This window comes from Microbulbifer sp. MI-G, from assembly GCF_030440425.1.
Lineage (GTDB): Bacteria > Pseudomonadota > Gammaproteobacteria > Pseudomonadales > Cellvibrionaceae > Microbulbifer > Microbulbifer spongiae.
Genome location: NZ_CP098023.1, coordinates 2102849 through 2218191 on the forward strand (window position 1 = coordinate 2102849; position 115343 = coordinate 2218191).

The window sequence follows — 115343 nt, forward strand, 5'->3', positions numbered from 1 at the left end:
TGTTGGCGACGAGATCCAGGTAAAAGTCTTGAAGTTCGACCGCGATCGCAGTCGTGTCTCTTTGGGATTGAAGCAGCTGGGCGAAGACCCCTGGGTATCTATCAAGCAGCGCTACCCGGAAAACAGCCGCGTCAAAGCAGTTGTTACCAACCTGACCGACTACGGCTGTTTTGCCGAACTGGAAGAGGGGGTTGAGGGCCTGGTGCACGTTTCCGAAATGGATTGGACCAACAAGAATATTCACCCGTCCAAAGTTGTCCAGGTGGGCGACGAGGTAGAGGTGATGATTCTCGATATCGATGAGGAGCGTCGACGCATTTCCCTGGGTATCAAGCAGTGCCAGGAAAATCCATGGGATGCTTTTGCGCGTAAATTTGCCAAGGGCGATAAAATCTCCGGCAAGATCAAGTCCATCACCGATTTTGGTATCTTTATCGGCCTCGATGGCAGCATTGACGGCCTGGTTCATTTATCCGATATCTCCTGGAATGAAGCGGGAGAGGAAGCGGTTCGCAAATTCAAGAAGGGCGACGAGATCGAGACTGTGATTCTGGGTATCGATTCCGAACGCGAGCGTATCTCCCTGGGCATCAAGCAGTTGGAATCGGATCCGTTCTCCGACTTTGTTGCGACCAGCGACCGTGGGAGTTTTGTCACCGGCACGATTAAAGAGGTGGATGCCAAGCAGGCCGTTGTTTCCCTGGCGGATGAGGTTGAAGGTATTCTGCGGGCCTCCGAAATCAGCCGCGACAAGGTTGAGGATGCGCGCAATGTCCTGAAAGAAGGCGAGGAAATTACGGCTAAAATCACCAGTGTGGATCGCAAGAACCGTGTGATCAGCCTGTCTATCAAAGCCAAGGATCAGGATGAAGAAAAACAGGCCATTAAGGATCACAGCAAAAAGCAGTCCGAACAAGTGCAGCCGGCCACGATCGGTGACTTGATCAAGGCACAGATGAGCAACAAGGACTAGTATTTTCTTGACTGTTCAGTCAGTACGCCAAAGGGTTTATTTGGCGTGTTCCGAGAGCCGGACTGGGGTTGCCCAGTCCGGCTTTGTATTAGATGATTGCCGGGCTACGCCAGAATAATCAATAACTTGCAGAGGTTATCGAGCGCATGACCAAATCTGAATTGATCGAAAGGATTGCGTTGAGATTGGATCAGCTGCCAGTGAAAGATGTAGAATTGGCGGTGAGGGTACTGCTGGATACCATGTCCGACGCACTTTCCCAGGGAGAGCGCATCGAAATTCGGGGTTTTGGTAGTTTTTCCCTGCACTACCGGGGGCCCCGTACCGGGAGGAACCCCAAGACTGGAGATGCGGTAGCACTATCCGGCAAATATGTGCCCCACTTTAAACCGGGAAAAGAACTGCGCGACAGAGTTAATCGCAGTATGCACGGAGAGACGGGGTTCGAAGTATGATTACACTGCACGGCTGGGTTGATAGTCGGCTTTCGCTGGTGACCCTATCATCTGCCCCGAAAGCCTAAGGCCCAGGTTGGTAAACCCTCTTGGCGGAACTCGGAGGTTCCCTTGTCATTTTTGCACTGGTTGGTGCATATTGCCTATGGCTTGTTGGCCCTGGTGTGTGTGGCCTTCGGCATTTATTTTGCTGTGGAAAACCCCCAGGTTATTGCACCGGTGATTGCAGGTAATACCCTGTATTCAGGCAGTGTGGGGGTGTGGCTCATCAGCACTTTGCTGCTGGGGGTTCTGTTGGGCTTCCTGGCCAGTTTACTCCCTATGTATTCCCAGCGCCGCCGTGTACGCGGACTGAACAAGCAGCTCAAGAAGCTGGAGCGTGAGCTGCACGCTGCGCACCAAAAGGTTTCCGGAGATTGAATTGCCTGATTTTACCTACTTCTTTTTCCTGCTGGCAGCGATTGCTATCGGCTGGGTATTAGGGCGAGGTAGCTCCAGGAAGAAACCTGACTGTAGCGAACAGGAGGAGTCCCTGGCCCGCTCCTATGCCCAGGGGCTCAATTATCTCCTGAGCGAGCGCCACGACGACACCATCGAGAAGTTTATCGATTCCCTCGAAGTCAGTCCCACAACTTTTGAAACCCACTTGGCACTGGGCAGCCTGCTGCGCCGGCGCGGGGAGTACGATCAGGCAATACGGGTACACCAGAATCTTCTCTCACGCCCCAGCCTGGCCCGGCAGAGTCAGCATAAAGCGCAGTTTGAACTGGCCTGCGATTACATTGCGGCGGGCTGGCTCGATCGGGCTGAGCGCCTGTTGCAAGAACTGGTGGAGACCGCCCAGGAACTGCGCACCACCAGCCTTGAACACTTGGTGGAAGTGTATCGGGATGAACGCGAATGGGCCAAGGCTATTCACGCTGTCAATTTGCTCCATGGCCGCCGTTTCAAACGTTTGTCTGCCGACTGGGCATCAATACAGGCCCACTTTTGTTGTGAGCTGGCGGAAGAGGCGATCACCGGCAAGGATTATCTCAGCGCACGCAAACATATCGACGCAGCCCTGAGCTATGATCGCGGATCTGTAAGGGCCTGTCTGCTGTGGGCGCGCCTGGAATATTTACTAGGAAAACCGCGGGATGCCATTAAGGTGCTACAGCGAATCCCCAAGCAAAACCCCGATTATATTCCAGAGATACTGGAGCTTCTGATTACCTGCTACATAGAATTAGGAGACGGAAAGGGGCTGGATCGCTACCTGGAGTCCCTTCTCAATGAGCATCCCTCAAACAGTGTGCTCATTGCGTTGACAGAGCGCATCCAACAACAGGATAGTGAAGCAGCCGCCGCTGCTTTTATGGGTGAGCAATTGGCACTGCGTCCATCCCTGCGAGGCCTGGGACGTTTTCTCGATCTGTACATTGGAACAGCACAGGGCAGGGCCCGTGAAAATCTGTCCTTACTCAAGACACTGGTGGATCAATTGATTGCCAGCCGTCCCCACTATCGCTGCAGCAACTGTGGTTTTTCCGGCAATCAGTTGCACTGGCTCTGCCCCAGCTGCAAACACTGGGATTCTGTTCGCTCCGTCAAGGGAATTGAAGGTGAGTAGTGGAACCGACAGCGAAAGCGCTCAGGCCCAGCTTGTCGCTGGTCATTGGATAGAGACAATTTTAATGAGGTATTTCTTTGCAGGCTCAGGTTTCTTCCCCGATTATTGTTGCACTGGATTACGATCATGCCGACAGGGCTCTGGAACTGGCCGACCAGCTGGACCCCGCTCTTTGTCGGGTGAAAGTTGGCAAGGAATTGTTTACTGCAGCGGGCCCCGATCTGGTTCGTACCCTGGTTAGGCGTGGCTTTGAGGTTTTTCTGGACCTGAAGTTTCACGATATTCCCAATACTGTTGCCGCGGCAGTAAAGGCAGCTGCACGTCTCGGTGTCTGGATGGTAAACGTACATACCAGCGGTGGTGAGCGGATGATGCGTGCATCTGTGCAGGCTCTGAGAGAGTTTGGTGAAAAAAAACCATTGCTTACCGGGGTAACCGTATTGACCAGCACCACTGCGGAGGAGCTGGCGGCAGTGGGGGTTTCCAGACCTCTGAAAAAGCAGGTGCTGTCTCTCGCCTCCAGCGCAAAAAACTGTGGTCTGGATGGTGTGGTGTGCTCGGCCCGCGAGGCCCGGGTTCTGCGCGAGACCTGTGGGCCAGAATTTGTGCTGGTGAGTCCCGGTATTCGCCCGGCCTGGAGTGATAGGGGTGACCAGCGGCGCACACTCACACCTTCCGAGGCCAGGGTCCAGGGTGCCGACTTTCTGGTTGTTGGGCGGCCGATCACAGCAGCCAGTGATCCTTTGCAATCGCTGCGGGATATCTTGGCTGAGATTGCGGATCACTAAGGACTGTCGGTCCTGACCCGTGTGATGCAGTGTAATGGATGGTAAGCGGATTTTGCTCAGCATGTTGGTATTATGCTGTGGCTTGGGGTAGTAAGCAGTCCCAATGTGAAAATAAGAAGACTTTCACTGGGAGCCTATCATGAAAAATATCCGCGTAATAATCCCTTCCCTGCTTGTTCTCGTTTTCTCGCTTTACCTGTCACCTACAATCACTGCAAATGATGCGAGGCCTGAAGCTATCAAACAGGTGGTCACTAAGATCAACGTCAACAGTGCTTCTGTTGCTGAACTGGCAGAGAAGTTGGAAGGTGTGGGGACAGAGAAAGCGCAATTGATTGTCGAGCACCGGGAAAAGCACGGTCCATTTACGTCAGTGGAACAGCTGTTGGACGTCAAAGGGATTGGTGCAGCAACGCTTAAGAAGAATCGCGACAAGATTCAACTTTGAGTTTGGTGCTGAATGTCTTTCACGATGCCCGGCATGATTGTACATACACTCTCTGGGCAGTACGGTCATAGTTTGTCGCAACTGCTGTAAAGCAAACTGCCCTTTTGGTCAATATTCACTGGCAAAGCCTGTGGATATTGACTTGAACACTCTTCAAGGCACGGTGGCTTTCGTCCAGAAACTACTGACCGAAGCTGCAGACCGGTAGAGTGATAGCGTGCATGTTGGTGATAGAACGGCAGAGTTTAAACGCGGGGGGATTACAATCGCACCGCATTTGCCAGCGCACGGGCAATCAATTGGCCCTTTGCCGTGCGGATACTGCCGCTAGTGGCGAACAGGCGTTTTCCGCAATGATCTACCTGTGCCTCAATAACCAGTGGTTCCTCATCACGCACCGCGCCAATAAATTTAATCGTCAGGTCGATCATACTGTGATTTTCACCCGGGCCCAGTTTGGTCATCACAGAGGCGCCCATAGCACTGTCCAAAAGCGCTGCGAGAATACCTCCGTGCAATGAGCCAATCAGATTTTGGTGCCGTTGCTTGGGAGTGTAGTGATAAACTACCCTGCCTTCGATAACGGATTCAATCTGGTAATCCAGGTTGCCCGCCATACCCGTGCGTGGTTGTGTTTTTGCGAAATGCGCCATACGCGCCATACCGCTTGTGCTGATATCGATCATAGCGTGAGCCTTATATTGGATATTTGTTACCAATAAACAAACTTCTGACACCTGCCATCGCGCTCAGCGGGGATATACCAGAGCCTGCACCTCTCTGCGCACCACCTTGCCCACCGGGTTGCGAGGCAGTGCGGGCAGAATATGGATAGCCTTGGGAGTTTTTACCGGGCCCAGCAACGGCTTTGCCAATGCGCGTATGGTATCGCCCTGGAGGGTTGTACCGGGAGCCAGGCACACGGCGGCCTCCAGGCGCTGGCCCCAGTAGTTATCCGCCACACCGAAGGCGACTGCCTCGTCAATACCGGCTAGGCCGACCAGAGCGTTTTCTACCTCGGCGGGGTAGATATTGAAGCCACCGGAGATAATCAATTCCACGCTGCGCCCCTGCAAAAACAGGTAGCCGTTGGCATCGAGATACCCCAGATCGCCCGTTCGTAGCCAGCCATCGCGAAAAGTAGCACTGGTGGCCCCGGGAGCTCGATAGTAGCCGGGGCTGACCAGAGCGCCGCGCACCGCGATCTCACCGGTTTGTCCTGCAGAGAGGGCTTGACCGTCGGTATCGACAATGGCCACCTCGCTGTGAATACAGGCCCGGCCCACGGAGCCGCGTAATTCCTCTCGGCACATTTCCCGGGTATTGAGTGCGGTGATGGTCATTGGAGCCTCTGTCTGGCCATAGACGGTGGACAGGCAGGGCCCCAGCCGTTCGAGACACTGGGCGATGCGCTCCGGTGGCATGGGTGCGGCGCTGTAGGTGAGCTGTCGCAGGCGGCTAAATCGATGCGGTGTGGTTTCCAGCTGCTGCAACAGCTTGTAGATAAGTGTGGGCGGCATAAAGCTGACGCTGGCTCCCTGGTGTGCCAAGGCCTTCACCATGACGTCAGTATCAGCGTTGGGCAGCAAAATATGGCGTGCGCCGACACTGAGTAATGGCAGTATGTAATGAGAGCCGCCGTGACTTAGCGGCGCCACAGCCAGATTGGCATCCTCCTGGCGAAACTGGTAGACCGCCTGCATATTGGCGATCACTGCGGCGACATTGGCGTGGCTTTGCAGTACCCCCTTGGGCTGGCCCGTGGTGCCACCGGTAAACTTGATGGCCATGGTGGCAGCGGGGTCGGGCAGTTGCCTTTCAAAGGACCGGCCCCGGTAGCAGGCGATCAGGTTACGGCAATCCTCGCCGGTTTGCGCGTCCAGGGCCAGCTGTTCGACGGCGCTGTTGGCTGTGGCTGTTCGATTGTGGCTGTCTACCAGCAGCAACTGCATATCACTGCTGGCTACCAGCGCGGCATTGAGGCTGGGGCCGTTGCTGGGATTGATGGGAATCCACACCAGCCTGGCAGCGATAATGGCCAGGTGTGCCACCAGGTGGTCGATGTGGTTGCCCGCGCACAGACCGACGTGGCTCCCCGGTGCCAGCCTGTCTAGCAGGGCCAGCGCCAGAGCCTCAACGCGAATTTGCAGTTCTCGATAGCGGATTAGCCCTTCGGGGTCCTGGGCCGCAATGCCATCCGGGTTGCGGGCGCAGCCTCGGTAGAGGTGCTCAATGGGGAGGGGGAGTGCGTTGCTCGAACTCATGCGGAGGCGCGCTCCAATACGGTGACCACAGTGGCGGCCTCCTCGGTTTCATAGAAGCCGCCACCGTTTTCAGCGACGGCGATTCGGGGGTTGGCTACCTGTCGGGGTCCGGCTTCAGCGCGTAACTGGTGCACCAGCTCGTGCAACTGGATGATCCCTGTGGCGCCCACCGGATGTCCCTTGGAAACCAGACCGCCCGATGGGTTGACCGGTATTGAACCGCCCAGGGCGGTGTGCCCCCTCTCGGTAAAGGGGCCGCCTTCCCCCGGCGGACACAAACCCAGGTTTTCCAGTTGTTGAATCTCCGCATAAGCGGTGGCGTCGTGTACTTCGGCTACATCGATATCGCGTGGATCAATCTGCGCCTGGGCGTAGGCCTGCAGTGCGGCTAGGCGGCCAATGTGATGCTCGAAGTCTTCCGCGGGCCGATCGCTGCCACTGGCCAGGTGTATACCGCGAATACGAACCGCGCGGTTGTGTCCGCCCAGCCTCCTGAGCATTGAGGCCGAGCATAGCACGGCAGCGGCAGCGCCGTCGGAGATGGGGGCGCACATAGGCAGGGTGAGGGGCCAGACGATGCTGCGCTGTGCTAATACCTGCTCCACGCTCAGGCTGTGACGGTATTGGGCCAGGGGGTTAAAGCGCGAGTGTTGGTGGTTTTTTGCCGCAGCCATGGCCAGTTGCCGTTGGGTGGTGCCAAAGCGTTGCATATGCAGTCGGGCCTGGGCGGCGTAGCTTTCCATAAAAAAACTGTGATTGGTGGTTTCAGCCTCGCGCTGCTGCTGCGGGGGAATCAGTTCCTGGCATTGCCGGCGGCACTGGCGTCGAAATTCTTCCAGGCGATAGATATCCGTTCCCCCGTTAAAGGCTTGGAACATGGCCTCCCGGCGCTGGGGAAAAAACATCTTTTCGGCACCTACCACCAACGCCACATCACAATAACCGGCCTCGATATGGGCCGTGGCCTGCAGTAGCGCGGTAGAGCCCGAGGCACAGGCGTTTTCCACATTGGTGATGGCTATACCCTGAAATCCCAGCGGACGCAGAGCGCACTGACCCCGAATGCCATTTTGCCCCTCCAGCAGACCCTGGCGGGTGTTGGAAAACCACGCGGCCTGCACGGCGCTGTGCTCGAGGTTGGCATCCCGCAGTGCCAGGGACACGGCCCGTTCAGTCATGTCTTTTACACTGCGCTGTACGATTTTACCCAGCTCGGTCATGCCGATGCCGATCACAAATACGTTGGCCATTGTGCGTCAGGCCCCGGATGCAGTGCACAGGGTTTTGCGCTGTACAATGCGAAAGCGGTTGGCCACGAAGGCCAGGTCAGTCAGGCAGGCGCTGCCCGCTGGATTCAAGCCGGTGACATGGTAGTCACTGTAAGCAGCGGCGAAGTTGATAGGCATGCCGGTCAGGTTACAGGCGACCGAAACGCCGGCGTGGTTGAAAGCGTCCTGTGCGGCGTTTAAAAACGCCTCGTTAATGGAGTAAACGTGGGATGCAATAGCGCCACAGCGTCTGGCGTTGTCGGTGGCAATGGCCAGGCAGCTCTCGGCGCTGGGACCCTTGATCAAAAACGAGACTGGGCCAAAAAACTCCTCGCTGTACAGGGTCTGCTGGCTCTGATCGAGGGCGATCATGAGCGGTGTTGCGGTGCGGGCAGAAGGATACTCGGGGTGTGCATAGGGAGTGCTGTTGCGCAGTATCTGCCCCTGCTGGTCTCCCAGAGCCCGTGCCTTCTCTAGGGTTGCGTAAATGCCGTCGTTGACCAGTGCGCCGCACAGCAGCGCGGCCTGTCGCGGTTCGGCGAGATGCTCCTCCACTGCTGCCACCAGAGCATCAGCCAGTTGCTCGTAGCTGACGGGGCGGCCATCGGCGACAATGCCCTGGGCGGGGATATGGATATTCTGCACACTGGTACACATCTGTGCCGAGGCCTGGCACAGAGACTGAGCTACGGCCCGGCACATAGCCGCCATGTCCTGGCAGGATTCCATCACCACCGCATTGCAGCCGGCGGTCTCGGTGTAGACCTGGGCATGGCGGCAGTGGGTTTCGATCCACTGGCCAAAGTGGGGGCTGCCGGTGAAGTCGATAATTGCCGTGGCCGGGTGCTGTAACAGTGCAGTGGTGGCCGGTTGCGCGCGGGTATCCGTCACCAGGGAAACCAGGTCGGGGCTGAAGCCTGCCTCGGCGAGTACCTCACGGCATACGCTTACCACCAGAGCCACCGGCAGAATCGCATTGGGATGGGGCTTGAAGATCACCGGGTTGCCGGTGGCGAGACTGGCACATAATGCCGGATAGCCGTTCCACAGTGGAAAGGTGGCGCAACAGACATTGACGCTGGGGCCGCGAGGCATCAGTTTATAGTGTTTTGTCAGCCTGGCACTGCTGTCCTTGCCAAATTGCCGCTGCCAGTCAGCGTCAGTGGGCACATCGGCCATGGCTTTATAGGCATATACCAGCGCTTCCAACCCGCGATCCAGAGCGTTGGCGCCACTGCCGGCAAAGGCCATGATAAAACTCTGCCCGGCAGTGTGCATGGTGGCGTGGGCGTTTTCAAACAGTTGCCCCGCGCAGCGCTCCAGAATCTCCAGGCATACCCCCACCCGTGTCTCCACATCACTGTCCCGCCAGGGGGGGATAGCCGCCTGGGCGGCGCTCATGATCGCATCAATATCCACTTTGGGGTAGCGGATGCCCAGGGCTGCTCCGGTGTAGGGGGAGACCTCGGCGCCGACGCGGCCCATCTCACCGGGCAGTGTCAGCGGGTAATCGTTATTGAGCAGGGCCTCAAAGCGGGCCCTGCCTGCAGCTGCGGCCTGTGTGCCGTGAATTCTGCTGCTGGGGCTTTCCGGATAGGCACTCCAAGCATAGCGATATTTGCAGGCGTCCAGAGCGCGGTTGAATTTGTCGCGGTGTTGTTGAAACCAAGTGGCCATGATTTTTCCAAAGGCTAATATTTTTTATGGACTGCCAGTTCTGTATCGGCTGCCAGACTATATTGAGCAAAGTGACTTTTGTTATTAGACTAACAGTCGAATCATATTAAATGCAAGTGTGTCTTCAAACATAACTGTTTATCAAAACTGGACTTTCAAGTAGCATGCCGGCCATGCAAGCAGCTCATCAGATATTATCCAACCCAGTTGCCCGGGGACTGAATCTACTGGGAGATCGATGGACCATTCTCATTCTGCGCGAGATATTTCTCGGCCAGCATCGTTTTGAGGCTTTTCGCTCCAGAACCGGCGCTTCGCGCGGTACCCTGTCAAAACGCCTGGAAACTTTGGTTCAGCAGGGTGTTCTGTACAGGAATCCCTACCAGACAGCGCCACTGCGTTACGAGTACCGACTCACCGGCAAGGGCTTGGCCCTCTATCCCTGGGCGCTGCTGGTTTGGCAGTGGGAAACCGAGTGGAGTGGAATTAAATCCTCTGATTTGCCCGTCACGCTCCGTCACAAGGTCGGCAGAGGTCACAGCCTCAATCCGCTCGCGGTATGTCGTCATTGCGGGGTAAAACTGCGCTATGACGATGTTGAAAGGGTGGTTAAAACCTCACCCGAAAGCAGGGCTGTAAAAAAATTAACCGGCTTCGGCGGCAGCCGCCGCAGCCGCAATACAGGACAGCCCCAGCTCCTGGGTCATGTCGTAGATATTATCGGCGACCGCTGGACGCTTTTGCTGATGGCCATGGCCTTTGTGGGCCTGCGGCGCTACGACGATTTTCATCAGCAACTGGGCGCGGCAACCAATATTCTCGCTGACCGGCTCAAACTGCTGGTCAAGGCGGATATCTTCGCTCGCTGTGCATACCAGAATAACCCTCCCCGTTATGAATATCATCTGACCACAAAGGGCAAGGCCCTGTACCCGCTCACCATGGCGCTGCGGCAGTGGGTGTTGGAGTGGTTGCCAAAGGTCAAACACCCCCTGACTCTGATGCACAAGCCCTGCGGCCATGAGCTGGCCACCGATGTGATCTGCCAAACCTGCAATGCTGTACCCAAAGCGGGTGAGGTAGAAATCGGTTAGGGCCTATCGGTTTTCCAGTCAGTCTGGTTTCAGGCACACGCTACGGAACATCGTTAGTATGTGCCCGGATTTATGGACGCTAACCTGTTAGAAAAAGGTTTTGGACACGGTGATACCGTAAGTTCTCGGGTCCATATATTTTTCCGAAGTAATACCTGTGGGATCAACGACCAGTGAGACGGTCTGGTCCTCGTCACCCAGGTTCTTGCCCCAGGCGCGCAGCGACAGTGAATCATCGCTGCTGGTCCAGGTAATGGAGGCGCCCCAAATACCGTAGGCATCCAGATGGGTGATATCTGCGTTGGACGATGTGGCAAAAGATTCGCCTTTCCAGGCATAGTTTACATTCACAGCCAGCATTCCTCCCGAAGCTAACGGCAAATTGTAGTCCATATCCAGCGCGCCGGATTTGTCTGGTGCCCAGGGCAGCCAATTACCTGAGCGGTCGTCGCCGCCGGGGGTGACATATTCATCAAAGCGGGCTCTGCCACTGCTGTAGGCTGCGCGAAATGCCAGACGGTCAGTGGCGGCAAAATCAAGAGTGGTTTCAAAGCCGCGGGAAGTGGCCTGGGCATTGTTTAGCACTAGCAGCAAGGTGGGGGTCAGTTCAAAGATCTGCATATCATCGTACCTGGAATCGTAATAGGCAACATTGAACAGCAGGCGGTTGTCAAACCAAGAGGATTTCAATCCCGCTTCTACATTTTTTACCAGTTCCGGGTCCACAGTTTTAACGGCATTGGCAGCGGTATTTGCCTGGGATGGAAAGGCACCGCTCTTGAATCCTTCGGAGTATGTCAGATACAACAGGGCGTCCTCACCAAACCGATAGTTGACAGAGGCCCTTTGCGTGATTTGGTCCCAGTCCTGTGCGCCCTGTACCGCTTGCGCAAATGCCGGCAGGATCAATGGCACACCGGTGGGGAAACCGGTACCCAGTAAATCCTGTGCATCTTGCCTAATTTCTTTTTTGTCCCGGCTCCAGCGCAAGCCGTAAGTGAGCATCCAGTTGTCATTGATATTCCAGTCTGCCTGGCCATAGAGTGCGGTGGTAGTGGTGGTGTTGTCCTGTAGAAACAGCACATCGCCCTCGGCGGCGAGGCCCAAAGATTGTAACGCGACGTTGTAGCGCGTATAGAATTCCTCAGCGCGATCGACATCTTCCTGCATATAGAAGACCCCGGTGATCCAATCGATGCGATCATTACCTCCGCTTAAGCGGAATTCCTGTGAAAACTGTGAGGCATTCTCTTCGACACCATTGATGACATTTTCCGGAGTGGAGTAAGGCACGGTGATATCCGTTAGGGGAATGCCGGTCAGATCATCCAATGTCGCGATATCGCTGGCACGCCAGGCGCTAATGGACAATAGGTCGGCCCAGCCCAGATTATGTTCAAAACGGGCACTCACGCCCCGGGCTTCCCGTTGCTGGGTAACGTCATACTGAGTGGCGCAGGTGCGCTTGTCGCGGCTGTATCGGGGTGATAGCCCGTCGATGGCATTTTGCCACAGTGGTGCAGTGGGGCCGCCAGCGGAAAGGTTCTGTAAATGGTTACAACTCCCGTTGGATTGGTCTTTTGAGTAATCCGCTCCCAACAGCAGTTCGGTTTCCTCGCTGAGGTCGAACAGCAGCTGAGCCCGCATAACGACGTTGTCCCGGTCTCCCAGACGACCGCCACTGGAGAGCGAGGAATTGCCGATAATCGGGCTGTTGTTCAGCGCACTCTCGACAGAGACATCGGCGGGGCGGAGTACATTTTCCTCAAAGCCATCGCGCTGCTTGCGCGCAATACTGATCCTGCCTGCCACAGAGTCAGTAAGACCACCGTTGAGCAGTGCCTGGGCCTGGTACAATCCCTGGTTGCCGGCGGTAAAACTGAAGTCCATGGAATTTTCATAGGTTGGACGCCTGGTGATCATATTAATAGCGCCGCCGTTGGTGTTTTTTCCATACAGAGTACCCTGGGGCCCTTTGAGCACTTCTATGCGTTGCAAGTCGATAAGATCGAAACCGCTGCCACCGGTGCGGCCAATGTAGATATCGTCAATAAAAACGCCCACGGCCGGATCGCTGGCTGCGGAGTCAGAACTGTTGCCGATGCCGCGCACATACAAGCGCGGTTCCCCTAGGTTAAACTGAGTAAAATTGACATTCGGGGTTCTTAGGGTGACATCATTGACGCCTGCAATTTTTCCGCTTCCGATATCGTCACCACGAATCGCAGAGACCGCCAGAGGGACATCCTGGATACTGGCAGATCTTTTTTCAGCGGTGACAACAATTTCTTCAATAGTCCCGGCGCTCGCCTCGCCGGTACTGGTGACGGTAACGATGGCGCTAGCCAACAGTGACAGTGGGACTTTTCCGATTCTGGTATTCATCATTTTTTTCCGTAGTTTTTATTATCTGGCCGAATAGCCGTAGCACTCCAATCCACTTTCACCAAACAGTTTTTGTTTGGTGAAAGGGGTGATATTTTTTCAAGTGGTCTTTGTAGGCGCTGATCAATGCAAATGTCGGGTCGGGGTGGCAATGGTTACTGGTTTTAAATAAAGGCAAAGGTCTGTGCATGTAGGTTTGTTTTTCGGCCTGCCACCCTTGCCAGTTTTGGGTGATGTGCCTTGTTCTTCGGCAAACACTTTGATCGAGGCCTGAACATAGGTCAGTCGATAGAGCCTGAGAGATCAGAGGTATAAAGTGTAGACTGTTGAACATCATCTGTTTTGCTTGTTTGTCGAACTTCAATCCCGGCTTCAACAGGCCGGTGAGGTTAACGGTAAATATCCTCTCCGCGCGCCCACCAGCCGTGAAAACCGTAGGGGATTCTATGGGGTAGCCTGACAGTTGCCAGTGGACCGGAAGTAATATCCCGGGCATCAAAAATCAAACAGCTGGAGCGCCAGCTTCGTGTATCCGTGACAAAGGTGGTGAGGTAGCCATCGTCTTCGGCACTGCTGCGATCAGCGCCCTTTTTAGGGACAAAAGGCGTCTCGCTGCCAAAGACCCCCGGGCCGTAATCCCACTCCTGGCGTGTGCCGGTTTCATTGTCGTACTTGATCAATCCGGTAAAGCGCAGGGTGTGCCCGCCTTCGTGTCTCAGAGGGATTTTCTGATGGTAGGCGTAGCGGGTTTTTACACCGTGAAAGAGTTGATTACTTTTGTTGAATTCCGAATTCAGGTCATCGATCGGCCCCTCCCGCACCTCGCCGGTGCAAAGGTTAAGTCGCCAGCGGTAGTTGTTGGCTTCCAGACGCATATAGGCAAGCATATGGGAGAGCGCGCCCTCCTCGGGGTCGGCGTTGGGTATCGGGTTGGTGGAGCGGCAACCATCTATAATCACCCAGTCGCCTTCTTCCCAGGCATTGGAAGTGTGCAGTACATAGCAGGGTTCACACTCGAACCAGGTGACTTGACTGCCCAATCGTGGAATCAACCCAAAGCGGGTGGGCATATCGCGGTGAAAGCGAATAATCCGTCGCCCGTGATGCCGAAGAACATGGGTATCATGAAACAATGGATGATCGTGCAGTATTGCGTGATTACTGGTGAAGGTAATCTCGTGGGGCAGGCGCGGGGCGGGCAGGTCAATGGGGCACTCGTGTTTAAGCTTGCCATCGGCCCCGAGAACACCGTAGGTCATATACGGGGGTGTATCGCCGAAATCGAAGAAGAACATTTCCCCGGTTTGCCAGTCGACGCGCGAATGAGCCGACATCTTGCGGGTCAGTTGACTGGGCGACTCCAAAGGCCCCAGATTTTCCAGGGTGATAGGGTCCAGTGTATAGGGAATGCCGGCGTTATACCACAGGGTGATCAGGCGGCCATTGTGCCAGATGATATCGGTGTTGGAGGTGTCCTTGATTGGGAAATCTGGCAGGGTAAAATCAAAAGTACCCATCACGCCGGGCCAAATAGCCTGGTGCTCGCGCTGTTCGCGCAATAGCGCCGCTGTTTGTATCTGACTGCTGCGGTAGGTGGCTTGGCCATCCTTGAAATAGAGCCCCTGTACCAGACCATCGCCATCAAAAGGGTGATATGAAGAGGAGGGCTTTTGGCGGGGATTGGGGCCGTTACGCAGATAGGCACCGTACATATCAGAGGGAATTTCTCCCTCTATCTCCAGATTCGTAGCGTGGGTGTCGATGTTATTGGTCGGCGCATAGACGCCATGCAAATAGGGGTTGTCTATCTCGTAAATCCATTGTGGGGCATCTTCCAGTTGAGAAAATGCGCCAAGGCATTTGGTGGTGGTTGGAAAGGGTGCGTTTTCAGGGGATTGTATCGGCATACAGGGCCTCTCTTATATATACCTTTTTCAGGTAGTAGGCTTAGCTATTGTTAATAGACATTTTTGCAGTCTATAACCATAAGTCTATTAGCGCAAGTTTCATTTTTATTAATTTATGCGATTTCTGAAGGATTAATAAAGGGCGTGAATGGTTTATTATTTATCTTTTTTATATAAAAGTTTACTCTCCGAACGCTTGTTTATCCGCATTCTTTTGATATACGATCTTTATATATTAAGTCTAATAGCAAAAGCCTGTAGAAATGGTGTGGATTTACGGCGCTGGATAACCTGGGGATTGTTGGAGAATGAGTAATAAGAGTGGTACCGACTCCATATTAAAAGAAAGCGAGTCAAAAAAACTAAAGTTGCCCATTATTCAGGCACCTATGTTTTTAGTGTCCGGACCGGAGATGGTGCTGGCGAGTTGTGAGTCGGGCATTGTTGGATCTTTTCCCGCTCCCAATGCCAGGACCCTGCAGGCTCTCGATAGCTGGTTGCACCGAATTACCGAGACTCTGACTGCAAAATCTCTGAGAGTCCCCTGGGCGGTCAATCTGATTATGCACCGCAGTAATAGTCGCCGCCATGAGGAACTGGCACTGGCGGTCGAGTATCGGGCTCCTCTTGTGATTACCGCACTGGGCAGTCCCCGAGAGGCAGTGGATCGGGTACACAGTTATGGCGGCAAAGTGTATGCCGATGTGGTTTCACTTGAACTGGCCCGCAAGGCTGCGGCATCTGGTGTGGATGGCCTGGCGCTGGTATGTACCGGTGCCGGCGGTCATACCGGGCATATTTCGCCTTTTGCCTTTGTGGAAGAGGTGCGTGGATTCTTTGATGGCGAGATTATTCTCTCCGGTGCCATCGGCAGTGGACGGGCAGTGCGTGCAGCTCAGGTGTTGGGGGCAGACTACGTATATATGGGGACACGTTTTATACCCACGCACGAAAGCCTTGCCCAACGAGAATATAAACAGATGCTGGTGGATGCCTCTGGAGCGGATATTGTTACCAGCGATGCAATAACCGGCGTTAAAGCCAATTGGTTGCGAAACAGTTTGATTCGCGGAGGTTATGATCCCGATAACATGCCCAGCGCGGCTGAAATCGATTTTTTAAAGGCGGCAGGTGATGCAAAGCGCTGGCGGGATATCTGGTCCGCCGGCCAGGGTGTGGGTGCCATCACTCAAATACAGTCCATTGGCCAAGTGGTAGAACAACTCACGTCCGAATATCAGGCGGCATTGTCCCCTTAGAGGCGGGGCAGTATCGCTATACATCACAAAGGAAAAACCATGATCACATCCTCCCGACAGAAAATAGAAGAATATGAAGGCAGGGGACTTTGGCAGGGAGTCAAACTGCACGATCTGCTATTGGAAAGAGCGGCGAGACAGCCGGATTTGCTCGCGTTAGTGGATCAACCCAGTCGGCAGCAACTGGTGGGCTCTGAACCACAGCGCCTGACTTTTGCCGAGCTGCAAAGAGCCAGCGCCCATCTTGCTCACCGCCTGTTGGAGCAGGGGGTGGGTTTTGAGGATCGTGTGATCGTGCAATTGCCCAATATTGTGGAATTGGTCATCTGCTATCTGGCTATCAGTCGAATTGGTGCCATTATTTCTCCGATACCGGTTCAGTATGGTCAGCACGAACTGGATCATATAGCCAAGGTGCTCGATGCCCGCGCCTACATTGCCGTAAAAACTTTGAAAGGCAAGCCGTTTGGCAGTTTGATGGCAAAAACCTTGGGCAGTCATCTATCGGTGCTGGTACTGGACGAAAACCTGCATATAGATTATGGGGATGATACTCAGGCACGCCGACATCTACAAAAGCATGAAGCTGCCAATCCCTGGGATGCCAATCATATTTTTACCCTCTGCTGGACCTCGGGCACCACAGGCATGCCCAAAGGGGTACCGCGCTCGCACAATATGTGGCTCAGTGTGGCGCTCAACTGCATTGAAGCGGGAGATTACCGGCCCGGCGATGTACTGTTAAATCCCTTTCCCCTGGTCAATATGGCCTCGGTGAGTGCTTTTCTTTACCCCTTTGCCCTATCAGGCTGTACGCTCGTATTGCACCAGCCCTTTGAACCGGAGGTTTTTCTGCAGCAACTGCAGAACGAGAGCGTTAGTTTTACCCTTGCGCCGCCCTCATTGCTCAACCGCCTGGCAAAAAATGAAACGCTGTGGGGACAATTCGATTTTTCAGCTTTGCGTGCCATTGGTTCCGGGTCCGCACCGTTATCACCCTGGATGATAGAAAAGTTTGAGGGTGCCTACGGTATCGGCGTGGTGAATTATTACGGTTCCAACGAGGGCATCAGTCTGGTATCGAGACCCGAGGATATACCAGAGCCCTCAGTGCGAGCCTGTATGTTTCCGCGTTTCGGTGCCGCCGGGCTCACTTGGCCATCCCGAGCCAGCAAGAGTATCTGGACCAAAGTGGTCGATGTAAAAACCGGTGAGGAGATCACAGAAGCGGGCGTGGCCGGAGAGTTGGCTGTCAAGGGACCCACGGTCTTTGATGGTTACTGGAGGGCGGATTCTGTAGAGGTGTTTACCAAAGACGGCTATTTCCTGACCGGGGATCTGGTGGAAATATGTGGTGATGGAAACCGCTTTTACCGTATTGCCGGGCGCTGCAAGGATATCATCAACCGCGGTGGTATGAAAATATCCCCCTCGGAGATCGATGTGCTGCTGGAAGGTTTGCCCGGGACCATCGATGTTGCAGTTTGCTCCTATGCCGATGCTGACCTGGGTGAACGCATCTGTGCCTGTGTAGTGCCCAGCGATGGTACCAATGCTCCGAAACTGGACAAACTTGTCGATTACCTGTGTGAAAAGGGTATCGCCAGGATCAAGTTACCAGAACGTTTGGAATTGTTTTCGCAACTGCCCAGGAATCCTCTGGGCAAGGTTCAGCGCTTTGTTTTGCAGCAGTGGGTCGGTGAACGCATTGCGGCCGGGGCTTGTGCACACACCGACCAAGAGGAACTATAAATATGTCGGCAAGTGTCTATTTACTGGGTGGCAGCCAGAGCGATTTTGCCCGCAACTGGGCCCGCGAGGGCCTGGATATCTTCGCAATGTTTCGCTGCTGCCTGGAGCAGGGGCTGGCATCCACAGGGCTTTATCCCGATCAGATTGAGGTGGGGCATGTGGGGAATTTTGCCGGTGACCTGTTTGCCGGGCAGGGACTACTAGGTGGATTCTTTGCCCAGGCCTTTCCGGAGTTAAACGGTATGCCCACGACGCGTCATGAAGCCGCCTGTGCCTCTGGCTCCATGGCTCTGCTGGGGGCCATCAGGGATATTCGCTGTGGCGATTGCGATTTGGCCTGTGTGCTGGGGCTGGAATATATGCGCAACGTGCCGGGAAAAACCGGAGCTGACTATCTGGGCGCAGCCACCTGGAAAGGAATAGAGGCGCAGCACTGCGACTATCCCTGGCCATTGATGTTCAGCCGTATTATCGATGAATACGAGCGCCGCCATGGCATTGATACCAAGCACCTGCGGACAATTGCCAAGCTGAACTTTGCCAATGCAAGGAAAAATCCCCGCGCGCAATCGCGCAACTGGCAATTTGAACCCGAATTCTTTACCGATTGTGATGCCCACAACCCAATTATTGAAGGGCGTATTCGCAAGTCTGACTGTGGACAAATTACCGATGGTGCGGCCTGTATCTTTGTGGCCAGTGAGCGGGCCGCCAAGGTGTATGCTCGCCAGCATAACCTCAATTTACGGGATATTCCCCGCATCAAAGGCTGGGGCCACCGCTCAGCCGCCATTGAGCTGGAGACCAAGTTGCACCACAGTGAAGGCAATCCATTGTTATTCCCCCATATCCGGCAGCTGGTTGGCGACGCTCTGGCCCGAGCCCAACTGAGAGACATCACTGACCTGGATGGTCTGGAGATACACGATTGTTTTTCTATCACCGAATATATGGTGATCGATCATTGCGGTCTGACAGCGCCGGGCGAGAGCTGGAAGGCAATAGAGGAGGGCCGCATCGCCGCTGATGGCGACTTGCCAATCAATGCCAGTGGTGGCCTGATCGGGTTGGGGCACCCGGTGGGCGCCACCGGTGTGCGCATGGTGCTGGACTGTCATCGGCAGGTTACCGCACAGGCCGGGGATTATCAGATATCGGGAGCGAAGAATATGGGTACCTTTAATCTGGGTGGCAGTGCCACCACTTGTGCCAGTTTTATCGTGGGGGTAGGTAAATGAATTCCGCTTATATCTATGATGCTATTCGCAGTCCACGGGGGCGCGCCAAAGCTTCGGGTGGACTGTACGATCTGACATCTCTGGAGTTAATGAAGCAGCTCTATGAGGCTTTGGAGTCCCGCACAGGACTGGATAAGGGGAGAGTCCAGGATGTGATCCTGGGCTGTGTCACTCAGTCCGGGGAGCAAGCTGCCAATATCGCCAAAACTTCGTTGCTCTATGCCGGATGGCCACAGCAGGTACCGGGTATCACCCTCAATCGTTTTTGTTCCTCCGGTCTCGATGCCATCAACTTCGCCGCTCTCAAGGTCAGTGCCGGACAGGCATCCTCGGTATTGGCCGGAGGGGTGGAGGTGATGTCGCGGATTCCGATGTTGTCGGATCGCGCCTCCGTTTTTACCGATGCCGCCCTGGCAGCCCGTTGTCGTATGTTGATGATGGGCTCGGGTGCCGACCTGGTTGCCTCATTGTACGCGGTATCCCGGCAGGAGGCGGATGCCCTTGCACTGCAAAGCCAACAGCGAGCGGCACGGGCCAGGGATGCTGGTTGGTTCAGCTCCATCGTGCCCATAAGCAACATTGTCAAGGGCATTGTGATAAAGACCGATGAGTGTATTCGTGATAACACTACACTGGAATCCCTTGCGCAGTTGCCAGCGGCATTTGCTGAACTGGGTGCGAATGGGGTGGATGCCATGCAACTGCAGAGTGTGGAGGGGCTCAGTGATATCCGCCATATTCATACTGCCGGCAATTCCCCAGCCATGGCTGACGGTGCAGCGCTTTTGTGGATAGGGAATGCGCAGTTGGGTAGGGATATGGGACTGCCGAGGCGAGCCAGAATCCGCGCGGCAGTCAGCCTTTGCGATGACCTTATGACCGTGAATACCGGCTGTGTCAAGGCCGTTGGCACCCTGATGCAGCAACAGGGCCTCTCGGTTGCCGATGTGGATCTTTTTGAATTACATGAGGCTTTTGCAGCGACGGTCATCAAGTGTCGTCGCGATCTTGAGATTGACGAAGACAAGTTAAACGTAAATGGTGGTGTGATTGCTTTGGGGCATCCCATGGGCGCCACCGGTGCTGTGATGGCCGGGACCTTGCTAGATGAACTGGAACGCCGCGATCTACAACTGGGAATAGTCGCTGCCAGTGGAGCGGCGGGAACCGGCACTGCACTGCTGATAGAGCGTTGTTAATCCTACCCGGTAAACTGCCAAGAGAATCCCCGATAATTTGCACAGATGTGATAATTGAAGAAACGCCGGATTGGCTTGCTATGATGGCATTTGTAAATGCGACTGAATGAATTCGAAGAGAGAAGAAATACACGGTATTGAGGATGCGAACATGAAAAAAGTGGTGAATGTTGCTCTCTTATTAATGGCTTTCTTTTTGTTGCTGATAGGAATGCATGCCAGGGCTGGAGAGCATGCAGTGCCCAAGCCGTGTGGAGCGAATCTGACACTGCCCGAAAATGTGCGACTGCGCGATGATCCAGCCTGGCAAGACACGGCTGGTTTGCCACGCTACTGCCGGGTTCGCGGAAAAATTGGTGGGCGGGTGGGCTTTGAAATGCGTCTTCCAGAAAAGTGGAATGGTCGTTTTATGATGGCTGGATGCGGCGGCTTTTGCGGTCAGTTACTGCCAGATAAGGAAGGCTATTCAAACGCAATTAACGAGGCTTTGAAACTCGGCTATGCGGCCATCAGCCAGGATGGTGGTCATAGTGGTAAGAGCTGGGACGCGAGTTTTGCCGTTGGTGATCCGGATGCCCTGGCACTTTACGCGCATAAAGTATTACCGGTGGTTGCGAATGCCGGTACAGCCATAGCAACCGCGTTTTATCAGCAAAGTCCACGCTATAAATATTACTCCGGATGCTCTAATGGTGGTCGTCTAGGTATGATGGCCGCTCAGCGCTACCCCGATTTGTTTGACGGTATTGCCGCTGGTGGTAGTATTTTTGATCTGAGCGGCAATGCGGGGCTTTGGGGTAATTGGCTTGCCGGATTGGCAAAAAGCGGGGGCAAATACCTATTGCCCAGGGAAAAACTTCCCTTTCTGAAACATGAAGTTATGCAAAGATGCGATAGCAGCGATGGCCAGGTTGATGGTGTGATATCCAATCCCGGCGCCTGTCATGTGGATTTCAGAACGATGCAGTGTGGTTCAGAAAGCGAGGCGGTCAATCAGTGCCTGACCTCTACTGAGGCCCGCATGTTGAATACACTGTACGGTGGAGTAAAAAACAGGGAGGGCAAAACCGTGTACCCTGTCTTACGCTATGGTGCCGAACACTATGGAGATATCTGGTTGTTTGGTTCTGAGGCAGCGCCCAGTTGGGGTGTGCTGGCTGCCAATAGCTACCGCAAGCTGCTCATGCACAGTGTCAACGAGTCAGATCCCGATAGTGCCATCACCACCGATGCCATGCAGACCTTGATTGCCAGGTCTTCTTTGCCTGCACTGACCGATGCAGTGGACACGGATCTCTCTGGTCTCAACAGGAACCATACCAAGTTGCTGATGTATCAGGGGCTGGCTGATCCACTGATTATCCCTGACCCGATCGTTGGATATTACAGAAAGGCAGTAGCAAACGCTGGCAGCCTTTCCGCGTTAAAACGCGATGCGCGACTCTTTATGGTGCCGGGTATGGGACATTGCTGGGAAAAAAGTGCAAATGCGCCCGATGTATTTGATCCACTTGTGGCATTGCAGCAATGGGTTGAAGAAAATAAAGCCCCGGATTATTTGGTGGCGAAACAAGTGGATGATAGTGGCGAGGTAGTTCGCACCCGGCCTGTTTGCGCCTATCCGAAATTGGCCAGGCTCATAGAGGCCAAGTTTCCCGATAAGTGGCAAAGTTATCGATGTGAAGACTTATAAGGCTGTCAATGACACTTTAGGGGCCATAGGATTTTTTCAGTATATAGAAGCATAACCTCCAGGATCTCCGTTAGGTGTGTAGCACTGCTGGCCAAATTGGACTTGTTCACACCGGGTCAGACAGATTTGTTGAAACTGCGGGGCTTGGTCTGCTGGTTCTGGATGCAGTATGTAAATCCAGATTGTTGGGTCTGGGCAGGTAGACACTAAAAATCACGGCTTTTTATTCCGCAAGCCAGCTCGTACCCGCCCGTGACATTGTGCTTTATAAAGAATACACTTATAAAGTCGTTATCTTATCTTTTATCCTTTACAATACATAAAAGCATTAATGTGAAGGTTCAGACGAAGAATCAAGACCTCCAGAATACAGATTTTTATCGATCAGCTGGAAGTGGCGCTGGTATAAATACACAACTTCTGTTACATCGGTATAAAAATAAGAGGAATCTCTGCTATGAGACGTATATTTCACAAAGTACTCATCGCGCTATGTTTAAGCCCGATACTAGGGAGTTTACCGGCTTCCGTTGCTTTCGACCGTGTAAACGGGGAGGGTTTCGCCAGTCGCTCACCGGTATTAGCCAGTCGTGGGATGGCGGCCACCAGTCAACCCCTAGCGACACAGATAGCACTTGACATCCTCAAACGCGGTGGCAGCGCGGTGGACGCAGCGATTGCCGCCAATGCAGCTCAGGGCCTGATGGAGCCCACAGGGTGTGGTATCGGGGGCGATCTGTTCGCACTGGTGTGGAGTGCGAAAGATAAGAAACTCTACGGGCTCAATGCCAGCGGTCGTTCGCCACTCTCTCTCCCATTCGAATATTTTGCCAATAATGGTCACAATAAGATTCCCTCTTATGGGCCTTTACCGGTCTCGGTCCCTGGGGCCGTCTCGGGTTGGTTCCAGCTCCATCAACGGTTTGGGCAATTACCGATGGATGAAATTCTGGCACCTGCAATCGACTACGCAGAACAAGGGTTTCCCGTAACTCAACTGGTGGCTTACTACTGGAACAGGTCAGTACCGCGACTGCAGTCTTACCCCGGTTTTCGCGAGACATTTATGCCCAATGGCAGAGCGCCACAGGAAGGTGAGGTGTTTCGCAATCCCCGCCTTGCAAAGACCTACCGTCGTATTGCAAAAGGGGGTCGGGATGCTTTCTACAAGGGCGATATTGCTCGCGAAATTGCCGCCTATGTGAAAAATCAAGGAGGCTTCCTCAGTTACGAAGACATGACAGCTCATCGTTCAGAGTGGGTTGAGCCGGTCTCTACCAACTATCGGGGTTACGATTTATGGGAGTTGCCGCCCAATGGTCAGGGCATAGCGGCATTGCAGATTTTGAATATCCTGGAAGGGTATGATCTGGCTGCCATGGGCAGAAACAGTGCTGGCTATCTGCACTTATTTGCGGAGGCCAAGAAGCTGGCGTTCGAGGATAGAGCTAATTATTACGCAGACCCTGCATTCAATCGCCTGCCGGTACAGCAGCTGATCTCCAAGGAGTATGCCACCGAGCGGCGCAAGCTCATCAATCTTGAGAGCGCTTCCAAACGTTACGATGCCGGTAATCTTGCCCTGAGGCACGGCGATACCATCTATCTTACTGTCGCTGATGAAGATGGCAATATGGTGTCGTTGATTCAGAGTAACTATCGCGGTATGGGTTCTGGTATGACGCCGGGGGAGTTGGGATTTATTCTTCAGGATCGCGGCGAGATGTTCAGTCTCAAGGAGGGACACTACAATCAGTATCAGCCCGGCAAACGCCCTTTTCACACAATCATCCCGGCGTTTGTGACCAAAGACGGTAAGCCACTGATGAGTTTTGGTGTGATGGGTGGGCCCACCCAGCCGCAGATGCATGCCCAGATCATGATCAATATGATTGACTTTGGCCTCAATGTGCAGGAAGCAGGGGATGCACCCCGTATCCTCCACAGTGGTTCCAGCCAGCCTACAGATGAGAGGATGCTCGAAGGAGGCTACCTGAGTCTCGAAGATGGATTCCCTCTGGAAACGCGCCGCAAGCTGGTACAGATGGGACATCAGCTGCGCTTTGAAAGCGGCCCTTATGGCGGCTACCAGGCCATTTTGCGCGATGAAGAGCAGGGTGTTTACTGGGGGGCCTCTGAGAGTCGCAAGGACGGCCAGGTGGCAGGATATTGAGAGTCCGCCCTGCAGCAGGGAGGGCCAGCGAGTATTTGGTGAGAGCTGGCGCAATTCCTCGCCTTCAATAATTCCCAATCAGTTGCGGGCGACAAATAGTGCGCTATTTACAACACAGGATCTGCAAAAAGGCAGAGGGTAGATTTGCCTTAGGGGAACCGTAGGGTTCCCGCTTTGCAAAATTCAGAAGTTGTAGCGCATCTCAGCACCATAAGTACGTGGTTCGAAAACACTCGTATAGGGTGTGCCAAACACATCCAGTGTGCGACCGCTGGGAATAGCTGCGCGTTCGTTGTCGAACAGGTTTCGAACCCACAATGCCAGCATGTAGCTGCCGCTGTCGCTCTGCCATGACAGTCGGCCGTTAAGGCGCTGATCATCCTCGCCGACACCCTCGATAGTATTGAAACTGGCCAGATAGCCTGGCGCCAGTTCGTCGCTGTTCTCTGCGTAGATGTAATCCATATGGAATTGTATTGATCCCATGGGTACCGTCGGTGCCCAGTCCATGCTCAGGGTATAGGCGGTGTTGGCGGTGGACTTGTCCCGATCCTGTTGCAGTTTGCCCTCGGCATCGTAGAAGGGGTTCCACTGGGATACCTGGTCGCGGATTGTCGTCACCAGGCCCAGGCGCAGTGTGTCAATGGGCAGCCAGTCAACGGTGATTTCGAAACCGTTAAATTGCTGGTCACCGTTGATCACCCGCGGCAGGGCGTTGGCGGAGCCTGGCGGTTTGCTCTCGACACTGCGCTGACGGTTGTCGATAGCCATATCGAAATAGCTGAGCTGTACGCGCAGGCTGTCGAGCAGATCGCCTTTCACACCCAATTCAATATTGTCCACTTCCTCCGGCTCGATCGGTGTATCGGCGGTGATCAGGTTGAGTGAATCGAAACCACCTGACTTATAGCCGCTTGAATAGGACAAAAATGCCATCGCCCGCTCATTAAAGTGAAATTGTCCCACCAGGCGGCCGGTGGTTGCATGCCACTCGTTGCTGGCTTCGCGCAGGCCCTCTCCCACGTTATAGTTATCCGCAGTGGAGAAAATCACTTCCTCCACTCCTGGGCGCGAATCGCCAAAACTGGTGCCGGGTGTCAACCAGGTAAAGGATTTCTCATCGGTACTGTAGCGCAGGCCGGCGAGTAGATTGATTGTATCGGTGACGGCGTAATCCAGATCGAAATAGACGCCGTGATTGGTAAAGTTGCCGGTATTGTCCACCCGCTCTACCCAGTCCCGACCAGTGTAGTCCGGGCCAAACAGCATACCGGTGCCGAGTAGGTTATAGGCGATCATATCGTATGTTTCGCTGGTCTGGGGTAGGGCGGATCCGGTGACCAGCGTAGTGAAGGTGGCCCAGTCGCCCGGTTCCCACAAATGATCAATGCTGTCAAGCGCTGCCAGTGCCTGGGCTGCGGCTATATCACCGATACCACCATCGCCCGGGTATCCGCCCACCGATAGTGCAGCGCCACTGGCGATCTGTCCGCGTAAAGTCGGATCATTGACGACATCAGTGGTCACCAGTCGTGTCACCGAACTGGCAGTGGCAGTGACGATGGTGCTCTGAAAAATATCCTCGCGAGAATAATTGGCCCCCATGACTGCAACCAAGCGCTCTCCGGTAAAATTCACCTGTAGCTCGTGGTAGGTGATATCGGAATCGAAAATATTGTTGGTATCCAGGTAACGACTGGGATCGGCGGTGCCATCCTCCTCTTCGCGGTTATAGGTTTCCCATTGGCGATAACTGGATACCCATTTGAGGCTCCAGTCTTCATTGAAATTGTGCTCCAACTTGGCGTTGACCGCGAACATGGAGCGGGTCTCGCCGCCGTCCATCACATCATTTTCCACCTTGCCGGCAAAGGGATCGGTGCCGTAGCCATATGGACTGACGCCGATGGCCTGGCGCGGGGCATTGTCCACTTCGTCCCAGTCATAGGCGAGCTGTGCGGTGGTGCTATTACTCATTTCCCAGCGGGCTGCCAAGCGCCCGGTAAGAATATTCTCCGCCCCCGAATCAATACCGCCGGGGTAAACGTTACTCACAAAGCCGTCTCGCTGATAACGCATCAAATTGCCACGTACGAATAGCTTGTCGGTCACCGTCGTGTTGATCATACCCTCCAGCTGCTGCAGGCCGTAATTGCCAAAGTGTGCTGATAAAAAAGCATCGAAATCATCTTGCGGTGGGTTCGGCACCATATTGACCATGCCGGCAGCCGCATTGCGACCGAACAATGTGCCCTGCGGCCCTTTCAGGACTTCCACCCGCTGCATATCAGCAAAAGCCATAGACGTGGCCGGGCTTGGCACATAGGCGTCGTCGTAGAAAACGGCTACCGATGGGTCGCCGCCAGCACTGATGCTCGGGCTGCTAACACCGCGGATACTCAGTGTCGATTGGGTAATGCCGGATCCGGCCTCAAAACCGGGGATGTAATCAGCCATATCACTCAACGTGAGTGCAATGGTGTTGTCTATGTCTTCGCTGGAAAAGGTGTCCACGGTAACCGGGACTTCCAACATATTTTGTTCGCGCTTCTGGGCGCTGACGGTAACCTCTTCTAGGGCCAGCTCTTCACCCAGGGCATATGGCCCACTGGCGATGGCAAAAGCTATCGCCAGTGGGCCACATCCGAACGGGTTGGGTTTGCTCATTGATCTCTCCAGTGATTTGTTGTTATACCGGCTCATGGCCATAGGTGGAGAACCTCAAATGAATAATGCTTGCCGATGTCAATCTGATACATATCCCAGGTATTAACAGCGGTTCACTAATATTTTCTCCGCATTTATATCCTTAGCGCTTTGGCTTGAAGTTGTCATGATCGTCTAAAAGGGCTTTCTTTGTCCAGTAATTCCTAGATATAACTCAGAATCACTACGCATCACAATAAGTCCGGCAGCATTGATTGTCCGTATAGTAAGGAATGTTATGCTTTTATTGTAGATTGGCTTGATCGATAAAAGTGATTGCAATGTGCGCTTTTTGAGTGCAGGTCATTACGGATGATGTGGGTATTGTGCTGGAAACTTTAGGTCTTTAAATTTCTATTTTCTTTATTTTTTAAACATATCACCGAATGAAAGAAAATCAAAAAAATTTACTCATGATGGCTGGATTTGTTTGTGCAGGACCTATCCGGCTATGTCCAAATTATTACAGTTAATATCAGCAATAAAGATTGCTGGATTTTCATGAGAGAGTGCAAGATTCTCGTCAGATAGTGAGGAGCAGTTCACGGAATAATATTATCTTAAAGGCAATGCTTAATATGTGGCATTGATTTTCTAAAGTGCGTTTTTTGACGCTTTATTTTGTGATCCACCTTGGTGCCAATTAGTATTGACTGATTCCGCTATATTGGTATTTGGCTAGAAATATTAAAGCAGCTTCATGCAATACAATTCATTTATTTATTTTAAAATATTTAAATAGAGAGATTGCAACTTTTGAATGTCCCTTGGAGAATAAAAGTGGAAATAATAAATCTCGATATCCGAGACAATTTAGAAATTTCAGAGCAGCCTATTGAAGTTATTAAGGAAAATAGTCAATTTGATAAAAAAGCTTTGAATAATCTTTCAAAAACAGATCAGGTTAAGTTTGAAGCGTATGGTAAAGGGCCGGAAGTGAGCATTCCATATCAAATGATACATCAGGTTATTGAGTGTCAGGCTTTGAAGCAGCAAACTGCTGTTGCTGTAATACATAAGCACCTAAAGATAACTTATGGAGAGTTGAATCGACAAGCAAATTGCATTGCAGAAAAGTTGACTAAATTAGGAGTGGGTCCTGGTGATAATGTTGGTTTGTTTCTGGAGCGGTCGATTTCTATGGTAGTTGGTATCCTTGGGATATTAAAAACCGGAGCCGCTTATGTTCCTCAAGATGTTAGAATCACTCCAAAGTCAACACTGTTGAAGGTTATGGAAATAGCCAAAATCAAGGTGAATTTGACCCTATCACATCTGATCGAAAAAATACCATTCTCATACAATCAGATGGTTCTAACTATTGATGATATGGACAGGATCTCTAATAAATGGAAAATCAGAAGCTCAGTGAAAAAGTGTGAGAGAAAATTTAATCCTAATACTAACTGTTTTATTCTTTTTACTTCTGGCACCACTGGTACTCCTAATGGTGTTCAGGTTACTCATGATAATGTGTGTAATATCCTACTGTCAAAACCAGGCAGTTTAGGAATTAAACCGGGCTATAAAGTATCACAATTATTGAACATCGCCTTTGATATGGCAGCGTGGGAGATACTGGGTTGCCTGGCCCACGGGGGTACTTTGATGATTAGGGGTAGCGATTTTACAGAAGTTGCTCGACAGTGTGATGTGATCATTGCCACGCCAAGTATTCTGGCAAAAATTGATTCCTCTCTCTGTAATTCAACAAGAACCGTAGCAGTGGCAGGAGAACCGTGTCCAAAACCTCTTGTTGAGCAATGGGCGACCAAGTGTCAATTTATCAATAGCTACGGACCAACAGAAACCACCATTATTAATACGGCACAGCCTTATTTTTCTTGCCCTTACTCACTTACTGTAGGTAAACCGACACCCAATAACACGGTGTACTTGCTTGATGAAAATCTTCAACCCTGTACGGTCGGTAGCATAGGAGAAATCTGGGCTGGCGGAAAAGGCGTTACAGCCGGCTATATTAATAATAATGAATTGACCAGGGAGCGATTTCAGCCGGATCCATTCATCGCAAATGGTGGAATGATGTTTAGAACACGTGATCTGGGACGTTGGAGTGAAAATGGTGAGCTGGAACATTGGGGGCGAACAGATGACCAGGTAAAGATAAAAGGTTTTCGGGTCGAACTTGATTCAATTTCTACTGTTACTGAATCTGTTAAAGGATGCCAGCAAGCGGTAACACTGAAGGTAAGTAATGAAAAGTTGGTGACATTTGTCACTCCTAAGAATGTAGATACTCAACGCTGTATGGACACCATTGGTGCAACACTGCCATATTACTGTTTACCTTATACTATTGTTGCCCTTTCCGAGTTTCCAATGACAGACAGGGGTAAAATTGATAAACAGGCATTACGGGCTCAGATTCAAGCAAAAGTGGTGAGTCATTATTCGTGAGAAAAGAATAGGAGTGGCACCATGATGGATGCGGTGATAGAAAAAATAGCTTTAGACGTAAAACCGAGCCTGCTTCGGAAAATCCTGCGACATCGTTACCTTGAACATTATAATCTTCTGTTTCTTTTAGTGTTCGCAGTGAATGCCGGGATATTTTGGTATGGATTTACTCAGGCAGATTGGTGGTCAAAACAGGGGGATAGTTTGCCGGTACTGCTAGATTTGATTTTGGCTAATTTTGCAGTTGCTGTCTTGGTGCGGCAACAATATGTGATCAATTTCTTCTTCTGGATTGCAACAAGAGCCCCAGTCAGTTGGCCACTCTGGATTCGATGGCACCTAGCCAAAGTATATCATTTTGGAGGATTACACAGCGGCGGCGCTGTGGCCGGAACCCTCTGGTATGCTGTTTATTTGACAGCCCTGGTCTACCAGCAAGACTATGCGTTGTCAAACACTTCCAACAGCCTTTTGATAGTGGCTTTTTTGCTTATGGCAATACTTATACTGATTGTCGCCATGGCATTGCCATCAGTTCGACGGCGTTTCCATAACCATTTTGAGTTGGTACATCGATTTGGCGGCTGGTTAGTACTTATTTTATTTTGGATACAAACTTGCCTGCTTGTCAGTGGTATCTCCGATCTTATCCAGAGTCCCTCCTTCTGGGGGCTGTGTATTATAACATTCAGTGTGATTCTGCCTTGGTTGCGATTGAAAAAGGTGAAGATTGATATCGATTCTCCCTCTTCTCACGTGGCTTTGACTCGTTTTGATCATGGCGTAACCCCTTTTGCAGGCTCTTCCACTGCCATCAGTCGAAATCCTTTGCTGGAGTGGCATTCATTTGCCAATGTACCCACACCAGGTGAGGATGGATTTCGACTGACAATCTCCCGAGCTGGAGATTGGACAGGCAGATTTATAGATGACAGGCCAAAACAGGTTTGGACCAAAGGAATCCCAACAGCAGGCGTAGCCAATATTGAAGTGTTGTTCAAGAAAGTGGTATATATAGCCACTGGTAGTGGAATTGGCCCCTGTTTGCCGCACCTGTTGGCAAAAAAAGTGCCTGCAAGCTTAGTATGGTCAACCCGCAACCCTCGGAAAACCTATGGCAATACGCTCGTTGATGAAGTTCTGGATGCTGTACCTGATGCTTTGATATGGGATACCAGCAGCCATGGTAAACCCGACCTTGTTAAGTTGGCCCAAAATGCCGTATTGAAAACTGGTGCAGAAGCGGTTATCTGTATTGCCAATCAACCTTTGACTCAAAAGGTGGTATACGAAGTGGAATTGCAGGGAATCCCTGCTTATGGGGCAATCTGGGATTCTTAATATCAATGGGCAAGTGTTGAATTTCTATTCACTTGTTAACAGGATCATTAACCTTTGTCAACCATTGGTGCTGGAGTCAGTCTGATTGAATCACCCCGAGTTTGTCGGAGGCAATTTGATTTGAGTCATGCCGCTTGGGCAGACTCGGTTTGTTGATAATACAGGTTTTCGTATTCAGCTGGAGGCATATCGCCAATTGGCCCAAGAATACGGCGATGGTTAAACCAGTCGACCCAGGTCAAGGTTGCATGTTCAACCTCATCCAGCCCTTTCCAGGGACCTGCCCTGTGGATGACCTCCGCCTTGAATAAACCGTTGATGGTTTCTGCCAGTGCGTTGTCGTAGGAGTCGCCGACACTGCCGACTGACGCCTGAAAACCCGCCTCACTAAGCCGCTCGGTATATCGAATTGACAGGTACTGACTACCTCGATCACTGTGATGGGTAACGCCACGGGGCTTACCTCGCGCCCAGAGTGCCTGCTCCAGAGCATCAAGCACAATGTCGGTTTGAAGGCTCTTTAATACGCGCCAGCCAACAATGTGGCGGGAGAATACGTCGACAACGAATGCGACATAAACAAAACCAGACCAAGTTGCGACATAGGTTATGTCGGCCACCCAAAGCTGGTTGGGGCGCTCTGCCGTAAACTCGCGATTCACCAGATCCAGCGGCTTATCGACCAGCTCATCCGGGATAGTCGTAACGCAACGTTTGCCTCTTCGAACACCTTCCAATTGCAGTACCTTCATCAGCCGTTCAACTGTGCAGCGGGCGACCTTTACGTCTTCACGGTTAAGCTGCTTCCAGACCTTGCGTGCACCATAGACGCGGTGGTTTTCTTCGTAGATCCGCTGGATCTCAGGCTTCAGCTCATCGTCACGTTGAGCGCGCGCACAGCGTTGCTCTGGATTGGCCTGTAGATGCTTGCAGCGGTAAAAGGTCGACGGTGCAATCGGCAGAACCTCACAGATTGACTCGACACCGTGCGCCTCACGTTCCTGGTCAATGAATGCCACCATTACTTCGGTTTGCGGTCGAGCTCCGCCTGGGCGAAAAAAGCGGCAGCCTTGCGCAAGATCTCGTTAGCGCGCTTCAGCTCACGGACTTCGCGCTCCAGCTCTTTGAGGCGGGCTGCGTCGCTGCTGGTGGTGCCGGGTTTAGTACCATTGTCGACTTCCATCTTGTTGACCCATGATCGTAGGGTCTCGGGTGTGCAGCCGATCTTGGAAGCGATAGATGTGATCGCTGCCCAGCGTGATTGGTGCTCGTGCTCGCCGGTCAACACCATGCGAACTGCGCGTTCCCGTACTTCGGGGGAGTATCCAGGTCGTTTGCTCATTGGCTAATTCTCTCAAGAAAGTTAGCCTCCGAGAAACCCGGGGTGATTCAGATACCATTCTTCTGAATGAATACAAAGAGATAATATAACATTTACTCAATACCTCGGATGCTCCTTAAAAGCGCTTTCAGTTCCTTGTGTAAAGATGATTGCCGCCAGGGATTACGAACAAGAAGTAACCGATAGCTATTACAGAAGAGTGCATGTCTAATTTATTTTTGAGCTGAGTTTCATGGCATTATTTTATGAAAATTAAAATAATGCCTTCTTCCTTCATCAGTATACTCATCAATGAATCTCAATCCACTTTCTAGAAACATGAAATCTTGGGTGCGGAGATCAGCTCAGGATGCACTGCTAGCAGCGTATTTAGATGTTGAAAGGCTAATCCAGAGATGTCTAAAGATCTCTTGGTGCCTGACTCGTTGTAAACTTTGTTAGTCGAGCAATGACTGGAACCACGCTATTCATCGCCTTTGTGAAGTGCCTGAAGTGTATTGCAGTAGCTACTGGACAAATGACTCCGAATCAGAACAGCTGTGGCTGAAGGCACTTATGAAATCCGCCTGTATAGCCAGAAAGAGCTCGGCGTGAATTCGGTCCATAACTAAGAGAGTGGTACAAAGTGTAACTCCTCTCAGTCGATATAGTGCAGACCCATTGATGAAGCTAACGGGCTTGGAGCACCCCCCAAATCCTTCTCATACTGATAAAATCTAGAGTAGTCTCACGTTGACAGTTCAAATCTGCTGAACTGGAAATTCAATATCCAGAGACCGGATACAGATTGGAGCAGTGAAATTATGTATCCCTTAGCAGCCTCTCGCGTTGTTTCATTGGTGGTGGTTCTGAGCCTCATTACGCGTCAACTTGTTGAATAGCTGTTGTCTCCGTCAGCGGAGATCGCTCTGGTAAAGAAGACACTGGCATTGGTTTATGAATTGAGAGGGAAGCCGTAAGATGTTATGTTTCTTTGAAACTGGGGAGGTCAGTGTATCAGCTCGGGGTTCCGGCGGTTACCAGGCTATTACCGAATGAAGATGGGTCTGAACCCCTATGGGGATTAGTGGGGCAATGCACTGACTGATCGGTTCTTCAAGAGTTTGAAAACAGACAGAGTTTTTGTTAGCAAAGGGAGAGACTGATAATTACATTGTATTGGATATTGTAGCCAGGCATAGTCTTATCAGCTTAACAGCGGTTTGCCAACGCATACGGCATCAGGGTATATCGAAATGCCCACAAAAGGGTGGCCAAAAATACTTGACCATTACAATATGAATTTTTGATGAAAAAAAGGTGAAAGCATGGCTCGACGTTGGAATGGCTGGGGTGACGAAAGCTATGTAAAAGAAATATCTGATCACGGTCGTCGTTTAATCCACTCTGTGATTGGTGTAACCGATCCTTTGCCCAATGCTTCTCTTGATGCAGTTATGGCCAAAGTGCCAGCTTCCCGGTTACCGGATCATTATCTGATCTCAAAAGGGGCAGAAGAGCGGGTTCGTCATGCACGGGGGCAGAGCTTTCCAGACTGGCTGGCTATGCACAGTGGCGATTATGGAGTTTTTCCAGATGGAGTTTCTTATCCTGAAAGCAGCTCTCAGGTTCGGGAGTTGCTGGACCTTGCTGTTGAGCATGATTTTGAAGTGATTCCATATGGTGGTGGGACATCTGTCGCCGGTCATATTACTCCACAGCAAAGTGAACGGGCTATTTTGACCATTGATATGGGCAGAATGAACCAGCTATTGGATCTTTGTGAAGAAAGTCAGGTTGCTACCTTTGGTGCAGGTACACCCGGTCCTCTGGTGGAATCCCAACTGCGGGTACGGGGTTATACCCTGGGGCATTATCCACAGTCCTGGGAGCTATCAACTGTCGGTGGTTGGATTGCATCCCGGTCTTCCGGTCAGCAGTCCCTCGGCTTTGGTCGTATAGAACAATTGTTTGCCGGAGGTCGTATGGAAACGCTACATGGCGCATTGGATATTCCCTCTATTCCTGCGTCATCCGCAGGACCGGATATTCGCGAAATAATCATGGGGACAGAAGGCCGACTGGGAATATTCACAGAAGTTCAGGTAAGAGTGACCCGTCTGCCGGAGGAAGAGAAGTTCTTTGTAGTCTTTATGCCAGACTGGAGTTCAGCCAAAAAGGCGGTGCGGGAGCTGGTTCAACAAAATATACCCATGTCTATGATGCGAGTCAGTAATGCCAAAGAATCAAAGGCGCATATCCATCTGGGTACCAAAGAGTCACAGTTTAAACTGCTGGATCGTTATCTGCGTTTTCGTGGCTTGGGGGGGGATCGCTGTATGCTGACTTTTGGTGTAACGGGGTCAAAGATTCAAAACAAAACCTCACTGAAGCAAGTCAGAAAAATATTGAAAGGCTATGGTGGTATTGGAGGCTCTATTGCCCAGATGATGGGCAAGATCTGGGCAGATGGGCGATTTAAATTTCCTTACCTTCGTGAAACTGCCTGGCAGGAAGGTATCGCCATCGACACTCTGGAAACTTCCACAGACTGGGAAAACGTGGATTCTGTTTTGCAGAGTATAGAAGAAAGCCTGGAAAATTCTTTAAAAAATGAAAATGAAGAAGTCATGGTGTTTACCCATCTTTCTCATATGTATTCACAAGGGTGCAGTATTTATACAACTTATTTTTTCCGCTGCGCAGGCAGTTACGAGGCAACATTAAAGCGCTGGCAAAAAATGAAAGCCTCAGCTTCAGAAATCATTGCTCACAGTCGCGCAACCATTTCTCATCAGCACGGTGTTGGTAAGGATCATGCCCCTTATCTAGAGGCGGAAAAAGGCAGGCTTGGCATGCGGATCATCCGAACTCTAACAAAAGAGTTTGATAGTGATCGCCGCCTTAATCCGGGGACTTTACTGGTTCAGGAATCAGGGTGGAGATGATACCCAATGTGGCAAAAACTTTGGCAGCCCGGTCAGCGGGAAATTCTATTCAACAAACTTGACAATGAAGCAGAACATTGGGATGTGATTATTGCCGGTGGAGGCATTACAGGGGCAGGAATTGCCAGGGAAGCCGCAAGACGGGGCCTGAAAACACTTCTGCTGGAACGTCATGATTTTGCCTGGGGTACTTCCAGCCGTTCTTCGAAAATGATTCATGGTGGGTTGAGATACATTGCTGCCGGTGATATCAAAACCACACTCCACTCTGTACACGAACGTGAGCGCTTAATGGATGAAGCGCCTGGTCTGGTGGATAAAATGGCCTTTATGATGTCTCATTATAGAGGCAAGATCCCAGGCCCCATGATGTTTAATATTCTGCTCAGGATATATGATTTTTTTGCTGGGCGACGCTATCGGAAATATTATTCTCTGAAGGAGACCAAATGGGTTTGTCCTTATATCAATGAAAAAAACTTGATAGGTGGGACACAGTTCACTGATGCAATAACCGACGATGCAAGACTGGTTATGCGGGTATTGCGGGAAGCGCAGAAGGATGGCGCGGCCGTCATCAATTATATAGGTGTAAAGCACCTGCTTAAACATGATGACAGGGTAGTCGGCGTTGAAGTGGAAGATGCCCTTACCGGTCAACGTCGTGCACTTAAAGCCAAAGTGGTGATTAACGCTACCGGTGTCTGGGTAGACGAACTACGCGGTGAGATAGCAAGGGAAAAAAAAATTCGACCTGCCCGAGGGAGTCACATCGTGGTGCCATTCTGGCGGCTCCCTGTGGCACAGTCATTGACTACATTTCACCCAAATGACGGCAGACCAATATTTATCTACCCATGGGAAGGCAGGACAGTCATTGGCACAACAGACCTTGATGAGAAAACTGTTGAGAATGTTGAAGCGAGTATGACCCGTGAAGAAATGGATTATTTGATTGCCGTGACTCGTTATCAATTTCCTTTAGCACAACTGGAAGAGAGAGACATTCTGTCATCCTGGGCAGGTGTAAGGCCACTTATTGCTTCTGGTGCCCTGAATCCTTCTAAAGAAAAGCGCAATCACAGCGTATGGGATGATAATGGCCTGGTATCGGTCAGTGGTGGTAAGTTGACCACCTTTAGGTTGATTGCTCTTGATGTATTGTCCACTGCCAGAAAATATTTGTGTGAATATGAGAGCAGGACAAATTCAAAAGCGATATTTTCCCGGTTTACTCCAGAAAACGGATTGTTTTCGGGGCTGCCCTCTTATCTGAAAAAGCGTCTTTGCGGTTATTATGGTAAAGACTCAGAGTCATTGGTGTCTGGCGCGAAATGCTCTGAACTTAATCTGATACCGGGAACTCATTCAACCTGGGCAGAATTACGCTGGGTCGCAGCCAACGAAGCCGTAGTGCATCTTGATGATTTACTGCTTCGTAGAACTCGACTGGGTTTGCTGTTGGCAAAAGGTGGTATGATCTATGAGGATAAGATATATACTGTTTGTCATGAAGCTCTTGGCTGGACGGAGAAAAAATGGACTATAGAAAAAGTCCGTTATCAAAAGATCTGGAAACAACATTACAGTATCCCAGCCTAAACAAGAAAGATAATGGTAAGTCCGGAATCAGAGAATAGATTGTGAAATTTTCACAGTATTTTTTAGCCATTGATAATGGAACCCAGAGTGTACGTGTGCTGGTTTTTGATAATCAGGGCAATGAAGTCGCTAAAAGTAAAGTACAATTGGATGCTTATATTTCTGAGCATCCCGGCTGGGCTGAGCAGGACCCACAGTATTACTGGGATTCTCTGAGAAAAGCTTTTGACGGGTTGTGGGCTACAGGCAAAGTAAGACCTGAGGAGGTTCGTGGTGTGTCACTGACAACCCAGCGATACACTATGATTAATCTAGATGAAAAAAAGAAGCCACTGCGGCCTGCCATAGTCTGGATGGATCAGAGAAAAGCAGTAGCACAGGAATCTCTTGGTGGAATCATTGGTTTTGGTATCAAATTGCTGGGGCTCAGTAATCTGATTGATGATCTGCGATCCAAATCACGGTGCAATTGGATTGCGCAGAATGAACCGGAAATATGGAGAAAAACTCGGTATTATGTCAGCCTGTCAGCCTATCTAACCTACAAGCTAATTGGTGAATTAAAAGATGCTACCGGATCGACTATGGGGTATCTGCCCTATGACTACAAACGACAACGCTGGGCTAAAAAATCTGATTTAAAATGGAAGCTGCTCTCCTGTACACGAAATATGATGCCTGAACTGGTTAAAACCGGAGAGTTACTTGGACATATTTCGCAAGAAGCTTCTAAAATGACTGGTCTTCCAGCTGGACTGCCAATGATTGCAGCAGCTTCTGATAAAGCCTGTGAAGTACTTGGAGCAGGGGGTTCAGAGCCTCATATTGGTTGTCTCAGTTATGGTACAACGGCAACTATTAATACAACCACATCAAAATATATTGAGATTCTTCCATTTATTCCCCCCTACACTGCAGCAATTCCTGGCTTTTATAACACAGAGATGATGGTCTATCGTGGATTCTGGATGGTGAACTGGTTTAAGAATGAGTTTGCCCATTACGAGCAGCGCAAGGCAAAAGAACTGGGGTTAGAAGCGGAACAGCTTTTTGACGATCTCTTAAACAAGGTACCGGCGGGATCTATGGGTTTGATGATGCAGCCTTACTGGTCTCCGGGTGTTCGGCAACCAGGACCCGAGGGAAAAGGGGCCTTGATTGGTTTTGGTGATGTCCATAAACGAGCGCATGTATACCGTGCAATTCTGGAAGGTCTGGCTTATGAACTACGGCAGGGAAAAGAGCGAATAGAGAAACGTAGCCGCGTTCCAATTACACGCCTGAGGGTATCCGGCGGTGGCTCACAAAGCGATGCTGCCATGCAGATAACCGCAGATATTTTTGGTCTTACTGCAGAGCGTCCACATACCTATGAAGCCTCTGGACTTGGGGCTGCGATTAACTGTGCGGTGGGGCTGGGAGAATACCTGAATTTTCCAATGGCCATTCAAAATATGACGCGAAAAGGGGATGTATTTGAACCGCACTATCCAACGGTGCAACTCTATGATCGACTGTATAAAGAAGTGTATCTAAAAATGTATAAACGACTGAAGCCGCTATATCAATCTATTCGTGAGATAACCGGATATCCATAACCATCTGTTAGGCTTGAGCGCTGTGTTATCTGCTATTCAGCTTCACGGATTAAGATCGAATCTTGGCTATACCTGGGCTGGGATTCAACTTTCGCTGAAAAATCTGAAGCAGATGCTTGCAAGGCTAGTGGGTTAGCGGTGCAATTGGTACTTTCCTGTATTTTTGGCAGGTATCCAGGTCGCCTCACCCTTGACTAGTTTCCTCGAGGAGGTTAACTTCCGACAAGCCTGGGGTGATTCAAAAAAGCATAAGTTCTGCCCCTGAACCAGGGCCTCTTTGAATGTAAGAGCGAGCAAATCAGGAGAGAAACTCGCCGGACAATCTACCACCAGCGGTAAAGCGACCATACTTACCGGCATTCTTTTGATCGAAATTTTCACAGACAAGCTGGCAACGGCTGCTGTTGTCTTCAGCCCCCCTCTACGCCCTCCCAGAGGGGGAGGGATGCACCTGTGATTTTGATAAAATCCATTAAGCTCGTACCCCACTACCGGTAGAGTTTCTTGCCCATCCATAAAAGGGGAAGCTGCGGGCTCGGTGACTAGGGAATGCAATTTTTTCTCTACTCTGTTCACTCACCCACAAGAGATGAGAATCAATGAATAAAAAAATCACGCTGGGACATTTTGTCATATCCAAAGTACTGGCCATTGGCATCGGGTTGTATGCACTTGCACCACTGGAATCGAATGCCGCAACCTCTTCGGGCACACTGTCTCCGGTCACGCCAAAGGACGTCGTTTACCAGATTATTACCGACCGTTTTGTGGATGGGGATACCTCCAATAATATTCCCGCCGGGTCAAGCGCCAGCCTATTCGATGACCCGGACCAGGACGGGCTCGGCAATGGAGACGACCTGAAGCTATACCAGGGTGGAGACTGGCAGGGTATTGTCGATAAAATCTCCTACCTGAAGGACATGGGTATTACTGCAGTGTGGATTTCCGCTCCCTATGCGAACCGTGATACGCCAATTTACGACTACAAGGAGAGCGGTGGCTACGATCTCTGGACAAGCTTTCACGGCTATCATGTACGCAACTATTTCGCCACCAACAAGCACTTTGGTCTCATGCAGGAGTTTGAGGCGTTGAGGGACGCGCTGCATGCCAACGGCATAAAACTCATTATCGACTTCGTATCGAACCATACGAGTCGCGGCAGAAACCCGACGTCTGAAAACGCTCCAGAGGACGGAAAACTTTACGAGCCTGACAAGGACAGCAACGGCAATTATGTGTTCGACTCGAATGGTAATCCCGTCGACCACAACTCAGACGGCTACTTCGAAAACCTGCTCGCCGATCCCAACTATGATACTAACTACTGGTTTCACAATCTCGGTGACCGCGGTTCCGATGACACTCAATTCGGATTTCGATTCAGGGACCTGGGCTCACTGTCCGATTTCTCCACTGAGAATGCAGCCGTTGTAGCGCATCTCGAGAAGGCGGCAAAGTTCTGGAAGTCCAAGGGTGTGGATGGTTTCCGCCATGACGCTACACTGCACATGAGTCCTTCGTTTGCCAAAGGGTTCAAGGACGCCATCGATTCCGCCAATGGCGGCCCAGTGACCCATTTTGGAGAGTTTTTCATCGGCCGCCCAGACCCCAAGTACGATGAGTACCAGTCTTTTCCAGATCGAACCGGTATCAATAATCTCGACTTCGAGTACTTCCGCGCATCTACCAACGCCTTCGGTAACTTCACCGAGACGATGAGCGCGTTTGGCCAGATGATGACTGCCACCAGCGCCGATTACGAGTATGAGAGCCAGGCGGTCACCTTCCTCGACAACCACGACGTCACCCGCTTCCGCTACATTCAGCCGAATAACAAACCCTATCATGCGGCCCTGGCCACGCTACTCACCGCGCGCGGTACGCCGAACATTTACTACGGAACCGAGCAGTACCTGACCTCCGCCGACGCCAGCGATATTTCCGGTCGGGTTTTCATGGAAAGAGAAGTCCCTTTCGATCAGGCGACAACGGCCTACAAGACAATCCAGTTGCTCTCTGCCCTGCGCCAGCAGAATGAGGCCATCGCCTTTGGCGAAACCGCCATACTTTACAGCACTCATGATGTGCTGGTATTCAAGCGGCAATTTTATAATAAACAGGTGGTGGTCGCGGTCAACCGCCAGCCGGACCAGTCGTTTTCTGTCCCGGCCATCAACACGACCCTGCCGGCAGGAAATTACAGCGATGTGCTGAGCGGTCTGCTGTTCGGGGACACGGTGACGGTTGGCAGCGGGCAGATAGCACCCTTCACACTGGAGGGAGGTGAAGTCAGTGTCTGGTCTTACAATCCGGACTTGGGCACCGATATTCCCCGTCTGGGCAATGTGGTGTCCACCATGGGGCGCGCCGGGAATACCATTTACCTTTATGGCACGGGTCTCGGTGGGGCCGTCACGGTCAAATTCGGCAGCACCGCTGCGGCCATTATCGCCAATAGCAATACTATGATCAAAGCCGTTGTGCCCAGCGTGAGTGCGGGTGTTAGGCAGATTACGGTCACAAAAGGCGGCAATGTCAGCAACCCGTATCGCTATGAAGTGCTGTCGGACGACCAGAATCAGATTATCTTCAAAGTCAACACCAGCACCAGCTTTGGACAGAATGTCTACATCGTTGGCGACATTCCAGAACTTGGCAACTGGGATACGTCCAAGGCGGTTGGCCCCTTCCACAACCCGAACTATCCTGAGTGGTTTCTACCGGTCTCCCTGCCGAAGCTCACCACGGTGCAGTATAAGTTCATCAAAAAGGATGACAGCGGTAACCTAATCTGGGAGGGGGGCAGTAACCGCTCGATTACCTCATCCTCCTCCGCAACCGGAACCTTGGAGACGAGTGTATTAACCTGGCAGTGATGCCCGGTCTCGAAGGCTGCAACGGGACTATATGGCGGCCTAGGGATCGAAGAAGGGTGTTCCAAGGCCGCTTACAGTGGTCACGGGACATCCTTCGTCCCGTTATTGGTAATCGATTGCACCCTCACTATTTGATAAATTGACGAAGTGAATCAAGCAGTATTTTTTATGAATAACATTATCCAGCTTGCCGTGCGTACACTTATCTTGGCTACGTTTGCCATTCCAATTGTATCCAATGCCAGCCAGGGTGAAGAATTCGTTCCGCAGTGGGCCAAAAAGGTCGTTTGGTACCAGATTTTCCCGGAACGTTTCCGCAATGGCGACACCAACAACGACCCTGCTATGAAGGACATACTCGGCGCAGATCCCCAGGAGCCGCCGAAACAGTGGCAGGTCCACCCCTGGGGTAGTGACTGGTACAAGTTACAGGCTTACGAGAAAGCTAATGGTGAACCGGAGTTGTGGAAACACCTTTTGCGGCGCCGTTACGGCGGTGATCTGCAGGGAGTTATCGATAAACTCGATTATCTGAAAGCGCTCGGCATCAGCGCCATCTACCTCAACCCGGTATTTGATGCCCCTTCCCTGCACAAATACGATGGGGCTAGCTATCACCATGTCGACCCCACTTTCGGCCCTGACCCGGCAGGTGATCGAAAACTAATGGCCACAGAAGACCCTCTGGATCCATCGACCTGGGTCTGGACCAGCGCTGATGAGCTGGCATTGAACCTGATTGATGAGGCGCACAAACGGGACATCCGAATCCTATTCGATGGCGTGTTCAACCATATGGGCATCAATAGTTTTGCCTTTCAACATCTGCGGCAGCACCAGCAGGCGTCCCCCTATAAGGACTGGTTTATCGTGGAATCTTTTCGGGATGATAAAACCGGTAGCAAATTTAAATATTCCGGCTGGTTCGGCGTGGACTCGCTTCCGGAATTTAGAGAGGATGAAAACGGGCTGGTCAAAGGCCCGAGAGACTATGTATTTGCCGCTACCGAGCGCTGGATGAATCCGAAAGGCAAGGGCATAGAGCATGGCATTGATGGCTGGCGGCTGGACGTGGCCTTCGAGGTCCATCACAATTTCTGGAAGGCCTGGCGCAGCCATGTCAAGTCGATCAATCCCGAGGCCTACTTGACCGCCGAGATTGTCGATGTACCGGAAAATGTAAAGCCTTATTTTCAGGGCGACGAATTCGATGGTGAGATGAACTACAATTTTGCTTTCACCGCGGCAGAGTTCTTTTTCAACCCACCGGACATGAATATCAGTGTCAGCGCGCTTGACCGCAAGCTGGCCGACCTCAGGGAGCTCTACCCAAAGGGTGTCGCCTATGTGGTGCAAAACCTGTTTGGCAGCCATGATTCCAACCGCATCGGTTCACATATAGTGAATCGCGGTATCGGCAACTTCCGGGATTGGGGAAACTACTTCTCTAGATCACAGGTCACCAATAATCCCGGCTATGTTGTCAGGAAGCCCAATGAGCATGAAATTCAACTGCAAAAGCTTTTCGCTATCTTCCAGATGACTTATGTAGGTGCGCCGATGATCTACTACGGCGATGAAGTGGGCATGTGGGGCGCAAACGATCCGGATACACGCAAGCCGATGATATGGCCGGACATTGAGTATGATGATGAAGTCTATCTGCCCGATGGCAGCAAGCGCTCCCCCGATCAGGTTAGTGTTAATACCGACCTGTTAAGACATTATCGCAACCTGATTCATATCCGCAACCAGAATCCGGCACTGCAACTGGGCGATTTTCAATCGGTGTTAATTGACGATAAGCGCCGGCTTTACGGCTATCACCGGGTGCATCAAAACAACCAGGTGTTGGTTATACTGAACAAGGGTTCGCAGACAAATACTATTTCGGCGGAGATTCTTGGCGATTCAACCTGGCTCGATGTGCTGAATTGTCAAAAAGACAATTTCGACCAGCGGCGTGGCAAGATAGTGATCCCTGCGCACGACGGTCTGATTCTAGTGCGACAGTAAGGCATTTTACCTACTAATAATCTTGATCATTCCGGCACTTTCGACCTTAAAGGAACGTAAAGGAGAGGGAGGGAATTCGTATTGATCGAATGTAACACACGAGTTTCTTTCCACCTTCACCAGTCGCTTCTAGCAAGTCAGGTAGGGGAGGGCGTTACTCACTGGGATTTTGCAGCAGTTGAATCTGATCAACCCTAATTGGAAGGCTTTAATCCGGTTATCAAAGCCTATCGGGGGTTTTGGTCACGGTTCAGTCAGCTGAACTTACTATACTCGCCGCATCCTTCCAGAAGCTGCACGCTCTTTATCGTCTGCATGGACATATTCTTTATCTGTCGTACTCAGTTTCCCATGCCCCAAGTCTGCTGACAGGTCTTTAAGCGCTCTAGTATCCACATCCATTGAGGCACCGGTATGACGAAGCCAATGAGTTGAAGTGGCCAAGAGGACCTTCGCATCATCTTCAAAGCCATCTCGGGCCATATTTTCACTTGCCAAATCAAATGCCTCTTGGGCCAGCATTGCGATTGTTCGTGCTCGCAGCCCTGGATTATGTTTTCGCATCGAGTGGAGTAGGGGAGAAGATTCTCCAACCGCAGGTAATCCGTCCAAGCCACGACTTAGACGATAACGTCGTAAATAGTCAAGAAAGTCGACTGGTACGCTCACTTTTCTCTTTTTATTGCCTTTCCCAAACGCGATAAACCACCAGTCATCCTCCTCCCTGAAAAAATCTCCCATCTTAGGGCTCCAGTTTGGCCGGCACGACAATTCACTGACACGTAAATAAAGACTCTTCATAACTGCAATGATAAAAAGATTCCGCTCCCATATCGGATCTTGGTCGGCCTTCATTCTGGTACTCTCTAGAACATACTCCCACTGTAGTGCCGATAGGCGCTTAACCGAATTGTTGGACACATCAACGATTAAATGAGGGGAAGCCTTTTTTACCGCTGCAATTGCGTTCCCAAAAGCGTAATCCTCCTCAACCAGATGATTGTATAAAACGCTCAGGTTTGAAAACACTTCCCTAAGGGATTTCTGCGCAAGGGCGTAATTGCCAGAGTCTGGTTTAATAGCGGTGTCTGGAATACTCCTCATTAATTCCTTGCGTTCAGCCTTACTTAATTTTACGACAAATGGTCTCCAATTCTGATTGGGCTTCTTCTGGCCGCTCTTAGACTCAAACCTCCTGCAAACTCGGACAGCAATCCAGCTTTTGGGGGGGTTGACAACGAAATCGATGTACGCTTCGATATCCCGTTTTTTCATCAAGGCAACTGATTTACCGTGAATACACCAGGCCCACAGTAAAAAACGTTCAGATTCACTCCTAAAGGCATTGTAAGTTGCTTCAGATCGCCGACATTTACTCCAGAGAAAGTCCTTTGCATGCCAATAATCGTCAATAGCTTCCGGAACAGGTCCATCAGCTATCGAATTGACAAATGTCTTAACTGCGGGAATGTCTTCTGGAAACAGAATACTGCGCTTTAGGGCATAGAATGGGCGGTATGAGTCAAATAGCGGAACCGCTTTAAAACACTGAGACATAGAGCATCGCGAAGTAATTTGGTGCTTGAAATCATAGCTCTTTTATTTCCAATAGTAAACACTATTGGAAATAAAAGAGGGGAGAAATACTACTGCTTCTGAGCGCCGGACAAAACCTGACACTTAGAGTCCAGGAACATGGGTACGGCGCTCATTGATATTCGCGATAGGCCCTATTCACCCAGCAAGGTGACTGCAATCAATGGTGCACCGGTTTCACTGGCTGATGGATCACGGGCGATCACCGTATAATTCTTGCCGGCGTTTAAATCCAGTGGACCCGTTTGAAATGCGATTACCGTATCATCATTCGCTGCCGTAACTGTCACTACATAGACACCCTCAGGAATCGGTAACTGACTGGTAGCTGTTCCATAGGCCAGATCTTCAATAACCGGTTCAGAATTACCAAGGTCAATGCTTTCTGTCAGGTAGATATCCACCGGAATATTTTTGGCGATTTCATATGACCCGTGAATAACACGTAGTCGGGCCTCGGTTGCCACAGTGCGACGATCATCAACGGTTAGTAATGCTTCCAACGTTTCATCGACCAAACTGCCGATAGCCACTGCGGTATAACTGGTTCCCTGTTGCAAAGACAGCTCTTCCAGTTGAATAGGCGCTACGGTATTATCGCTGTCCGCAGCTACGGTAATATCATAGTTGCCAGCAGGAGCTGCCAGACTATTGTAGGTGCTGTTTTCTGGATAAGATAATGCATCAATCACTTCAATCCCATTTACCAAAACATCGACTTTAGGTGTGTCGAGGGAATTGTGTACCATTCTGACTTCAGCACCGACTCCGGTGTCGTAGAGAATACCAGCACCCTCAGCATCAATGGCCAGTAAATTCACCGGGTTTGCACCAATCCCTGTTGTGTTCTCAATTGCTGCTACCAGTAAATCAGTTCCCTCTGCTAGCGATAAGGTTCCGCTATCATACACTACAGTACTGTCACCATTCGGGGTAATTCTCACCTGATACTCCCCAGCGGCTACAAGTAAAGGGGCGGAATTGTCGCCAAAACCAATATCTATAGGGGTAATTTGACCCAGGGGTTGACCCGGGGCACCAATATAAATATCCACATTTCCCACCTTAGGGGCGATATGGAGGAGATTGAGACGAATATTACCTGACCCAATATCGGATATTTCACTGCCAATAACTTTGGATTTGATATTGATCTCATTGCCATCCAAAAGCTTGTCATATGCAATCACGTCGGTCAGAGTGTCATCTTCCAACGTCAGGGTCACAGGCCCGATTACGCTTAATTCTGTGCCATCCGGTAAAATGCCCCTGACTTCAACCTGTAGATCACCGGCAGGCACCTCAGTCAGACCGGTAGAGGTTGAGTAATCTACATCGCCCTGAAAAAGCTCTCCATCCACATACAAGTTTACCGGTGGTGCATCGGGGGATGCGTGCGTAACCCGTATTAGTGCGGTCGCATTATCTGGCGTGGGAGGTGGTAAAAGAGTCAAACTGTCATCATCATCATTTGAGCAGCCGGAGATTATTAGTAGCATGATGGGAACGAATAAAAGTGTTATTATTCTGGTTGAATGTATTGATGCACGCATTGTATTTATCCTGAAGATTGCCCAAGTGTGCCATTAATACGTACGCAACAAGTATCTGGATTCATTTTCCTTGAGATTTGGTTATTATTCGTTGAAAAATAGCCTGATTTTTAGATAAGATTCTACGGTCATTGTTTATTTTTGGAAATTTACATTAAAAATCAATGGGTTATATATAAAGGGCCGGATTTTTACACCGGCGCGCCCTGCCCTATCCACTCAATTCCGGATAGCCAAAAGTCTCAATAAGCCATGCCACTTTGATATAACACCCGTTGAGGCAGTCAATGCTCAGCATTTAAAAATACTCAAAAATTGTCCGCCCCTCCCTGTAAACACAGGATAGTGGAGAATAATACGATGGTATTTTGTACACTTGTCAAGTCCCGGCTTTCTGTAAGATTATTGTTTATGATTTGACTGTATCTGGCATCAACACTAAGGGTGAGTCAGAACCAAACCGAAAATAACAAGGTGCTGTCATGAAAACACGTTGTAGCCATGTTTTACTATGGGTAAAGGAGATTCACCAAGCAGTGCGGGACTTTCGCCAGCTTGGGTTCACAGTAGACTATGCGACAAAGGAAAAAAAAGCCCAGCACGCTCATGTTTGGTTTCGTGAAGGCGCCATTATAGAGCTGTTAACATCACCACCGAATGCACGTTATTTCAAATGGTTAATTGATATTTTTGCGGGCCGGGGGGCAGGAAACAGGATGATGCGTTGGTCGCAGGAGGGAGAGGGTTTTTGCGATGTTGCCTTGGTGAGTGACGATTTCGATAATGATCTGTCAACACTGAAGCGTGCGGGTATTGCTATGGGACGTGTGGTGCCATGGCGCCGCACTAAACCAGACGGCCAGCAAACCAGCTTTCGATTTGTTTACCCTCGTACTGAGCGACTGCCGTTTATTGTGAGTCCTTATAATCCATCGCAACATCCCGAAAAAACTGAGCATGAAAATGGTGCGGAAAGTTTAAGCAAGGTGCGTATGGAGGTCAGTGAAGAAGACTGGCAGGCAGTGAAATGCCTCACGGCCGGCGATCCCACATTCATCATAACACCCGGCCCCAAAACTATGGTCACAGGTATTGAGATTGCCTGCCTCAAGAAAGCTTTGGATCCTGCATTATTACACGGTGCAGTTATTGAAGTCAGCTCGACTGATACTTAGTCTGTTGTAAATTGTCCGTGATGTAGTTCAGACTAACTCTATAATACTTGACCATGGTTCATTTTTGAATAAAGCTGTAATCTCAACGAGCAGCGCATTAGCGCAGCCCGTTGAGTGCCATCCTAATTGGATTAATCTGTTTCAGGATTGGAATTTTTAACAGCAAACTTACTCGCCGCAATACTTTCTCCCACTAAATCACAAGGCATTACACCTTTTCCTCGATACAGGCAAATCAAATCATTCTTTACAGGTTTTTGGAGCATGTAACTATCCAATTTATCAGCTCCAGAAGGCCATCTGACTTGCAACTTTTCCACGCTCTCTTTGCCCAAGCCCACCAGTAAATCTCCGCTGTAACTGCTGAAACTCGGACCGCCAATATTGATTCTTCTAACAATAGTATTGTTTACTACCACCTTCGCACCAACACCGAATATATTCGGAGACTCTGAGTCAATGAGGCGAATTTTTACCCAATTGGCGATGTCCGCCTCCACAACCCCACCATTGATATAGACAAAGGTTTTTCCCGATTCAAAGTTAGTGGGCGGATGCCTAAGCTTGTCTGTTCCTGGCAATGCCATCACTTGCCCATTGAAACTCACTTTCAAATTTCGTGCTTCAGGCGATAACGAGTTATAGCCACTGGCATGAGTGACAACAAGATCAGCAAATCCGTCATCATTTAGATCGCCGGAAATCATACCTACAGCTGCCTCATGCATCCTAAAGATGTCGCGAATTTCTCCTTTTTTTGCAGCCTCCAATCCCATCTCGGAAAAGGAGTCAATATCATTGATGTAGATGTAATCGCGTTTATGCCATCCGGTCCCCGGCGCCTTCCGCCTCGGTGGTTCATGGTCATAGTCCATATAATCAATATCCATAAGGCGATATTCAAATGTCTTATCGTGAAACTTAAAATTCCCCGGTGAGCTGCTATTCACTAATAATCGGCCCGGCCCCCCCGAGAAATCACCACCCATGCCGTCATTGCCTCTTGTCAAGGCACCGGCCAGATAAATATCCAGATCGCTGTCATTGTCAATATCCATCATCACTGGTCCCCAGGAAAACTCCAAACCACTTAAGCCGTCCTTGAAACGCATCTCTTCATAAAAATCATAGTGCTTGGGCATCACATTGTTCTTGTTGACCATGTCGGGGGGAATAACTTCGGAATGTACCACTCTGGTATCCAGGGTGACGTCCTTTAGACCGGAGTCCTCCGTGTAGCTCAATAAGATGTTATGCAGAGTGCTTTGTCCCAGTGGATAATTAATCTGAGATCTCGGCATACTGGCCATTTCTTTGCCGGAATTCACAAATAGTGCTGTGTTTCTAATGGAAGCCACTTGGCTGCCACAGTTGGTGGCCAGTAGTTCCGCATGACCGTCACCATCCAGGTCGCCACTTTCCACGCCCATCCAGCAGCCCTCCCACAGAGGGGAGTCGAATTGGGTATCTCGTCGATAGGTGTTTCCCTTATTGTTTTCATATACTCGCAGTCTGGGCCCACCAACATCGTTGGCAACAACCAGGTCCGGCCAGCCATCATCATTCCAGTCTGTTAGTTGCGCAGACCAGCTATGATCGGCTTCTTCGCCTACCTTTTTACCATTGACTATTTGTTCCGCCCTGGAAATGACTTTTTTCAATGGCAAACTATAACTTCCATGTGGCAAGGCTTCTTCCTCGTATAGCCCCGCAACCTTCATTTCCAAAGCTTTATCTATAAAAGTGAGTTCACCAGTTTCTACTAGCTGATTTATATAGAGCTGATTGCGGTTACCTGCAAAGGTTTCCATACCAAAACCAAAATAATCAAAATCCAAGAAATTGGAAACATAGATATCCAGATCGCCATCTCGATCTATATCAGCCACAGTGGCACTTTGCGAGTCCCAACGACCTCCGACGCCGGCTTTTTCCGTCATATCAACCCATTCTGGAATACCATCATGGTCTTTATCTCCGAGGTTGATAAAGAGCCGGTTACTGCCCTCCCATTCTTCTTTATCGCCAAAATTCACCTTGACATTGAGGCCATCTTCCATCCCAACACGCAAAAAAGGAGGTGCCATAAAGAGAAGAGGTTCTTTCGAGTTCCTGTCTTCACGCCCCAGATTGGTTTCTACCGGGTAAAAAGGCATAGCAGTTTCCTCATTCTGTACCGCCATGCCATAGTGCGCATTAAGCACATAAAGATCCATAAGACCATCGCCGTTCAAGTCTGCCGCAACGGCTGCTCGAGCGATACGTCCCACAGAAAATTCATTGTCTTTTATCCCTTTTCTTGGTAAATATTTATTCTCAATAAGCAATTCTTCCCGAATATAATGTCGATTTTTACCAACCAGTTCCTGTATCGGGGTCAAGACCGGGTTTCCCTTGCTATCAACCCCCTGGTTGATAAACAAAGTGTTAGGTAAAGCGGGCACATTGCTATTGGTCAACACGCCCTGCTTTGAAGTCGCCTTATAAACTGGTCTACCGTCATGGGGTAAATAAAGGTCCAGAAGGCCATCATTATTTGCGTCGAACAGGGTTGCGCCTTCAGAAAATATACTGGTATTGTGCTTGCCACGAAAGCCGAGGGAAATACCAATTTCCCGAAACGGCTTTATGGTTTCTTCTTCAATATTTTTATCATTCCTTTCTCCTGCATAAAGTTCCGATACATGGGCAGACAATAAGCCGATTAGACAAATTAATGAAAATCTAATTTTCATAATATTTTCCGATATTTTTATAGAATATTTGAATCCAAATAAGTCCTAAATAGGGGTCTGCGATAATTATTGCTAGCCAACCGGATACGATCAAAGACCAGTTCATTGAGTGGAACCTCCACTTCCAAGACATCCATAATCCTTTCATACGATACAAAAGTAATTCGAAGAAATGGGCTGCCTTCTTTTTCAAAGGGTCTTAGATAAATTTGCTCAATGCCATACTCATGATTGTTCACGCCGTAGAATTTGCCCTCCTTGATACGCGCCATATAGGCATAGTGTGGTGAAGGCCCTTCTTTAAATCGTAAATAACGGCGCTCAATGGGCTCGGATGCCGGTAACACGCCAACACCCAGCGCGGGAATATCATAGTCCTCTTGCATAACAAGCAAGGCGATTGGGATATTGCCAATGATAAAAGCGTGACTTCGATCCGAAGAGTACAAAACCAGCTCGATATAACCCATGTCATCAAATTGTGATTGGTTACCTTTGAATTGCGTCAGAGGTTGTACCTCTCTTATCTCTATTTCCTGCCAGTCGGGATTGTAGGTAATAGTTTGTAACTTTTCGGTGGAATAAATTCCAGGCGGAATAAAGGCGTAAAGTTCAAAAATATCACCGCTGCGCAAATCTGAAAAATACTTAGCATTTATGATTTCTCCATCACGTTTTATGTTAAAAAATTGACGCTGTACTTTGCGGCGGGAATCTTGTGAGGAATAACTGCCAATCACTTTATTCGAGGCTAACTGGGCCTTGCCAGCATACAATGTTTTTATTTCCTTTCTAAGCCTTTCCAACTCCAAAAGAACTTCCGCATTTTTGTTGTATCGAAGCGCGAAACGAAGTTTTAAGTCAGATACTTTAAGATCATTGTTAACCCTTATCATGGAAAAATACTGGTCTTTCGGCATGGAAAACCAGCCGTGGTACATCTCACCGACAGAATCCTGTGCGTTGATTTCCCACAATCCCGGTGACAAGCAATTATTAATTATAGACATACGCTTTGGCGTAACATTCTCATTGGGGCCAATTATTCCTTCCTTATAGTTATATTCCTGTGCAAACGGATCAAAGAAATCCCTGCCACCATGGAATGACCCCAATACCTTATTACTATGCTGGCGGCTTAGGCTAACGCCATTTCTCGCGTATTCAGCAAGCATAAGATTAAAACTGTCGAATTCCGATAGCTTTTCTGCGCGTGCATAGGGAAGCAATGGCGTCAAGAAGCGGGATTCAATTTCCTCAAAGAATACAACTTCTTCTTTCTTACTAGGATCGGAACTTGAGGCTACTGTCAATTCAAGTTTTTTAGTATCAGAATTAAAATTTGGCGTGATCTTGTCTAGCTTCCTGAGCTTTGAGTAAAACCGATTAATGGACTGTGTAGACCCACTGAGAGGCGCATTGTTATGGCGTTCCTCCTGGTCCAATAGCATGGTTACGCTGTTAGGAGAAAAAAATAACTCTACTCTCACTGCCCATATAAAAAGGCCAGTAGATATAAATGCGCCAAATAATAAAGCAGCTGCACCCCGCTTCCTCCTTGTGAACTTCTTTTTCATATTCAATTGTCCCTTTAGCGAGAATAAACCAGAAACGACAAATTTGGATCATTCGCCGTTTCCGGAAAATTTTTAAAAGGTGTAAATTGCGCCTAGACCGATCAGACGATCCCGCGCAGGTGCCCCTATCCGTGCGGTAGGTGCAAAATCACTATTTACATAGCCATATAATTCATACTGTTCGTCGAGCAAATTGTCTGCCCACAGATAGACTTCAATATGCTCAGTCTGTAATGCCAAGCGCAAATCCAATTTGTCGTAAGCTGTGAGATCAAAATGGTTTTGCGGATCAGCCGGTCGCTCATCCACGTATCGGTAATTTACGCTGGCATTCAGCGCTGGCGCCTGTAGCCCCATAAAGTCTGGCAATGGGCGATAAAAATTTAAAGAAAGGTTCGTGCTCCAGCGCGGCACATCAGGCACCTCGTTTCCTGCAGCGACAAAGCCACCGGAAACACCTGGCACATCGTTGATGATCGCAGTATCCAAAAAGCTCAATCCAGCCGCCACACTGAATCCTTCCGTGATTAGCCAACTACCTTCAAGTTCCGCACCGAAAGTTTCCGTATCGGCATTCACCGCGTTGGTGGCAAAAGTTACAAAATCAAAACCGATTAAATGGTCGTCGTCGGCCTGATTAAAGAAAACCGCTCCCTCGAGCCTGAGGCGCTCCGATTCGCTTTTAAAGCCCACCTCAAGCGTATCGACCTTGGCTGGTCTATAGGGCAGACTATCGAGCGGCTGCGTGGCAAAGTCATTAAATCCACCTGCCTTATAGCCGCGAGCCGCCACGGTATAAATATTCGTTGAATCGGAGACTGCATAGCTGAGAGCCAATCGGCCTGTTGCATAGTTGTCATCCAGGTTGCGTTGATCTTGCTGTACAAATTCACCAATGGCCGGAATAAAACTGGTGTATTCAGCCACATAGGTTTTGCTGTCGCGGGTATAGCGCAGACCCGCTGTGAATTTTATTGCGTCACTCAGAGGAAGTGTCAGCTCACCATAGACCGCTTGACTATCCGTATCATAGTCTCGGTCCTGGCTACTGCTTCTAATCAAATCCATCGAATCAAAGCTTCTTTCAGCCTGGGACAGATTCACCCCGACCACCCAGAATGAAGTGGCCTCGGGTAACGAAGACAGTCGTAGATCCTGGCTGATAGTGCGCTCTTCCTGCTGATCGCCGCGAAGATACTCTACCGGGAAATTGAATACAGCGCCGGCTGTGGTGCTGTCAAATCCGGTCAGGTAGTCAAAGTCTGTATTGACCAATGCGGTAATCGCGGTCAATTGACTGCGATTCCATTGGTGATTAATTTCTATGGAGAAGCGTTCAATAGTTTTATTATTGTTATCGAATACTCCCGGTGTATGCTCACTGCCGGGATTATCGGTAAAGGGCTGCAATAACTGCAGGTTCAGGAAACCTTCCTGATGCTGCCTCTCTGCGATAACCAAAGCTGAAGTGTCTGGACTGAGATCCCATAGCAGGCTACCTCGAAACGCCAGAGCATCGGGTTGTGTCATAGGATCGCCATTAGTGATATTTTCTATCCAGTGATCCTCACTTGTGTGGCGGACCGCCAAACGGCCACTAAGCGAGTCAGAAAAGGGGCCACTGACGACTGCTTCGTATAGCCGCTGGCTTTGCTCACCGGCTTCAATGCGCCCGTAAGCTTCTAAATCCCGGGTTGGCTTGTTGGTAATTATATTTATGGCGCCAGCTTCGCTGTTGCGCCCGAACAAAGTGCCCTGTGGACCTTTCAGTATTTCCAGTCTGTCGATATCCAATGTGCCAAGAGAAACATTTCCCGCTGGCATGGATACGCCATCAATATTCACAACAACGGAACCGTCATCCTTGTTCACCTGGGTTAGAGAGCCAACTCCGCGAATGCGGATATTGGCGTCCACAGCCCCACTTGAAGAATAAACATCAACCCCAGGCACACTGCGCAGAGCATCCTCCACATTGAGTAACAACCTGTTTTGCAGGGTATCTCCATCGATCGCATTCACACTAAAGGGAATATCTCTGGCGTTCTCCTTAGAGTGTCGGGCAGTAACCACTACAACTTCCAGTTCAGTGTCCGACAGGCTATCGGTATTCGTAGTTTCCACTGCAGAGTGGACCATAGAGGTAGTTAATAAGGTGGCTGACAATAATGAAATTTGCTGCGCAATCTTTCTTTTTTTATTTAGAATTTTACTGGGCATTGATCAAAGCTTCCTGTGTTTAAGTAAAAATGAAATCTTGATGTGGCTATTTCGCAGGGACTTTCGTCCTTCCGAGTAAGTTCTGCGCTGGATCACGCTGATAGGATGGCCAAACATCCAGCGCCAATACCTGTTTCGAAGGCAGACGATCAATCAGCATATTTTCATTGATGACCTCAGCATCCAGCTCATTGATATCGGTCAATAAACGATAGCTGGCAGTTTCGGTAACCGGCTGCCACCCCCCTTTCTCCCAGCGCCAACGCTGCCCATCCAGGCGTATCTGGCCCGTCTCCAAATACTCGACTGTTAAAGCTGACGAGAGAGGAGCCCCGAGCATATTTTGTGTACGGGTCACGCCCACATAGGCGTTCAGCACACTCTCGATATTTTTCTGCTGCTGAATATCATCGAGTATTGCAGACAGGGATTCCGGGGTTTGGTGAAGAGTCCAATCCAGTGCGGCGACCGGCGCGTAATAGCGAGCCCAACCAGAAATCGGCGCTGTGCTTAATCGTTCAACAGGAATCTCGCTACCTGCCAAATCTCTAGTCGTCTTGTCGGAGTAGCGGACCAGTACATCATCAAGTACTTCGATACCGTCGATTTCTGCAACACACAGCAGGCCTATCGCTCCCGAAACGCCATCGCTGAGCCATGCCGAACTGGCAATACGTCGTAAATCCGACCTGGCAACAAGATGCTGCCTGGCCAAGGCTCGGGCAATATCAACCCGCCTCAGCCAACGTCCTGTTCCCTCATCGGCGATATCCCAGTGAGGCCCTTCGGACAATTGCAGCAAGGTACCGCTGGCTCGAGTCTCGCCGAGCCCTCTTGGCCACTGGGCAATCCGCTTAATTTCGATATCCGTACCCAGCCGCTCATTAACGCAGGCCTGCATCTGCCCCACATCTTTTGCAATGGCAGGAACCATAGTAGAGCGGCTGGAATCATGGGCAATTTCAAAACCATCGAATACTGCAAGTTCCGTATCAGGTGCCCATTGAATGACGAAATCCAAGGGACCAGTTGTACTGCCGTGTTCGCTGAAGACAGGCTTGTCAGCGCTTTTAATACGAACTTGCCAGCGCCAGTCCCCTGAAGGGGCCGCGCCCTCAAGGGTTGTGGCAAGCTGTGCGGTTGGCAGCGTAAACTCACGGCTTAAACCCAGTGCTTCGCGCTCTGCGGGAACCCGCAAAATACGCTCGGGATCAATGCCCAGACGCGGAACAATATCACTGGCTTGTAACCAGACTCCGCCGGGTGTCAGCCCCGAGGGCTCCCCCTCAGCTGACCAGCCGGGAGCAGTCAGTTGCCACGATAGTTTGATATTACAACCTGGCTCAGGGCAGCCTGAGATTGGCAGGGACATATGGTCGTAACGTTGTTCAGCCGTTACTTCACGGCCATCCACTAAAGCGTTCACCAGGACAAATCCATTAGGCAATTCAAAATACAGGCCCTGTCCATCAACCTGAACTTGGAGCAATTGCCACTCAGCTTCCACTGTCTGATTATCCGGGTTGATACTGATTTTCAGATCACCGCCAGATACTTCAAACTCACTGGCTTTCGGCAACCAGTATGCTTCCCAGGCTGCATCTTCCCGCTTCAGTTGCTCCGGTGATTGATAACCTCCCTGCACTACCAACTTGTCTTCCAGTACAGTACCCAGTCCAAGAAGAAATAGAGCGGAACAAGCCACCAAGGCACCCTGAGGGGCTATAAGGCGAGAGCGAATCAGGGCAAAACCCCGAGACATGCGGCTATCCAATCCCCTTGGAACCCATAGAGCAGCCAGGCCGACCATCAATACGGCGAGCGCAACTTTGAATCCATCCAGGGCGAACAAATAACCGATCCAGGGTTCCCAACCACTGAGAGCCGACAGTTGGATATGTGCAGTAATACCCACTTCATAGGGAGGGTAATGCACCAGCTCCAACTCATGATTCAGTACCAAGATAAAGGTCACGAACATTGACATGGAGTAGGCAAAGCCCGCATGGCGGAATAGCGCATGCACCAGGAGCACCATCATCGACAACTCTAATAACGGCGCTGTCACTATCAACAACTGGTAGGTAAATGCCTGGCCTACATCGACAGAGGCCGGTGCAGAAAGAAGCACGGCAAAGATGCCCGATAACCCCGGTAGCAGTGCCAACAGCACCGTCATAGCAAATACCGTAAGGGCAACACCAAACAGGCGCAGATAGTCCGGCGCTGGGGTAGCAGCCAGCATATCCTCAAACCCTGGCACCTGATCCCTGCGGCATACCAAGCCAGTCAGCGCTGCGATCACAAATGCAATCACAAGAAAAATAACATCCTTGAGAAGCGGCAACAGCATTTCCAAACGCGGTGCCATAGGCCCTTCCGCATGCCAGATAATTTGGGTAAAAGAGCTGACGACCCCCATCACGACGAGTATCACCACACCAACCCACCAGGCCCGGCTACCCCATACATGGAGCAGCCTCCAACGGGCTTCCAGCATTAATTGACGCAGGCTACGGCCAAGCGATGCGCTATCCGGCTTCGATGGAGAGAGATCTACTACTTCACTGGCAGCTGTCTTTTTACTGGCTTTAGTGCGAGAAGATTTGGCTGCCCCTTCCAGAATCAGGGACTCCCTTCTCAGGTATTTCAAGCAGGCAGCTAAAGCAAGCAGCGGTAAGAGACACCAAAAAATCCGGTTTAATACCGAACCCAGGGTAAAGGGCAATAAAGAAGAGGATTTTTGCAAAGGTGTCCAGGAGGTAACTTCCGTATAAACGAAAGTAAACAGCGAAGGGTCCATTACCGCAGCCAACTGCGGATTAATGCTTGCACCCTGAAGCACGATCACAGCAAACATCCACAACATCATCAAAGCCGCAGCGAGCCCAAAGGGACCTGCCAGGCTTCGAGTGCGCAGTGTCATAATAAAATACAGAGCACCGATACCGACGCTGGCAGGGATCTGTAACCAGATCCATGCAAAGCCGAGGGCTTTCCAGGGGGCTGGGCCAATCGCCGCTTCAGGCAGTAAGCCCATCCAGACCAATACCGGCGAGAATAAAAAGCCCACCAGTGCCGATGCACTTAATATGGCTCCTATCACCGCTGCACCGATAAACCGCCCCCAAAGCATAACTTTCAAGGAATTCGGGGTTGTATAAATGACTTCGTGCAAACTGGCTTTGCGATCGCGCAGAATCGGTTGTGAGAATACCCAGGCCCAGGCAAAAAACTGGAAGAACATACACCCAGCACCCATCAGGTAAATGAGCGATGGCGAGTTCCGGGGGATATCCGTAGCCCCCATTTTTTGCATATAGTCTGCGTTTACCAAATTCAAAAGCAGGTAGATCACCAGCCCCCAAAAGGCCAATGCCACAATGCCGCTGCTAAAACCGGCCCTTATTTCCAGCTTTGCCTCATGGGCAATAAGCGCCAGCTTATTCATGCCGCCTCCCGCTGGTCTTTTACCTGCTCAATCGCCAGGTGATAAATATCTTCCAGACGCGGGGTATGGGCCGTAAAGCGCGGGTCTTCGGGTTTCTCACCGTGTACGATTACCTGGGTACCATCGGGCTTGGCAATATTGTGCAGGGATGCCGGTAACTGCTCACCGCGAGGAATCAGTGCTTGCCACATCTTGTCTTTATGGGGAGCAGTCACTTCCGGGGCTGTCCCCTCAACGACGATGCGCCCTGAGGCCAATATCGCCAGGCGCTGACACAGGTTTTCGATATCTTCAACGATATGGGTGGAGAGCAATACAATGGCATCCGCCGCGACATCCGCCAAAACACAGTGAAAGCGGTTGCGCTCAGCGGGGTCCAGGCCTGCTGTGGGTTCGTCGACAATAATTAGGCGCGGCTCACCGATAAGTGCAATGGCAATACCAAAGCGGCGCAACATGCCGCCGGAATAAGTTGATACAGCTCGATCGGCCACATCGGCCAAATTGACCTGCTCCAAAAGCCTGTCCACTTCGCGGCGCCTTGTACTCGTTTGGGTAAAACCTTTAAGCCAGGCAAAACGATCCAATAATGTCCGCGCGGTAATCCCGGGGTAAGCGCCAATATGTTGCGGTAAATAACCCAATTTACTGCGCATAAAATCCGGATTTGCCAGAACATCCACACCATCGAGAATAATCCGACCACTATCTGGTGTTTGCAGGGTTGCCAAAGTGCGCATCAAACTACTTTTCCCGGCACCATTAGGCCCGAGTAATCCATACATTCCGGGGCCAACTTCCAAATCAACACCGTTTAGCGCTTTCACCCCGTTTTTATAAGTCTTAAAGAGCCCTTCAACGATCAACCCTGATTGCTTTTGCATCTCTCCTCCTAACCCCGTTTATCAGTAAAAATTCCGTAATCACTTTTTGTGCTATTTGCGTATTCTTTTAGTCGCAAGCCTGGCTAACAATATCGGTAAGCGCCTGCACTGATACTGGCTCCGGTTCCCCGGGCTGGATTAATGCCGGCATACCGATACGCGCAGTTAAATCACTCCATGCCATCGACACACTCAATGCCCACTGGCCGCTTTGCCTGCGTCTTTCAGGTTGCGCGATATCGGCGCACAGGGAATGCAGAGCCTGAATCACGGCCTCAGGCCAGGTGAGGGCAAAAATATCGTGATAACTGCGCATGTCCGAATCACCCAGGGTTACCATGCTGGGCACCGCCAATCGCTCGGTACCCTCACCGCTCAGTATCAGCCTGCCTGTTTGATCCCGTGGTGAATGCAGCCTTGGATTCCACAGCACGGGGCCGTGGGTATCGGCCAGAGTTAGAACACCCCCCTCACTACCTATGGCAAGTCGATGCAGTAACAGGGAGTGATTGTCCGGGTCCTGTGGGTGCACCTGATTTTGTATGCGCAACGTCAAGGGCACTCCGCCAAGAGTGGCCGATAAACTTTGAAAAGGGTGTCCTTCAGCGTGCTCCGGCTCACTAAAAGACCAGGGGCGAAGGCCACCTACCGCGCGGCCAATTACATCCAGCAGCGGATAGGCCATCTGGCTGTTGCAGATAGCATCGACCATTTCCAGGCGCTGGTGCCAACGTAAATATTCGGCCGCTGCCAAAAATTGCCTGGTGGGACGCAAATTTGGATATAGCGTATTAACCGCGTAAGCCGCATTTCCCTGCTTTGCCGCCAGCAGGTTTGCAGTAATTTCCTTGGTGTGGACCGGGTGCTCCTGCAATACATGAATACCGCGCTTGAGTAGCGATTGGGCCAATTCAGAACCCTCGCCCCCCGTTGCCCCTGAACGAACAACAACACAGACTATGTCGATGTCATCGGGAATTTGCTCAGCCTCGGTATAAAGCGGCACCCCATATTGTTCGGCACAACTTCTGGAATAATCACTACCCCGAGCCAATAAACCGGCCAATTCAAAATAATCCCGACCGGGTAATCTGGAGGAAGTCAGGGCTTCGAGATAAATACGGCCAAAGCCTGTCCCTGCAACGACAACTCGTTTGCGCTTATCAACTCCCATAGGACGAATCTCCCTGATGGCTGCCCATGGACTGAGCCCATTCCTGCAACTGGGCGTTGTCTACCTCACCGTCAATCGTCAAAGGCAACTGGTCCAAAACCTCGATACAAATATCTGAATCAAAATGATCGATATATTCGGCCAGGCAATCCGCAGTCAGACGCATTTGATTTTGTTTGGCTCTACAGGCAAAGAAGCGATGTCCTTGCCTGGATAGGGGGTGTTCAGATACTGGCAAATCCATAGCCAACTCTAATCCGGCAGCCTCCAGGGCATTGTGCCACTGGGAAAGTGACAGAAATGTTGCACCGGAATCCGTACGTTCGTCGACGGCATCAACCAACATAAATGCCTGTGAAGCCATTACCCAGAACTCCTCACTGGTTGGCTCGGTCATAATGAACCAACCTCCCGGGCGCAATAACTCAGCCACTCTTCGCAGTGAGGCATCTGTGTTATGAGCGGCATTAAAAACACCACCAGCAATAATTACGTCGAAGCTATTTGGAGAAAATCCCTGTCTCCGCAGCGGACGATCAATATCAAACAAACCACGGCGCAACCAGGGGCGTTGCTTCTGATCACCATGTCGTGCGAAAAAGCTGTCGAGAAAAGCCGCAGAGATATCCGTGAACTGATAATCAAACTGGGTATGACCACTGGCACCGTCCAACACGGGCAAGAGGGCCAGGGTTGTCGCACCGGTGCCTGCACCAACCTCTAAAATTTTCAGGGGCTGTGGCTGCCCTTCCCAGTTATTTAAAATGGACTTCAATAAAGCACTGACTGCACGCTGTTGGTACCTGGCAGCTATACCCTCCCGGTAAAGCGCACTCGCCAACTCAGTGCTGCCACGGGGGAACAGCAGGTGCACAGCCTGGACTTTGCCTAGAATCAAATCTGGTAATTGCTCCGCATTAGCGCGGGCATAATCGATCGTTTTGCTAGCTCCAGAGAGTGCTCGCCAATCCTGTTCCAGTTGGTCCCAGGCCTGGGCAAGAGCGGTATCACTGTAGCTGCCTGGATCAACCTCGACACGCCAGCTGTCACCGTCAGCACTCAGTAACTGTTGCTCCTGCAAAACCCTGATCCAACGTTTAATCAAGGCTCGGTGCTGTTGGGCAATCGGTGGGGTTTCGAGTATCTCTGCCAAACTGTGTGCTGAGTGCTGCTCACAAAACAGTCCCAGGTGACTAAAGGCATTCAGCATAGATAGCAAAGCGGTAGCGTTAAGCTGTTCGGTAACCTTTACCGCATGCTCCAAGTCAATATGGGCAAACTCTGTATCCAACTCGGTATTGATACCCTCAAATAACCCAGCCATATCGAGCATGCCAGGTTTGTCCTGTATCTTCTCCAGTACCTTAGCTTGTGCAAACACAGCCCAGCGGTCGCCCCCGGTTAGGGGCACAGTGGCAGAGTTGGCGACGGCGGGATGTTTCGCAACGCTCTCAGTAATGGCCTCAAGCTTTTGGGTCAACGCCTGCTCCGCCTTTGCAACAGGTTCTATACCCACCTTGGAAGAGATCCAACCGGCTATATCACTGGTTAATAAGCGACGAGCATCCTGCAACAAGGGTTGTGGCAACAAAACTTCGGTTTCATAGAGCAGACATCGCAGATTTTTCAGGTTTGTCAGGGCAATTGCGGGATGTGCGACCAACCCCTTTAATAAAGTTGCCGGCAGTATCACTCCGCTAAACCCCGAGCGTTCCAATACGACCAGTGCTTTTGCGGGATTGATTTCAGGCGGCTGCAAATAGACAGCAAGCCCACAACTCCATGCTGCAAAAATGGCAAATCGAGAAAATTTATTGAGAGGGGAAAATACCCCTACACTGCCCTGAAGAGCCCTTAGCGACTCTTTTTGGGATTTATACAGTGTGAAATTTGCTTCAGCGGTGTCAGCCTTTATCATCCCCTTGTCTGTTAACAACAGGGAAAGTTCTTCTTGAACGACTTCCAATAAATCTGGGGTTTGTACTTTAATTGCCAGGGGCTCACCCTCTGCATTAGTCGGGGCTTCAGTTTCAAACCCGATCCCCAACCTTAGCGCCACCAAGTGCAAAAGCAGTCGCACTGCTTCTTCGCAACTATTGGCAGGTAACAGCAGTGCTTTACCTTGCAAGATATCCAGCTGCTCACCCAGGTTTTCTGCCACGGAGTTTGTCCAGGCCAGTACCTGGCTGCCACTCCACTCATGGCCACCAAAGGATAATGCCGGTGCTTCCCCCAGCTGTTCTAACCCACTTAAGATTTCCGCTGTTATTACTTCATTTTTCATTACAGCTCCTTAAACAGCTATCGCAAAAAATAGAGTCTGACCCGCGACCGATAATGGCGATGTCGATGCAGGTAAGAAGCACTTAACCTCAAAGCCGGCCACAACCAGTTCTTCCTGCCATGCTGTGCTGTCGATAAACACCTGGTCGGTTCCCCCTCTCCGGTCTTCGCTCCCCAGAAGAGGCTCCGATTTTGCGGGAGAAAGAAGAAACTGCATTGCCGTTAACATGGCATGGTTTTCCCGAGTGGATTCGCTAAACAACAGCCAGCCACCGGTGACCAGAGAACGACGAATACGCTGTAAGGTCTGGCCAATATGAGCGGCGTTGTGCAAAACATTGCCAGCCACAACAATGTCGGTGCTGGCTGCTGGGATTGACTGCGCGGTGAAATCCGCATTGATATCGAGCAGGCTGCAGCGCAAACCGATGTGATTGCGGAATTTCTTCTGGGCAGCGGTGGTGAATAGAGGCGATATATCCGTAAAGCGATAATTAATCGGCCTGCCAGCCAGAGTATCTAAGATTGCAGCAGTGGTTAGACCCGCTCCACCGCCTAATTCGAGCACTCTTAACATAGGACCGGGTTTTACGGCCTGTTTGACAATGCTCGCCGCCGCATAATTGAGATAAGTCGTAAACCAGTTGTTCTGGTAGGCGGCCAATGCGGTTAGTATTTCTCCATTCTCGAATAGCAGTTGATTAATGGAGACCTGATCCCGCACCAGTTCAGCCAAATGCGTGAGGAACTTTTGATGAGACTGAGCCATTTCCGGGGGAAATCCCAGCGCATCGTAGGCCTCTGGTAATTTATCTGCCCCAGCTGCACTCTCGGGAATTTGCTCCCAGGAATAGTTGCCATTACTGAGCTTCAAAAACTCTCGTTCAACCAAGGCCACCAGCCAGCGGCGAACCAGCCAGTGGTGTCGGGAAGCGGCACCCAGTGTATTAATAATTTCGTCACTGCTGCGCCCGACATTTTCGGCGGTCAACGCGCCGCTGGAAGAAAGCAACTCCATAATCGCCCACAGGCTGATGAATTCCAGCCTCTGCATTGCGCCAGGCAGTTGCGCCAAACCACTGTCTACCGTCAGCTCAGCAGGTAGAGCGGCCAGCCCAGCCTCATGGACGGTATTGGCAGTTGGAGGTGTTAGGTTTTTCAAATGGCTCCCTCCTCAAGGCACTCCATATCTTCAATACTTGTTTCCAGGGTGGTTAAAAAACTGAATGCCCCAATCTCCGACATGCGCTCCATCGCTGACGCCGGCGGCAATACTTGGGCGCAGTAGTGACAACCCGCTGGGATTTCATCGCGAAGTACAGCCAAAGTGGTAACTGCGGCTACCGCTGCTGTTAGATCTGCATTACCGGTGCCCCGCAACGCCGCCGTGCGAGTGCGCTCTTGCCCGCTGTATCTACCGGTAAGCTGCAAAAGCATGACCACATAAGGATGGCGCCCCGCCAGATCCAGCGCACTGGCCCGACACAGCGCTGCCCGCGCTTCGTCGCGGCTCAAACCATGGGCGCTATTAAATGCCGACAAGATATGAGAGCCGGTAATCGCGTTATACCAATCGCCTTCAGAGAGGGATAAGTCCCGGGCCAAACGCTCGCTTTCACTGTTTAAATACGGGAGAACCGTGGCTGTGTCTGGGAAAAACGGCAGCTCCACATCGGAGCGGCGTTTCAGTACACCGTTCAAACGGCGACCATTACGCCAGGCCGCCAAGGGCTTGCTGTGCTGTTCGTTGGCGCCTTGTAAATAATCATCGGCAGCGACATCGGTAAACCGATCGCGCAGGCCGAAATAACTGGTCAGGCTCTCTACCTGCGAAAATTCCTGCTCAGCCAGCCAGCGTGGTAGCAGGCTACTAAGCCCCGGCTGTAAGCCGGCTGATAAAACTGCGATCAATCCACGGCTCTGGTAATAGGATAAATCGAGTTGCTCATAGAGAGCCTCATCGCCAGCAACATCGATATAGGCTGCCCCCACTTGTGCCGCAGCCTTGGCAACCCTGTCGCCAATTAAATGTGAAGGTCCTGCGCAATTGATCAGAACCTTACAACCGGATACAAACTGATCCAGCGAGGCTGTATCCAGGTAGTCCACCGCCTGATAAGAAACAACTGAATTACTGGATAGCGGCTGTTTATGTGCATTGCGACCACCGATACGCAAAGGGCCCACTTCCAGGGACTGTAAATAACCGGTAACGGCTGCGCCCACATCGCCGTAGCCACCTAAAATCGCAATTGTCACAAGCTCACCTCCGTATCGGTCTCAACCAGTTGCCAGCCAGTTGCACGGCTGCGCTGGTGCCAAAAATGTGCGTACAGGCCTTGCTGGGATAACAATTCCCGGTGATTTCCAATCTCGGCCACAGTACCTGCATCAAGTACGATAATTTGGTCCGCATTCATCACGGTGGACAATTGATGGGCGATCACAATAAGAGTGGAACCCTGTTGTAACTGCCTCAGGGAGCTGTTCAGGTATTTTTCATTGCGCGGGTCCAGTGCCGCTGTCGCTTCATCCAGCACAACGATCGGTGCGGCTTTTAATAGGGCGCGGGCGATGGAAACCCGCTGGCGTTCGCCGCCGGAAAGTGCAGCGCCTCCCTCCCCCACCTGAGTCTGCCACCCCTGCGGCAAGCGCTCGATAATCTCATCCACGCCAGCCAGTTTCGCCACACGTTCCAGTTCTTCCTGACTGGCTTCGGGACAGCTCAAACGAATATTCGCTTCCAGGGTGTCGCTGAACAGATACACATCCTGCATAACGATAGAGACTTGCCGCATCAGGTCTTCTGTGCGCAGTTGCCGCACATCCACCCCGCCCACTTTTACCTGGCCCTGGTCGGTATCAAAAAAACGCAGCAACAAACGGGTGATGGTGGTTTTACCGGAGCCTGATGCGCCGACTATCGCTGTAGTGGTACCCGGAGAAGCCCTAAAGGAAAGATCCTTCAATACCGGTTGCCCCGGCTCGTAGCTGAAATTCACGTTTGAAAATTCAACCAATCCGATTTGCTCGGTAAATGACTGAGGCTTGGATGGCTGAGGTAGCGGCTGCTCAAAAAGAATAGCGGCCAGTCTGCGTAGATCATTACCGGCCATGCGCAGCAGACCACTGCGCCCGGCGAGTTCCGCCAGAGGACCGGTAAATCGGGCCGCCAAAGCTAGCAAAGCCACCAATTCGATAGGGGGAAGTTGTTGATGGAGCGTGAGCCAAATGCCCACGACAGTAACCGCGGCGAAGGCGAGTTGCACCGTAAATCCCCCTGCAAACAAACGGGGGAAGGTCTGCCGCAACATGGAACCCGCCGCTCTGCTTTGCCCGGCAATCGCCTCTTCCAGTGGGGGGTAACTGCTGACATTTTTGCCAAAAGACCTGAGTACCGCTTGATTGCGGGCAAACTCCACTACCCGGCTACTGGCGCGGGCACCGGCAGCATCCACTTCTGTTTCCATGGCGCCTATCCACTGGGCGGACCAGCGATGGCCGATATAAATCAGGGGCACAAACAACAAAGCGGTCAGCCCCAGTCGCCAGTCAAACCACAGCATCGCCACCCCCACTGTCAGAGGAGTGACAACGCCGCTGACAACAGGGGGTAGCAGATGTGCAAAGATATTGGTCACCATCAAGGTGCCCCCGGTTGCACTGCGGGATACACGACCCACTTTTTCGGGGTTGAACCAACCCAGGGGAAGTTGAGAGAGGTGTTCACCCAACCGATTATGCAGGGTTTTCAATACCAGAATGGCCAGTGCCGCCCCTTTAACGGTTTGCTGGTAGCGGGCAACGCAGGCGATCACAACAACCGAGAACAGAGCGATCAACCAAAAGCCAACCGCCTGCATCTCAGAGGCCAACAGTGAGCTGAGCAGGGGCACCAGAAGTGTCACCGCGATTCCCTGTAAAACCCCATAGGCGAGAAGCCATACCGCATAAATGCCAACTTCACGGCGATACGCGGGTCCGAGAATGGCGAGCAAACTGCGAATCATGATGAGACCCCGCTAGTAACCTGAGCCTCACCACTCATTGCTTTTTCATTCTTTTCCGCACTGTTGTACAAACGCCATAATTCCGCGTAGTGCTTGCCCTCAGCCAACAATTGCCGGTGACTTCCGCATTCAACCAAGCGGCCGCCGTCCAGGACCGCAATCTGATCGACACCGGTGATGGTGTGCAGCTTATGGGCAATCACCAGTACCGTGCGATTGCGCACCAGGCAGGATAAAGCCTGCTGAATTTGCGCTTCGGACTCCGGATCGGCATGGGCTGTGGCTTCATCCAAAATCAACACAGGGGCATCTGCTAAAAGCGTGCGCGCGATACTTAGGCGCTGCGCTTCTCCACCAGAAAAAAAGGCATCCTTGCCAATAACCGCCTGGTATCCTTGGGGGAAACTTAAAATGTGTTCATGGATGCAGGCACTGCGCGCTGCATCCTCCAAATCCTGGTCACTGGCATCCGGGCGCCCAAGGCGCAAGTTGTCTGCCACAGTGCCAGCCAACAGTTGGGTCTCCTGAAGTACAAAACCCACATGTCGATATAAATTGTCTGGCGCAATATCACGGACATCGACGCCCCCCAGGAGTACAGCACCCTGAGTCACGTCATAAAAACGGGGCACCAGCTTGGCCAGGGTGGATTTCCCGGCACCGGAACTCCCAACCAAAGCCGTGATCGAACCGGGGCGACAGCGCAAATTAATATCGCTTAATACCGGCCGATCCTGGGTGTAGGCAAAACTGACCTGCTTAAAGAGCAGCCCTGCACCTTTGGGCTCTTTGGGTTCAGAGGTAACAGCCAGGGGCGCAACCCCCAATAGTTGATCGATCCTGCCTGCGGCAGCTTTGGCTTTTTGCTGGGCGGTCAGCCCCTGGCTCAAGGTGAGGATGGTCTGGGGAATCATCACGGCGATCAGCGTTGTTGCGAGAACATCAATCGGCTGAATACCTGTATTCACTACCAGCCAGGCGCCCCCAGACAAACTCACCAACATAATGACTGGCACCGACAGGGCCAGAGACGTCACGGCCTCCAAACGGACAAGCGGTGTCACCCAGCCCGTGTAACGGCGGCTGAAATCCTCAACAGCCTGTTGGTAATTTTTGTGGGCGCGGCCGGTTTGCGAGAAAACCTTGACCACCGCAATACCGTGAACAAATTCAACAATCGCAGCACTGACCCGAGCAAAGTCCTTATCCAGCTGCTGCATTTTTTCCCCGAAACCACGCATCATCCAGGCGTAGGACACCAGATAAACTGGCAGGGTGAGTACTGCCAACAGGGCCAAGCGCCAGTCGAGCCAGGATAAATAACCCAGGCCCGCCAGTGGCAGGACAAACGCTGCAGCCAACTCCACCTGGTGATGCGCAACCATATGGTGAAGATCATCAAGGTCGTCTTGCACCGCTTTGCGCACCGCGCCGGAGGTGTGTTCGCTGTACCAACCCAGGGGCACCTGTCCCAATTTCCGCACCAGGGCCCGTCGCAGTTCCGCCTGCATACGCTGGTCGGCAATATGGGTTAACCACAAACCGATCACGGTGCAGATCCAACCCATCGCCAGCCCGGCAACTATCGCGAATACAACGGGAATAATCGCATCGGCGATATCACTGATATCGGGCGTCAGGAACAGGCGAGCCAGCTCAACGATACCGATAAAAGGAATCAGTGAAGTGAGCGCACCACAGGCACCGAGCACCACCCCCAGCCACACGAGGCTACGAAATGGACGCATCAGTTCCCGCAGGTTGGGCTTTCGCAAGTTAGAATTTGGCAAAATGTGCTCAGCCATCTATTCGCCCGCTTTACCGCGCTGTAATGGTTTTGCCAAGAGCTCAACGACAGTGGCAACCTGTGGCGGCTCCATCACGCTGAAGTGATTGCCCGGCACATGGATTAATTCAAAATCACCCAGACAAACATCCTGCCAATAAGGCGCAGCCATATGCCCTACGCCGGCAGTGACACCGAAGGATTGCTCTTCCTGGCAGCGCAAGTAGGTCATATCGCCAATATAAGGAGGCAGGTCAAAACAGGCGGCGCGCATACTGTGTCGGCACACCCGGAAAAGCCCCGGTATCATCGCGGCTTCAACCGGCACACCCGCCTGGGCAGAGGCCAACTCGGTGTAACCGGCCAGGCGCTGTTCCTGGGTGAGTTGTGAACGTTGCCGCACGGCTTCGGCGACCGCTTTAAGCCCGGCATCACCATCAAGTTCTGCCATTGCACCGGCAGGAACACGACCGCTGTGTTTCTGCATTAAGGTCTCGATCGCGCGGGAAATATCTTCGCTCCCGATATGCTCACCAAATACCGCTTTTACCGGGTCGAGATTGAGATTGGGGGCAAAAATCGCTTCGAAAGCCAGCTCTTCATCGGTATCCACAAACATTGGGATACTGTCGATCAGGCTCAGGTCAATCACATCGACACCGCGCTCCAGCAGTCTGCGCGAAACTTCCGTCGCCAGCAGGCCGCCCAGGCAGTAGCCAATTAGCTGGCAACGCTGATAGCCCTCGTCGATGATTCTCTGGGCGTAATCATCGGCGGTGCGCTCGATTAACTCTTTGGCATCAATGGACAGATACGTTTCTGTATCGGCGACAGCAATTCCAATGACCGGACCCAAATCCTGGGCCGCAAGCGCTTTGCCCAGGTGCTGGAAATAATCCAGGGTACCCAGGGCCGCATGGAACATAATCCGTACCGGCGCCTCTTCTTTGGATGCCCCTTTACCCTCGCCCTTATGACTGAAAGGCACCATCAAGGAGTTGCTGCCCTCGCGGGTAGTTGCAACCAGGTTGTTGCTATCAGTGTCTGCGTGTTCCTCGGCAGCGGCATCCGGCTCGACTCTCAGTGCTCTGGCCAATGCCGCAACGGTTGGTCCATTGAGCATATGGCGCAACAAGGCGTCGTAAGTGAACGATTTTGCCTCGGGAATCTCTTCCAACAAGCGCCCTGCAACCCGCGCCATAATCAGCGAGTCACCACCGAGATCGAAAAAGCTGTCCTGTCGGCCCACATTATCGAGGCCCAGTGCGTTAGCCCAGAGCTTGCACAGAGCCGTTTCCAGAGGGTCCATCTGTTCTGAGTGGGCAGCCTCTTGCGCGTCTCCAGTCGCAGGTCGCCAACCGGCCAGCATTTTGCGATCGACTTTGCCATTGGCGGTGAGCGGCAGCTGGTCGAGAACTTGTAAATGGGCGGGCACCATATGCGCGGGCAATCTATTCGCTAAAAAGTCCCGCAGTTTCCCGGCACTCAAATACTGCCGGTCAGTTTTCATCTGCGCGGCCAATAAGTTCATACCAAAAGCAGACAAAGGATGCTCATCTTCCGGCAGGCAGAGCACTTGGCCAGCGCCATGGGCTTTTAACAGCGATTGCCATTTTTCGATAGACAGGAACTTGGTCGCACCACAAGCGCGATCATCACCGGCGGGGGCCATCATAAAACCCTGGGTGAGCAGGATATGGGCGTGATCCACCGTTGGCTCAGTCAGGATTAACCAGCCGCCGGGCGCCAGCAATTTGACAGCACTGGCAATAGCCGCCTCTGGATCTCGGGTACTGTTGAGCATCCCGGCACATAAAATGACATCTGCACTATTGGGCGCCAAACCCTGGGCGCGATAGTCTGTATTGAGATCCATTAACCCGAAGCGCACCCAAGGCCACTCTTTAAATTGACGGCGAGCCTCAGTCAGGAAAAATGCAGTCATGTCGGTAAATAGATAGTCAACGTCATATCCATCCAACATGGGAATAACCGACGCACTGGTAGCCCCTGTGCCAGCACCCAGCTCAAGAACCGTTAACCCTCTATCGCTCTGGGCGGCAATGCGGTTAATTAATGCGGCAACGGCGGCATTGTTATAGCGGGCAATAAGATCGTCCCGATAGAGGGACAAAGCCACCTGCTGGTCACCCTGGGGGAACAACAATTCAAACGGATTTTGTTGATTCGCTAGTAACCGGGGTAATAACTCGACATGATCCCGGTGATATTGCAGGAATTCCCGATTACAAAAACCGCTTTCAATTCCCTGTTCAACGCGCTTCCACGCTTCGTCAACAGCAGATACGTCGACTGCCCGGGTACGCGTATATTTTTCCTCAGCTGCGGCGCTGATCGTGGATAAGCTGAGCAGCCTTGCATTAACGAGAAGGTCCAACCAACGACGCACCAGCCAGTGATGCTTTTCGTGGACTTCCGCTAGCGAAAGAATTTCTTCTGCACTGTATCCCTGCTCGCAATCTGCAAATACCCCCAGGCCCATCAAGCCGTGAAGCATCGACAACAGGGCCGCTTTTTCAAGCGCCTGCACATAGTCACCGACACTGACAGCTTCCGGCTCACCGGCCTGGTAGTGCGCAAAATGACGTACCGAATTTACCAGCTCGGGATCGATAACCGCCGGCTCGGCATCATCCATGCGACGACTTTCCACAAAACCCAACAGATTTAAATCCGCTCGCGAGCCGCCCTCTTTCTTCTCAATCACCGCCGTTGCTGCTGACACTGCGGGGTGGGCCAATAATGCAGACTCCACTTCTCCCAGTTCGATACGGTGTCCGCGAATTTTTACCTGCCCGTCTTCACGGCCCAGGAATTCGAGTTCGCCACCGGGCAAATAGCGGCCCAAATCGCCGGTGCGGTAAAGGCGCTGGCCATCCACCGGGTGAGAGAAGAATTTCTGTTCAGAGAAGGCCGCATCACCGAGGTAACCATCGGCCAACCCCAGGCCAGTAATCATCAGCTCGCCCGCCACCCACACAGGGGCATCGCGCAACTGGCTATCCAGCACCCGGAAACCCTGGTTCGTCAGCGGCACGCCATAGGGAATACTGCTCCAGGCAGGATCGACTCGCTCAATACGGTGGTAGTTGGACCAGATTGCAGCTTCCGTAGCCCCACCCATGCCGATCAGGTCCAGTGCTGGCACATGGCGCCTGATATGTTCCGGTAAAGTAACCGGAATCCAATCTCCCGATAGCATTGCCAATCGCCATTCGGACAGCGGCCGAGGCTCTGTATCCAGATAGGTGGCCAGCATTTGCAACTGCGCGGGGACAGAGTTCCACAATGTCACCCGGTGCTCATCCATGACCTCCGCCCAATGTGAAGGGTCTGCACCGCGGGCCGGATCGGGCAGCACCAAAATCGCACCGGCTGCCAAGGGGCCAAAAATATCGTAGACCGACAAGTCAAAACTGAGTTGGGCCAGCCCCAAAATACGGTCGCCCGGGCCCACTTCGAAGCGGCGATTAATATCCAGCACCGTATTTAAAGCGGCCCGATGATTAATCATCACACCCTTGGGCTCGCCGGTAGAGCCGGAGGTGTAAATTACATAAGCCAGCTGCTCCGGGTCGCCATTACTGGCTACCGGGATCTCGGTTTCAGGTGCCAGGGTATCTACACTGATCACCTGCACTTCTGATGGCCACTTAATTTGCGCGGCGATGTCGCTGAGTGTCAGGACGTATTCCGCCTCTGCACTCAGCAACAATTTATTGAGCCGTATTTCCGGTTGTGCCGCGTCCAGTGGCAAATAGATACCACCGGCCAGGAGCACACCGAGGGTCGCCGCTATTTGCTCTCGCCCTTTCGGCATTGCAATGGCCACGCGGCCACCCAGCTGGAAACCTTCTTTGCCCAGCGATTTGGCGATACCCGCCGCTTTTTTTGCCAGGTCGCCATAACTCACACTGCCATTGCTATCAATAATGGCAGTAGCTTCCGGCGTTGCCGCTGCCTGGGCAAATACGCCCTGATGCAATAACTCTGAAGGAACTAGTCCATCGGTTTGATTGACCTGAAGCCTCTCCTGTTGCTGCCACTCGGGTAAAGAAACCGGAGATTTGCCTAGCCATTGCCCGTCGCCGCCAGCGGCAAGCGCATTCAACAAGCCGGTAAAGGCCGCGAACATATCCTCCACCAGGCCCGATGGAAAAACGCCCTGGCGCACGTCCCAGTTAATTTCCAGGCCTTCGGCATCATCTCTCACCTGGCAATCCAGGGTGACTTGCGGTGTCTGGGTAATTCCCCTGCCGGACTTTCTACCGCTAGCGGGTTTTTCGCTATCTCCCAGCCCAATAGCACTGGTAAATACCACCGGCATCAATGCGGCCTCGGGTCCGCGCGCACGGGACATTTCCCGCAGTACTTCCACACCGGAGAACAAGCGGTGATCAATATCACTGAACAGCTGTTCGCCAATGCCAGCCGCCCAATCGCGAAAGGTTTTTCCATTGGAATCACCAATCGCCAATACACTGACCGAAGTAAAATCACCGATCAGCTGGTTAACCTGAGGGTGTAAGAGCAGCCGATTCAATAAGGTAAGACTCAGGCTGAAGCATGGCTGGCGGCTCCACCGCTGCAATACCGCTCCATAGGCAGCCAGAACAGCAACCGACGCGGTCAAGCCAGCAGTACCGGCTCGCTGCTTCAGTGTCTGCCAGTGCGCCGTGTCCAAGCGATAGTGGCGGCGATCAAAACGTACAGATTCCGCCTCTGAAGCGGGCGGCAATACCGGTAACTCAGGTGCCGCCGGCAGTTGCTCAAGGCGATCCAACCAATAGCGACGATCATTTTGGTAGCCCTGGCTGTCCAATAGACTTCGTTCGGCCAGCAGGTAATCGCGAAAATCAATTTCCAGTGCTGGCAGGACTGCGCTCGGGTGAGACAGCAGGAGATCGAGCTCATTAAATAAAATGCCCGCACTGGCCCAGTCCGCGATCAGTGCATCCATAGAGAAATGTACTATATGACCCATATCTGTGCGGGTATGGCGCAGCTCGAACATGGGCCACTCACCAATGGGGTAGTTGCGGTGGCCCAGTTCATCTCTCACCGATTCCAAGGCAAGCTCCAGGTCCGCTTCGTCCAAACCGGTGAGGTCCTGGCTTTGCATTTCGTAGTGCGGCACTTGGGGGAGAATCCGCTGGTATCCCTCCTGCTCGATAACCACCCGCAACATTGGGTGACGCTCAATCAATTGGTTCCAGGCTTCCTGCAAGCCTTTTGGGTTTAATCCCGGGTATTCCAGCTCCAGGTAACCGTGACAAGCAACGCCCCCATAGCCAAATGCATTTTGCCGCCCCAACAGATAGGCGGTCTGCACATCGCTTAAAGGGAAAGGCGCATGCCGATTTTCCACGTCGGCCTCGACCACCACTCCCAAACCCTGGTCGTTGCCAGCGACTGATTGAGCCGCGTTCAGTATTTCGATAATTTGTAATTTGTGTTCCCGCAACCTCTGCTTGTGCCGCTCCGTCAGCAGGCCTTTGGCCGCGCGAAAACGCAGTTGTTCGGACTCGGTCCAGAGTTCCACCCCAAGCCCTTGTAGTTCGTTGATCAGTTCCATAGCCGCCATGGGGTTAAGACTCCGTCCAATCGCTGAAAAATAAAATTGCCAACAAGCTCATATCACGCCCTCTTCCACCGTATCGGGATCAACATCCACTAGCGGTTCCATTGCACTTAGGGCACCGGCAACATCTGCCAGTCTCGGAGAGGCAAATAAACGTCTGAGGGGAAGCAGCAAACGGTGTTGCTGTTTTAGGCGGTCGATAAACCGGGTTGCCAATAAACTATCGCCACCCAATTCAAAGAAATTCTGATCGCGGTTTATTACGGGCAGGCTAAGAAGCTCTTGCCAAATCTGGGCTACCAGGCGCTCGTTATCCGTCACCAGTTCAGCCGCTTTTTCCTGTTGCGGTTTTTCCACTGCATGCACGAGCTTTAATACTGAAGCCCGATCCAATTTGCCATTTGCACTTAGGGGCATTTCCGGCAAAGTCACAATGAAATCCGGGACCATATAGGAAGGCAGATGGTGGCGAAGGTACTCACGCAAGTCATCAGTACTAAAAGTTGAAGGACATTCAGGTTTAAGCACAACGGCAGCAACCAGCTGTTGTTCTGTGGCCAGCACTAGCGCGCGTTGCACAAACATCTGACGATTAAATACGGTTTCGATTTCACCCAGCTCTATGCGATGGCCACGGACCTTGACCAGGCTATCGGCGCGCCCCAAAAATTCCAGGCATCCATTGGGCCAGTAGCGTCCAAGATCCCCTGTGCGATACCAGCGCTCACCATCGACCGTAACAAAGCGCGCTTCGGTCAATTCGGGCGCCCCGCGATAGCCCATGGCGACACCATCACCACCGATCCACAGCTCACCCGTTGCCCAGTCAGGGCAGTCGCGCCCCTGGGTATCCACCACCCTGAATTTCTGGTTGGCCAGGGGGTATCCGTATGGGATCGAGTGCCAGCTTGGGTCAACCTCTATAACTTCAAAACTGTTGGACCAAATAGAAGCTTCCGTGGCGCCACCCAGTGCGATAAAACGGCATTCGGGCTGTACTTGTTTTAAGCGCTGGGGTAAATCCAGGCCAATCCAATCGCCGGAATTTAATACCAAACGCAATTTGCCAGGCGGTGTACCGGCACCGACAGTGAGCAACATATCCAGTAGCGCCGGTACCGTATTCCAGACGGTGATGCCGTAGTGACATACCCGTTGATGCCAGCGCTCGGCATCCCGCCGGTCCTCCTCATCAATCAATACCAGCGCACCACCGACCGATAGCAGTCCGAAGATATCGTAAACAGAGAGGTCAAAATCCAGGGCTGAAATGGCCAGTACACGATCATTTTCATCAACAGAGAAACGTTCGTTGATATCCGCAATGGTATTCCAGGCAGCACCGTGACTGATTTCGACGCCCTTGGGTTCACCTGTGGAGCCGGAAGTGAAAATGATATAAACCAGTTGCTCAGCTTCTGTTGCAATAGGCTTATCTATAGGAGCGAACTGTTCGGCCTGTTGAATTGCACTTTGGTCGAGCACCACTTTTACCTCGGCACGGCGCAACATTGACTCGCGCCTTGCCTGCGGTTGATCGATACCGACAGGTAAATAAGCGGCTCCCGCTGCGAGTACCCCCAAAACAGCGGCAATCTGGTCGGGCCCTTTGGGCAGGTTAACGGCCACTACCTCGGCAGATGAAACCTGGCTTTGCAATAACCAGGCAGCGATGCGCAAAGCACGCTCTGCCAGGACGCCATAGCTCAGGGAATTATCGTCCCCCCAATATAAGGCGATATTCTCGGGATTTGCTTTTACCTGCTGGAAAAATCGCTGTGACAAATTATCCGTTGAATCAATTGCGATATGCTTTTCAAGCTGGGTTCTCAGCTCCCGTTGAGCACTGGGTAATAAATCAGGCGGTGTGGAATCCCATTCAGCGTCACCCGCCCATTGGAGCAAGCCGATATAGGCCTGAAACATTTCCGCGCACATCCCCTCTGGGAAAAGCGCTTCGACAACATCCCAATTTAAGAAAACGCCACCCTCGACTTCGACCACCTGGTGATCCAGCCAGACTTGTGGTGTTTGTGTCAGGGCCCAGATAGGTTCTCTCAGAGGCCCATTCTCCGGTGCCGCTGTGCCACCGGGAATACCCAGTGCGCTGGTGAAGACCACGGGCATTGTGGCTTCCGCCTCGCTCTGCCGGCGGGCTAATTCCCGCATCAGGCTAACACTGGAAATATCTCGATGTTCCAGGGCCGCGCCAACTTCCCCTTGTATTTTTTTCGCTCGCACCAACCAGCTGTCACCGGCCTCTGGCCGGTAACCCACCAGGGTCAGGGAGGTGAAATCCCCCATCACTCGATAGATATCCGGGTGAACTTCACGGCGATCAAACAAAGTAAGGTTCAAGCTCAGGTCAGGGCGACTGCTCCAACGACTAAGCACTTCGGCAAAAGCCGTTAAAAGGAGGCTCGAAGGCGTGATTCCCTGCTCAGCCGCGCGCGCAACCAGGTTTTGCCAGGTCCCCTTATCAATCTGCTGTTGATGGCGCACAAAGTGCGGGCGCTCAATGGATGCCGGCTCCCGCACAATGGGCAGCTGGGGCGCGGGAGGCAACTCCGATAATTTGTGCTGCCAAAAGGTTTTTGCGGCAGCCAGTGGACCTTCGGCAAGATCACTATCAAATACTGCGGTAGTTTGCGGCAGTACATTGCGCACATAATCGCGGAAAGAGAGTTCGATAGAAGGTAGATCAATACCGGGACTCTGATAGAGGATATTTAACTCACGATAAAACAGCAGAATACTGAAAGCATCGAGAATCAAATTATCCAACCCAATAGCCAATCGGGTATTGCGCCCACAGCGCACCGCACGGACATCAAACAGTGGCCACCTGCTGGGCTCAAACACCTGCTCCGCGCACTCCTGTCGCTGTTGCGCAAAAGCAGAAGCTGGATCGCGGTCTACCTCTGTAACATCAATGGAAAATCTCGGCACATCGGCAAGGATGCGCTGTCGACCTTCGCTGTCGAATACAGCCCGCAGCATTTCATGGCGTGCAATCATGGCGTTTAGTGCAGACTCCAAACGCTCCAGATCGAGATCAACAACATCGTATTCGCGATAAAAATGACAACCGATACCACCCAAAACAAATTCCGGGTCCCTTCCCAGCCAATAGGCCCGCTGGACATCGGTAGGTTCAAAAGCGGTGTACCGGTTGGCCTTATCCGATTGCCACTGTGTGGCAGCAATTTCGCTAGTACCTTTGTTTCGCTGTGGGTTCTCAGTTGGATCTTGAACTAATGTCGCAGCAAAGTCGGCCAGGCTGGGCTGGCTAAATAATTCCGAAAGTGTGACACCTTCAAAGCCAGACTCGCGCAGGTCTCGCACAACACGGGTTGCTAACAGGGAGTCACCCCCAAGTGCGAAGAAGTTATCGTCCCGCGCTATATCGGTAACATCGAGGAATTTGCACCAGGCGACAGCCACCTGCTGCTCCAATTGACCTTGCGGTGGGTTCTGCTTTGCCTGGTGCTGCGACAGGGATTCATCGGCAAACTGCTGTAAACCACCGCGATCAATTTTGCCATTGGCGGTAAGAGGTATTTCGGCGAGACAGCAAAGCTCACTGGGCAGCATGGCGCTGGTCAATCGTTGGCTCAGGAATTCACGCAGGTCGTTCAAGGGTTCCTGCAACTGCTGCAAATCAACAAAGTACTTTTCTGGATTGATATTCCCTTGCGATAATTTGGGTTCCAGAACGACAACCGCAACCACACCTCGCTGAGTCAGCAGTGCCACCGCTTGCGCAATCCCTTTGTGCGCAGTCAGTGCCGCTTCAATCTCGCCGAGTTCAATGCGGTGTCCACGCACCTTGACCTGATTATCGGCGCGGCCCAAAAACTCCAGGCATCCGTTCGGCCAGTAGCGGCCCAAGTCTCCGGTGCGGTACCAGCGCTCGCCTTCGTCTGTCACAAAACGGGCTGCAGTGATACCGGGAGCACCGCGATACCCCAAAGCAACGCCAGCACCACCGATCCACAACTCCCCTGTCACCCAGTCAGGGCAATCGCGCCCCAGGGCATCCACCACTCTGAATTGCTGGTTAGCCAAGGGGTAACCATAGGGAATAGATCGCCAAGAGGAATCAACTTCTTTGACTTCAAAATTGTTCGACCAAATAGAAGCTTCAGTGGCGCCACCCAAAGCGATAAAGCGGCAATCCGGGTTAACTCGTTTTAACCGTTCCGGCAGGTCGAGGCTGATCCAGTCGCCAGAATTTAAAACCAGGCGCAGCTCGCCAGCTGGAGTATCACCACCCGTGGTCAGCAGCATATCCAACAGCGCCGGCACCGTATTCCAAACAGTAACGCCATACTGACACACCAGCTGATGCCAGCGCTCAGCATCCCGCCGGGATTCCTCTTCAACCAATACCAGTGCACCGCCGGCGGACAAGAGCCCAAAAATATCGTAAACGGAAAGGTCGAAATCCAATGCTGATACGGCGAGCACTCGATCATTTTCGTTAACCGAAAAGCGCGCGTTAATGTCCGCTATGGTATTCCAGGCACTACCATGACTAATTTCGACGCCCTTGGGTTCACCGGTAGAACCAGAGGTGAAAATGGTATAGGCGAGATCTTTTGCCTCTCCCACCACAGGCTGGGATAAAGGCGCGACACCAGAGAGCACAGACAAGTTATCTATAACCAGCTTGGCTCCGGCAAGTTTGAGTACGCGCTGTCTACGCAACGGTGGCTGGTCTATACCCAGCGGCAGATAAGCCGCTCCTGCCGCTAATACGCCCAAGGCTGCAATAATCTGCTCCGGCCCCTTGGGTAATAAAATACCGACCAAATCACCGGGCTCAACACCTTGAAGCTGTAAATACGCGGCCATCGCCAAAGCACTGTGGGCCAACTCCCCGTAACGGATTTGATCACCGTTCCAATAGAGAGCCACTGCTTCAGGGCAGTTTTTAGCATTGCTAAAAAAATGTTCATGTAATTGGTGAGGCTGGTATGGCTTGGCTGTGGAATTAACCTGCTGGCGCTGCTGCTTTTGCTCCGCTGGCAGCAGCGATGGTATCGGCTGGGCCCAGAATTCCGGGCTGCCGATCAGGCATTCCAGTAACTGCGTAAAGGCGGCAAACATGCCATCCAGGACGCCGGGAGCAAAAGCAGCTTCCCGCGCATCCCAGTTTACGGACAGGCCACCTTTGAGTTCCATAACCTGTACGTCCAGCCACACTTGTGGCCCTTGGGAGATAATCCAATTGACATCTCCAAAGGCACTGCGAACTGACTCGCCAAATAATTCTCCCAACCCAAGCGCACTGGTAAAGACAACCGGCGCAAACACCGTTTGTCCCTGTTGCCTGCTGAGGTCACGCAGCACCTCTACGCCGGAATAACTCCCGTGCGCTACATCCTGACGGAAGTTGTGTTGTAAACGCTGTGCACGCTCAACAAAGGTTCCACTCTGGCTGCCCTGCCAGGCAAGCAAGATCGAAGAAGTAAAGTCTCCTACCAGAGAGTTGACATCCCGGTGCAGGGATTCCCGGTCGAACAGGGGGAGATTCAGCAGGAAGTCTGACTCTTCGCTATAGACCGTAAGCACTTCGGCAAGGGCCGCTGCCAGGGTCATGGACAAAGTAATACCGTGACGGCTCGCAAATTCCGCTAGCCGGTTTTTCCGATCAGCAGACAGACTATAGTGGCGACGAACCACTCGACGAGTGTCTTTAGACTCAGTATCTATCGCAGTGGGTAATTGAGGGACACCGGGCAAATCTGCCAGGCGACCCTGCCAGTGTTCTTTGGCCTGCTGCTTCTCAGCCTGCCGCTCTTCCTTTGAGTGAAGAGCGCTGCGGTCAGCCTGGTAGCGCGGATAACTGTAATTCAGCGGTACCAGTGAGTGCTTTGGTTCCAGGTAGAGCTTGGCCAAGTCATTCAGTAACACGCGCAGACTAAAGGCATCTGCAGCTACCATATCCAGATTAATATGCAGGCGTGTGCCGCCAGCTTTTAATTCCGCAGGTAACAATGAGAGCTGTACATCAAAAACCTCGCCCTGCAATATATCCAGCTGCCGATGGGAGAGTTGCTCCCTAACAGCGATAAGACTCTGCTCCGCTTCTGCGGCAGCCTGATGCCTGAAATCATGAACCTTTAAACCGGGCCAGCTCACTTCAGCGGGAATCTGCTGTCGACCATCATCGAGGATTTGAACACGCAGCATCCCATGTCGCTCGAACAGGGAGCGCACAGCCTGTTCCAATCGATCAGGTACTACTTCCTGGCCATCAAACTCATGATAAAAGTGTGCGGCAACGCCCCCTAAATATTGATTCGGGTCTCGTCCAATCCAATAGGCATGTTGCATCGGTGCCAAATCAAAGGGAGTGCCTTCATCAAAGGCTCCCAGCACAGATAAATGTTCACTGGTACTTTCTTCAGTTCCAGTAGCCAACTGAGGTAGAGAAAGCCAGGCTTCCAATTGAGGCACCGCGATAAGATCAGCAAATTTTACTTTGATCTTTTTCTGCCTTAATTGGCCAGCTATCTTCATGATTTGTACTGAGTTGAGCCCCAGCGCAATTAAGTCAGCCTGCGGATGAATGTCATTAATATCGGCATCAATAGCCTGATAAACTAAATCCTTTAACAAACTGGCCGGGCTGATTGGCTCTGATTTATCCTGCGGCTTCGGCGACAAGAGATACGCTCCTTATTGCGTCTCGGATAACACGCATTTTGATACAGCTTTCACGATACTCGTGGGTAGGAAGGGAAGCCTCAACCAGGCCGCAACCGGCAAATAGTGTCACCCTGCCCGGGGTAAAAAGTGCAGAACGCAGCGCAACAGCAAACTCCCCTTCCCCCTCGGCATTGAGCCAACCAACAGGTCCGGCATACCAACCGCGATCCAGACCTTCATTTTCACGGATATACTTCAGTGCTTTTTTCCTCGGCAGGCCACCCACCGCAGCACTTGGGTGTAAATCCGATAAGACATCCAACAGATTTACGCCATCTTTCACAAAGCCTTCCAGCGGCGTAAGCAAATGCTGAATTTGCTTTAATTTGCAGAGTTGGGGCGGTTCCGGTTCCGCTACGTTGTGGCAGCATTTGCGTAAGATAGAAAGGAGATGCTGAACGACCAAGTGATGTTCAAATCGGTCTTTATCGCTGTTGAGAAGAGATAACCCCAGGCTATAATCAGTTGCAAAATCTTTTCCCCTAGGCGCGCTACCCGCCAGTGCTACAGTATTAATACACTTATCTTTCAATGCGACCAAACGCTCGGGTGACGCGCCAAGAAAACAGCTCTTTTCCCGTACGAAAGCAAACAAAAATGCACCGGGATAGTACTCTCTCAGATACTTGAGAATATCCCCAGGACAACAATTCACGGCTAGTGAGTCCGATCGCGCAAGGACGACTTTTTGCAATTCGTTACGCTTGATTGACTCAACCGCATCAACGACGCGCTGTTGCCAGCTCAAGGCATCAGTACTGCTGTTGTCAAAATCCACACCATCCAGCAATAAACTGTCATAGTCAGGCGCTGATAAGGGGCGCGATACAATACTTTGCCACCGTGCTCTCGCCCGCTTAGCAGCAAGGCTGCAATCCGTTTGGCTACTGACCATAATGTTGATTACCAGGTAACTACGGTCCCTTTCACAGAAAAAGATAAGATCAGGCAGTGTCAGTACGGCTGTGGGAAAATTTTTCCATAGGAGTGACGGTGCTTTCTGGCAATCAAAGGCAAATCCACCGTATAAAACCGGTTGATGACCTCCGATTATCACCGAGGAAGCCAGCAGTTTTTGCCAGTTAGTTTGGATTTCGGACCAGGATCCCCCAGGGGCACAGCTAAGCTCACAGGCAGAACCAAAACCTACAGCGTAATGATCACTAGAGGGTGTACTCCACAAGCACACGGTCCGTTCATATTGATAGTTTGCGGCAAACAGTGCGAGTGGATCGTGCCTGTTGCATGGCAGTAGATACGATGCAAGTACCCTAGATTGCTGGTGATTCGCCCGCAATTTTGCTTGTTGCAAGCATTGCTTCAAGCCGGCAAACTCGAAGCGGGCCTTCATACATCCTCTCCCACAGACGCCCGATAGTTTTCACGCCAGTGCAGTGTTTGCTGATTAATAAACCACTGGATAATGTCGGTAAATAGCAATTCGATGTAGTCTGCGCACAGCTTTGCCTCCTCAGCCCAGTGGCGCCGATCAATTAGCATAGCCACAACACGATCTGGAGCAGGGATACTGATTTCATCTGGTTTGAACTGTGCGGCGGACAATACATAGCCCATGCGCTGCTGCAACAAGCTGATAATCTCACGATCTATAGCGTCGATACCCTGGCGTATTTCAGTCAGATTTTCGCATTCCATTGGCAACTTGGCGGCTTGCATAAAAACTCCATCACTATAGAGTTGATTTTTTCATTGCAATTGTAAATGATAATCATTATCATATTATTTTGCAAATCAATGGGTAGCCTAGAAGAAGAGATCGGCGCCTAACTGCACCTCCACATCCCAGTGACACTGATTAATCAATTCAGCCGGAACTGGTCTGGAGCAGGAATGCTGGTTTCATTGGGCTTTAACTGTGCTGCAGACAATGCATAGCCCATAGGTTGCTGCAACCATCTAGTGATCTCGTGGTTTATGGCATCAATACCCTGGCGGAACTCATTAAGATTTTTACCTTTTGTCGGCAATTTGGTTGCTTGCATAAACTTTCTATCATCCAGAGTCGATCTTCCCATTGAATGAGCAATGTTATAACATATCATTTTTTGAATCAATGGGTTATTCTGGATAACTTGATGGAAGAGATCGAAAGGGAGTGACTTTTTTGAAATTTGATGATTACGGGACTCTACGATCTTTACACTGCACTTGAGATTAATGGTTCAGGGTGAACTCTGTAGTGACTAGGATAACGGTAATGCTTTAACTAGCAGGTTAATGGAGTGACAGCAACCCCTCTACAACCCTATTTCGCTTTTCGTTCTTATTTTTTTACCGCGGATACAAAAAGTGCTTCCGTCAGTTTATTTAGAGCGATCGCTAACTGAATCTGTGCAGGATGGGTAGCAATTAACGGATGATGTCCCGGCAACTCTGGTCTTTTCCAGACTTACGTAATACGCAGTTGCTGTACTATGTGATTAATCACTAAATGGGGGCGCTCAGAGAAATAAAAATGATTGCCAGTATATTCATGGAGATGAAAATGACAGTTGGTCCACCGTTGCCAGCCACGAGCATCGTCAGCAGTGAGTTCAGGATCATCCCGGCCCACCATGGCTGTAATCGGGCAATTCAAATATTGATCCGAAGACACCCTACTGGTTTCGATCAAATGGTAGTCCTGGCGTATAGTGGGGAGAAGCAGGGCCCGTAATTCCGGTATCTCTAACAATTCAGGAGCAGTTCCACCAAGCTGTATGAGCTGTTGGCATAGGGAATCATCATCCAGTTGATGCAGATTTCCAACTTCTTGAAACTGAGGAGCTTTGCGAGCAGACACAAACAGATGCTCAGGACCACACAGGTTTCGGCCCTGCAAAGAGAGAATCAACTCATGGGCAACCGTTGCGCCCATGCTATGCCCAAATACGGCCCAGGGTCGATCGAGAATGGAGGTGACGGCATTACCCAGTAACGTGATTAAACTCCGCATATCTGCTGGCATCACCTCATTACAGCGCTGCTCCCTGCCCGGCAGGCAGACGAGTACTAGTTCAATTGACTCCGGCAGTAGTTTTGCCCAGGGCCGGTACAGTGCAGCAGTACCACCAGCATGGGGCAGGCACAAAAGTTGTATTGCTGCATTGGGTTTGGGGCGAGGAACATTTAGCCAGGCGCAGGACATAAAAACGTATCTCGATAAATGACTTGGATTGTAGATACTACCCTGTATTTTTAAATTTAGAAATGTGAAATAGTGGCGAGTCTTATTAGTCTGCTCCAGCTACTAATTACAGGAGATCAAAATGAATAACGATTTACTTAACGGTTTCAAGCCTCATCCTGAAGAAATCGAACTTCATTACAAACAACAGGGAATTTGGGATAATCAACCTATTTGGGAACTGATTGCGCGCAATGCCCAGGATTTGCCAGACCGCTGTGCGGTTCGTGATTTATCACACCAGCTAACTTACGCCGAACTGCTGAAAGAGGCCGACCTTATTGCCGCAGGGTTACTGGCAAAAGGTTTCAACACAGGGGAGCGCGTGGTATTCCAGTGGAGTAATCAGGTCAGTTTTGCCACAACTCTACTCGGAATATTTCGAGCAGGACTGGTGCCGGTGATGTCTTTACCGGCACACCGCCAAAATGAAATCTGTCATTTTGCACAGTTGTCTGGTGCAAGCGTGTATATCACCTCTGGAGTTGAGGGGGATGCAAGCCGTCTCAGCATGATAAAGCAAATCGCTGAACAAGCTAAAACCCTGCGTGGCATATACAGCGCTGATGACATGGACCCGTTTGACCCTTTACCCAAGGGAGAAGACGATTTTACCCCACCTTCTACAGATCCCGATGCCCCGGCTTTATTCCTGGTATCAGGTGGCACAACGGGTCTCCCCAAGCTGATTCCACGCAGTCACAACGATTATCGTTACAATATTGCCTGCGCTGCTTCTGCTTGCGAATTGCAAAGCAATGAGGCTTATCTGGCCGTACTCCCTGCTGCGCATAATTTTCCACTTGGTTGCCCCGGCATTCTCGGCACCCTGGCAATGGGCGGACAAGTCGTATTTACTCGAGATGCCAGCCCGGATCAATGCTTTGAACTGATAGAGCGCTTCGGTGTTACTGCTACTGCGCTCGTCCCGGCTCTGGCCCAAGTCTGGACTGCAGCGACCGCTTGGGAGGCAATGGACCTTAGCTCCCTACATCTGTTACAAGTTGGTGGTTCAAAACTTGCCAAATCCGATGCCCAAGCTGTCATGGCTGCCTTTCCCGACGCATTGCAACAGGTTTTTGGTATGGCTGAAGGGCTCGTTTGTTATACCCATCTCGGTGATACCGATGAAACGATTGTTACCACTCAGGGCAGACCCATGAGCCCACTGGATGAGCTGCGTGTTGTGGATGACTTTGGGCAGGATGTTGTCGCAGGCCAAGAGGGAGAATTACTCACCCGCGGTCCTTATACGCTGAGAGGCTACTATCGTGCTGAAATACACAACCGCCGTGCCTTCACTCCAGACGGTTTTTATCGTAGCGGCGATCGGGTACGAATACAGCCAGATGGCAATATCGTTGTCACCGGTCGAATCAAAGATGTTGTTAATCGCGGAGGAGAAACTTTCGCATGTGATGAGATCGAAGAGCATTTACTCGCACACCCAAATATTCTACAAGCGGCCGTACTCCCTATGCCAGACACAGCGCTGGGAGAACGGGTTGGAGCCGCCATTGTATGTAACGGCAAAGTGCCTACCCTACAAACGCTACGCAGTTTTCTGATCGAAAGAGGTCTGGCAACTTTCAAGTTGCCAGAACATCTTCATGTGCGATCAAGCCTTCCGATGACTCCTGTAGGTAAAATTGATAAAAAGAAGATCTTGGAGATTGAAGGTGAGTCGAGGACGAATATTGCCTATTGAAAACTCTTTTTTGCAGAAATTAGAGATATCTCTGTGAATTTATCCGCCTGAGTTTGGCAGATTAGAGGTAAAGGATAAAAGCCACTTGTGAAGACATGGGCGCCATAGATATGCAGATTTCGCTTGAAACAGGATAGAGAAAACCTTGATACTAAGATATCAGCACTAAGCTAAGAGGAACCTAGACTCAGGCTACAGAATAGGCAATAAACGTCTCTGAATCTTGGATGCCCTAAGCCACATCTGATATTGGTGTTTCTGATGGAAAAAAGCTTCTGATCAACTCGCAGAAGAGATTTTGAAAGTTTCTTCCATGGTCCTGTTCTAAGGATAGTGGAGAGGCCCGAACACACCCTGAGACAGCGACGTCGCAGGTGATCTGTGCTTTCTGAAGTCAATAACCGTGAGGAACCAACATGTCGCAGCACAACGTAGCCATTGCAGTACACGCGGTGGAACATTCGCTGAAGTTGCTGCTGAGATCACTTCTTTGCATTTTTCTGCCTACTGTCACCCTGCATGCACAGATTGCACCTCCCGCCTCACCTTCGAATCTGACAGTGGAGGTGAAACCCGCTGGTACGATGTCCGTAAAACCAGGAGACAACATCGCTTCGCCGCAACCTTATGGTTTCAAAGAACTATTCCTTATCAGCCACAATCCAATCGCCATTTATAGCTTCGATACACATTCTGAAATAACTAGGCAGATCTTTGATGTATCGCAGGTCCCGGCAGAGATCGAACCGGTGGGGACCTTTGCATTGATGAATGTCGTCGGAAATCCCCTATGGAAAAAAGTCTATATGGTGTTCACTTCGCGGACACTTCCTGCTGGAATTCCCGCCAGCTACCTGCCGAATCCCGACAGTGACCCATCTGGCGGTCGTGAGGATTTCGAATTCATCGATACCTTTGCTCCTGAACTCGGTTATGGAAACTTCAACGGCAGTGGTACTGGGGAAGTTGAAGAATTCAAGCGCTTCAATCAAGACATTTACAATATTGATGCGCCGGATTACCAGCTGTTTTTCAACCCCGCTCCAATTGAAGTCGTCTATCACGTCTTCATCGAGTTTGAATATAGGAACGGCAAGCTTTTCAACCCAAGGCCTGTCCTCGGCATCCAAGTTCAGGAGGGTCCCTTTCACCGCGGCGGCGGACTGACGGTCATGCCTGGAAACAAGCTCGCCTATACGACTGGTGACAATCTCCCGTTTGGCATGGATGGACGCCGCGCTCCACAGGACGACAGCACGCACCTCAGTAAGCTCTTGATTGTCGATCCGCGCACCGGCAATTTCCAAGTTGCCGCAAAGGGTCTCCGGAATGTCCAGCACATGCAGGCGACTACACTGCCCCCGGGCATTGCGTTCACGGATATTGGCGGCGTAACGGCTGAAGAGGTCAACTTTATTCCTTGGAGTGAATTTATTGACACATCGACGATTGAAAACTTCGGTTGGGGCCGAAGCGCAGATGGCCTCGCGCGCGAAGGGACTTTTTACGTAGGCGAGGGTCAGCCCTTCAAGCTGGGTGATGAGCCTGCGTCGGTTGGTGAGGCTCCAATTCCTGAGCCAGGGTTCCACCAACCTCTCGCTCAGTATGGGCGTAGCACAATGACTCCTTTCACGGCCGTTGCAGTGTCAGGACCCGTAGTAACCAGGCGGTCTTTCAAGGAGATTACCCTTGTTATGGGTGACCTGGCCAGCGGGGAAGTGTACGCAACAACCGATAAGCTCACTGAAATCGACGTTGAACTCTTCATTGTTAATCTGGTTGACCAGAGCGGTGAACCAATTGGCCCCAGCAACTCACTCAATGACCTCGTGGGGCCAGATCCCGCGACGAATCGTTCAGATCCGCGTTTTTTTCTATTTCCGAATGGAGAGGCCGGTGTCCTGCTCGAAAAAACAGGCGACTTTTACGTTCTGAGTGAGAAGTAAAAGATGCCAATTGCCGGCAAACCTGACGGATCACCTCCCTTCACTGGGGGAGGTGTGTATCTTGCCAAGCAGTCTCTGGACGGTGATTTGATATGCATTACAGTGCATCCAATGAAGAGATTATTATCATTCTCCCACCGGACAGATGCTTGTTACGGAAGAGCATCCCTGCCCTACCAAGGTATCCAGTTGCATAAGCGTAAAGTGCATTGGAAGAGAGACACTCCCTTAGCAAGCACAATGACGACATGGGCACTGACGATTTCCCGTTCTAAACGCTAAGTCGGTAGTAGTTCAGACCTCACTTGGCAAGTCACTGATTGTTGAAAGGCTCCAGTCTGAGCTACTACAACTCACTCAATATTCCAATGCCACCTGCAGTGTCATCCCTAAATGCGCACCAATAACACTAATATACCGATAACCTGAACTGGGGTTGAATACGGTAATTGATTCCGTATTATCTGGATTGCTTGAATTTTGGTCATAGGTGGTCGAGGTTGCCCAGGTACTGGATTTGTAGTAAACGTTGCCATTGCCACTGCCATAACCACTGTTGATCTGGATACTACTAGTGTCCTCAGGTACATAGATCCAATAGTACTGGATATTATTGGGGTTTGTACTAGCGGGTACACACACAGCATCGGCACTAATCAACTGGTGCTCGTTACTGGGGTGAGGTTCTTCTGTTAAACAGACATTTTCCAGGCCACTCACGTCCCCTGATATTATTGTCACAGTAGCAGTGTCTGCTCTGCTATCCCCATTGTCATCAGTTACTGTCAGCTTGGCATTAAACAAACCAGTTGAGGTATAGGTGTGATCTGGACTGGCAAGTGGACTACTGTTGCCATCGCCAAAATCCCAGCTATATGCAGTAATTGATCCGTCAGGGTCTGATGAGCCATTGCTACTGAAACTGATACTGGTATGCACCTGACCTGAGTAGGGGCCATTGGCATTGGCAATAGGCAGTTTATTACCATTATTGCTATCCGGAATAGATGTATCCAGGTTGGAGGCGAGATAGTTACACAGCGGTGCTCTTACCTGATCAGTGACAACCTGATCAGTACGGGAAATATCAACATCGAAAAAAGTTTCCTGGACTTGCTGACGTGCCTCGCCACGGATTTTATAATAGTGCAGCATCTTGTAATCCAGTACCTCATCGGTACTGCGTCCCAGATTTGGACATCCAAAAACACCAAAGTTATTGGGGCCAGACTGCAGAATATTTTTTATATTGGGATCAGCTTGTCTCAAGTCATCCAGAATCAGCCCGGACATAACACCCCAGAAACTGTCTGTATTGATATTGTAGTCGTCTGCGGGTGGCGTTGGATCAGTGCGCAGCCAGTGGATTTTAAATTCCTGGTCTACATCCATTCCCAGGGCTGCGTAGAAATCTATAATGGTATTACCGGATCCACCCAGAGAGTCAATTAACTGACCAATTTTGTCTTTCTGTTCAGGCCCAGCAAGCCTTGCTCTACGATCACAATACTGGGAGTACAGAAATTCATGGCGCACATCAGTCCAATTCGGATGACTCTCCAACCGCAATGACACCCCCTCGGCTACCTGGCTGGCAATCGCCATATTGAAAATAGACATGGCAAAACCGTAAACATTGTCTTTCAGGTGCTGAGCCCGGTAGTCCTCGTACCGGTCTTCCCATAATAAATTATGAAAACGATCCGGGTTGCCCTGGCCAGTCTTCAATTCACGAAAGCGTCTGGCATGGCGGGGTTCGAGAGTCTCCGGGGCGTTGGTATCACTGTCATCATCACCAAACACACCGGGCCAGTTCAAATACTGTTGCCAAAATGGGCGAGCAGGACTGCCATGACACTGAATGCATGAGGCCGGATTTTTATTCAATGTAGCTGGGGTGGTAGTGAAGTCGAATTGGGAAAATTCCCAGTTACCGTCGTCATGACGATAAGAAACATCAAGCTTTTCATAGTCCGGATCGGTGGGATCCGTAGGAATATTCACCATAAACCGAGCGTCTGAACCAAACATCAGGATGCGTGGGTATTCTATCGAGGATTTACCCGGTGTCTCGGTGTGCTCGATCAATGCGAAATTCTTCAACATATGATCAGGCATGACATCCAGAAAACCTTTCATGGTGGTGATATTCTTTTCATTTAGAAAAGTAATCACATCATCCGGGGTCAGTTTCGGTGTTCCGGCCTGTGGTGGAGGATCAAAGCTGCTCAAAGGCACTACTGTGTCAGAGCCATCTACGGGACAGGTGCCTGCGGCAAGAGATTGAGTTGAAAATCCTGCCAATAGAACGAAACCAATAGGTACTACGCACTTTTTGACGATCCGCATATCACTCTCCGTGTATCGATTCAGTCTCACTACGCAATTTTAGTTATTGTATGCAATATACATTTTAAAGTATAAATCTCTCCTGAACCAATAAATGAGACACAGTTCACGCTTGTGTGCGGAAGACTGGCGGTATTGCGGTATGGTGATGATTAGACTTCTGGGTTAATAGCAAAGGCTTCACAGGGAATCAGGAACATGGTTGGACTCTGCCAAGATTCATTACCTGAGGCAGCTTTTCACACCTCATAGCTGCAATGAACTAGATGGAAAGCCATAAGTTCTACAGAGCTGAGTGTTTGACTGCTTGCCGGTCAATTCACCCAAAAACAGTCAAGTGCCCAAGAATGCTCGAAGCTCTGAGTAATCATTGAAGCTGAATCCCTAGGCTGGCTGTAGGTCGGATATTGTGGAACGGGTTTTGAGGTTGCCATGAATAAGCTTGAAGTGCGGGTTCTAGTTGGGACCCCATTCTACAGAGTTTGCCAACTTATATCGAATAGTAAACTCTATTAGAAGCCATAAGATTCATCACATTGCAGGCTACTCACCGTCATTTCCGTTTTCCCTCATGCGCCGACGCTGACGAACATACTGGGTCGGAGGTTGAGTGTTCGATATTATTGGGCAGAAATTACTTAAGAAGTTCCCTTAATAAATTGATTCTAAAATATTTATTTTGGTTTTTTAAATATTTGCGTTGATATTCAGCATCTGGTTAAACATAAGCGTTCGGCAGTTAAGTAGATCAAATCATGTACTAGAATTGTCACTTTATGAGATTTTCAAAATATCAACGAATTATATACAAAAATATACATTTCAGGTCATTATATTGTTAAAGGCCTTGGCGATAGGCTGGTCCATTAAATCCCGCTCTCAACCGACGAAGCGTATACCCAAATGGTCACCACTGCTCAACGGTAACAATCCAAAACCCAGCAGTGCCGAGTCAATCCGCTCAAGATTTTTTGATGTAAGCTAGTAGAGTATTCCCTTCTTTCCATTAAGGCTGCTGATAACTCCCATCGAGATAGATCAGAGAAGAGACTGGTCCAGCCTCCACCAATACCTCTTGAATACGCCCGATGACAATATCATGTGTGTTATACAATATGGTTTTATCCTGCTCACAAAAAAAGACTGCTTGAGCCCCCTCTAAATAAGGTACGCCATTGCTGCTAACATGTTTCCAACGGCTGTCAGAGAAACGCATATTTTTGGAGCCAGAAGAAGCACAATACCTGGAGATTAGCTCTTGATTATACGAGAGCACATTGATACAAAAGGGTACACCTTTTCTTAAAACCTCGCCGGTCGACGTTGTGTTGTTAACACAAACCAGGAGTGAGGGTGGTGTATCCGATACCGAAGTAACTGAGGAAACCGTCATTGCAAATGGCGTCCCCTCAGCACATTTTGTTGAGAGTATACAAACTCCTGATGCAAGCCGCCTCATTCCCAGCTTCATGGCTTTACCGACATCTATATCTAAATCTTGACTCGCCATTAATTAATTTTTACACCTATATTTAGAAATTATATAATACTGAAATCTCAAAATAGTCATCTTGGCGGAATGAATAACTGTGTTCCTCAATATTTGTATTTGAAAATATCTGTGCGCGTAACTCAGCTGATAAATACTCACTGATGCGTCGGGAGCCTTCGATAGTGTAAATACGACTATTATCTTTTATGTCAACAACCATGCCAAAAATTAAGGAGGTCGTTTGATAATCATTGAAGACAATACGTGTTCCGAACGCCAAATCATTTTCAAATGGAGTCGTCGCTTCGATGCCGCGATCATCATAATAATATTCCGCTAGAACACCAACATCAATTGACGATTCTACAACGCCTACAAAAGTATACTCGGATCCAATACCCACAGTATTGAAAGCTGAGTCATCTTCAGCACGATGATAACCTTCAAATTTAAATAAGGTGTTGCCGGTAGTCAACTGTATATCAAGCGCAGTTTGGTGGATAACCGAATAATGAGGCCTGAGTACAGGCGAAGAATCCGGTAGTTTGACCAATATTAAACTGGGGTCTCGATTCGTACCGTAGAAATGCGAGAACCCAATTTCCCAATCTCCAATTAAATGTTCATATCTTAGAGCCAGATCGAGATGTTTTTCTTCAGCCCCGGATTCAAAGGTACTCTCACTGTGATCGACGCGCAAAGGTGCCCGCAATCTGTCTTCAGCATTGGCAAAAGATCGCTCCCTAAAATAAGGTAGTAGGAATAAATCGAAGGTCCCCCAATCCTTAATCAGAGTCAAGTTCGCCATAGGCTGGCCCAGCTTGGATTCCGCATCGAGACCTTCATGTGTATCGGTTTGATTGATGATATCTACCAGATGCCTGAACTCTAATACCCCCCAAAAGACTTTTTTAAATCCGAGGCGTAGCTCCCAAATGTCCGAGACACCCTCCCAATAAAGTTCACGGATATCGAAGTGTTTTCGGCCGCTATCTTGATAGCGATAAAATAAAGAGGATACTAAGGATTGGTGGTTATTATCCCAATTGTGATAGTACTCGATTCCAAGAGAAACCGAGGGATCTTCATGTCGTGATTGATCCAGATATACAGGGGGTTGATAGAAGAATCTCTTTTCCATCGCAACGTTGCCGGTAAGCTCATGAGCGTAAATGAAACCTACCGGCCAAGCATAACAGCACAAGAAAAAAGTACCTGCTGAAAATATGCGAAGCGATATGTCTTTCATGAAATACAGATCGGCTTGCAGTAAACTTATATTACTAAAAGGCATAATATGATTTTAAATTGAATACCTACGTGTCAGTAATTTTCGTATTATAAAATCTTTCCTAAACTCTAAGCCTTTGACTCTTGATATGAAAGTCAGAGGTTACAGCTATAAACACCGATCTTCCTATCGATACAAATTTTTTGATTTATAGCTGGATCATCTAGAACTATCTTTTGTGTATTCGTACTTCCGGATGGCCAGGTAATATCAACAGAGTGTAAAGCTTCATCTCCCAAGCCAATATGCAGGTCTGTAGTGACAGCTCCAAAGGCCGAACCGCCAACTCGTGTATAATATAGCTTATCTCTATTGACAATTAGTTTGGCGCCGATCGCAAACAAGTTATTGGAACTCTGATCGCGAAGGTGAATCTTCACCCAATTGCCCTGTGAGTTTTTAGGTGAACCACCGTTGATATACAATGAGGTATGACCTTCCTCAAACTGCGTTGGGGGGCTAACTACCTTATTGGGTGCCGGGACAGCAAGAATTCTCCCACCAAACTCCACTTTCAGGTTTCTCGCCTGGGGAGAAACTGAATTATAACCTCCGGCATGGGTTACTAAAATATCGATAAATCCATCTGCATTTACATCTGCATTAAGGGTTGCACTGGCAGCTTCATGCATCCGGAAAATATCGCGGATAGTACTTTCCGCCGCATCCACTCCACTGGAACTATAAGCATCGGTATCGCTTATATAGATGTAATCTCTCTTAGTCCAACCAGTGCCCGGGGCAACACGACGAGGAGGGTTATGGGTGTAGTCCATATGCCGAATATCCAGTAATTGATACTCCAAAGTCCTGTCTGTGAATTCATAGCCGCCCTCGGAACTTTCATTGACCAGAAGGCGACCTGGGCTGCCTAGTGTGTCACCAATGAAGTTGTCATTACCCCTGGCGAGAGCACCTGCCATATACAGATCGAGATCCTGGTCGTTATCGATATCAAGCAGAGAAAGGTTCCAAGCGAATTCATAGGCACGTAAACTTGTAGAGAAATTATTTCTCTCAAAAAAATCCTTGTCACGTAAAGTGAAATTCATGGGGTTTGACATATCCGGTGGTATGTGAGAAGAATGATTGACTTTCACCTTACCCGAAAGATCATGAAATCCGCTATTGCCTCCGTGATATTCCAGCACAGCGTGGTGTAAGGTGCTCTTACCTTTCATATAATTAATGTATGCGAGTGCAGTTAGGTTCAACTCCTCCTCAGTTTCAACCAACAATCCGGTATTTTTTGCCGACATGGTTTGACTGCCACAGTTGGCGATTAATAATTCTTCCTTTAGGTCACCATTCAGATCTCCGGCCGACAAACCCATCCAGCAGCCATCCCATACCGCATCGTTAAAAGCTTTCAGGTAGTGAAAAGATTTGCCCTGAATGTTTTCATAGATCCGCAGGCGATTACTCATGTCATTGGAGACAACCAGATCTGGCCAGTGATCTTGGTTAAAATCCATAAACATCGCCGACCAACTGTGATCAGCCTGCTCACCAACCTGTTTACCATCTACGATATGCTTCGAGGTTTTGAAAAAAGATTGATCCTTATCTCGCCACACGCTGGCCTCAAGTCCCTCTTCTAAATGCAGGCCAGACACATTGAAAGTCGCGCTTTTATCTTGAAAAGTCAGCTTTCCGGTGTCAACGAGTCGATTGATGTAGAGCTGATTTGGATTGCCGGCAAAATACTTTGCTCCAAACCCCCAATAATCAGGATCGAGAAAGTTGGCAACATACAAATCCAAATCGCCATCCCTGTCTACGTCCGCAACGGCAGCGCTGGTAGAGGTCCAGTTCCCGCCAACACCTGCTTCATGAGTCACATCTTCCCACTCCGGCAAACCATCTCCATCCTTGTCTCCGAGGTTGATAAACAGAGAATTCCGCCCCTCGGCTTCAAATTGTTCGCCAAAATTAACCATTACGTCTTTACCGTCCTGCATCTCTCCCCAGAGAAAAGCAGGCGTTCGGACTACCACAGCTTCTCGAGCGCTGCGAGCCTCCCTGCCCAAGTGGTTCTTTGCAGGATAAGATGGAAATCCCAACTCATGGCTCTGAGCCATGATGCCATAGTGGGATGCCAATACATAAAGATCCAGAAGGCCATCTCCATTGAAATCTGCTGCTATAGCACCAGTGGATATACGACCCACAGAAAACTCATCGTCATCCGGGGTACGACGGGGATTGTATTTATTTTCAATCAACAACTCCTGTTCCAAAAATAGACTATTACCGTTTTTTGTAAGATCTTGAATACTACGATATACTGGCACTCCGCTATCATTATTGCCTTGATTGAGGTATAGAACGTTGGGTTTGGCCGGTGCGGTTTCCCCAGTCAGTACATTACGTTGGTCAACCTTTTTTGTTACAGGCCTGCCCGAGTGAGTAAGGTAAATATCTTCCCGGCCATCATTATTTGCATCGAATATGGCCCCTCCCTGTGACCAGAGCATACTATTATTTCTAAGTGCCCGTTCGCCCAGTGATGATCCGATATCCCTGAATGGTATATATTCAGAATCGATTGTTATGGCTTCCGGAAGCTTCTCTAGCGCCTCTCTGCGAGAATGAATTGGCTGCTGTATTTTAGCTGTACTCTCAAATCCTAAATATTGTTTGATGACACTAACGGCAACGGTTACTTCGGATACGCCGTATTTCTTGAGAATATAACTTTTCAACGGAAAGTACACTGTAATACCGATTATTACCGCAGTAGTAATACCTATAGTAAGTCTCTTCATAGCCGACTTTTCTCACAAAATATTGATATCTTCATAAACCCTGAACAACGGTGGCACATAGGCATCAGTAGCATTAACAATTTTTTTTTGTAAAATCCCTCCTATTGGCAACTCCAACTCTACAAGATCGACGATTCTTTCATAGGAAACAATATTTACCCGTAAGTACCATTTTCCGTCACGTTCGAAAGGTCGTAAGAAAACCTGTTCATACCCAGTTTCGTGATTATTGACCAATACCCATTTTCCTTCCTTCTTTTGAACTTCATAGGCGTAGTGAGGAATGGGACCCTGGTGGTATCGGAGATAACGACGCTCTATCGATTCCATTGGGGGGAAGATACCGACTCCAAAAGCTGAAATCTCATAGTCTTCCTGTGCCACCAAGAGATCCACAGGGATATTGCCCAGGACAATACCGCGATCACCGTCTCCTTTATAAATAAATATTTCTATATATTCATTTTTATTTTTGAAATTATTTTTTGCTGTATAACTCGTCTTCGGCACCACACTGCTTATTGCAGCAAAGTTCCAATCACTGCTAAAGGGTATTTCCTCAGATTGGGTTTCGCTGTATACGCCAGGAGCAACAAATCGTTTAACTTGAAAAACATCTCCCTTTTTGAGTTCTGACACATATTTCTTTTCAAGCTGTTGTTCATCTCTAATAATCTTGAAATATCCCTTTTGCACTTTACGGCGTGAATCCTGGGTAGAATATCCCGCAATCGGCTTGTTCAATACAACCGTTGGCTTGACTGTCAGGATGGTATCTTGCTTGGTACGAAGTTTTTCCAGTTGCAATTCTACATTTGACAGATCCTTTTGATACCGCAGTGTCAAATACAATGCAAAATCTGAACTCTCTATTCCATTTATTGAGCGTATCATTCGGTAATAGGTATCTTTAGGAAAGTCGAACCAACTATGATACATTTCCCCAACAGAATCCGTTGCATTAAATTCCCACAATCCGGGTTTGAGACAGTTGTTGGTTACGCTGAAGCGGGTTGGTTGCAAATCTGGCTTTGGCTGGATTAAGCCGTTGCGATAGTGATACTCCTCAACGGCATTACTGAATAAACCATCTTTGGAATTGAAGTAACCATACAGACTATTGCTTTGTTGATAACTTAATTGGATACCATTCCTTGCATACTCGGCAAGCATAAGATTTGCCTTATCAAAATTATCCAGTTCACTATCGTGTGCATAGGGAAGCAGAGGTATCAGAAATCCTGCATCGATATGATTGAGATATATTTTTTTATCTTCATTATCTGCATTTTCTGATCTAATGACCATCGATATTCGTTTGGTTTGTTCAGAAAACTCGACGTCAACACGTTTCATATCTCGAAGGACAGAATAATAACGGTTGAGGGATTGTGTGGATGGGTTGATCACATTTCCATTGACATCTAAATGTTCTTGATCAAACTTTATTTTTTCCCCTTCATGGAAATCAATAAAGAATATAAAAGTCAAAGCTGTGAATAACGTACCAATAGGCAAGCCGTACCGAATCCAATAAATCATAAGTTTCTCCACTTTGCTGGCAGTCAAAAAGTGTATAGAAAATCACTGTTTTGTTTTATCCTCAATCCCGTTAAACTACATATAGAACCATGCAAGGGACCTCGTTATGCTAAACAAAACCCGTCTTATTCTTTTTTTGTCTTCTATAGTTGTATGCTTTATTGTTATGCGTACATATCTGTACTTTTCTCCAGGTACAAACCTCGACATAGGCCCATACAATATCCATCATTTGTATACCGGATTAGTGTTGATGGTCATTGCCTGTGTGCCTTTAATAATCTTGCAGGGCTATGACAAGCTTCTTAACTTCGCAACACTATTGTTTGGAGTTGGTCTATGCTTGGCATTAGATGAGTGGGTTTACCTTATCGCCACTGGAGGTTCCGATGCCGAGTACCTTCTCCCCATATCATTTTGGGGGGCTGTTGTTGTGATCGGGTCAACCTGTCTATACACACTATTTGTATCCTATTTAGCAAAGAATAAATCTTAATATCTGTACTCTGCTCCAGTCATAACTGGGGCAGAACAACCTGTACGACAGCTCAAACTCCTAGTTCCGGCTGCGTCTTAATGCACTGCGATCAAAATCCCTATCATTGAAGCCGTTCTCGAATTGGTAATTATTCATTATCAATAATGTTTTTTTTCCGGTTTGAATATTTTCCATAAGCATTTTTTCGGGACGCCAAAACCCATTTAAATATTGCTTGTATCCCTCAAAAGTTAACACTTTCAACAGACTGTCCTTTCTATCGTAGTAGTCTAAGCGTAATGGTTGGTACATAATTTTGTCGAGCCATACAATCTGGCGATGATAACCAGAATATTCGTAAACCGGCTTACGCTCGATCACAAACGCTTCTCGATCGTCGACAGTTTCATCCCGTAGCCATTTATAGGTGTATCTTTCCAGTTCTTGCGATGTCATGTCTTCATAAGCAAATTCACTACCTACAAAGGGACCAGATTTGTAAACGGAAGAAATTCGCTTAATTCTTTTCAGCGCTGGCAAATATAGCCACTGATCATCTGGATCAAGTGAATGCGTATAGCTTAAAAATGCAGTTCCCTTAATATCTTTTGGGTAATGAAATGTAGTTAATGTCTTGTCTCCATCGTTTTCCACTTCCAACCGGCTAATTTTAAGCAATCGTGTGCTGCTCTCTCCCTGCTTATTGGAAAGTATCATTTCCATTTCCACACGCTGGTCTACCCAACCTGAATCGCGGCGAATCATTTCACTGGCAATTTCAAACCCTTTAGCTACTGGGTCAATAGGTTTAATCTCTGCATCTAACAAAGTGCTATACAGACCCAGACACAGGGTGATCATGATTAAAGGCGGTATTCTCATTCTTGATCTCCTCAATCTTCATAAGCACTGCAGGTAACAACAGCAAATCGGCAAGGAGCGCAAACACGATGACAATCGCGGTTAAAAGACCCATGCCAGCATTTAGGTAAAAACTTGATGTGGCCAGTATTGAAAAACCAATCACCAATAAAAAGGAAGTTGTGATTAAAGCTGGGCCTACCATTTTAAACGCATAACGAATGGCATTTTCACTACTAATATTCTGTTCTTTTCTTGCCCGCAGGTATTTGCTTAAAAAATGTACTGTATCGTCCACCACTATCCCCATAGTAATAGCCATTACGACTGAAAGGCTAAGTCCAATTTGTCCTACCAGTATCCCCCACAAACCAAATCCCATGGCAGCAGGAACTAAATTTGGAATCAAACTGATAAGTCCGAATTTTACAGAGCGGAAAGCAATCATTAGCAAAAAGGAAATAATTAACAGGGCTACAGTTGTTCCTAAAAGCATACTCTTGATGTTATGCATGCCGAGTTTGGCAAAAACAATATTTGTACCTGTTGCTTGGGTTATTTTTATATGTGAGCCGTTCTCTTTAAGCCAGTCATTTGCTCTTTCTTCTAATGCCAATAATTGTTGTGATGACAGGGTGTTGACGGACACGGTCAGGCGTGTAGAAGACTTATCAACATTTAACTGATTATTGAGGTCCAAACCATATGGAAGTGACATCTCAAATAACAATATGTACTGTGCCGCCAGGTCCCGGTCAACAGGCAATCGATATGCATTCGGGTCATCTCCATGCATATTTTTATTTAAACGCTTAAGAATATCAGTAATACTGCTGACATGAATTGTCTCTGGCTGTTGGCGAAACCACTGGGCGAATGCTTCCAGTTCAGCTAGAAACCTGGGATTGTGAATACCGCCTGACTCTCCGGACTCAACCGAATACCCCAGATAGTACAACCCTGTCAGGTTGTTAGTGGTATAATCACTATCGACTCTAAATTGAATAGAATCATCAAAATAGTGTAAGAAAGTATCGTTAAGCTCATTACGTGGAATATTTGCAATAAGTAGCACCACAATAGCCATGGTTGTCCATAACAAAATTACCCTGCGACGTACCACTAGATCTGCGAGTTTTTCAATTAATTGACCACCTCTTCTCTCACCTTGTTGAGGTCTAAGTGGAAATAAGCTCATCAAGGCGGGTAAAAGGCACAGAGACATATAACAGGAGGTCAGTACACCAACCCCTACTATTGTGCCAAGATGATTAAAAGGCGGAACATCCGAAAAATTCATTGATAGAAATCCTACCGCAGTAGTTACACAAGCAAGCAGCACAGGTTGCGCATTGACCCGAACACTTTCCTGTAGTGCCTTTTTCTTACCTGAACCTCTACGCATAGCAAAATTTATGGATCCGAGAATATGAACACAATTCGCGATTGCAACTGTTAATATAATCGAGGGAGACAGTGCCGAGGGTGGCGAGAGCGGAAATCCCAAGTGACCAGCAGTCCCCATTGCTACCAGAATTGATGAAAGAATAACCAAAAAAGTTGACAACGTACCCCAAAATCGACCTACTATGACAGCCAGCAGGATAAGCATGACTGCAAAACTAAAAGGGACTAATTTTTTCATGTCCCGCTGTGATGATTCGGGAAAGGCATTATTTAGCAGCAGTGTTCCAGTCAGGTAAACCTTGATATCCGGCCTTTCCTGACGTATTTCCTCCGCCATAGATCTGGCAAAACTTACCGCTGCAGGGATTTCCGCTATTTCATTTTTCCGCGGCATCTGCACGGTTACATTTATCGCCGTAACTGTCGCATCTATGGAAATGAGCCGCCTGAATAACAGTGGTTCATCGAGAGTTATTTCCCGAATTTTACGCAGCGATTGTTCATCAAGGAGCTGATCCTTTTCCACTAAATCGTGAACACTGAGCTCATCGCCGTCTGCATAGCTATACTGAAAGTTTGTGATTGAGTCAACACGCGTTGAGAAAGGCACCTTCCAGGCTTTATCCGTCAACTCCCGGATCAACTGAAGATTATCTTTTGTGAAAACATTTTTGTCATCCGGCGCCAATACGATCAGTATATTATCATCTTTCGTATAAGTATTCTCCAGTGCTTCATAGGCTAATCGGTTGGGATTTTCTTCACTAAAAAATACGCGAAAATTATTTGTGAAATATAAATTACGGACACCAATCGCTGCAATTAAAACCATACTTAATGCAAGTGATATAACTAACCAGCGTTTTTCAATAACCCAAACGGCAAGCCGATTTTCACACTTTTCCATTATTAGTCAGCCCGCTCAATTCGACGATACAGCTTGGATAACTCTTTTTTGATTTGATGTTCTGTGTAATGTCCTGTAGGCACCGTATACAAGAGCAATTACTAAAAGTGTAAGAGTTGTATATGAAAGCATCTGAAAATTACTTGTATGCTCACCAGGATAAGCCTGTAATATTGACCAGGCGATACACCCAGAATAAAAATAAACCCAATAAGTTATTAGATTGAAGCAATTTTCGCCGGTATGAAGTCGTGAGATAACCCAATAGGCAACACTCAAGAAAGAAAGTCCATACAATGCAATCACATGAGGTAACAGTATACGCCCGGCCTCTCCGGCTACGTATAGATTGGCATCAGTGCGCCCAAGATAAAACAACAAATAGACGACATTAGCTATAATAGTGAAGCCCATCAAATTGCCGATACTAAAGAAAACCAGTCCCGCCCTGACAGTCCGTGCTAGTGCCGAAGGTATCCCTGTAGATAGCGATTTATAACTTTGAAAGGTTATAACAAGTGCACCTATACAGGCTAATACGGCAAATAATATGATAAGTCTGGCAATAACGGCATTAAATGCCCCTGTCAACCAGTTGAAATGCGACATGGTTCCGCGTAGTTGTTGCATAAAAACGAAGACCAGTGTTAATGTTACTGCCCAACCGATAAATCCTACAGTAACTAGAGATCTCCTCCGCCAGACTGGCAAATAACTCAATAACCATGCAATATTGATTTGTATCATGCTGAAACTGATGGAAAAAAGAATTGGTTTTCGCCAGGAAACAGTACCCGTAAGAGGCCCTCCCTCTACGACAAAAATAACAATGCTAACCGCACCAATAATCAAGCCGAATATAGCAAACAGGTAGAGAACCTTCTGATCCTTCTCCAACTCTCTCCAATATTGATTATTCATTTCGATAGCTCAATGTTTGTTAAATTATAAAATACTATCTATTTGATTATACATGTAAACTTCCATATCGCATTGACTTTCTAAATATTGTCAAACATGTCACTTATTCTCTGGATGTCAGAGTCAAATAAAATTTATTTAGGACAATTTTTATAGGTGGATAAGGCCCGTATATAGTAATTTTCTTATCACTCATAAGTTCAGCTACCATTTATAACCAACTACAGCTAAACAGTTCATGTACTTAAGTCGGTATTGAAAAACTAATCTTGCATTATCCTGTGTACTGCCAGGGAAAATACCTACTCCAGATCAACATGCCAACGAGAGGAAGACCGGAGAATAGAACACCGGCACAAACTATTTTTGCTCCCCAAGATCTTAGAGACTCTCCATTGGCACTATATCTTTTGGAAGCATCTTGAGATTCAATACCAAATAAAATATTCAGTGGTCTTTGTACTAATATATATATTATGGACATAACCAGCGCAGCGCCAATTGGTGCAACAAATTGTCGATTAGCCGGTAGTTTGTAAAGCTCAGTAGGCATTTCATGAACAATCAAACCATAGGTGGCAAAGAAGAAGCCTAAGGTAGCTCCACCCAGACCGTAGCGGACTAGTCTGGAGAAGCGGTGTTTGCTGTACATACTACTAATCCACAAAAATAACATATTCCATATGCCAAAGTATAATGCCGGCACAATCAGCATATTTTCTATAATTAGTGGACGGATAACCCCATTCGGATTGCTTAAGTCTATAGGGTGTATGCGGTGCATTTGACCAAAAACAAACAACGGTAAAAACATAACCGGATAACTACTGCCCGCTATAAATGCTTTAAGATGGTTTATATTACTCACACGAGTTAAAGAAAAATCACTCATAGTTTACTCCTCATTTTTATTTTTACAACGCACAAGCAATAGGTTGTATTTCAGCGTAGTCGGGATATTTTTCAGTACTGCTTTTACACCACCGACACTCCATATTTGCCTCAATCGGCAATTTCTTAAAAGTCATGTGCAGAGCATTAATGCTTAATACATGACCGAGTAATGGTACCCCAATTCCGAGTAACCACTTAACCGTTTCCGTAGCCATTAGACAACCGATCACACCCGGAACAACACCTAAAACTCCCGCTTCGCTGCAAGAGGGAGCCAATTCCGGTGGCGGCGGTTCCGGATAAAGGCACCGGTAGCAGGGCGTAGAAGGTTTGACACCGGGTGCAAATACTGACACCAATCCTTCGAAACGATAAACTGATCCATGTATGTTCGGAATCTTTAATTTGGTACAAGCGTCTGCTATTAAATAACGTGTATTGAAATTATCTGTACCATCGATAACGACATCGTAACCCTCGAATATCGATTCGACATTATCTCTATTAAGCCGATTTTCGATGGCAATAACGTCAATATCGGTATTCATCTCCTGTAGCCTATGCCTGCTAGCCTGTGCCTTTGCGCTATCGAGATCATCTTCCGTATACATCACTTGGCGCTGCAAATTACTTAACTCGACCTTATCGTCGTCTATCATAGCCAAGGTACCAATCCCCGCTGCCGCCAGATATAAAGCCACCGGGCTGCCAAGACCACCGGCACCAACAATCAGTACCCGGCTGTCTCTTAACTTCAGTTGACCCTCGAGACCTACCTCTGGCATCAACAAGTGCCGTGCGTAACGCGATTGTTCGTGACTAGCCAGAATACGGGGTTGACAGCTTGGCAAATCCGACGCTTTCCAAGCGTCAAATCCGCCCGCAAGGGAAACGACATCCCGATAACCCAGTTCTTGCAACTGATGGGCGGCTATAAGAGATCGTTTACCCGAGGCACACATCAGTATGATTGTATCTTTGGGTTGAGCATATTGTGAGATCCGTAACTCCAAAAAAGCCCGCGCAATATGCTTTGCGCCCTGCGCCGTGCCGGATTCTATTTCCCGATCTTCACGTATATCAAACAGCTTTGATGTATCGTCACTAACTAATTTTAAAGCAGCCTCGGGCGTAATTTCTTTGACGGATGTCTGTATCTTTTTAAAAAAATCGTTTGTAGACATGTGCGCTCATCCCTAATATTTATTATAACGATAACGCGGTTAGCGACTTCCCCGCACTGATATCTCTAACGCGGTATATCCATATACAGCATCACCATTGCCACTGTATTGAGAAGCCCACAGACAAAAATAACATAGGCTCTATACATATAGTATTGATAAATCGCCCAGGCTTCGCCACTGGAGGAAACCTGCAACTTTGGCCAACTGGAAAAGGTTCCATACAGAGTGAACCCGATCATTATTGATAAAGCAAAAGATCGCAATCCCAAAAAGAATATTTCTATATTACCTTCAGGTGGATGTAGTATCGCCAGACCGGCACTTGTTGTGAGCTGTAAAAAGATGGCAAGGTATACCCAAAAAAATATATTTGAACCTTGCCCGACAACGAATCGAAAAGGAAATTTCCCATTTTGAGCCATAGATTTAATAGCGGGCCAATCTATAATTGACCCCATAAATACGGCTCCCACCCACATTGCATTACTTACAGCATGCACACTTAGAAGAAAAATATAGAAGTCTTCCATTTTCAACCACCAGCATTCGACATCAATATAGTCAGCTCATCGCCGTCTTTTATGGGGGCCGACAACCCGCCACGTTGTTTTACATCCCTCTCACCCAAAAACATCCGCAAAAAAGGTCGCAGTTCACCGTCATCGATTACTCTCTCGCTGATATCATTCGACAGTGAACAATCATCCAGTGTGCGGAACAGATCCATCAATGTATCGCCCTCAACATCCACTTCGACAATACCCGGCATAAATTTTTGTAGCGCTGAAGGAAAATTCAGTTTTATACTTTTCATTTGTTTATTCTCCTTATAGGGAATACAGTTGTAAGATGACGACTTTATTGCTCAATATAAAATCAATCAGATCTCAATTATTAAAGATAACTATTTCTCGATCATGTCATAGCTATCTATGATGTCGAGCATAGAGTCGGGGAAGGCAACTGCTCTAATTTTTCCATCGATCTCCTGCATGGCAGCTGTGCCCTGCGAACCAAGGCATACGAGTTTGCGCTCGCCATGGTTATCCTCTTTATAATAGCGAAATTGGAGCATCATCTTCTCAGTTCCCAAAACACCTATATTCATATGCATAACTACTTTGTCAAATGCGTACAGCTGATCCAGGTACTGACAAGAAACATCCAGCGTAATCAATTTCAAACCATTATTGATTTTTTCCAATACATCTGTGCAGTATTCCTGGATGAACATCTCCCGACAGCTACCCTGCCACACAACGAAGTTAGCAAAGTAAATATTTCCAACCACATTGGTTTGTTCAAATGTGGTGAAAAAACTGTATTCAAAAAATGCACCCTCATTGGTTCTCACAATAGGCATATTCCAACTCCTCTTCTTCACACAGACCACTTAATACGAGGTACTTATCCCTACTGTTCAGTGGAATCAAGCTTATCCAATATTGCCCCCCATGAGCGCCAACCAAAGCCCAACCGCGATTAGCGGAAACGAGTTTGGGATTTTTTAATTCAGGCCAAAACCGTTTTATCTCGCTCCAGGTCTTAGCTCCGCTATCATCGCTCGCTTCAAACCAGTCTTTAAGCTGTTCTTGGGTCACCTGCGAGTCGATATTGACCACCCGGACTCTACAATCCAACGGATTTGAATTCACCGTTAACACCAATTCATGCGCTTTATCTGCCACCACGGAAATAGTGTCGACGGCACTGTACCGATTCAGTATCTCTCCCAACCGATGGCCGATATAAGCCGGCAACAGATCCTTATGCAGAGTCTGATGAATTTGGGCTCCGGATACGGGAGTCAAAGTCAAGCCCTGCCAATATTGGAGCAACTGACCATGTGCATCGCGCAATTGTGCGTTGACTAAAAAGCCATCTTTCCAGCGCCGCACTTGCTGGGTTTCAATATGATAGGGGGTTTCGTTACTCTCAGCGATATAGGAGATTGACTCTACGCTGGACGGCAAAATACTCTCGTGGGGTATTGCCGCCTGGTGAGCGTGAATCACAGCGTCGTTAATCCCTATGTCGCCCAATACGAGATCCAGAGAGTATTGTCCTCCCCAAGTAAGCTCTTGCTGCCTTGCTATCTTGCCTTGCACTCCAAGGTGTGTGATTTTTTGAAAACTATCGATACAGCGAAACTGACCGGTATGGAACAACAATGGCTCGTATACATCAGCGACGGGATTTATAACCAGATTTTCCTCGCAAGCCTGGAAGGGTGGAAGCTTTTGTTGCGCCTGGGGACTGAGTAGCAATCGGGCTTCATAGCAGTGGCTGTTGAAGCGATTTTCTCCGCTTTGCACACTGCTCCATAGCTGGTTGTCACTAACTCGCACAGCACTGACGCGTATACGTCTCGTGCCCTGTTTTGGTATCAGCACCGGTTCGCTGATATTTAAATCCTGAATGGTATGGATTTTTGCCCCAGGTACCAACGCACCGGCTACTTGCGCCATGGCCTCAAGGGCAATGACTGTGGGCAATACACACTGGCCAAGATAGACATGATCTTTGAGATAGGGATCCTGCTCGAAGGAAAGTTCACTGTCTGCTACCAATTCAACCCCGGCGTGGTAGTGTTGCACATGTTGCAGAAAACGATGAGAAGGCAGCCTGCTGGCAGTAAATTTAAGAGTGTTCAATCCTGCGTATCGTCCGCAAATCAGCGTGCGCAAAGATATGGGAGTTTGATGCCTGAGCAGCGCATCAAGCGCCTCCAGCCCAGTTTTCACTGGAATTGATGACACGCCGATGGCTGATAATTGACGCTGCATGCCATCGGCGCTACCCATACCGATCTCCGACCACACAGACCATTCGAGCACATGGCAGCGGGTATCCGGGTGGCTGGCCCCATAAGTCTCTATCAGCTCCGCCATCTCTTCGTTGGCCTGAGCATAGTCTGCGTTGCCGTGCATGCCGCTTTCCGCGATGATGGAGCCATAGCCCACAAGTAATTTCAAGGCGGGCAGCTGTTCAAGCAGGTTGGCCAGTCCAGCCACTTTTGGGCCGGCGGTTGTTTTAAAATCCTGTTGCCTGAGTTCACCCAGTACTTTTGGCTGGTTGATGCCCGCGGCATGTAAGACGGCGGAAATTTGCCCCCCCTCTTTTTGAATAAGGCCTATTACTGCTGCCAGCGCCTGGGCGTCGCACACATCCACAGATACATAGCTGGCCCGAATTCCCTCTTGAGACAGTTGTTGTATACGTTTGCTGAGTTCCGCATCTTGAGAGAGGTTTCTCCGCCCCAGCAGTACAATGGATGCGCCCGTGGTTTTCGCCAGGTGACAGGCGGATACATAGCCCAGTCCGGAACTGCCGCCGGTTACCAGGAGCCGGTCTTCCGAGGTGAGTAGTGAGGATGCAGCCCTCCTGTCTAACTGAATCCGCTGCCACTGTATCTGCAGGCGCCGGGAATCACTATCGTATTCTATTTCATGCCAGCCTACACACAGAGACGCCTCCACCAGGGACCGGTCTATCCAGCGCGTGTCGGCGTCGGGAAAGCGCAGATAACACACGGGTATGTGGCTGTTCTCAAGGTGCCAGGTGCGCCAAAGGGGTGCCATATTCGGGGCATCTCCAGCTTGTATCACAACCACGCAATGCAGTTCCCGCTTGGCCAGTTCAACCAGTTCACCCAGCATTGCGTCATCGATGATGCTATCTTCAGATAGTCCGTAAAAGACAAGTTTACCCACCTGGGCTGCAGGATCCCTGCCATGCTTATCCAGGGCCTGCCGCCATTGGGGAAGTATCGCTCCGCAGTAAGTCCAGTTATTTATGGCTTCCTGTCGGGAAACCAAATCCATCGGCGGCAATTGTTTTTTAACCGCTTCAAAACAATGTACCCAATTGGGTAATGCCTCCAGGTCTACTTCTGCAATGGAGTCTACGGCTCGGGCATCGCCAGCGCTGTCAGCAATCAGTTGTGCCAGCTCACTCAACCGACTGTCGGTGTTGGCCAGCAGGGCGGCGGTGGAATAGGCCTTATGCTCCTTGCCAAAGTGTTTGACAATTTTTGAAACAACTTCTGCAACAGTAAGAGAATTGATATGTAAATCAGATAAAATCTTGTCGTCGTTCTGAATTGATGCTACAGGAATTTCCAGGCGATCACCGATAAGCTCTTTGGTATACGCCAGTATCGCAGCGGGATTATCACCATTACTGACGTCGTCACCTGCGACGAATTGCTCTCTTATACTGCTCTGTTTGCTGGTCGCTTCCATGGACTTGGCTGCGCGCTCCCGCAGCCACGCTTTATAACTTTCATCGTCAGTAATCAGTTCGCAGGGACTGGTAAGAAAATCAAAGGACCAATTCCAATTCATCACATTTTTTTTCAAAATAAGATGGTCAAGTTCAGCAGCATCACTGCTTCCACTGACAAATTTCAATGCCAATAGACTTAGCAATGGAAAGGTGGAATTTCCGCCTATATCCATAGCAATAACTGGTTTCGCACTATAATTTTTCAGTGTACTGGTCAGTGAGTTTCCAGGTCCCACCTCTACAAACAGGTCGATCTCCGATTGCGCCAGCGTGATCGCCTGGTAAAATTGCACCGGATCACAAACCTGCTTTACCAGTAGCGACCGCCAGGCCGACGCTTCAGTGATGTTTCTCCCCGATATTGTGGAGATAACTCGCCTGGTGGGCTCCTGAAAATTCAGTTCCGACAAGCAGTCAGCGAACGGTTTATTGACCGATTTCATCATTCTGGAGTGGAAGCCATGAGAAACCGGAAGAAGCGTGCAGAAATGGTCGGAGGTGATACGCTGTTGTAAAGCCTCTAATTTATCGACAGCACCGGCGAGAACGGTATCGTTGGGCCCGTTATAGCAGGCCACTTCAACATCGAACTTCTGAGCCAGCTTCAACGCCATTTCACTGGGAGCATGCAGGGCCAGCATGGCACCGCCGGCTTCACCGCCGGAACTCATCAATGCACCCCGTTTTGTCGCAAGCGAAACCGTATCTTTGATACCTAGGCATCCCGACCAGCACAGCGCCACCAACTCACCGACACTGTGTCCGATGGCGAGTTCGGCCTGGATATCGAATTTTTCCAGAATCTGCAAAGCATTTAAGCTGCCACTCACAACTGCAGGCTGGGCAATAGCGGTATCCACAACACTACCATAGGCACCTCGCTTTTTTATCGAGGTAAAGGCTTCTTCATTGTCGAGATACCGTTTGTAAGCTCCACTGTCTGGGTAAACAGGGGCACCCTGTCCGGGAAACAGCAGACCAATGCGCGCTTCTGCTCCACTCCCGCTATAGGCTATACCCTGTTCCAAATCAAAATAACTATCGACACCACTTTTTATTTTTTTAATCAGGTCAAGAATTTTTTTATTGAGTACAATACCATTTTTAGCACCGTTGTCGATGACCAGCGCAGCTCTGTACATACACTTCTTGTCTGCTATCTCGGGCCGCCCGCATAAGTAGGAAGACAAGTCTGTCAGCTCGGCATTGGATGCCTGCCAAGCGAAATTCTTGAGTTTTTCCAGTTGCCCTAACAGCTTATCTTGATTGGCTTCAGCCACGGGAAAAATATTTGCGTCCTGCCAGGTATGGTTGATATTGGAGTTATCACCCAGAAGGCCCTTATGACTTAAAAACGCAAGTCCCTGAGCTGAATCTGAATCACTGTCTCCAGCCTCTAGGGTCAAATGAGTATTGATACCGCCGAATCCCATGGAGGAAACGCCCGCGCGATAGGGATTGAGACCTTCATAGGCGAGGAGCCGGTCCGATCGCTTCAACAATAGGGCATTTTCTTTTAGCAGTGGATGCAGTGTGTCAGTGGGTATACCCGGCGGCAGAATTCTATGCTTCAATACCAATGCCGCTTTAATCACACCCGCGATCCCCGCAGCACCCTTGGTATGGCCAATCAGGTGTTTTACCGAGCCGATATAAACGGCCTCATTCCGATCTGTCTTTCGCAACAGACTCAACACGGCACGCAATTCGGCTTCATCACCCACCGCAGTGCCGGTACCATGCCCTTCAAAGTAACTCACGGTGCCGGCGTTATAGGGAGACTTTTCATAGGCACGATTCAGGGCCAGTGCCTGAGTTTCAGCTTTGGGGCGGATAATTGCACCGCCGCCATCCGAGGATACCCCCCAACCCTGAATTGTTGCATAGATATTACAATCGAATCGACGTGCCTTTTCCTCGGTCATGACCAGTATCATCCCGCAGCCCTCGCCGGGCCAGAATCCCTGACTGTACTGATCAAAAATCCTCATTTGCTCGGGGGCCAGGGCACCGGTTCGTGAAAAACCGATGATTTCAAACGGATCGATACTTAGGTCCACACCACCGACCAATACTGCATCAAATCCTCCGGCCTGCAGGGCATCACAGGCCTGAGTGACGGCCAGCAACGAGGAGGAACAAGCCCCATCTACGGTGAAACCACCACCATTAAAGTCAAAATAGTTGCAAATACGCCCGGCAATGGTATTGGCTAGGCCTCCCGCCAGACTATCCGCGTCTGGCTCAGGAAAGGGACTCTTATATAGCATTTCGAGGTCGTGCATAAAATGATGTTTGGCTTCTCTGCTCAACCCAAAATCCTGCTGCTCCCAGATTTGACTCACGACACGAGCGACATAGGGCCATCGCAAGCGCATATTATTTGCCCGGGTAAATTCGCCGGCAAGTGAGTTACCCACTACAACGCCTATACGTTCCTTGTTCAGGCCGAGGCCGTTGGGAAAACCGGCATCCTCCAGGGCACCGTTGGCCACATCCAGGGCCAACCAGTGTGTCATATCTGTTTGCCGAAAAGTTGACTCAGCAATTCGATAACTCAGCCGATCAAATGTGTATTGATTGAGTACCGCAGCCTGGGTTGAATATGTATGATCTCTAGCGCCCGTATCGGTATTGTGATAATCATCCAAATTAAGACGCTGTTCTGGAATGCGCCGAAATTGCTGGCGTAGATTCAATACGGTATCCAAAAAATCACTTTTATTGTGTATACCCGCGTACCGACAATCAATCCCAACAATAGCCACTGAGCTATGTTCTATCACCTTGTCTTCTCCTATAAACCCACAAGACAATTCTTTAATTTTACGATGTAAACGCTAATTATGATGAGGGTAGTACATTGCCTGCCAGATTGGCTTGCACCCGTTGTCTTTCGAACCACAGGCTCAGCATGATAAACAGCCCGCGCGACCCGGTAACGATGGTTACGGCAAAAAATATGGCAAAAACAACATGGAAGTACATCAGAACTCCATACGCCATGGCGATAGAAAAGCCGAACACAATTTGCGGTATAAGTTTACTTGGCGAAGTCATCGGGTCGGTAATCATGTAGAAGGTAAAGAGTACAAAGGCTGGAGCGGTGATCATGGTAATTTCGGCAGCCATTTGCACAGGATATAATTGACCGCGAAGAAAAGCCTGAAGGAAAAAGCCCGATACCCAAGCCAATATGATCGCCATACGCTTGGTGAGAAACAAATTCATTCTCATACCTAATAATGCAATAACGATGAGGACCAGCCAATCCCAAAATCCGCTATAGGTTTCAGTGAACTGATACACAATAATATTTGCCCATGGGGCCACTAGGAAAATTACTGCAATACCGAAATTGGATGGGTTGAAAAAATGTTGATATCGGCTCCCGTTCTTGTAGCGAAAAACATGTTTTGAACCGATCGCCAGGACAACTGCAAAAACCATCATCAAGAGGCTGTCATTTACATATATGAGAAATGATATAGTGATCGCAGTCATGTGGGCGGGCAACATGAAAAATACAAAACCGCTCCAGCCATTGCCTAGATACCGCGGCCTTCTCTGTAAACACTTCGCATCGATATATTCAAACAGAATTGCTGAAGAGTATCCCGCCATTAGGGCGACCGCCATTTGCATTAAAGACTGTTCAAAACCTAGAAAAGCGTGGCCAAATACAGTTAATACGGTAGCTAAACTTGCGCTGTTTATTAATGCCATCTTTAAATTTGGCGGCCCTACAAATAAATCTTTAAGTGTACTCACAGTATCCATCCTTAACTGGGTTAAAAATTAGTGTTTGTGGCATACTGATCCTGGTTGCCCAGTAAAATGGTATGCTGTCCTATTGATAATTTACCTTCCCAGCTGTCTAACTGTCCCAGGCGATTACGCCAGCGAATCTTTACATTCACCTGCGCATTTTCAGAAACGGACCCCAGACCAAAATGCACTGACTTGCTACGCGCACCCGCATGGCCGTTGCCCCCATCGACAAATCCGATGAACTTTTCACCTCTGGGCCCGGTAACCGTAACTTCTGCACCGATGGCCGGTGTACCTTCTCTGGCTAGCGGTCGACGCGGATTGGAGGAAAATCCGGTGTTGTTGTCCAGGGGCAGGAGGAGGGAAAGGCTCAGATAGCCGTTGCTATTTTTTGTTTCATTAAGTAGCAAATAGTGATCTTCCCACTGGTTGCCGACGGCATAGTCCAGGTCTCCGTCTCCATCGACATCGGCAATAGCAAAACCGCGACTCAGCCAGGGACCAGCCACACCCAGTTCCTCACTGATATCTTCAAAGTGTCCCTCACTGGACATAACATAAAAGGGGTTCCCTTCATTGCCACTGATGTCTCCCCCGATCATATTGGGCCAGGTTTTGGGATCGCTGAGCAGCGGATCCAGATTCATGGACCACTGGTGTAATTCCGGCCATTTATTGACCTCTCCGCGAAAAAAACCAGTTGCCTGAAGCGCCTCAAGGATTCCATCATTGTCAAAATCGGCAAATTTTGTATCCCAGCCCCAGCCACTATAAGCTACTCCCAGGGAGCTGGATTTTTCCAGGAACGGAGCAATTCCTTTTTCTATTGCTGCTTCATCGCCGGTATTCATCCATAAAAAATGTCCCTCTTCCAGTTTCCACTCACCGGCAATGTTGCTGACAAATATGTCGTAGTATCCATCGCGATTTACATCGCCAAAATCCACGCCCATTCCCTTGAAGGAGTCGTACCCCATGACTTTTGACTTTGGTATGGAAAATCCCTTTCTACCCTTCAAGCGTTTGAAACTTAAATTCCCCGGTGTGGATTTATTGAGGTACATGCCATCGGGCCCAAAATCATTCGCGATATACAAATCACTGGCGCCATCCCGGTTGATATCGGCCGCGCCTATAGCCAGGGTCCAACGCTCATCATCACCTTCCGGCATGCCAGTATCTGCCTCTTTGAATTGCACGTATGGCTCGGAGCCGCTGCCGGAGTTTTGCCAGAGAAAGATCCGGTTACTGCCTGCATTATCAGCATTCGAGAGAGAGTTGTGGAATTTTGGATAGTGCGTGCTATTTGCGTCATAAACTCTGTTTCCATCGGGAAAATAATTTCCCAAAATCACATCGATATGACCATCGTTGTCAAAGTCCGCCAAGGTAGCCGTCGATGTATACCAGTCCCTTATATCGCCCTTTACCAGCTCCTGTTTGATAAATCTCTGCTCCAGGGGCAGATTCACATCACTTTTTTGCATTAATATTATCGGGGAGCGCCCGAAGAAGATTGCAAGTATATCTGCCAAGCCATCCTCATTAAAATCACCCACTCGACATCCACTGGGAAATGAAGCCTCGTTAAAATCCTGGCTGACAACCAGCAAGGTGGTAGGGGAAAAACGCCGATCTGTCTCTATTGCTGGCGCGACATAAAGGCTTCGGCTGCGGGGATCAGTAATACAAAAATCGTTTTCCAATCCATCCAGGTCCAAGTCCAGCACTGCGATGCTGGCTCCGACTGTGGATATCCAGGGTTCTATGTGTTTTAATGCCGGGTTCACAGGCAGCCGTTCACCGGGCGGAATCCTGCTGTCGACAGGGACCGTAGATTGGCGAAATTCAAATCGCTTGGCCATTGCTTTCTTTTCTTCAGTGCTAACAGATGGCAGCTGAACCAGGCCATACAAGCCTATCCAGGAAAAAAATATAAAAATGGCAACTACGCGGCTCATCATCACTCCCTACTCCACAATGGCTATTTTTTTAACTTGTTTGTCCTGAGAAGCGCAATCGTCTCTTTCCCCTGATAGCGCTGTGGCCATACGTTCCAGCCATATATTCCAACTCGATTTTTCCTCAATCTCTGCAATATTTTGCAGCCCTTCCATTGCCTTCATGGCGATTGTATGCAGTTGATTTGCACTGAGGTTACTCAGGCAGTTTGCAGCCAAGTCGTTATGCTCTACCGCGTTACCAGCCCGAATTCGCGTATGGCAGGCGAGCGCCGATCCAACCTGCAGTGCAGTCTGGTAGTGCTCCTTCTCCGCAATCGCGGCCAATGAGGTAATTCCCGCCTGATCTATACCTCCCGCATAAGCACAGGCCAGGCCAATACCACACCAGAGGTCAGCACGAGCGGACTCGGGATAGTGCAGAAGACATTGCTCTATAGAATGCGGATCAGCACCGGAAATAAACCAAAGAGCTCGGCCTGCACCGGCATAGTACTGAGCCAGGCAATGGTTACCCGATGCTGGATTAGCAGAGATTTTGGAGACAAATGATTTGGGTAGATATTGTTCAAAAACGCTCGCTTGAGACTTGAAGTAGGTATGGTAAAAACCAATCCCGTTAATAACCAAACTGCCATATAGAGGGCTCAATCTGTCCATAAAACGCTTGTAAGGAAAACCTACTGCACCCACTGCTAATCCAGCTCCGACACAAGCCATATAACTGTGCGGCGCTCCTTCATTCTGTATAAAATCAAAAAACTCATTGCGTCGGAAAAAGCTAATGGCATCACGTAAAAACAGTCCCATTGCCAAACCTTCGCTATAAAATCCGTTCAGTTCTGGTTTCGTTGCTCGTAATGACTGTACCAGACGCGATGAATAGCCTTCCTCTAGGGCGGTGTTATAGGCACGTAAAACTGTTTTTGCGATCAGTTCCAGTCTATCTCTTGAACGACTGTTCAAGTTAAAGCCCCGTCTTTTGAAGTCTGCTTCACTCAACGGCTGTCCAAAGATGACTTTAATGAAGATCCCTGCACTAATAAACATAGTTCATATCCATATTATTTTTCATTGTTTTCTTATTTGTACTGTTTGGGCTCAATATTCTTTTTGGGATTCCAGCGAGCGCTTGTCTTCTTTGCTCAAATGAGAAAATGCTCTTTCAAAAGCGCGATATTGACCCAATATGTGAATCCAGCTATCCCATCGCATAGTATTTTCACCAGATATCTCACTCAGAATGCCATGGACCAAATATCTCCGAACCTCCAACTACCAAAGGTCGATCCCGAGCATGAAGATAGCTTATGACGAAATATAAGCCGCTTTCATTCTGAGTCGTGATGCTCGGAATGCTATAGAGGATCTATATTGATCTTCTCTTCCTTATGGAGATCTGAGAGTGAAATAATTTGCAGCTGTAAGACTTCCTATCATTATTTTTTATTATTCTTTGATACAGTTGTACCAACAATCATTTTTCTATTAGCACCAATCCTAATTATAAATGCGCCTTGTAGTCAACACTTGATTTCAGTCTGCATTCCACGAAGTTTAAACTTTCGCACAATATATCTTCCAAATAGTTTATCGAAAAATACCGACTATGCTCTTTCGAGAGATTTATCTTTGTTTTTCAAACTGCCATCCAGGTAAACCAAACATGATCATGTCTGTGCTAGCCGCCGTATGTTATTAATACGCTATAAATAGATGAATTCCAATGGGAATAATTCACTTAAGCTTTTGCAAGCTTAATTGTTTATTAACTTGGTCTCCGGTACTATTAAGCAACTACAATAGTTGAGGTGCAATCATTAAAGGAGCCATATCAACTGACTGGAATTGTAACGTCCTGAAATAATTGAGAAAACCGCTTGATTGCTAAGGTATGTTTGAGCTAATTAAAATATCGACAATTGGCACAAAATAAGTAAGGAACGTTAAAACTACAATCGGTTTTTCAAAGCGTAAAAAATTCTTCTGAAGATTTTCAGGCAATAAACAGTCTCTCCACTTTACCTCACTTTTTGTAACTCTCTAAGTCATATTGCCAGATATACAATTGGTTAATTTTCGGCGACACGACCGATTGCATTCCCAGATCAAATACTAACTGCTGAGGCTATATCTCGTAGGCTCTGCCATGATCACTTTGGCATCATGCCAACTACAGCTCTAAAGGCTTTCAGCAGTTTTCGGCCCTCCGGCATGCCCCCCACCCTGCTCTTGATTTGCCGATAAAAGAGAATCGTTTTTTACACGAAAGTGCCACCTGAATGAACCATATTAGCCGTGGAATCAAGAGAGACATGATCAGTCTGAACATTGATCACAGTAATTTCTTTAGAGCAAGAAATATCTTATCTAGTACACCTTGCTTGGCCCAACGATTCGTCCGTATGTAGACACTACACCAAGGGCGAATTTCTTCGGTGAGCCTCGCAATTATTGCAACCATGCTCGGTTATCTAAATAATTGTGTCCTGCACCTGTAAGTTGACTCTTTTCACGTTGTCATGCTGAAGAAGCAGAAATTTTCTATAATTTTTATTGTTGTCCTGTGATTTTCATGCTGAGTTATACAGGTTTTAGTACGA

General features: G+C 49.6%; 67 protein-coding genes and 1 other annotated feature (1 of these 68 cut by a window edge). Of the genes, 23 read left to right on the plus strand and 44 right to left on the minus strand.

Features of this window, described 5'->3' with window-relative positions; genetic code table 11:
* The 6 genes from rpsA to M8T91_RS08900 form a co-directional block, all read left to right on the plus strand.
* Positions 1-973 carry the 3' portion of a 30S ribosomal protein S1 gene (gene rpsA / locus M8T91_RS08875; RefSeq protein ID WP_301418850.1) on the plus strand. It extends 707 nt beyond the left edge of the window, so only the last 973 of its 1680 coding nucleotides appear in the window; its start codon lies beyond the left edge, outside the window; the stop codon is at positions 971-973.
* A 146-nt stretch (positions 974-1119) separates the two neighbouring features.
* The gene (gene ihfB / locus M8T91_RS08880; protein ID WP_301418852.1) at positions 1120-1428 is read left to right on the plus strand and encodes an integration host factor subunit beta; all 309 of its coding nucleotides are present in this window, start codon (positions 1120-1122) and stop codon (positions 1426-1428) included.
* A gap of 111 nt (positions 1429-1539) precedes the next feature.
* The gene (locus M8T91_RS08885) at positions 1540-1848 is read left to right on the plus strand and encodes a lipopolysaccharide assembly protein LapA domain-containing protein (RefSeq protein WP_301418854.1); all 309 of its coding nucleotides are present in this window, start codon (positions 1540-1542) and stop codon (positions 1846-1848) included.
* Position 1849: 1 nt separating this feature from the next.
* Positions 1850-3040, plus strand: coding sequence for a lipopolysaccharide assembly protein LapB (gene lapB, locus M8T91_RS08890; RefSeq protein WP_301418856.1), 1191 nt, complete (start codon positions 1850-1852; stop codon positions 3038-3040).
* Positions 3041-3117: 77 nt separating this feature from the next.
* The gene (pyrF, locus tag M8T91_RS08895) at positions 3118-3828 is read left to right on the plus strand and encodes an orotidine-5'-phosphate decarboxylase (RefSeq protein WP_301418858.1); all 711 of its coding nucleotides are present in this window, start codon (positions 3118-3120) and stop codon (positions 3826-3828) included.
* Positions 3829-3967: 139 nt separating this feature from the next.
* Entirely contained in the window at positions 3968-4276 is a 309-nt protein-coding gene (locus M8T91_RS08900; RefSeq protein ID WP_301418860.1) for a ComEA family DNA-binding protein, read from the plus strand.
* A 260-nt stretch (positions 4277-4536) separates the two neighbouring features.
* Here the strand turns inward: M8T91_RS08900 and M8T91_RS08905 are convergent, their stop codons facing one another.
* The 4 genes from M8T91_RS08905 to paaN form a co-directional block, all read right to left on the minus strand.
* Entirely contained in the window at positions 4537-4962 is a 426-nt protein-coding gene (locus tag M8T91_RS08905; protein WP_301418862.1) for a PaaI family thioesterase, read from the minus strand.
* Positions 4963-5025: 63 nt separating this feature from the next.
* Positions 5026-6540 carry a class I adenylate-forming enzyme family protein gene (locus M8T91_RS08910; RefSeq protein ID WP_301418864.1) on the minus strand — a complete coding sequence of 505 codons (1515 nt, stop codon included), beginning with the start codon at positions 6538-6540 and terminating at the stop codon, positions 5026-5028.
* Positions 6537-7790: a thiolase family protein gene (locus M8T91_RS08915; RefSeq protein WP_301418866.1), complete on the minus strand. Its 1254-nt coding sequence runs from the start codon at positions 7788-7790 to the stop codon at positions 6537-6539. The genes M8T91_RS08910 and M8T91_RS08915 overlap by 4 nt, the downstream gene beginning before the upstream one ends.
* Positions 7791-7796: 6 nt before the next feature.
* A complete protein-coding gene (paaN, locus tag M8T91_RS08920; RefSeq protein ID WP_301418868.1) occupies positions 7797-9485 on the minus strand; it encodes a phenylacetic acid degradation protein PaaN in 1689 nt (562 codons plus the stop codon).
* 173 nt (positions 9486-9658) lie between these two features.
* On the opposite strand from paaN, the gene M8T91_RS08925 reads away from it, so the two are divergent.
* The gene (locus M8T91_RS08925) at positions 9659-10579 is read left to right on the plus strand and encodes a winged helix-turn-helix transcriptional regulator (RefSeq protein ID WP_301418870.1); all 921 of its coding nucleotides are present in this window, start codon (positions 9659-9661) and stop codon (positions 10577-10579) included.
* An 87-nt stretch (positions 10580-10666) separates the two neighbouring features.
* Here the strand turns inward: M8T91_RS08925 and M8T91_RS08930 are convergent, their stop codons facing one another.
* Entirely contained in the window at positions 10667-12967 is a 2301-nt protein-coding gene (locus M8T91_RS08930) for a TonB-dependent receptor (RefSeq protein ID WP_301418872.1), read from the minus strand.
* Between the two features lie 386 nt (positions 12968-13353).
* Positions 13354-14871, minus strand: coding sequence for a carotenoid oxygenase family protein (locus M8T91_RS08935; protein WP_301418874.1), 1518 nt, complete (start codon positions 14869-14871; stop codon positions 13354-13356).
* A gap of 308 nt (positions 14872-15179) precedes the next feature.
* Between M8T91_RS08935 and M8T91_RS08940 the strand changes: the two genes are divergently transcribed.
* From M8T91_RS08940 to ggt, 6 genes are all read left to right on the plus strand, one after another.
* A complete protein-coding gene (locus tag M8T91_RS08940; protein ID WP_301418876.1) occupies positions 15180-16130 on the plus strand; it encodes an NAD(P)H-dependent flavin oxidoreductase in 951 nt (316 codons plus the stop codon).
* Between the two features lie 39 nt (positions 16131-16169).
* Entirely contained in the window at positions 16170-17882 is a 1713-nt protein-coding gene (locus tag M8T91_RS08945; protein ID WP_301418878.1) for a class I adenylate-forming enzyme family protein, read from the plus strand.
* Positions 17883-17884: 2 nt separating this feature from the next.
* Positions 17885-19120, plus strand: coding sequence for an acetyl-CoA acetyltransferase (locus M8T91_RS08950; RefSeq protein ID WP_301418880.1), 1236 nt, complete (start codon positions 17885-17887; stop codon positions 19118-19120).
* Positions 19117-20319: an acetyl-CoA C-acyltransferase gene (locus M8T91_RS08955; protein ID WP_301418882.1), complete on the plus strand. Its 1203-nt coding sequence runs from the start codon at positions 19117-19119 to the stop codon at positions 20317-20319. The genes M8T91_RS08950 and M8T91_RS08955 overlap by 4 nt, the downstream gene beginning before the upstream one ends.
* Before the next feature lie 106 nt (positions 20320-20425).
* Positions 20426-22012, plus strand: coding sequence for a tannase/feruloyl esterase family alpha/beta hydrolase (locus M8T91_RS08960; protein ID WP_301418883.1), 1587 nt, complete (start codon positions 20426-20428; stop codon positions 22010-22012).
* A 457-nt stretch (positions 22013-22469) separates the two neighbouring features.
* Positions 22470-24185: a gamma-glutamyltransferase gene (ggt, locus tag M8T91_RS08965; protein WP_301418885.1), complete on the plus strand. Its 1716-nt coding sequence runs from the start codon at positions 22470-22472 to the stop codon at positions 24183-24185.
* A 183-nt stretch (positions 24186-24368) separates the two neighbouring features.
* Here the strand turns inward: ggt and M8T91_RS08970 are convergent, their stop codons facing one another.
* Positions 24369-26852 carry a TonB-dependent receptor gene (locus tag M8T91_RS08970; RefSeq protein WP_301418887.1) on the minus strand — a complete coding sequence of 828 codons (2484 nt, stop codon included), beginning with the start codon at positions 26850-26852 and terminating at the stop codon, positions 24369-24371.
* A gap of 819 nt (positions 26853-27671) precedes the next feature.
* Between M8T91_RS08970 and M8T91_RS08975 the strand changes: the two genes are divergently transcribed.
* Both M8T91_RS08975 and M8T91_RS08980 read left to right on the plus strand, forming a co-directional pair.
* The gene (locus tag M8T91_RS08975) at positions 27672-29312 is read left to right on the plus strand and encodes an amino acid adenylation domain-containing protein (RefSeq protein ID WP_301418889.1); all 1641 of its coding nucleotides are present in this window, start codon (positions 27672-27674) and stop codon (positions 29310-29312) included.
* A 21-nt stretch (positions 29313-29333) separates the two neighbouring features.
* On the plus strand, positions 29334-30653 hold the full coding sequence (locus M8T91_RS08980) for an FNR domain-containing protein (protein WP_301418891.1): 1320 nt from the start codon (positions 29334-29336) through the stop codon (positions 30651-30653).
* Between the two features lie 125 nt (positions 30654-30778).
* On the opposite strand, the gene M8T91_RS08985 is transcribed toward M8T91_RS08980, so the two are convergent.
* A protein-coding gene (locus tag M8T91_RS08985; protein ID WP_301413860.1) for an IS3 family transposase occupies positions 30779-31995 on the minus strand; the annotation gives its coding sequence in 2 pieces (ribosomal slippage) (positions 30779-31707 and positions 31707-31995; 1218 coding nt in all).
* Positions 31601-31717: a sequence feature (AL1L pseudoknot), on the minus strand. (Overlaps the previous gene by 117 nt.)
* A 1307-nt stretch (positions 31996-33302) precedes the next feature.
* Between M8T91_RS08985 and M8T91_RS08990 the strand changes: the two genes are divergently transcribed.
* From M8T91_RS08990 to M8T91_RS09010, 5 genes are all read left to right on the plus strand, one after another.
* A complete protein-coding gene (locus M8T91_RS08990) occupies positions 33303-34922 on the plus strand; it encodes an FAD-binding oxidoreductase (protein ID WP_301418893.1) in 1620 nt (539 codons plus the stop codon).
* Between the two features lie 6 nt (positions 34923-34928).
* Positions 34929-36524 carry a glycerol-3-phosphate dehydrogenase/oxidase gene (locus M8T91_RS08995; protein ID WP_301418895.1) on the plus strand — a complete coding sequence of 532 codons (1596 nt, stop codon included), beginning with the start codon at positions 34929-34931 and terminating at the stop codon, positions 36522-36524.
* Positions 36525-36565: 41 nt separating this feature from the next.
* Positions 36566-38122, plus strand: coding sequence for an FGGY-family carbohydrate kinase (locus tag M8T91_RS09000; protein ID WP_301418897.1), 1557 nt, complete (start codon positions 36566-36568; stop codon positions 38120-38122).
* A gap of 599 nt (positions 38123-38721) precedes the next feature.
* On the plus strand, positions 38722-41004 hold the full coding sequence (locus M8T91_RS09005) for an alpha-amylase family glycosyl hydrolase (RefSeq protein WP_301418899.1): 2283 nt from the start codon (positions 38722-38724) through the stop codon (positions 41002-41004).
* 168 nt (positions 41005-41172) lie between these two features.
* Positions 41173-43020 (plus strand): glycoside hydrolase family 13 protein, encoded by a 1848-nt coding sequence (locus tag M8T91_RS09010; RefSeq protein WP_301418901.1) that lies wholly within the window; start codon positions 41173-41175, stop codon positions 43018-43020.
* A gap of 267 nt (positions 43021-43287) precedes the next feature.
* Here the strand turns inward: M8T91_RS09010 and M8T91_RS09015 are convergent, their stop codons facing one another.
* Positions 43288-44577, minus strand: a complete 1290-nt coding sequence (locus tag M8T91_RS09015; RefSeq protein WP_301418903.1) for a tyrosine-type recombinase/integrase — start codon at positions 44575-44577, stop codon at positions 43288-43290.
* Between the two features lie 173 nt (positions 44578-44750).
* The gene (locus M8T91_RS09020) at positions 44751-46169 is read right to left on the minus strand and encodes a DUF4397 domain-containing protein (protein ID WP_301418905.1); all 1419 of its coding nucleotides are present in this window, start codon (positions 46167-46169) and stop codon (positions 44751-44753) included.
* Between the two features lie 482 nt (positions 46170-46651).
* Here M8T91_RS09020 and M8T91_RS09025 point away from each other — a divergent pair, with 482 nt between their 5' ends.
* Positions 46652-47344: a VOC family protein gene (locus M8T91_RS09025; protein WP_301418907.1), complete on the plus strand. Its 693-nt coding sequence runs from the start codon at positions 46652-46654 to the stop codon at positions 47342-47344.
* A gap of 131 nt (positions 47345-47475) precedes the next feature.
* Here M8T91_RS09025 and M8T91_RS09030 read toward each other — a convergent pair whose 3' ends face one another.
* The 17 genes from M8T91_RS09030 to M8T91_RS09110 form a co-directional block, all read right to left on the minus strand.
* The gene (locus tag M8T91_RS09030; protein WP_301418909.1) at positions 47476-50079 is read right to left on the minus strand and encodes a CRTAC1 family protein; all 2604 of its coding nucleotides are present in this window, start codon (positions 50077-50079) and stop codon (positions 47476-47478) included.
* Positions 50080-50096: 17 nt separating this feature from the next.
* The gene (locus M8T91_RS09035; RefSeq protein WP_301418911.1) at positions 50097-51656 is read right to left on the minus strand and encodes a hypothetical protein; all 1560 of its coding nucleotides are present in this window, start codon (positions 51654-51656) and stop codon (positions 50097-50099) included.
* A gap of 72 nt (positions 51657-51728) precedes the next feature.
* On the minus strand, positions 51729-53780 hold the full coding sequence (locus tag M8T91_RS09040; RefSeq protein ID WP_301418913.1) for a TonB-dependent receptor: 2052 nt from the start codon (positions 53778-53780) through the stop codon (positions 51729-51731).
* A gap of 142 nt (positions 53781-53922) precedes the next feature.
* Positions 53923-57327: an ABC transporter permease gene (locus M8T91_RS09045; protein ID WP_301418915.1), complete on the minus strand. Its 3405-nt coding sequence runs from the start codon at positions 57325-57327 to the stop codon at positions 53923-53925.
* Complete coding sequence (locus M8T91_RS09050; RefSeq protein ID WP_301418917.1) at positions 57324-58211, minus strand: ABC transporter ATP-binding protein; 888 nt, start codon at positions 58209-58211, stop codon at positions 57324-57326. Before M8T91_RS09050 ends, M8T91_RS09045 begins: the two co-directional genes overlap by 4 nt.
* Positions 58212-58278: 67 nt before the next feature.
* The gene (locus tag M8T91_RS09055) at positions 58279-59385 is read right to left on the minus strand and encodes a Gfo/Idh/MocA family oxidoreductase (protein ID WP_301418918.1); all 1107 of its coding nucleotides are present in this window, start codon (positions 59383-59385) and stop codon (positions 58279-58281) included.
* Positions 59375-61669: a methyltransferase gene (locus M8T91_RS09060; RefSeq protein ID WP_301418920.1), complete on the minus strand. Its 2295-nt coding sequence runs from the start codon at positions 61667-61669 to the stop codon at positions 59375-59377. Before M8T91_RS09060 ends, M8T91_RS09055 begins: the two co-directional genes overlap by 11 nt.
* 9 nt (positions 61670-61678) lie before the next feature.
* Positions 61679-62830, minus strand: coding sequence for a class I SAM-dependent methyltransferase (locus tag M8T91_RS09065; RefSeq protein WP_301418922.1), 1152 nt, complete (start codon positions 62828-62830; stop codon positions 61679-61681).
* The gene (locus tag M8T91_RS09070) at positions 62827-63927 is read right to left on the minus strand and encodes a saccharopine dehydrogenase NADP-binding domain-containing protein (protein WP_301418925.1); all 1101 of its coding nucleotides are present in this window, start codon (positions 63925-63927) and stop codon (positions 62827-62829) included. The genes M8T91_RS09065 and M8T91_RS09070 overlap by 4 nt, the downstream gene beginning before the upstream one ends.
* Positions 63924-65678, minus strand: a complete 1755-nt coding sequence (locus M8T91_RS09075) for an ABC transporter ATP-binding protein (RefSeq protein WP_301418927.1) — start codon at positions 65676-65678, stop codon at positions 63924-63926. The genes M8T91_RS09070 and M8T91_RS09075 overlap by 4 nt, the downstream gene beginning before the upstream one ends.
* Positions 65675-67483, minus strand: a complete 1809-nt coding sequence (locus tag M8T91_RS09080; RefSeq protein WP_301418929.1) for an ABC transporter ATP-binding protein — start codon at positions 67481-67483, stop codon at positions 65675-65677. Before M8T91_RS09080 ends, M8T91_RS09075 begins: the two co-directional genes overlap by 4 nt.
* Entirely contained in the window at positions 67484-73069 is a 5586-nt protein-coding gene (locus M8T91_RS09085; RefSeq protein ID WP_301418931.1) for a non-ribosomal peptide synthetase, read from the minus strand.
* A gap of 48 nt (positions 73070-73117) precedes the next feature.
* Positions 73118-79741, minus strand: a complete 6624-nt coding sequence (locus M8T91_RS09090) for a non-ribosomal peptide synthetase (RefSeq protein ID WP_301418933.1) — start codon at positions 79739-79741, stop codon at positions 73118-73120.
* On the minus strand, positions 79719-81134 hold the full coding sequence (locus tag M8T91_RS09095; protein WP_301418935.1) for an isochorismate synthase: 1416 nt from the start codon (positions 81132-81134) through the stop codon (positions 79719-79721). Before M8T91_RS09095 ends, M8T91_RS09090 begins: the two co-directional genes overlap by 23 nt.
* Positions 81131-81460 carry an isochorismate lyase gene (locus M8T91_RS09100; protein WP_301418936.1) on the minus strand — a complete coding sequence of 110 codons (330 nt, stop codon included), beginning with the start codon at positions 81458-81460 and terminating at the stop codon, positions 81131-81133. Before M8T91_RS09100 ends, M8T91_RS09095 begins: the two co-directional genes overlap by 4 nt.
* Before the next feature lie 143 nt (positions 81461-81603).
* Positions 81604-81786, minus strand: coding sequence for a chorismate mutase family protein (locus M8T91_RS09105; protein WP_301418938.1), 183 nt, complete (start codon positions 81784-81786; stop codon positions 81604-81606).
* A 407-nt stretch (positions 81787-82193) separates the two neighbouring features.
* Positions 82194-82931, minus strand: a complete 738-nt coding sequence (locus M8T91_RS09110) for a thioesterase II family protein (protein ID WP_301418941.1) — start codon at positions 82929-82931, stop codon at positions 82194-82196.
* Between the two features lie 121 nt (positions 82932-83052).
* Here M8T91_RS09110 and M8T91_RS09115 point away from each other — a divergent pair, with 121 nt between their 5' ends.
* Together M8T91_RS09115 and M8T91_RS09120 are read left to right on the plus strand one after the other, a co-directional pair.
* Entirely contained in the window at positions 83053-84678 is a 1626-nt protein-coding gene (locus M8T91_RS09115) for a (2,3-dihydroxybenzoyl)adenylate synthase (protein ID WP_301418943.1), read from the plus strand.
* 416 nt (positions 84679-85094) lie between these two features.
* Positions 85095-86624 carry a PQQ-dependent sugar dehydrogenase family protein gene (locus tag M8T91_RS09120; protein WP_301418945.1) on the plus strand — a complete coding sequence of 510 codons (1530 nt, stop codon included), beginning with the start codon at positions 85095-85097 and terminating at the stop codon, positions 86622-86624.
* Positions 86625-86981: 357 nt separating this feature from the next.
* Here the strand turns inward: M8T91_RS09120 and M8T91_RS09125 are convergent, their stop codons facing one another.
* The 17 genes from M8T91_RS09125 to M8T91_RS09205 form a co-directional block, all read right to left on the minus strand.
* Positions 86982-88973 (minus strand): PKD domain-containing protein, encoded by a 1992-nt coding sequence (locus M8T91_RS09125; RefSeq protein WP_301418947.1) that lies wholly within the window; start codon positions 88971-88973, stop codon positions 86982-86984.
* Between the two features lie 1006 nt (positions 88974-89979).
* Complete coding sequence (locus tag M8T91_RS09130; RefSeq protein ID WP_301418950.1) at positions 89980-90483, minus strand: flavin reductase family protein; 504 nt, start codon at positions 90481-90483, stop codon at positions 89980-89982.
* Positions 90484-90505: 22 nt separating this feature from the next.
* Entirely contained in the window at positions 90506-91714 is a 1209-nt protein-coding gene (locus M8T91_RS09135) for a hypothetical protein (protein WP_301418952.1), read from the minus strand.
* 137 nt (positions 91715-91851) lie between these two features.
* Positions 91852-94524, minus strand: a complete 2673-nt coding sequence (locus tag M8T91_RS09140; RefSeq protein WP_301418954.1) for a CRTAC1 family protein — start codon at positions 94522-94524, stop codon at positions 91852-91854.
* 12 nt (positions 94525-94536) lie between these two features.
* On the minus strand, positions 94537-96066 hold the full coding sequence (locus M8T91_RS09145) for a hypothetical protein (protein ID WP_301418957.1): 1530 nt from the start codon (positions 96064-96066) through the stop codon (positions 94537-94539).
* Between the two features lie 556 nt (positions 96067-96622).
* The gene (locus M8T91_RS09150) at positions 96623-97426 is read right to left on the minus strand and encodes an outer membrane lipoprotein-sorting protein (RefSeq protein WP_301418959.1); all 804 of its coding nucleotides are present in this window, start codon (positions 97424-97426) and stop codon (positions 96623-96625) included.
* Positions 97377-99719, minus strand: a complete 2343-nt coding sequence (locus M8T91_RS09155) for an efflux RND transporter permease subunit (RefSeq protein WP_301418961.1) — start codon at positions 99717-99719, stop codon at positions 97377-97379. The genes M8T91_RS09150 and M8T91_RS09155 overlap by 50 nt, the downstream gene beginning before the upstream one ends.
* Positions 99720-99734: 15 nt before the next feature.
* Positions 99735-100640 (minus strand): hypothetical protein, encoded by a 906-nt coding sequence (locus tag M8T91_RS09160; protein ID WP_301418963.1) that lies wholly within the window; start codon positions 100638-100640, stop codon positions 99735-99737.
* A 274-nt stretch (positions 100641-100914) separates the two neighbouring features.
* On the minus strand, positions 100915-101532 hold the full coding sequence (locus M8T91_RS09165; protein WP_301418965.1) for a hypothetical protein: 618 nt from the start codon (positions 101530-101532) through the stop codon (positions 100915-100917).
* A gap of 22 nt (positions 101533-101554) precedes the next feature.
* On the minus strand, positions 101555-102718 hold the full coding sequence (gene moeB, locus M8T91_RS09170; protein ID WP_301418967.1) for a molybdopterin-synthase adenylyltransferase MoeB: 1164 nt from the start codon (positions 102716-102718) through the stop codon (positions 101555-101557).
* Between the two features lie 65 nt (positions 102719-102783).
* Positions 102784-103251 (minus strand): hypothetical protein, encoded by a 468-nt coding sequence (locus M8T91_RS09175; protein ID WP_301418969.1) that lies wholly within the window; start codon positions 103249-103251, stop codon positions 102784-102786.
* A gap of 2 nt (positions 103252-103253) precedes the next feature.
* Positions 103254-103535: a ubiquitin family protein gene (locus M8T91_RS09180; RefSeq protein ID WP_301418971.1), complete on the minus strand. Its 282-nt coding sequence runs from the start codon at positions 103533-103535 to the stop codon at positions 103254-103256.
* Between the two features lie 90 nt (positions 103536-103625).
* A complete protein-coding gene (locus M8T91_RS09185; protein ID WP_301418973.1) occupies positions 103626-104084 on the minus strand; it encodes an acyl-CoA thioesterase in 459 nt (152 codons plus the stop codon).
* Positions 104062-109794 carry an SDR family NAD(P)-dependent oxidoreductase gene (locus M8T91_RS09190; RefSeq protein WP_367317753.1) on the minus strand — a complete coding sequence of 1911 codons (5733 nt, stop codon included), beginning with the start codon at positions 109792-109794 and terminating at the stop codon, positions 104062-104064. Before M8T91_RS09190 ends, M8T91_RS09185 begins: the two co-directional genes overlap by 23 nt.
* Before the next feature lie 58 nt (positions 109795-109852).
* Positions 109853-110779 carry an RnfABCDGE type electron transport complex subunit D gene (locus M8T91_RS09195; protein WP_301418975.1) on the minus strand — a complete coding sequence of 309 codons (927 nt, stop codon included), beginning with the start codon at positions 110777-110779 and terminating at the stop codon, positions 109853-109855.
* A gap of 20 nt (positions 110780-110799) precedes the next feature.
* On the minus strand, positions 110800-112644 hold the full coding sequence (locus M8T91_RS09200) for a CRTAC1 family protein (RefSeq protein ID WP_301418977.1): 1845 nt from the start codon (positions 112642-112644) through the stop codon (positions 110800-110802).
* 105 nt (positions 112645-112749) lie between these two features.
* Positions 112750-113790, minus strand: a complete 1041-nt coding sequence (locus M8T91_RS09205) for a DUF1702 family protein (protein WP_301418979.1) — start codon at positions 113788-113790, stop codon at positions 112750-112752.
* Positions 113791-115343 lie beyond the last annotated feature (1553 nt).

Excerpts from the sequence above, each read along its gene's own strand:
- M8T91_RS08925 (WP_301418870.1), top strand. The coding sequence starts at position 9,659 with ATGCAAGCAGCTCATCAGATATTATCCAACCCAGTTGCCCGGGGACTG.
- M8T91_RS09045 (WP_301418915.1), bottom strand. The coding sequence starts at position 57,327 with ATGAATAAGCTGGCGCTTATTGCCCATGAGGCAAAGCTGGAAATAAGG.
- M8T91_RS09205 (WP_301418979.1), bottom strand. The coding sequence starts at position 113,790 with ATGTTTATTAGTGCAGGGATCTTCATTAAAGTCATCTTTGGACAGCCG.
- M8T91_RS08905 (WP_301418862.1), bottom strand. The coding sequence starts at position 4,962 with ATGATCGATATCAGCACAAGCGGTATGGCGCGTATGGCGCATTTCGCA.
- M8T91_RS09100 (WP_301418936.1), bottom strand. The coding sequence starts at position 81,460 with ATGCAAGCCGCCAAGTTGCCAATGGAATGCGAAAATCTGACTGAAATA.
- M8T91_RS08945 (WP_301418878.1), top strand. The coding sequence starts at position 16,170 with ATGATCACATCCTCCCGACAGAAAATAGAAGAATATGAAGGCAGGGGA.
- M8T91_RS08990 (WP_301418893.1), top strand. The coding sequence starts at position 33,303 with ATGGCTCGACGTTGGAATGGCTGGGGTGACGAAAGCTATGTAAAAGAA.
- M8T91_RS09020 (WP_301418905.1), bottom strand. The coding sequence starts at position 46,169 with ATGCGTGCATCAATACATTCAACCAGAATAATAACACTTTTATTCGTT.
- M8T91_RS09175 (WP_301418969.1), bottom strand. The coding sequence starts at position 103,251 with ATGGAAGACTTCTATATTTTTCTTCTAAGTGTGCATGCTGTAAGTAAT.
- M8T91_RS08900 (WP_301418860.1), top strand. The coding sequence starts at position 3,968 with ATGAAAAATATCCGCGTAATAATCCCTTCCCTGCTTGTTCTCGTTTTC.
- M8T91_RS09055 (WP_301418918.1), bottom strand. The coding sequence starts at position 59,385 with ATGGGAGTTGATAAGCGCAAACGAGTTGTCGTTGCAGGGACAGGCTTT.
- M8T91_RS09135 (WP_301418952.1), bottom strand. The coding sequence starts at position 91,714 with ATGAAAGACATATCGCTTCGCATATTTTCAGCAGGTACTTTTTTCTTG.
- M8T91_RS09015 (WP_301418903.1), bottom strand. The coding sequence starts at position 44,577 with ATGTCTCAGTGTTTTAAAGCGGTTCCGCTATTTGACTCATACCGCCCA.
- M8T91_RS09120 (WP_301418945.1), top strand. The coding sequence starts at position 85,095 with ATGTCGCAGCACAACGTAGCCATTGCAGTACACGCGGTGGAACATTCG.
- M8T91_RS09035 (WP_301418911.1), bottom strand. The coding sequence starts at position 51,656 with ATGAAAAAGAAGTTCACAAGGAGGAAGCGGGGTGCAGCTGCTTTATTA.
- M8T91_RS08955 (WP_301418882.1), top strand. The coding sequence starts at position 19,117 with ATGAATTCCGCTTATATCTATGATGCTATTCGCAGTCCACGGGGGCGC.
- moeB (WP_301418967.1), bottom strand. The coding sequence starts at position 102,718 with ATGTCTACAAACGATTTTTTTAAAAAGATACAGACATCCGTCAAAGAA.
- M8T91_RS09060 (WP_301418920.1), bottom strand. The coding sequence starts at position 61,669 with ATGAAAAATGAAGTAATAACAGCGGAAATCTTAAGTGGGTTAGAACAG.
- M8T91_RS09145 (WP_301418957.1), bottom strand. The coding sequence starts at position 96,066 with ATGATTTATTGGATTCGGTACGGCTTGCCTATTGGTACGTTATTCACA.
- M8T91_RS09150 (WP_301418959.1), bottom strand. The coding sequence starts at position 97,426 with ATGAGAATACCGCCTTTAATCATGATCACCCTGTGTCTGGGTCTGTAT.
- M8T91_RS09115 (WP_301418943.1), top strand. The coding sequence starts at position 83,053 with ATGAATAACGATTTACTTAACGGTTTCAAGCCTCATCCTGAAGAAATC.
- M8T91_RS09140 (WP_301418954.1), bottom strand. The coding sequence starts at position 94,524 with ATGAAGAGACTTACTATAGGTATTACTACTGCGGTAATAATCGGTATT.
- M8T91_RS08910 (WP_301418864.1), bottom strand. The coding sequence starts at position 6,540 with ATGAGTTCGAGCAACGCACTCCCCCTCCCCATTGAGCACCTCTACCGA.
- M8T91_RS09085 (WP_301418931.1), bottom strand. The coding sequence starts at position 73,069 with ATGGCGGCTATGGAACTGATCAACGAACTACAAGGGCTTGGGGTGGAA.
- M8T91_RS09130 (WP_301418950.1), bottom strand. The coding sequence starts at position 90,483 with ATGGCGAGTCAAGATTTAGATATAGATGTCGGTAAAGCCATGAAGCTG.
- M8T91_RS08970 (WP_301418887.1), bottom strand. The coding sequence starts at position 26,852 with ATGAGCAAACCCAACCCGTTCGGATGTGGCCCACTGGCGATAGCTTTT.
- M8T91_RS09050 (WP_301418917.1), bottom strand. The coding sequence starts at position 58,211 with ATGCAAAAGCAATCAGGGTTGATCGTTGAAGGGCTCTTTAAGACTTAT.
- M8T91_RS09030 (WP_301418909.1), bottom strand. The coding sequence starts at position 50,079 with ATGAAAATTAGATTTTCATTAATTTGTCTAATCGGCTTATTGTCTGCC.
- M8T91_RS09180 (WP_301418971.1), bottom strand. The coding sequence starts at position 103,535 with ATGAAAAGTATAAAACTGAATTTTCCTTCAGCGCTACAAAAATTTATG.
- M8T91_RS08995 (WP_301418895.1), top strand. The coding sequence starts at position 34,929 with ATGTGGCAAAAACTTTGGCAGCCCGGTCAGCGGGAAATTCTATTCAAC.
- M8T91_RS08930 (WP_301418872.1), bottom strand. The coding sequence starts at position 12,967 with ATGATGAATACCAGAATCGGAAAAGTCCCACTGTCACTGTTGGCTAGC.
- M8T91_RS09160 (WP_301418963.1), bottom strand. The coding sequence starts at position 100,640 with ATGAATAATCAATATTGGAGAGAGTTGGAGAAGGATCAGAAGGTTCTC.
- M8T91_RS09075 (WP_301418927.1), bottom strand. The coding sequence starts at position 65,678 with ATGATTCGCAGTTTGCTCGCCATTCTCGGACCCGCGTATCGCCGTGAA.
- M8T91_RS08960 (WP_301418883.1), top strand. The coding sequence starts at position 20,426 with ATGAATTCGAAGAGAGAAGAAATACACGGTATTGAGGATGCGAACATG.
- M8T91_RS09155 (WP_301418961.1), bottom strand. The coding sequence starts at position 99,719 with ATGGAAAAGTGTGAAAATCGGCTTGCCGTTTGGGTTATTGAAAAACGC.
- M8T91_RS08915 (WP_301418866.1), bottom strand. The coding sequence starts at position 7,790 with ATGGCCAACGTATTTGTGATCGGCATCGGCATGACCGAGCTGGGTAAA.
- M8T91_RS08980 (WP_301418891.1), top strand. The coding sequence starts at position 29,334 with ATGATGGATGCGGTGATAGAAAAAATAGCTTTAGACGTAAAACCGAGC.
- M8T91_RS09095 (WP_301418935.1), bottom strand. The coding sequence starts at position 81,134 with ATGAAGGCCCGCTTCGAGTTTGCCGGCTTGAAGCAATGCTTGCAACAA.
- M8T91_RS09185 (WP_301418973.1), bottom strand. The coding sequence starts at position 104,084 with ATGCCTATTGTGAGAACCAATGAGGGTGCATTTTTTGAATACAGTTTT.
- ihfB (WP_301418852.1), top strand. The coding sequence starts at position 1,120 with ATGACCAAATCTGAATTGATCGAAAGGATTGCGTTGAGATTGGATCAG.
- M8T91_RS08950 (WP_301418880.1), top strand. The coding sequence starts at position 17,885 with ATGTCGGCAAGTGTCTATTTACTGGGTGGCAGCCAGAGCGATTTTGCC.
- paaN (WP_301418868.1), bottom strand. The coding sequence starts at position 9,485 with ATGGCCACTTGGTTTCAACAACACCGCGACAAATTCAACCGCGCTCTG.
- M8T91_RS08935 (WP_301418874.1), bottom strand. The coding sequence starts at position 14,871 with ATGCCGATACAATCCCCTGAAAACGCACCCTTTCCAACCACCACCAAA.
- M8T91_RS09105 (WP_301418938.1), bottom strand. The coding sequence starts at position 81,786 with ATGCAAGCAACCAAATTGCCGACAAAAGGTAAAAATCTTAATGAGTTC.
- M8T91_RS08940 (WP_301418876.1), top strand. The coding sequence starts at position 15,180 with ATGAGTAATAAGAGTGGTACCGACTCCATATTAAAAGAAAGCGAGTCA.
- M8T91_RS09165 (WP_301418965.1), bottom strand. The coding sequence starts at position 101,532 with ATGAGTGATTTTTCTTTAACTCGTGTGAGTAATATAAACCATCTTAAA.
- ggt (WP_301418885.1), top strand. The coding sequence starts at position 22,470 with ATGAGACGTATATTTCACAAAGTACTCATCGCGCTATGTTTAAGCCCG.
- M8T91_RS09080 (WP_301418929.1), bottom strand. The coding sequence starts at position 67,483 with ATGGCTGAGCACATTTTGCCAAATTCTAACTTGCGAAAGCCCAACCTG.
- M8T91_RS09025 (WP_301418907.1), top strand. The coding sequence starts at position 46,652 with ATGAAAACACGTTGTAGCCATGTTTTACTATGGGTAAAGGAGATTCAC.
- M8T91_RS09125 (WP_301418947.1), bottom strand. The coding sequence starts at position 88,973 with ATGCGGATCGTCAAAAAGTGCGTAGTACCTATTGGTTTCGTTCTATTG.
- M8T91_RS09110 (WP_301418941.1), bottom strand. The coding sequence starts at position 82,931 with ATGTCCTGCGCCTGGCTAAATGTTCCTCGCCCCAAACCCAATGCAGCA.
- M8T91_RS09010 (WP_301418901.1), top strand. The coding sequence starts at position 41,173 with ATGAATAACATTATCCAGCTTGCCGTGCGTACACTTATCTTGGCTACG.
- M8T91_RS09200 (WP_301418977.1), bottom strand. The coding sequence starts at position 112,644 with ATGGCCAAGCGATTTGAATTTCGCCAATCTACGGTCCCTGTCGACAGC.
- M8T91_RS09005 (WP_301418899.1), top strand. The coding sequence starts at position 38,722 with ATGAATAAAAAAATCACGCTGGGACATTTTGTCATATCCAAAGTACTG.